This window comes from Stenotrophomonas chelatiphaga (assembly GCF_032054965.1).
GTDB lineage: Bacteria > Pseudomonadota > Gammaproteobacteria > Xanthomonadales > Xanthomonadaceae > Stenotrophomonas > Stenotrophomonas chelatiphaga.
Genome location: NZ_DAMBRS010000001.1, coordinates 519952 through 633647 on the forward strand (window position 1 = coordinate 519952; position 113696 = coordinate 633647).

The 113696-nt window shown below is 66.0% G+C and carries 103 protein-coding genes (2 of these 103 only partly in view); 50 read left to right on the forward strand and 53 right to left on the reverse strand.

From position 1 onward, the window contains the following. Window positions 1–368: the 5' portion of a M23 family metallopeptidase gene (locus RTX79_RS02650; RefSeq protein WP_309689677.1), read on the reverse strand. Its footprint begins 247 nt before the window's first position; only the first 368 of its 615 coding nucleotides appear in the window; it begins with the start codon at window positions 366–368; the stop codon falls past the left edge of the window. Between the two features lie 68 nt (window positions 369–436). Further along, window positions 437–1990 carry a thioredoxin family protein gene (locus RTX79_RS02655; RefSeq protein WP_312681605.1) on the reverse strand — a complete coding sequence of 518 codons (1554 nt, stop codon included), beginning with the start codon at window positions 1988–1990 and terminating at the stop codon, window positions 437–439. A 323-nt stretch (window positions 1991–2313) separates the two neighbouring features. On the opposite strand from RTX79_RS02655, the gene RTX79_RS02660 reads away from it, so the two are divergent. Further along, window positions 2314–5307: a TonB-dependent receptor gene (locus tag RTX79_RS02660; protein WP_312681607.1), complete on the forward strand. Its 2994-nt coding sequence runs from the start codon at window positions 2314–2316 to the stop codon at window positions 5305–5307. A gap of 48 nt (window positions 5308–5355) precedes the next feature. Here RTX79_RS02660 and RTX79_RS02665 read toward each other — a convergent pair whose 3' ends face one another. The 7 genes from RTX79_RS02665 to RTX79_RS02695 form a co-directional block, all read right to left on the reverse strand. After that, a complete protein-coding gene (locus RTX79_RS02665) occupies window positions 5356–7716 on the reverse strand; it encodes a PAS domain-containing protein (protein ID WP_312681609.1) in 2361 nt (786 codons plus the stop codon). Between the two features lie 31 nt (window positions 7717–7747). Continuing rightward, on the reverse strand, window positions 7748–8221 hold the full coding sequence (locus RTX79_RS02670) for a response regulator (RefSeq protein WP_057507654.1): 474 nt from the start codon (window positions 8219–8221) through the stop codon (window positions 7748–7750). After that, entirely contained in the window at window positions 8218–10449 is a 2232-nt protein-coding gene (locus tag RTX79_RS02675) for an ATP-binding protein (protein ID WP_312681612.1), read from the reverse strand. Before RTX79_RS02675 ends, RTX79_RS02670 begins: the two co-directional genes overlap by 4 nt. Further along, window positions 10446–11033: a biliverdin-producing heme oxygenase gene (locus RTX79_RS02680; RefSeq protein WP_312681614.1), complete on the reverse strand. Its 588-nt coding sequence runs from the start codon at window positions 11031–11033 to the stop codon at window positions 10446–10448. The genes RTX79_RS02675 and RTX79_RS02680 overlap by 4 nt, the downstream gene beginning before the upstream one ends. Before the next feature lie 151 nt (window positions 11034–11184). After that, a complete protein-coding gene (locus tag RTX79_RS02685; protein WP_312681616.1) occupies window positions 11185–11610 on the reverse strand; it encodes a YqaA family protein in 426 nt (141 codons plus the stop codon). 8 nt (window positions 11611–11618) lie between these two features. Beyond that, on the reverse strand, window positions 11619–13079 hold the full coding sequence (locus RTX79_RS02690) for a UdgX family uracil-DNA binding protein (RefSeq protein ID WP_312682192.1): 1461 nt from the start codon (window positions 13077–13079) through the stop codon (window positions 11619–11621). Window position 13080: 1 nt separating this feature from the next. Next, on the reverse strand, window positions 13081–14361 hold the full coding sequence (locus RTX79_RS02695) for a putative DNA modification/repair radical SAM protein (RefSeq protein WP_057507649.1): 1281 nt from the start codon (window positions 14359–14361) through the stop codon (window positions 13081–13083). A gap of 186 nt (window positions 14362–14547) precedes the next feature. Between RTX79_RS02695 and RTX79_RS02700 the strand changes: the two genes are divergently transcribed. Beyond that, window positions 14548–15636: a phosphatidylinositol-specific phospholipase C1-like protein gene (locus tag RTX79_RS02700; RefSeq protein ID WP_312681618.1), complete on the forward strand. Its 1089-nt coding sequence runs from the start codon at window positions 14548–14550 to the stop codon at window positions 15634–15636. A 12-nt stretch (window positions 15637–15648) separates the two neighbouring features. On the opposite strand, the gene RTX79_RS02705 is transcribed toward RTX79_RS02700, so the two are convergent. Then, on the reverse strand, window positions 15649–16059 hold the full coding sequence (locus RTX79_RS02705) for a DUF350 domain-containing protein (protein ID WP_057507648.1): 411 nt from the start codon (window positions 16057–16059) through the stop codon (window positions 15649–15651). A gap of 92 nt (window positions 16060–16151) precedes the next feature. Beyond that, window positions 16152–17285 carry an alkene reductase gene (locus tag RTX79_RS02710; protein WP_312681620.1) on the reverse strand — a complete coding sequence of 378 codons (1134 nt, stop codon included), beginning with the start codon at window positions 17283–17285 and terminating at the stop codon, window positions 16152–16154. A gap of 112 nt (window positions 17286–17397) precedes the next feature. Between RTX79_RS02710 and RTX79_RS02715 the strand changes: the two genes are divergently transcribed. Both RTX79_RS02715 and glgX read left to right on the forward strand, forming a co-directional pair. After that, a complete protein-coding gene (locus RTX79_RS02715) occupies window positions 17398–18333 on the forward strand; it encodes a LysR family transcriptional regulator (RefSeq protein WP_312681622.1) in 936 nt (311 codons plus the stop codon). A gap of 105 nt (window positions 18334–18438) precedes the next feature. Beyond that, window positions 18439–20568 carry a glycogen debranching protein GlgX gene (gene glgX, locus RTX79_RS02720; RefSeq protein WP_312681624.1) on the forward strand — a complete coding sequence of 710 codons (2130 nt, stop codon included), beginning with the start codon at window positions 18439–18441 and terminating at the stop codon, window positions 20566–20568. A gap of 57 nt (window positions 20569–20625) precedes the next feature. Here the strand turns inward: glgX and RTX79_RS02725 are convergent, their stop codons facing one another. After that, a complete protein-coding gene (locus RTX79_RS02725) occupies window positions 20626–20835 on the reverse strand; it encodes a DUF378 domain-containing protein (protein ID WP_312681626.1) in 210 nt (69 codons plus the stop codon). A 161-nt stretch (window positions 20836–20996) separates the two neighbouring features. Between RTX79_RS02725 and RTX79_RS02730 the strand changes: the two genes are divergently transcribed. Beyond that, on the forward strand, window positions 20997–21344 hold the full coding sequence (locus RTX79_RS02730) for a hypothetical protein (protein ID WP_312681628.1): 348 nt from the start codon (window positions 20997–20999) through the stop codon (window positions 21342–21344). On the opposite strand, the gene RTX79_RS02735 is transcribed toward RTX79_RS02730, so the two are convergent. Continuing rightward, on the reverse strand, window positions 21304–22266 hold the full coding sequence (locus RTX79_RS02735; protein ID WP_312681630.1) for a LysR family transcriptional regulator: 963 nt from the start codon (window positions 22264–22266) through the stop codon (window positions 21304–21306). The two genes, RTX79_RS02730 and RTX79_RS02735, sit on opposite strands and share 41 nt — an antisense overlap. Before the next feature lie 149 nt (window positions 22267–22415). Here RTX79_RS02735 and RTX79_RS02740 point away from each other — a divergent pair, with 149 nt between their 5' ends. From RTX79_RS02740 to RTX79_RS02765, 6 genes are all read left to right on the forward strand, one after another. After that, complete coding sequence (locus RTX79_RS02740; protein ID WP_057507642.1) at window positions 22416–23147, forward strand: gluconate 2-dehydrogenase subunit 3 family protein; 732 nt, start codon at window positions 22416–22418, stop codon at window positions 23145–23147. Between the two features lie 2 nt (window positions 23148–23149). Beyond that, window positions 23150–24925, forward strand: a complete 1776-nt coding sequence (locus RTX79_RS02745) for a GMC family oxidoreductase (protein ID WP_312681633.1) — start codon at window positions 23150–23152, stop codon at window positions 24923–24925. A 10-nt stretch (window positions 24926–24935) separates the two neighbouring features. Next, window positions 24936–26306, forward strand: a complete 1371-nt coding sequence (locus RTX79_RS02750; protein ID WP_312681634.1) for a cytochrome c — start codon at window positions 24936–24938, stop codon at window positions 26304–26306. Window positions 26307–26419: 113 nt separating this feature from the next. Continuing rightward, the gene (locus RTX79_RS02755) at window positions 26420–26830 is read left to right on the forward strand and encodes a response regulator (RefSeq protein WP_312681635.1); all 411 of its coding nucleotides are present in this window, start codon (window positions 26420–26422) and stop codon (window positions 26828–26830) included. Between the two features lie 56 nt (window positions 26831–26886). Then, window positions 26887–27303, forward strand: coding sequence for a DUF2231 domain-containing protein (locus RTX79_RS02760; protein WP_312681636.1), 417 nt, complete (start codon window positions 26887–26889; stop codon window positions 27301–27303). Then, on the forward strand, window positions 27300–28655 hold the full coding sequence (locus RTX79_RS02765; protein WP_309685631.1) for a PQQ-dependent sugar dehydrogenase: 1356 nt from the start codon (window positions 27300–27302) through the stop codon (window positions 28653–28655). The genes RTX79_RS02760 and RTX79_RS02765 overlap by 4 nt, the downstream gene beginning before the upstream one ends. Window positions 28656–28700: 45 nt before the next feature. On the opposite strand, the gene RTX79_RS02770 is transcribed toward RTX79_RS02765, so the two are convergent. Then, window positions 28701–31478 carry a PAS domain-containing protein gene (locus tag RTX79_RS02770; protein WP_312681637.1) on the reverse strand — a complete coding sequence of 926 codons (2778 nt, stop codon included), beginning with the start codon at window positions 31476–31478 and terminating at the stop codon, window positions 28701–28703. A 175-nt stretch (window positions 31479–31653) separates the two neighbouring features. Between RTX79_RS02770 and RTX79_RS02775 the strand changes: the two genes are divergently transcribed. Then, window positions 31654–31926: a hypothetical protein gene (locus tag RTX79_RS02775; protein ID WP_312681638.1), complete on the forward strand. Its 273-nt coding sequence runs from the start codon at window positions 31654–31656 to the stop codon at window positions 31924–31926. 46 nt (window positions 31927–31972) lie between these two features. Here RTX79_RS02775 and RTX79_RS18260 read toward each other — a convergent pair whose 3' ends face one another. Further along, on the reverse strand, window positions 31973–32233 hold the full coding sequence (locus RTX79_RS18260; protein ID WP_428695933.1) for a CGNR zinc finger domain-containing protein: 261 nt from the start codon (window positions 32231–32233) through the stop codon (window positions 31973–31975). Between RTX79_RS18260 and RTX79_RS02780 the strand changes: the two genes are divergently transcribed. From RTX79_RS02780 to RTX79_RS02810, 7 genes are all read left to right on the forward strand, one after another. Next, on the forward strand, window positions 32118–33131 hold the full coding sequence (locus RTX79_RS02780; RefSeq protein WP_312681640.1) for a glycoside hydrolase family 43 protein: 1014 nt from the start codon (window positions 32118–32120) through the stop codon (window positions 33129–33131). The two genes, RTX79_RS18260 and RTX79_RS02780, sit on opposite strands and share 116 nt — an antisense overlap. A 215-nt stretch (window positions 33132–33346) precedes the next feature. Beyond that, window positions 33347–33886, forward strand: a complete 540-nt coding sequence (locus RTX79_RS02785) for an RNA polymerase sigma factor (protein WP_312681641.1) — start codon at window positions 33347–33349, stop codon at window positions 33884–33886. After that, complete coding sequence (locus RTX79_RS02790; RefSeq protein WP_312681643.1) at window positions 33879–34967, forward strand: FecR family protein; 1089 nt, start codon at window positions 33879–33881, stop codon at window positions 34965–34967. The genes RTX79_RS02785 and RTX79_RS02790 overlap by 8 nt, the downstream gene beginning before the upstream one ends. 266 nt (window positions 34968–35233) lie before the next feature. Continuing rightward, window positions 35234–37387, forward strand: coding sequence for a TonB-dependent receptor (locus tag RTX79_RS02795; protein WP_312681645.1), 2154 nt, complete (start codon window positions 35234–35236; stop codon window positions 37385–37387). Window positions 37388–37515: 128 nt separating this feature from the next. Further along, on the forward strand, window positions 37516–39633 hold the full coding sequence (locus RTX79_RS02800) for a TonB-dependent receptor (RefSeq protein ID WP_312681646.1): 2118 nt from the start codon (window positions 37516–37518) through the stop codon (window positions 39631–39633). 60 nt (window positions 39634–39693) lie between these two features. Beyond that, complete coding sequence (locus RTX79_RS02805; protein ID WP_312681648.1) at window positions 39694–41847, forward strand: prolyl oligopeptidase family serine peptidase; 2154 nt, start codon at window positions 39694–39696, stop codon at window positions 41845–41847. Window positions 41848–41976: 129 nt separating this feature from the next. Then, window positions 41977–42477, forward strand: a complete 501-nt coding sequence (locus RTX79_RS02810) for a hypothetical protein (protein WP_312681650.1) — start codon at window positions 41977–41979, stop codon at window positions 42475–42477. On the opposite strand, the gene RTX79_RS02815 is transcribed toward RTX79_RS02810, so the two are convergent. Continuing rightward, the gene (locus RTX79_RS02815; protein WP_312681652.1) at window positions 42474–43772 is read right to left on the reverse strand and encodes an FG-GAP repeat domain-containing protein; all 1299 of its coding nucleotides are present in this window, start codon (window positions 43770–43772) and stop codon (window positions 42474–42476) included. The genes RTX79_RS02810 and RTX79_RS02815 overlap by 4 nt on opposite strands. A 121-nt stretch (window positions 43773–43893) precedes the next feature. On the opposite strand from RTX79_RS02815, the gene RTX79_RS02820 reads away from it, so the two are divergent. Next, entirely contained in the window at window positions 43894–44472 is a 579-nt protein-coding gene (locus RTX79_RS02820; RefSeq protein WP_312681654.1) for a hypothetical protein, read from the forward strand. Window positions 44473–44476: 4 nt separating this feature from the next. On the opposite strand, the gene RTX79_RS02825 is transcribed toward RTX79_RS02820, so the two are convergent. From RTX79_RS02825 to RTX79_RS02845, 5 genes are all read right to left on the reverse strand, one after another. Continuing rightward, window positions 44477–46015: a carboxylesterase/lipase family protein gene (locus tag RTX79_RS02825; protein ID WP_312681655.1), complete on the reverse strand. Its 1539-nt coding sequence runs from the start codon at window positions 46013–46015 to the stop codon at window positions 44477–44479. 129 nt (window positions 46016–46144) lie between these two features. Beyond that, on the reverse strand, window positions 46145–46438 hold the full coding sequence (locus RTX79_RS02830) for a hypothetical protein (RefSeq protein ID WP_312681656.1): 294 nt from the start codon (window positions 46436–46438) through the stop codon (window positions 46145–46147). Then, a complete protein-coding gene (locus RTX79_RS02835) occupies window positions 46435–47748 on the reverse strand; it encodes a TFIIB-type zinc ribbon-containing protein (RefSeq protein WP_312681657.1) in 1314 nt (437 codons plus the stop codon). Before RTX79_RS02835 ends, RTX79_RS02830 begins: the two co-directional genes overlap by 4 nt. A 19-nt stretch (window positions 47749–47767) precedes the next feature. Further along, on the reverse strand, window positions 47768–48907 hold the full coding sequence (locus tag RTX79_RS02840) for an SPFH domain-containing protein (RefSeq protein ID WP_312681659.1): 1140 nt from the start codon (window positions 48905–48907) through the stop codon (window positions 47768–47770). Between the two features lie 90 nt (window positions 48908–48997). Continuing rightward, window positions 48998–49273, reverse strand: coding sequence for a hypothetical protein (locus RTX79_RS02845; RefSeq protein ID WP_123699149.1), 276 nt, complete (start codon window positions 49271–49273; stop codon window positions 48998–49000). Window positions 49274–49405: 132 nt separating this feature from the next. Here RTX79_RS02845 and RTX79_RS02850 point away from each other — a divergent pair, with 132 nt between their 5' ends. After that, a complete protein-coding gene (locus RTX79_RS02850) occupies window positions 49406–50170 on the forward strand; it encodes a CHAD domain-containing protein (RefSeq protein ID WP_312681662.1) in 765 nt (254 codons plus the stop codon). 80 nt (window positions 50171–50250) lie between these two features. Here RTX79_RS02850 and RTX79_RS02855 read toward each other — a convergent pair whose 3' ends face one another. From RTX79_RS02855 to RTX79_RS02865, 3 genes are all read right to left on the reverse strand, one after another. After that, window positions 50251–51843: an SDR family oxidoreductase gene (locus tag RTX79_RS02855; protein ID WP_312681664.1), complete on the reverse strand. Its 1593-nt coding sequence runs from the start codon at window positions 51841–51843 to the stop codon at window positions 50251–50253. 178 nt (window positions 51844–52021) lie between these two features. Then, window positions 52022–52159, reverse strand: coding sequence for a hypothetical protein (locus RTX79_RS02860; RefSeq protein ID WP_312681666.1), 138 nt, complete (start codon window positions 52157–52159; stop codon window positions 52022–52024). 131 nt (window positions 52160–52290) lie between these two features. After that, window positions 52291–52854 carry a fasciclin domain-containing protein gene (locus RTX79_RS02865; protein ID WP_312681668.1) on the reverse strand — a complete coding sequence of 188 codons (564 nt, stop codon included), beginning with the start codon at window positions 52852–52854 and terminating at the stop codon, window positions 52291–52293. Window positions 52855–53056: 202 nt separating this feature from the next. On the opposite strand from RTX79_RS02865, the gene RTX79_RS02870 reads away from it, so the two are divergent. Together RTX79_RS02870 and RTX79_RS02875 are read left to right on the forward strand one after the other, a co-directional pair. Next, entirely contained in the window at window positions 53057–53740 is a 684-nt protein-coding gene (locus RTX79_RS02870; protein ID WP_428695951.1) for a thermonuclease family protein, read from the forward strand. Between the two features lie 213 nt (window positions 53741–53953). Then, window positions 53954–56476, forward strand: a complete 2523-nt coding sequence (locus tag RTX79_RS02875) for a glycoside hydrolase family 3 protein (RefSeq protein ID WP_312681669.1) — start codon at window positions 53954–53956, stop codon at window positions 56474–56476. A gap of 88 nt (window positions 56477–56564) precedes the next feature. On the opposite strand, the gene RTX79_RS02880 is transcribed toward RTX79_RS02875, so the two are convergent. Both RTX79_RS02880 and RTX79_RS02885 read right to left on the reverse strand, forming a co-directional pair. Then, window positions 56565–57032, reverse strand: a complete 468-nt coding sequence (locus RTX79_RS02880) for a DUF4126 family protein (RefSeq protein ID WP_312681671.1) — start codon at window positions 57030–57032, stop codon at window positions 56565–56567. Between the two features lie 9 nt (window positions 57033–57041). Beyond that, window positions 57042–57206, reverse strand: a complete 165-nt coding sequence (locus tag RTX79_RS02885; RefSeq protein ID WP_170184001.1) for a hypothetical protein — start codon at window positions 57204–57206, stop codon at window positions 57042–57044. Between the two features lie 258 nt (window positions 57207–57464). Between RTX79_RS02885 and RTX79_RS02890 the strand changes: the two genes are divergently transcribed. The 6 genes from RTX79_RS02890 (at window position 57465) to RTX79_RS02915 (ending at window position 61100) form a co-directional block, all read left to right on the forward strand. Then, entirely contained in the window at window positions 57465–58427 is a 963-nt protein-coding gene (locus RTX79_RS02890) for an acyl-CoA/acyl-ACP dehydrogenase (RefSeq protein WP_123699152.1), read from the forward strand. After that, window positions 58415–59176, forward strand: coding sequence for a PIG-L deacetylase family protein (locus RTX79_RS02895; protein ID WP_312681677.1), 762 nt, complete (start codon window positions 58415–58417; stop codon window positions 59174–59176). Before RTX79_RS02890 ends, RTX79_RS02895 begins: the two co-directional genes overlap by 13 nt. Beyond that, on the forward strand, window positions 59173–59760 hold the full coding sequence (locus RTX79_RS02900) for a class I SAM-dependent DNA methyltransferase (protein ID WP_312681679.1): 588 nt from the start codon (window positions 59173–59175) through the stop codon (window positions 59758–59760). The genes RTX79_RS02895 and RTX79_RS02900 overlap by 4 nt, the downstream gene beginning before the upstream one ends. After that, the gene (locus RTX79_RS02905) at window positions 59757–60455 is read left to right on the forward strand and encodes a glycosyltransferase (RefSeq protein WP_312681681.1); all 699 of its coding nucleotides are present in this window, start codon (window positions 59757–59759) and stop codon (window positions 60453–60455) included. Before RTX79_RS02900 ends, RTX79_RS02905 begins: the two co-directional genes overlap by 4 nt. Next, a complete protein-coding gene (locus tag RTX79_RS02910) occupies window positions 60452–60730 on the forward strand; it encodes a hypothetical protein (RefSeq protein ID WP_312681683.1) in 279 nt (92 codons plus the stop codon). The genes RTX79_RS02905 and RTX79_RS02910 overlap by 4 nt, the downstream gene beginning before the upstream one ends. Window positions 60731–60818: 88 nt before the next feature. Continuing rightward, window positions 60819–61100, forward strand: a complete 282-nt coding sequence (locus tag RTX79_RS02915) for a DUF3247 family protein (RefSeq protein ID WP_057507614.1) — start codon at window positions 60819–60821, stop codon at window positions 61098–61100. Window positions 61101–61124: 24 nt separating this feature from the next. Here RTX79_RS02915 and RTX79_RS02920 read toward each other — a convergent pair whose 3' ends face one another. Next, complete coding sequence (locus RTX79_RS02920; protein ID WP_312681685.1) at window positions 61125–62042, reverse strand: oxidoreductase; 918 nt, start codon at window positions 62040–62042, stop codon at window positions 61125–61127. 337 nt (window positions 62043–62379) lie between these two features. Here RTX79_RS02920 and RTX79_RS02925 point away from each other — a divergent pair, with 337 nt between their 5' ends. The 3 genes from RTX79_RS02925 (at window position 62380) to RTX79_RS02935 (ending at window position 67228) form a co-directional block, all read left to right on the forward strand. Continuing rightward, window positions 62380–64821, forward strand: coding sequence for a membrane-bound PQQ-dependent dehydrogenase, glucose/quinate/shikimate family (locus RTX79_RS02925; protein ID WP_312681687.1), 2442 nt, complete (start codon window positions 62380–62382; stop codon window positions 64819–64821). A gap of 28 nt (window positions 64822–64849) precedes the next feature. After that, window positions 64850–65905: a LacI family DNA-binding transcriptional regulator gene (locus RTX79_RS02930; protein ID WP_312681689.1), complete on the forward strand. Its 1056-nt coding sequence runs from the start codon at window positions 64850–64852 to the stop codon at window positions 65903–65905. 63 nt (window positions 65906–65968) lie between these two features. After that, the gene (locus RTX79_RS02935) at window positions 65969–67228 is read left to right on the forward strand and encodes a carbohydrate porin (protein ID WP_312681691.1); all 1260 of its coding nucleotides are present in this window, start codon (window positions 65969–65971) and stop codon (window positions 67226–67228) included. A gap of 14 nt (window positions 67229–67242) precedes the next feature. Here the strand turns inward: RTX79_RS02935 and RTX79_RS02940 are convergent, their stop codons facing one another. Continuing rightward, entirely contained in the window at window positions 67243–67665 is a 423-nt protein-coding gene (locus tag RTX79_RS02940; RefSeq protein ID WP_312681693.1) for a TetR family transcriptional regulator C-terminal domain-containing protein, read from the reverse strand. Between the two features lie 59 nt (window positions 67666–67724). Here RTX79_RS02940 and RTX79_RS02945 point away from each other — a divergent pair, with 59 nt between their 5' ends. Then, window positions 67725–68813, forward strand: a complete 1089-nt coding sequence (locus RTX79_RS02945) for an MFS transporter (protein WP_345784473.1) — start codon at window positions 67725–67727, stop codon at window positions 68811–68813. A 60-nt stretch (window positions 68814–68873) separates the two neighbouring features. On the opposite strand, the gene RTX79_RS02950 is transcribed toward RTX79_RS02945, so the two are convergent. The 4 genes from RTX79_RS02950 to RTX79_RS02965 all read right to left on the reverse strand — a co-directional run bounded on the left by RTX79_RS02950 (window position 68874) and on the right by RTX79_RS02965 (window position 73849). Further along, on the reverse strand, window positions 68874–70271 hold the full coding sequence (locus RTX79_RS02950; RefSeq protein ID WP_312681697.1) for a hypothetical protein: 1398 nt from the start codon (window positions 70269–70271) through the stop codon (window positions 68874–68876). A 433-nt stretch (window positions 70272–70704) separates the two neighbouring features. Beyond that, entirely contained in the window at window positions 70705–71865 is a 1161-nt protein-coding gene (locus RTX79_RS02955) for an MFS transporter (RefSeq protein WP_312681698.1), read from the reverse strand. A gap of 3 nt (window positions 71866–71868) precedes the next feature. Beyond that, entirely contained in the window at window positions 71869–73059 is a 1191-nt protein-coding gene (locus tag RTX79_RS02960; RefSeq protein WP_312681700.1) for a cysteine desulfurase family protein, read from the reverse strand. Next, complete coding sequence (locus tag RTX79_RS02965; protein WP_312681702.1) at window positions 73052–73849, reverse strand: hypothetical protein; 798 nt, start codon at window positions 73847–73849, stop codon at window positions 73052–73054. The genes RTX79_RS02960 and RTX79_RS02965 overlap by 8 nt, the downstream gene beginning before the upstream one ends. A 182-nt stretch (window positions 73850–74031) precedes the next feature. Between RTX79_RS02965 and RTX79_RS02970 the strand changes: the two genes are divergently transcribed. Both RTX79_RS02970 and RTX79_RS02975 read left to right on the forward strand, forming a co-directional pair. After that, window positions 74032–75057, forward strand: coding sequence for an AI-2E family transporter (locus tag RTX79_RS02970; protein WP_312682196.1), 1026 nt, complete (start codon window positions 74032–74034; stop codon window positions 75055–75057). Between the two features lie 224 nt (window positions 75058–75281). After that, entirely contained in the window at window positions 75282–75800 is a 519-nt protein-coding gene (locus RTX79_RS02975; protein WP_312681704.1) for a DUF6622 family protein, read from the forward strand. 86 nt (window positions 75801–75886) lie between these two features. Here RTX79_RS02975 and RTX79_RS02980 read toward each other — a convergent pair whose 3' ends face one another. The 11 genes from RTX79_RS02980 to RTX79_RS03025 all read right to left on the reverse strand — a co-directional run bounded on the left by RTX79_RS02980 (window position 75887) and on the right by RTX79_RS03025 (window position 90142). Beyond that, the gene (locus RTX79_RS02980; protein WP_312681706.1) at window positions 75887–79699 is read right to left on the reverse strand and encodes an NAD(P)-binding protein; all 3813 of its coding nucleotides are present in this window, start codon (window positions 79697–79699) and stop codon (window positions 75887–75889) included. 3 nt (window positions 79700–79702) lie between these two features. Further along, window positions 79703–80608 (reverse strand): manganese catalase family protein, encoded by a 906-nt coding sequence (locus RTX79_RS02985; RefSeq protein WP_312681708.1) that lies wholly within the window; start codon window positions 80606–80608, stop codon window positions 79703–79705. Between the two features lie 331 nt (window positions 80609–80939). Further along, window positions 80940–84356 (reverse strand): response regulator, encoded by a 3417-nt coding sequence (locus RTX79_RS02990; protein WP_312681710.1) that lies wholly within the window; start codon window positions 84354–84356, stop codon window positions 80940–80942. Window positions 84357–84484: 128 nt separating this feature from the next. Beyond that, window positions 84485–85189 carry a hypothetical protein gene (locus RTX79_RS02995; RefSeq protein WP_312681712.1) on the reverse strand — a complete coding sequence of 235 codons (705 nt, stop codon included), beginning with the start codon at window positions 85187–85189 and terminating at the stop codon, window positions 84485–84487. A gap of 88 nt (window positions 85190–85277) precedes the next feature. Further along, a complete protein-coding gene (locus tag RTX79_RS03000; RefSeq protein ID WP_312681714.1) occupies window positions 85278–85475 on the reverse strand; it encodes a hypothetical protein in 198 nt (65 codons plus the stop codon). Window positions 85476–85603: 128 nt separating this feature from the next. Then, window positions 85604–86710, reverse strand: coding sequence for an MvdC/MvdD family ATP grasp protein (locus RTX79_RS03005; RefSeq protein WP_312681716.1), 1107 nt, complete (start codon window positions 86708–86710; stop codon window positions 85604–85606). Next, complete coding sequence (locus RTX79_RS03010; RefSeq protein WP_312681718.1) at window positions 86703–87731, reverse strand: peptidase domain-containing ABC transporter; 1029 nt, start codon at window positions 87729–87731, stop codon at window positions 86703–86705. The genes RTX79_RS03005 and RTX79_RS03010 overlap by 8 nt, the downstream gene beginning before the upstream one ends. 33 nt (window positions 87732–87764) lie before the next feature. Beyond that, window positions 87765–88853, reverse strand: coding sequence for a cysteine peptidase family C39 domain-containing protein (locus tag RTX79_RS03015; protein ID WP_312681720.1), 1089 nt, complete (start codon window positions 88851–88853; stop codon window positions 87765–87767). A gap of 2 nt (window positions 88854–88855) precedes the next feature. Then, on the reverse strand, window positions 88856–89353 hold the full coding sequence (locus RTX79_RS18265; protein WP_428695934.1) for an HlyD family secretion protein: 498 nt from the start codon (window positions 89351–89353) through the stop codon (window positions 88856–88858). 21 nt (window positions 89354–89374) lie between these two features. Continuing rightward, window positions 89375–89959, reverse strand: a complete 585-nt coding sequence (locus RTX79_RS03020) for a hypothetical protein (protein WP_312681721.1) — start codon at window positions 89957–89959, stop codon at window positions 89375–89377. A 24-nt stretch (window positions 89960–89983) separates the two neighbouring features. Further along, window positions 89984–90142: a hypothetical protein gene (locus RTX79_RS03025; RefSeq protein ID WP_312681722.1), complete on the reverse strand. Its 159-nt coding sequence runs from the start codon at window positions 90140–90142 to the stop codon at window positions 89984–89986. Window positions 90143–90375: 233 nt separating this feature from the next. On the opposite strand from RTX79_RS03025, the gene RTX79_RS03030 reads away from it, so the two are divergent. From RTX79_RS03030 to RTX79_RS03050, 5 genes are all read left to right on the forward strand, one after another. Beyond that, window positions 90376–91725 (forward strand): S41 family peptidase, encoded by a 1350-nt coding sequence (locus RTX79_RS03030; RefSeq protein ID WP_312681724.1) that lies wholly within the window; start codon window positions 90376–90378, stop codon window positions 91723–91725. A 115-nt stretch (window positions 91726–91840) separates the two neighbouring features. After that, window positions 91841–91987, forward strand: coding sequence for a hypothetical protein (locus RTX79_RS03035; protein WP_312681726.1), 147 nt, complete (start codon window positions 91841–91843; stop codon window positions 91985–91987). Between the two features lie 195 nt (window positions 91988–92182). Further along, a complete protein-coding gene (locus RTX79_RS03040; protein WP_312681728.1) occupies window positions 92183–92773 on the forward strand; it encodes a (2Fe-2S)-binding protein in 591 nt (196 codons plus the stop codon). After that, window positions 92746–93813, forward strand: a complete 1068-nt coding sequence (locus RTX79_RS03045) for an FAD binding domain-containing protein (RefSeq protein ID WP_312682198.1) — start codon at window positions 92746–92748, stop codon at window positions 93811–93813. The genes RTX79_RS03040 and RTX79_RS03045 overlap by 28 nt, the downstream gene beginning before the upstream one ends. Then, on the forward strand, window positions 93810–96089 hold the full coding sequence (locus tag RTX79_RS03050; protein WP_312681731.1) for a xanthine dehydrogenase family protein molybdopterin-binding subunit: 2280 nt from the start codon (window positions 93810–93812) through the stop codon (window positions 96087–96089). Before RTX79_RS03045 ends, RTX79_RS03050 begins: the two co-directional genes overlap by 4 nt. Window positions 96090–96131: 42 nt before the next feature. Here the strand turns inward: RTX79_RS03050 and RTX79_RS03055 are convergent, their stop codons facing one another. Further along, window positions 96132–96620 carry a hypothetical protein gene (locus RTX79_RS03055; RefSeq protein ID WP_312681733.1) on the reverse strand — a complete coding sequence of 163 codons (489 nt, stop codon included), beginning with the start codon at window positions 96618–96620 and terminating at the stop codon, window positions 96132–96134. Window positions 96621–96769: 149 nt separating this feature from the next. Between RTX79_RS03055 and RTX79_RS03060 the strand changes: the two genes are divergently transcribed. Then, window positions 96770–98467, forward strand: a complete 1698-nt coding sequence (locus RTX79_RS03060; protein ID WP_312681735.1) for a serine hydrolase — start codon at window positions 96770–96772, stop codon at window positions 98465–98467. A 238-nt stretch (window positions 98468–98705) separates the two neighbouring features. On the opposite strand, the gene RTX79_RS03065 is transcribed toward RTX79_RS03060, so the two are convergent. Together RTX79_RS03065 and RTX79_RS03070 are read right to left on the reverse strand one after the other, a co-directional pair. Continuing rightward, window positions 98706–99602 carry a pirin family protein gene (locus RTX79_RS03065; RefSeq protein ID WP_312681737.1) on the reverse strand — a complete coding sequence of 299 codons (897 nt, stop codon included), beginning with the start codon at window positions 99600–99602 and terminating at the stop codon, window positions 98706–98708. Window positions 99603–99641: 39 nt separating this feature from the next. Beyond that, window positions 99642–100250: an FMN-dependent NADH-azoreductase gene (locus RTX79_RS03070; RefSeq protein WP_312681739.1), complete on the reverse strand. Its 609-nt coding sequence runs from the start codon at window positions 100248–100250 to the stop codon at window positions 99642–99644. Between the two features lie 92 nt (window positions 100251–100342). Here RTX79_RS03070 and RTX79_RS03075 point away from each other — a divergent pair, with 92 nt between their 5' ends. Further along, window positions 100343–100750 carry a winged helix-turn-helix transcriptional regulator gene (locus RTX79_RS03075; RefSeq protein WP_312681741.1) on the forward strand — a complete coding sequence of 136 codons (408 nt, stop codon included), beginning with the start codon at window positions 100343–100345 and terminating at the stop codon, window positions 100748–100750. Between the two features lie 65 nt (window positions 100751–100815). Continuing rightward, window positions 100816–101436 (forward strand): hypothetical protein, encoded by a 621-nt coding sequence (locus tag RTX79_RS03080; RefSeq protein WP_312681743.1) that lies wholly within the window; start codon window positions 100816–100818, stop codon window positions 101434–101436. 152 nt (window positions 101437–101588) lie between these two features. Here the strand turns inward: RTX79_RS03080 and RTX79_RS03085 are convergent, their stop codons facing one another. From RTX79_RS03085 to RTX79_RS03095, 3 genes are all read right to left on the reverse strand, one after another. Next, a complete protein-coding gene (locus tag RTX79_RS03085; protein ID WP_312681745.1) occupies window positions 101589–102590 on the reverse strand; it encodes an NADP-dependent oxidoreductase in 1002 nt (333 codons plus the stop codon). Between the two features lie 75 nt (window positions 102591–102665). Beyond that, complete coding sequence (locus RTX79_RS03090) at window positions 102666–103451, reverse strand: SDR family NAD(P)-dependent oxidoreductase (RefSeq protein ID WP_312681747.1); 786 nt, start codon at window positions 103449–103451, stop codon at window positions 102666–102668. Window positions 103452–103514: 63 nt separating this feature from the next. After that, entirely contained in the window at window positions 103515–104612 is a 1098-nt protein-coding gene (locus tag RTX79_RS03095; RefSeq protein WP_312681748.1) for an alkene reductase, read from the reverse strand. 172 nt (window positions 104613–104784) lie between these two features. On the opposite strand from RTX79_RS03095, the gene RTX79_RS03100 reads away from it, so the two are divergent. The 4 genes from RTX79_RS03100 (at window position 104785) to RTX79_RS03115 (ending at window position 108235) form a co-directional block, all read left to right on the forward strand. Beyond that, complete coding sequence (locus RTX79_RS03100) at window positions 104785–105366, forward strand: TetR/AcrR family transcriptional regulator (protein ID WP_312681749.1); 582 nt, start codon at window positions 104785–104787, stop codon at window positions 105364–105366. A 346-nt stretch (window positions 105367–105712) separates the two neighbouring features. After that, on the forward strand, window positions 105713–106666 hold the full coding sequence (locus tag RTX79_RS03105; protein ID WP_312681750.1) for a DJ-1/PfpI family protein: 954 nt from the start codon (window positions 105713–105715) through the stop codon (window positions 106664–106666). A 14-nt stretch (window positions 106667–106680) separates the two neighbouring features. After that, window positions 106681–107685, forward strand: a complete 1005-nt coding sequence (locus tag RTX79_RS03110; protein WP_312681751.1) for a GlxA family transcriptional regulator — start codon at window positions 106681–106683, stop codon at window positions 107683–107685. A gap of 190 nt (window positions 107686–107875) precedes the next feature. Continuing rightward, window positions 107876–108235 (forward strand): hypothetical protein, encoded by a 360-nt coding sequence (locus tag RTX79_RS03115; RefSeq protein WP_312681752.1) that lies wholly within the window; start codon window positions 107876–107878, stop codon window positions 108233–108235. A 63-nt stretch (window positions 108236–108298) separates the two neighbouring features. Here the strand turns inward: RTX79_RS03115 and RTX79_RS03120 are convergent, their stop codons facing one another. After that, a complete protein-coding gene (locus RTX79_RS03120; protein ID WP_312681753.1) occupies window positions 108299–109195 on the reverse strand; it encodes a LysR family transcriptional regulator in 897 nt (298 codons plus the stop codon). Window positions 109196–109292: 97 nt separating this feature from the next. Here RTX79_RS03120 and RTX79_RS03125 point away from each other — a divergent pair, with 97 nt between their 5' ends. After that, window positions 109293–110162: an SDR family oxidoreductase gene (locus RTX79_RS03125; protein WP_312681754.1), complete on the forward strand. Its 870-nt coding sequence runs from the start codon at window positions 109293–109295 to the stop codon at window positions 110160–110162. 185 nt (window positions 110163–110347) lie between these two features. Here the strand turns inward: RTX79_RS03125 and RTX79_RS03130 are convergent, their stop codons facing one another. From RTX79_RS03130 to RTX79_RS03140, 3 genes are read right to left on the reverse strand one after another with little or no spacing between them, the layout of a single operon-like run. Beyond that, entirely contained in the window at window positions 110348–111070 is a 723-nt protein-coding gene (locus RTX79_RS03130; RefSeq protein ID WP_312681756.1) for an HAD family hydrolase, read from the reverse strand. 54 nt (window positions 111071–111124) lie between these two features. Continuing rightward, window positions 111125–111532: a nuclear transport factor 2 family protein gene (locus RTX79_RS03135; RefSeq protein WP_312681757.1), complete on the reverse strand. Its 408-nt coding sequence runs from the start codon at window positions 111530–111532 to the stop codon at window positions 111125–111127. Window positions 111533–111588: 56 nt separating this feature from the next. After that, complete coding sequence (locus tag RTX79_RS03140; protein WP_312681759.1) at window positions 111589–112371, reverse strand: glucose 1-dehydrogenase; 783 nt, start codon at window positions 112369–112371, stop codon at window positions 111589–111591. Window positions 112372–112501: 130 nt separating this feature from the next. On the opposite strand from RTX79_RS03140, the gene RTX79_RS03145 reads away from it, so the two are divergent. Together RTX79_RS03145 and RTX79_RS03150 are read left to right on the forward strand one after the other, a co-directional pair. Continuing rightward, entirely contained in the window at window positions 112502–113425 is a 924-nt protein-coding gene (locus RTX79_RS03145; RefSeq protein ID WP_123699193.1) for a LysR family transcriptional regulator, read from the forward strand. A gap of 216 nt (window positions 113426–113641) precedes the next feature. Beyond that, on the forward strand, window positions 113642–113696 hold the 5' portion of the coding sequence (locus RTX79_RS03150; protein ID WP_312681762.1) for a TetR/AcrR family transcriptional regulator. It continues 515 nt past the right edge of the window; the window shows 55 of its 570 coding nt (coding positions 1–55); its start codon is at window positions 113642–113644; its stop codon lies off the right edge, out of view.

Genomic DNA, 113696 nt, shown 5'->3' on the forward strand with positions numbered 1-113696 from the left:
TGGCGCCCACCCAGTCCACTCTCGCGGACGTCCGTCACGATGCCGCGGGTGGCGCTGCGCACGGCGGTGCCGCGTGCGGCGAAGATGTCCACGCCGGCGTGCGTGCGGTCGGCGCCGCGCGGGGCACCGAAGGTGTCGGCGACCTGGCGTGCGCGGACGCCGTCGACCGGGACCGGCAGCGCGGTGGGTGCGGGCAGTCGCGATATTTCCCACATTGCGCGGGGTACGGCGGCCCAGCGGCTGTTCCAGAACGCACCGCCGGCGACGATCAGCACGGCGATCCACAGCACGCGCAGCAGCCAGCGGCGGAGTTGTCGGGCCCGCGAGGGCCTTGCAGGTGCAGCAGCGGGATCAGGCAAAGGGCGCAGCCGGTCTGGGCAGGGGGCCCCAGCATGGCAGCGCCGGTATCAACGGCGCGTCGCCGTCGGCAGGTAACTCAGCCCTGCAGCCACTGCGTGCAGCCGGTGGACGCCGCGCGCGACGGCGCGGCACCGGCCACGGTTGGACAGTGCTGCTGCATGCGCTCGCGCAGCCGGGCCAGGGTTGGCGCGCCGGCATGTTCGCTGCTCCACGCCTGCAACTGGCTGCCGAGGCGTTCGAAGCGCTGCCGGGTACGCTGGTGGTAGCCGGCCGGCTGCTGGTCCAGTTCGGCGATGACCCGGGTTGCCGCCGCCTCGATGGCGGCCGTGTCATCCGGCGCCAGCCGCAGCAGGCCCTCTACGTACAGCACGCCCCACTGCACCCGCGTGGCAGGACCCTGCGCGCCCTCGTACGCTTTGCGCAGCCAGTCCACGGCGGCGGTCCGGTCACCGCGCGCTTCGGCCAGCTCGGCCAGTTCGGGCATGTAGTAGTAGGGCGTCTGGCTGCGCTTGAGCTCGGCCAGCAACAGCGCTTCTGCAGCGGCGTCGTCGCCGGCCTGGCGCAGCGCATGGGCGGCGGTACCCAGGGTGGCCTGGCGCTCGTGCGCGCTGGTTGCTGCGGCATCGGCCGCCTGCACCCGTTCGCGCACGCGGGCGGTCAAGCCGGCGGGCAGTTCGCCTTGCGGTTGCTGCAGGCGGGCAAGGGCGATTTCGGTGATGGCGCGCGACAGGGCATCGTCCGGCCGATTGCCGCGTGCGGCATCGGCGCGCTGCAGGGCCGCCAGCAGTTGCCGGCCCAGCGCATCGGTGGACGCCGGCCCGGTGCTGGCCTGCTTGACCAGCGCTGCGCCCCGGTAGCCAAGCAGATCGCGGTTGCGGCGCACTTCGTCCGGCTGCGCCAGCACCACCTGCAGCAGTTCACGCACCCGGGTAGCCGGTGCCTGGGCGTCGTCGGTGCTGGCCAGTGCCAGCAGGGCAAAACGCCGCTGCAGCGCTGGCTGCGGCGCAGCAGCAGCCAGTTCGCCGAGCAGGCTGGCGCTGTCCTGCCTGCCGCTCAGGCGGCTGGCGTCGACCTCCCAACCGTAGTCACCCAGGACCTGCCAGTCGTCAGCGCTCAGCTTTCCGGGTTCGGCCAGCGCCAGCTTCAAGGTGTCGGCCACCGCGCTGCGTCGACCGGCCGCAACGGTGAGCACGCGGGTCAGTTCGGCGCTGTCATTGCCGCCGGCCACGCGGGTCAGTTCGTTCTGCTGGGGATCGAGCACGATCAGGGTCGGGTAGCCGCGCACGCCGAAGCGTTCGCCCCAGGCCTGGGCGCCTTCCTCGTCACCGTCCAGGTAGACCGGCACATAGCGCTCGGTGAGCGCGATGAAGGCAGGATCCTTGAACAGGCCCGCCTTGAGCTGGTTGCACGGCGGACACCAGACCGCGCCCCAGTACAGCAGCACCGGCTTGCCACTTTCCTTGGCTTCGGCAAAGGCATCGTCGACATCGCCATGGCGCCACGCGATCTGCGCAGGTTCGGCCTGGGCTGCTCCCTGGGCAGCAGGCGCCTCGGTGGTAGGCGGAGAGGGCGTGCAGGCAGCCAGCAGGCCGACGATGCAGGCGACGTGGACAGCAGGGATCAGGCGCATCGAAGGAATCCGCAGTGGGGGAGGAGGGGCACGCGACGGCATTGCGCATTCTAGGAATCACGCTGGCGGCATGCGCGGCGTCGCTGATGCCCGCTGCTCATGTGCACACATCCGGCAGCGATATGCGGTGTACGGCAGGCCCGTGCGGCGGGCGTACGTAGCGGCTGGGCGTGCATCGCACGGTGACGATTGTCACGAAAGCACCGATCGCCTTCATCGCCAGCGGCCAGTTGCAGATAACCACTGCGTATTTCCCGGTTCGGCGTCGGGCAGGGTTAATGAATGGGCACCACCTTTTCCTCCCCCGACGTGTGTTCCCTTCAATGACTCCTGCTCGTACTTCATTGCGCCGGCATGGCCTGGCGCTGGCGATCGTTCTCGCCACCACTTCCCCTCTGTTGCACGCACAGTCCACTACCGGCGCGATCAGCGGCCAAGCGCCCGCGTCCAGCGCGCGCATCATCGTGCGCAGCGATACCGGCCTGGCCCGCGAAGTGGCCGTCGATGCGCGCGGCCGCTACAGCGCGTCGCAGCTTCCGCTGGGCCGCTACACGGTGGAGGCGCGCGATGCCGATGGCAACGTGCTGCAGACCCGCCAGGACATCGCGCTGACCGTGGGCGCGAGCACCGACGTCTCCTTCGCCGCGGTGACCAGCCTGTCCGGCGTGCAGGTGAGCGCAGATCGCGCCGCCGCCTCGATCGATGTCAGCAGCGTGGATTCGCGCACCGTGGTCACCGCCGAACAACTGCAGCGGCTGCCGCTGGGACGCTCGGCCGAAGCCATCGCGCAGCTGGCGCCTGGGGTGGTGGCCAACAGTGGCAACGGGACCTATGCCGGACCGACCGGCGCCCAGCTGGTCAGCTTCGGCGGCTCTTCCGCGGCAGAGAACGCGTATTACATCAATGGCTTCAACACCACCGATCCGCTGCGCGGGCTGGGCGGCCTGACCTTGCCCTACGGCAGCATCGACCAGCAGGAAATCTATACCGGCGGTTACAGCGCCAAGTATGGCCGCAGCGATGGCGGGGTGATCAACGCCGTCGGCAAGCGCGGTACCAACCAATGGCGTTTTGGTGGCCAGCTGACCTGGGAACCGGCCGCCACGCGCGCAGACAAGGACGATGTCTACTACCCTGCCAACGGCGCGCTGTACGCTCCGGAAAGCCAGGACCGCCAGTGGGTCACCACCAGGAGCCTGTATGCCGGCGGTCCGCTGCTGGAAGACCGGCTGTTCTTCTTCGGCTCGTATGAGCTGGAGCAGCGCGAAGGAACCGACGTCAAGAACGTGGAGTCGACCAATTCCTACTCGCGCTACGAATATGACCGCCCGCGCTGGTACGCCAAGCTGGACTGGAACATCACTGACAACCACCTGCTGGAGTTGACCGGCGCCTCCACCCGCAATGTGTTCCGCGGCGACAGCTTCGCCTACGACTACGACACGCTGAGCCGCGGCGCACGGCGTGGCGCCGAAGACACCACCAAGACCGGCGGCAGCCTGTGGACGGCCAAGTACACCGGCTACCTGACCGACAACCTCACCGTCAGCGCGCAGTACGGCAAGCTGCGTTCGGACGACTACGTCGGCAACCCGGCCTACGATGGCAGCCTGGTGTACCTGTCCACGCCGAACCTGCAGAATCCTGCGCTCAACGGCGGCAGCCCGATCACCAACGCGCAGACCACGTCTTTGCTGGTGGATCCGGACCGCGGCAACCGCAGCGACAACCTGCGCCTGGACGCGAACTACGTCTGGGGCGACCACAGCATCACCGTGGGCATCGACAACCAGAACGCACGGGCGCTGAACCGCGGCTCGGTCGGCTCGGCCGACGGGTATTACTGGATCTACGGCCAGTCCAACCCGGACCTGCCGATCAATACCGGCCTGGGCGTGCCGGCCACCGGCGGCTTCGTCAATGGCCAGGACGGCTATTACGTGCGCCGTTATGACTACAGCGCACTGGCCTCGGTGCGCTCGGCGCAGCGGGCGCAGTACATCGAAGACAACTGGCAGGTCACCGACAACCTGCTGCTCAACCTCGGCCTGCGCCTGGACCAGTTCACCAACTTCAACCGCGATGGCGATGCGTACATCAAGCAGACCAGCGGCCAGTGGGCGCCACGACTGGGCTTCAGCTGGGACGTGGGCGGTGATGGCCGCTTCAAGGTGTACGGCAACGTGGGGCGTTACTACCTGGCGTTGCCGTTGAACCCGGCATTCAACGCAGCCGGGGCCACCCTGGCCACGTCGACCTATTACACCTATGGTGGCATCGATGCCAATGGCTACCCCACCGGGCTGACGCCGTTCTCCGCGGCGGTATCGTCCAACAACAACTACGGCCTGCTGCCGGACCCGAAGACGGTGGCGACCTCCGGCATCGAACCGTCCTACCAGGATGAGTTCATCATTGGCTTCAACAAAGCGTGGGGGCAGGACTGGGTGTACGGCGCGAAGGCGACCTACCGGGTGCTGCGCAGTGGCGTGGATGATTACTGCGACATCGACGCGGTGCTGTCCAAGGCCGGTGAACTGGGGTACGACGTGACCCGCGACAGCAATCCGGTCAGCTGCTGGTTGATCAACCCCGGCCGCGCCAACACTTTCAACCTGGTCGACACCGCCGGCAATTACGTGAGCGTGCCGCTGAGCAATGCAGAGATGGGCTTCCCGCGCTTCAAGCGCAATTACTACGCGGTGAACCTGTCACTGGAGCATCCGTTCGACGGCCGCTGGTACGCACGTGCCGACTACAACTGGTCGCGCAGTTACGGCACCACCGAAGGGCAGCTGCTGTCCGGCATCGGCCAGACCGCGGTCTCCACCACCCAGGCCTGGGACTATGCCCAGCTTATGGAGCACACCAACGGGCCGCAGAGCAACGATGCCACGCACCAGTTCAAGCTGCATGGCTACTACCAGATCACCCCGCAGTGGCTGGTATCGGCCAACCTGAGCGTGATCTCCGGGACGCCGTTCAGTGCGTTGGGCTCCTATGGCCCGGACTTCAGCGATCCCTCCGGCTATGGCACCGCCTACCACTTCTACAATGGCCAGCCGGCGCCCCCGGGCAGCCAGGGCCGGTTGCCGTGGCGTCGCCAGCTGGACCTGGGCGTGTCCTACCGGCCGGCGTTGGCCGACGGGCGGTTGGGGTTCAACCTGGATGTGTTCAACGTGTTCGACAGCCAGGCGGCGCTGTGGCGCTCGCCGTACTCGGAACTGGATCCGGGCCAGCCGGACCCGCTGTACGGCGCGGCCACCGTGCGCCAGGCACCGCGTTCGCTGCGCGTCAGCGTGAGTTACGACTACTGATCGGGGCAGGGTGCCTGCCGAGGGTGGGCACCCTGCGCGCAGCAACGGTCAGCTGCTGCGCTCTTCGTCCAGGTTGCCGCGCACCGCGCGCGCCAGGTCGATGCGGGTGAAGGGCTTGGGCAGGATCGCGATATGCCGCCCCAGGTGGTTGTTGGCCTGGTGGTCGCGCGGATAGCCGGAGGTGAACAGGATGCGCAGCGCCGGCTTGCGCTGGCGGGACTGGCGGGCCAGCTCCCAGCCGGTCATGCCGGGCATCACGATGTCCGAGAACAGCAGGTCCACGTCGACGTCCGGCCGGTCAAGCAGGCGGATCGCCGACGGTCCGTCATGCGCTTCCAGTACGCGATAGCCCAGCTGGCGCAGCGCTTCCACGGTGTAGGCGCGTACGTCGTCGTTGTCCTCGGCGACCAGGATGGTTTCATCCTGCGCCTCGTATTCGGCATACCCGTTCTGCTCGGCCAGCCGCGGACCCGGCAGCGGCAGGTCCGAGCGCGGGAACAGCATGGTGATCACCGTGCCGGTACCCGGCGTGGACTCCACCTGCACGTGGCCACCGGACTGCTTGACGAAGCCATACACCATCGAAAGGCCGAGGCCGGTGCCGCGGCCGACTTCCTTGGTGGTGAAGAACGGCTCGAACACCCGCGCCATCGTTTCCGCGCTCATGCCCTGGCCATTGTCACGCACCCGCAGCACCGCGTACTGGCCCGGCGGCACGTCCGGGTTCTGTTCGGCAAAGCCTTCGTCCAGCACGCCGGTGCCGGTCTCCAGCAGCAGCGTGCCGCCATCGGGCATCGCATCGCGTGCGTTCACCGCCAGGTTGAGGATGGACGCTTCCAGCTGGCCGGGATCCACCTCCACGCACCAGACATCCGGGGCGACGGCGATCTCCAGATGCACCAGTTCGCCGAGCGCGCGCTGCAGCAGTTCCTGCATGCCCAGCACCTGCTCGTTGAGGTTGACGGCCTGGTTCAACAGCGGCTGGCGGCGGGCGAAGGCAAGCAGGCGCTGGGTCAGGCTGGCCGCGCGCATGACGCCCTTCAGGGCGTTGTCGAGCGGACGCGCAATGGCCTGGGCACCGTCGCCAAGGCGGTCGGTCAACAGCTTGGCATGTTCCACGTTGCCGGCGATGACGGTCAGGATGTTGTTGAAATCGTGTGCGATGCCGCCGGTCAGCTGGCCGACGGCCTCGATCTTCTGGCTCTGTCGAAGCGCCTCTTCGGCGAGCCGGCGCGCGGTGGTTTCCACCGCTTCGCAGACCACCGCGGTGACGGTGTGCTGGTGGTCGAGCAGCGGCCGGAATGAAAAATCGAACGAACGCGTGCCGGTAGGCAGCTGCAGTTCCAGTTCGTGGCGCGACTCGCTGCCTTCGGCGGCGGACTGCACCGCGCTGCGCACCGTCTGCGCCGCATCCGGACTGGCCGAAAACCAGGCTGACTCACAGAACAGCGCGTCGCTGACATCGGCTTTCTCGCTCAGGATCGCCGCCAGCGAAGCGCGGTTGGCGTCCAGCACGCGGCCGTCGGGACTGATCAGCACCTGCAGCTGGAAACTGGATTCGAACACGGCCTGCAGCCGGCTCTCGCTCTGGCGCAGGTCGGCGGTCCGCTGCTCGACCTGCTGCTCGAGGAAATCGTTGGCATCGCGCAGCAGCAGCTCGGCCTGCTTGAGGTCGCTGATGTCGCGCGCCAGCGTGTAATAGCCGGCCACTTCGCCTTCTGCGGTGATCTCCGGCACGCCGTCCAGCAGCACGTGGCGCGGGCTGCCGTCGGCGCGCTGCAGCTCCAGTTCGAAACTCACGCGTTGGCCCTGCAGTACCTGCTGCAGGTGGGGCAGGGCGGCATCGAACAGGCCGGCGCCGACCACGTCGCTGACCTGCAGGCCGATCAGTTCCGCCGGTGGACGACCATGCCAGGCCTCGTAGGCATTGTTGGCGAAGCGGTAGCGGTGGTCCGGGCCCAGGTGCGCGATCAGCGCGGGCATGGAGTCGGTGATCAGCTGCAGGCGGTCGCGGCTCTGCTTCAGTTCCACTTCGGCGGTGCGCAGCTTGGCGCGCGCTTCCGCTTCGCGGATCGCCCGAAGGATGGCGTCGGGCAGGCGCTGCAGGCGCTGCTTGACCACGTAATCGCGCGCGCCGCGGGTCAGCGCCTGCACCGCCAGCTCTTCGGTCAGCGTGCCGGAGACGAAGATGAAGGGCAGCTGCGGCACCTGTTCGCTGGCCAGGGTCAGCGCGGTGTCGCCGTCGAACCCGGGCAGCACGTGGTCGGCGAGGATCACGTCATGGCGTTCGGCGTCGAGCTCTGCGATGAAGGCGTCGCGGGTCCATACGCGATGGACCTGGAAGTGCATGCGGGCGCGCGTCAGCTGCGCCTCGATCAGTTCCGCGTCGAGCGCACTATCCTCAAGCATGAGGATGCGGATCGGCGCATCCCTGGCAGTTTCAGTCATTCGTGCGGCCTTGGCCTGAGGGTCGGATCGGGTGCGGGGGGGGATTGTTGGTGATGCCCCAGAACATGCCCAGCCCCTGGATGGCGTCGAAGAATTCCTTGAAGTCCACCGGCTTGACCACGAAGGCGTTGACGCCCAGCTCATAGCTGCGCACCAGGTCCTGCTCCTCGCGCGAGGAGGTCAGCATCACGATCGGGGTGCGGCTGAGATGGCGGTCGCCGCGCACTTCGGCCAGCACTTCCAGTCCGTTCAACTTGGGCAGTTTCAGGTCCAGCAGCACCACCACCGGGCCGCCGTGGTTGAGGTCCTTGTAGGCGCCTTCGCTGCGCAGGTACTGCAGCGCTTCGACACCGTCGCGCACGTGGGTGACCTGGTTGAGCAGCTGGCAGCGTGCCAGCGCATCGAGGGTCAACTCGGCGTCCTTCGGGTTGTCTTCTACGAGCAGGATGGGTCGCAGGTCCCTCATGCAGTGCCTCTCTGGGAATACGGAATGGTGAAATAGAGCGTGGCGCCCTTGCCGAGTTCGCCCTCGGCCCAGGTACGGCCGCCGTGGCGGCTGACGATGCGGTGCACGTTGGCCAGGCCGATGCCGGTGCCCTCGAACTCGTCGGCATGGTGCAGGCGCTGGAACACGCCGAACAGCTTGTCGACATAGCGCATGTCGAAGCCGCAGCCGTTGTCCTTGACGAAGAAGATGTGCTCGTTGTCGCCGCGCTCGGCGCCGACCTCGATGGTCGGTTCGGCACTGTCACGGGTGAACTTGATCGCATTGCCCAGCAGGTTCTGCCACACCAGTCGCAGCATGCTGGAGTCGGCTTCCACGCGGGGCAGGGGGGCGATGTTCCAGTGGATGGTCCGTCCTTCGGCTTCCATCACCAGGTTCTGGCGCACGTCCTCCACCAGCGCGCCCACGTCCACGTTCACCAGGCCCATGCTGGAGCGGCCCATCTGCGAGAAGCTGAGCAGGTCATCGACCAGCGTGCCGGCCGACTTGGCCGATTCGACGATCGTGGCCAGGAAGCGTTTTTCGGTATCGGTCAGCTTGTCCGCCGCCGAACTGCCAAGCAGCTCGGAATAGCCGACGATATGCCGGAACGGTGCGCGCAGGTCATGGCTGACCGAATAGGAAAACGCCTCCAGTTCCTTGTTGCTGCGCAGCAGCTGCTCGTTGAGTTCGGCCATTTCCTCGGCCTTGCGCAGCACGATGTCGACGATGGCCGTGCGCAGCTCCAGCGCGGCGTCGCGGTCCACGTCCTGCCATGGCGTGGACTGCTGGCGTACGGTTTCCTTCCAGGCTTCGAAGGACAGCCGCGGCGACAGCGTGCCACCGACCACCGCCTTGCGCGGTTCGCCCCCCCAGCGCACGGTACGCATCACTTCCGGACGGAACCACAGCACGAAGCTGTCGTGCAGCTGCGAAATGGAGATGGCCATCAGGCCGCTGGCGACGTCGGCGAACGCACCGGCCTCGGCCCACGACGCGGGCAGCGCGTCGGTCTGGAAGACGTCTTCGCCGGCGTGTTCCCGGGTAAGCCAGTCCACCAGCGCATTGACCTGGGTCTGTCCCGGCGTCTCGCCCAGCAGCACGCACTGGCCACGGTGGATGATCGCCGCACCCGCCGCGCCGGTGAGGTCCAACAGGCTCTTCTCATCGCGGCCAAGCGCGGCCATGAAGTCTTCGTCGCCGGCCATCCGGCCGAGCAGGCGGACCTGGATGGCGCGGCGCGAGATGCGCTCTTCCACGACCATCGCGCGTTCCTTCAGCGCGATCTGCAGCGACAGGATCTGGCCGATGAACTCGCAGGCGGTGCGCACGTGGTAGGGCACGTGCCGCGGCTGCTGGTTGTGGCAGGACACCAAGCCCCACAGCCGGCCTTCGCTGACCAGCGACACCGACATCGAGGCGCCCGTGCCCATGTTGCGCATGTACTGCAGGTGCACCGGGGACACGCTGCGCAGCACCGCCAGGCTGAGATCGGTGGGCGCTGCGTCGGCATGGGCGGCGCTGCGCAGCAGCGGCACGGCCTGGTAGTCACTGTCGGCGATCAGCCGCACGCGGTTGCGGCGGTACAGCTCGCGCGCCTGGGCGGGGATGTCCGATTCGGGGAAGCGCAGGTCCATGTAGGACGGCAACCGGTCGTTGCGGTCTTCGGCCACGACCGCGCCGTTCCAGTCCTTGTCGAACTGGTAGATCATCGTGCGATCGAAATTGGCCAGCGCACGTACGTGGCGGGCGCCGATCTCGCACAGCGTGGAAATGTCGGACACGGTTTCGATCTCGCCCATGAAGCGGCGGATCTGCGGATACAGGTCTTCCAGCGAGCCGGGCTCGCCTTCCACCGGTTCTTCCAGCTCGACCAGGAAATGGGTGTCGCTGCGGTGGGCCAGCACATGGTGGCGGCCGAAGCGGCCCAGCTGCACCGAGCCCAGGAAGACGCTGGAGCCCGGTGCCAGCAGGTCCAGGTGGCGCCGGTAGGGCGCCAGGGCGCCGCCCAGCACGCCATCCAGGTGCTGGTCCAGCGGGTCACCGAAGTACTCCAGCACCTGGGCCTGGGTGATCGCGCGTTCCTGCACCTGCATCGTCAGCGGGTCCACGACCAGCAGCACGCCGTAGGGCTGGATGGCCCCGGGCGTGTGGATCGGCTCGCGCGCGCAGCTCGACAGGTCCAGACCCGCGTCGGTGGCATCGTTCATGGGAACTCCTGGGTAACAAACCCGCCTACGGCGGCGAAGGCAGCGCGGGCGCCGTCCTCGACCTGCCGCTCGTCCGTTTCAGGCAGGACGATGGCGTTCAAGGCGGTGGTGAAGCTGCGCCAGTGGGCGGCGATGCCCCCGGCAGGAGGAGCGAGGTGGCTGGCGCCAAAGGCCTGGTCAAGCCCCAGTGGCGCGGCTAGTTTGTAGATCACCGCCCCACCCAGCGCCGAGCCCTCGGCCACGTACAGCCAACCGAGTGCGGCAGGCACCGGCAGCGCAGCGGGCAGGGTCGGGACGGGGGTCGGCAAGGGCGCGCGCAGGTCGGTCAGGTCGCGGGTGATGCCGGGCAACCGGCGCCGCGTTTCCAGTCCGGGCAACAACGGCTGCAGCGCGGCGTGGGCGTAAAGCGTGTCGATCTGCTGGTGCAGGCGATGCTGCACGCGCAGGAACGCGGCGAAGCGCTCGCGGCTGTCGAAGATCCGTTGGGCCATGATGCGCTGGTCCAGCCGCTCGTGCGTTTCATGGGTGGCGCGTTTCAGGCGCTCGGCACGGGTAGGCGGCAGGGCCGGGTCAAGTACTGGCATCGACGACGACGGGCAGGACGCACGATAGGGGAGACGCTGCAGGTTATCAGATGGGCCGATCGCGTCGTGTCAACGTAATTTCATGCGGAATGCCCCAATCTGTCCGCCAACGGCCCGCTGCGCTCGCCGACCATGGGTCGGCGCTACCGGACTACATCAGGCCCAGCGTCAGCAGCGCCAACACGGCGTAGCGTCCGGCCTTGGCGATCACCACCAGCGGCAGGAACACCCGAAGTGGTTCGCGCATCACGCCGGCCGCCAGGGTGATCGGATCACCGATCACCGGTGCCCACGACAGCAGCAGGGACCAGCGGCCGTAGCGCCGGTACCACGCCTGCGCCTGCTCCAGCCTGGCCCCGGATACCGGAAACCAGCGCCGCCCCTGGAAGCGTTGCACCTGCATGCCAAGCCACCAGTTGACCAGTGATCCCAGCACGTTTCCGGCAGTGGCCACGGCCACCAGCAGAACCGGTGGCCCACCCTCCAGCAGCAGCGCCAACAGCACCGCTTCGGACTGCGCAGGAATCAGCGTGGCCGCGACAAGGGCAGCCAGGAACAAGCCAAGAAGAGAAAGCATGCGCCATTCTACGGTCGCGCATCACCGGCGAGCTGGAGCAGATCGGCCAGCAGTACCTGGTAGGCCGCGTCCGCGGCCGGGCCATCGCCCTGGCGCAGCACCCAGGAGGGATGCACGGTCACCAGCGCGCGGGTACCGTCGTGCAGCGTGTGCCACTGGCCGCGCCCCTCGCTGAAACGGAACGAGGCGCCCAGCAGGGCCGACGCGGCGGTAGCCCCGAGGCAGACCACGGTATCCGGACGCACCTGCTCGATCTCCCCCGCCAGCCAGGACCGGCACGCCTGCACGTGCTCGCGGTCAGGGCGCTGGTGCACGCGCACCTTGCCGCGGCGCTGGAAGCGGAAATGCTTGACCGCGTTGGTCAGGTACAACGTGCTGCGGTCGATGCCCGCCTCGCCCAGCGCGCGGTCCAGCAGTTTCCCGGCCGGGCCCACGAACGGTCGGCCGCTGAGGTCTTCGCGATCCCCCGGCTGCTCACCGATGAGCATCACCCGCGCGTCGGCTGGGCCCTCGCCGAACACCGTCTGGGTGGCAGGCTCCCACAGCGCGCAGCGCCGGCAGGCAGCGGCACGATGCCGTTGCAATGCCAGCGAGTCGGGCAGGGTGTCGGCGGCGCGCGCAGCGGCAGCCGAAGGCAGCAGCGGCGCCTCCGGGATCCGGCGCTGCGGCGCCACGGCCTCGCGTGCATGCATTTCCTCCACGCGCGTACCGGCATCGCGGACCAGCCGGGGCAGCAGCGCGGCCTCCGGCAGGTGTTTCCAGTATTTGACCGGCATCTCCTGGCGCATCATCCGTTCATTCAGGCGCGCCGGATTGAAGATGCTGGCGTAGTAGGTGCGCCACAGTTCCTCGCGGGAGTCATCGGCGGGGGCGTCGCTGCGCTGCGCACCGGGGCCGGCGCTCAGGCTGCTGCCATCCCAGTACGCGCTGCGCGAGGGCGTCAGGATCGCCCAGCGCATGCCGGCGAAGCGGCGCGCGAAGAACGGCGCGACGCGGTCCACGATGTGGTGGTCCGGTTCGAACCAGGCGATGAAGGCATCGTCCTCGCCGGGCACCTCGCGGAACCGCACGAAGGCCTTCATCTTGTGCGAATCGCGGCGTACCGCCTGGGCCAGCGCATGGGCGCGCTGCACATCGGCATCGGCGGGGTTGGACAATACCTCGCGCTGGCCATGGGCGATCCGCCACAGCAGCCGGTACAGCAGGGGCAGGCGCTGCGGATCGCGATGGCACAGCACGCTGGCCGCCAGCTCCAGGAAGGCCTTGGACACGCGCGGGCCGGCAGCGCCACCGGCATCGCCCGGCATCGGCGCGCCGGCAAGCGCCGGTGCATCCAGCAGCGAGGCATCGGTGCCCTCCAGCCAGTCGATCTGCTCGGGTGCCACGCCGGCAGCCAGCCCGAGGCGCGCGGCCGCTCGCCAGGCATCCAGTGACCACGGCGGGTCGATCCGTGCCGACCAGCGCAGCATCTCAGCTGGCAAGGCTTTCGCCGAACAACGAGCCCTGTCGCGGCGGCGGCGCCAGGCTGGCGCGCAGGCTGGCTGGATCGTCCAGGCGGCGATGCGGATGGTGGTCCAGCAGCTGCACGAAGGGCAGCAGCTTGCGCATCGGCGCCCGCAGCCGCGCGACATCGGCTACCCGCAGGCGGCCGTGGCGGCGCGCCATGAGCACGCGCTTGACGTTGCGCACGCCCAGCCCCGGCACCCGCAGCAGCAGCTCCTTCGGTGCCAGGTTTAGGTCGACCGGGAACTGCTCGGGATGGCGCAGCGCCCAGGCCATCTTGGGGTCGATGTCCAGGTCCAGCATGCCGTCCTGGGTGGTGTCGGTGATCTCTTCGATGCCGTAACCATAGAAACGCAGCAGCCAGTCGGCCTGGTACAGGCGATGCTCGCGCTGCAGCGGCGGCGGTTGCAGCGGCAGCGCCTTGCTGGCATCGGGGATCGGGCTGAAGGCGGAATAGTAGACCCGGCGCATGTGGTAATTGCCGTACAGCTGGTCGGAGGTGGTCAGGATGTCGCGGTCGCTGGCCCCGTCGGCACCGACGATCATCTGCGTGCTCTGGCCGGCCGGCGCGAAGCGCGGCGCACGCTTCTGCGCGCTGCGGTCGGGCGCGGCCACCCGTGCCGGCCGTGCGCGCTCCTCCCTGGATTCCTCGATGCGCCAACGCAGCTCACCCATCGCGCCGCGGATGGTGGGCATGGTTTTCTCCGGCGCGAACGCGGCCAGCCCGGCTTCGGTCGGCAGCTCGACGTTGATCGACAGGCGGTCGGCGTACCTGCCCGCCGCGGCCAGCAGCTCCGGCGAGGCTTCGGGAATGGTCTTGAGGTGGATGTAGCCGGCGTAGCGGTGTTCTTCGCGCAGCTGGCGTGCCACTTCCACCATGTGTTCCATGGTGTAGTCGGCGCTGCGGATGATGCCGCTGGAAAGGAACAGGCCTTCGATGTAGTTGCGCTTGTAGAAGTCCAGCGTCAGGGCAACCACTTCGGCCACGCGGAAGCGCGCGCGCGGCACGTTGCTCGATACCCGGTTCACGCAGTAGGCGCAGTCGTAGATGCAGAAGTTGGTCAGCAGGATCTTCAGCAGGGACACGCAGCGCCCATCGGGCGTGTAGCTGTGGCAGATGCCTGCACCCTCGGTGCTGCCGATGCCGCCGGACTTTTTCGAATCGCGCTTGCCGGCCCCGCTGGAGGCGCACGAGGCATCGTACTTTGCCGCGTCGGCGAGGATTTCGAGTTTGCGCAGGGTTTCCATGGGACCACGCTAGGGAGGGCGCGTCTCAGGCTGTGAGACGGACAGCAACGGCAATCTGAAGACTTCAGCCGACCTGCCATGACGGTTTCGGCTCTATTAGCAGGAATACTAACAGGTGCTGGCTGTCATCTGTGTGTATGCGTGTGCCGGCAAGCTGACCGGCCCCCAGCTGACAGGTCATTCCACGTGGCATTCTCCCGCAGCCCCCGATCCGCCCTGCTGTTGTTGCTGGCCCTGGTCTTGGGCCCGACCGCAGGCGCCGCCGCAGCACCTGCGGGGGGGCGGCTCAACGATGTGCTCGCTGTCGGTACCCACAACAGTTACAAGCTGCCCATGCCAGACGCCCGCCTGCAGGCGCTTGCCGGACGCGATCCGGACCTGGCGCAGGCGCTGGACTATGCCCACCGTCCCTTGGCCGAGCAGCTGCGGCATGGGGCGCGGCAACTGGAGCTGGACGTCAACTTCGATCCGCAGGGCGGGCATTACGCGGCCGGATCGGCCGACCCGGACCTGCAACGGCCAGGCTTCAAGGTGCTGCACATGCCGGGGCTGGACAACGCGAGCAGCTGCATACGCCTGCAGCAGTGCCTGCAGCAGCTGCGCGCCTGGTCCGACACACATCCCCGGCACGTGCCGATCCTGTTGCTGGTCAACGCCAAGGATGACCAGAACGCACGGCTGGGTGGCATCGATGCACTGCGCTTCAATGCCGCGGCGTTCGACGCGCTGGATGCGGAAATCCGCGCGGTGTTCGGGCCCGGAAAACTGATCGTGCCCGATGACGTGCAGGGCGGCTACCCGACCCTGCGCGAGGCCGTGCTGGCGGGAAACTGGCCGGCGCTGGAACACGCACGCGGTCGCTTCCTGTTCGCCCTGGACGAAGGTCCGGCGAAGGTGGCGCTGTATCGGGGCGATCGCCCTTCACTGCAGGGCAGGGTGCTGTTCGTCAACACCGATGCCGACTCACCAGCCGCCGCCTACATGACCCTCAACGACCCGATCGGCCAGTCGGAGCAGATCCGCCACGCGGTGCAGCAGGGTTTCATCGTGCGCACGCGCGCCGATGCGGAAACCCGCGAGGCGCGCACCGGGGATACCCGGCGACGCGAGGCGGCGCTGGCCAGCGGGGCCCAGTATGTATCGACGGACTATCTCTGGCCCGATGCGCGCTTCGGCACCGAATACCAGGTGCCGCTGCCGCGCGGGGCGGCAGCGACCTGCAATCCGCTGCGTGCACGCCACTGCGCGCTGCCGGATCTTGAAGCCATGCCCTGAAACGCAACCGGCTCAGGGCACCATCGCGGCCGAGTTCACCAGGCCCACGGCAATCGCCACGCCGGCCGAGAACCAACCGGCGCTTTCGTTGCCGGCGTCGATCTGGTCAGGGCCGCGTCGGGTGATGATGGCGCGGGAGATGCCAAAGGCCAGCACCTGCATCACCGCAGCGATGGCCGCCCAGATCGCGGCATCCACCAGCGAGACCGAGTTGCTGATTACCGAATTGATCGGCAGCGCCAGGCCGATCAGGGCACCGGCCATGCCGATGCCCGCGGCCTTGTTGCCCTGCCGGATCAAGGTGATTTCCTTGTGCGGGGTAATCAGCGCCACCAGGGTGATGGCCAGCAGCAGGATCAGCAGGCCGATGCCCATGAAGGCGGCGAAGGCGAGGAACGACTGGCCGGTGATGACGTAGTGCATGCAGGTCCTTTGGAGGTCGTGAGGCAGATAGCCCCCAAACCTACCGCATCAGCGCACCGATTGCCTGAAGCCTGCGTCGCGGACGCGACGACTCAGGCCGCCTGGTACGGCGGATAGTCCACGTAGCCCTTGGCACCGCCGCCGTAGAAGGTGCTGCGATCCGGCGGCGTCAATTCCCAACGGTTGCGCAGTCGGGCCACCAGGTCCGGGTTGCTGATGAAGCTGGCACCGAAGGCGGCCAGATCGATCACCCCCTCGGCGATCAGCGCCTCGGCACTGTCGCGGTCCAGTCCGCCGGCCAGGATCAGCGCCGTGGCGGGCAGCGCCTGCTTGATCTGCCGCAGCAGCGCGTCGAAGCCGGATTCACCACCGGCGTCCACCGTGGTGCCACCGACCTTGAAACCGGACTGGTTCATCACGTGCACATAGGCCAGCCGGCGGCGTCCGATCTGTTCGGCCAGCGCGGTGTAGGTCTCGTCGATGCGGTCATGCAGTGGCATGTCGAACAGCTGGCCGTACGGCGAGATGCGGATGCCGGTGCGCGCGGCGCCGACGCGGGCCACCACCGCATCGATGACCTCCAGGGTAAAGCGCAGGCGGTCGTCCAGCGTGGTGGCGGCGTACTGGTCGCTGCGGTCGTTGACCAGCGGGTTCATGAACTGCTCGAACAGGTAGCCGTTGGCGGCGTGGATCTCGACGCCGTCGAAACCGGCTTCGATGGCATTGGCGGCCGCCTGCGCGAAGGTGTCGACGATCCGCGGAATCTCATCGGTCGCGAGCTGGCGCGGCGCCGGCGGTTCGACCAGCGCCGGATTGCCCGCCACGTCGCGCCCAAACGCCTGCGCGCCGACCGGCTGGCGCGAACTGGCACTGACCGGCAGCTGCCCGTCCTGCTGGATGGTCGGGTGGGATACGCGGCCTACATGCCACAACTGCGCGAACATGCGCCCGCCCACGGCGTGCACCGAGTCGGTCACCAGCCGCCACCCGGCAATCTGCTCGGCGCTGAAGATGCCCGGGTTGAACAGGTAACCCTGGCCTTCGCGCGAAATCGGGGTGCCTTCGCTGACGATCAGTCCGGCCGTCGCGCGCTGCGTGTAGTACAGCGCGGTGCGCTCATCGGCAATGTCATGCGGCGCGCGTGCACGGGTCAGCGGGGCCATGACCACGCGCTTCTGCAGGGTCAGGCCGGAAAGGGGGAACGGCTGGAACAGGGAGCTGGACATGGGGAGTAGATGGGCAAGGGGGAGAATGGCGGTCATCGTAGACAGGTGCCGAGGGAGCTACAATCCGCCATAACGGCAATTCATTATTGCGATAATCGCAATCGAGGCATGCGTGCAACTCAACGCCCTGCGTTACTTCCTGATGGTGGCCAGCACCGGCAGCTTCCTGGCCACGGCGCGTCACTACCAGGTGCCGGCGTCATCGGTGTCGCGTCATGTGGCGGCGCTGGAAAAGGATCTGGGGCGCCAGCTCCTGTATCGCAGTACGCGCGCGGTCAGCCTGACCGAAGAAGGCGAACGTTTCCTGGCCCAGGCGCGCGAGGCGATCGAACTGCTGGACCAGGCGGCGGAGGAGATCGGCGGCAGCAGCGGCGAGATCCGCGGGCTGGTACGCATCAATGCACCGGAGGCGTTCGGGCGCCTGCACGTGGCCGACGCGGTGCACGCGCTGCAGGACCTCCACCCCGGGTTGAGCGTGGAGTTGACCCTCACCGATGCGTTCATCGACCCGGTGCAGGAGGCCGCCGACATCATCATCCGGATCGGCGTGCCGGTGGATTCGGGCTTGATCGGCCATGCGGTCCCCGGCAACACGCAGCGCCTGCTGGCCAGCCCCGGCTACCTGCAGCAGCATGGGGTGCCGTCCGCCCCGGCCGACCTGCTGCAGCACCGCTGCCTGGTCTACAAAGGCCAGATGGGCGCACAGCGCTGGTACTTCCAACGCGCCGGTGAGGGGCGCGTGGAGACGATCAACGTCAGTGGCCCGCTGCGCAGCAACAACGCCGAAGTGCTGCTGGCAGCGGCGCTGAAGGGCAGGGGCATCGTGCTGTTTCCCACCTGGCTGCTGGACCCCGGCAGCCTGCAACGCCGTGAACTGGTTGCACTGTTGCCGCAGTGGTCCGCCTCGGCGATGGCCGAACAGGCGCAGATCCAGCTGCTGTCACCGCAGAGCCGGCTGCGTTCGCGCAAGATCCGCGAAGTCACCGCGTTCCTGCAGCAATGGCTGGGGTCGCGGCCGTATGTCGACCCGGTGCCTTGGCAACAATGAGACGTGAGGAGCGCCGTAGAAAGGCGATGACGCAGCCTGCACGCCCGGCAGCAGAGTCTTGCCTGTCCCAGGCCGCACTCCCGCCGCCTGCCCAGCGAGCAGCCCATGCGCGATACCGTACACGCCCGTTATGCCACCCCCTCGCGCGTTCGTGAGGGCCGTCCGTTCCCCCAGGGCGCCACCTTTGATGGCAAGGGCACCAATTTCGCGCTGTTCAGCGCCCACGCCACCCGCGTCGATCTCTGCCTGTTCGATGAAGCAGGCAACGAGCAGCGGATCGAACTGCCCGAATACACCAACGAGGTCTGGCACGGCTACCTGCCGGATGTGAAGCCGGGACAGCGCTACGGCTACCGGGTGCACGGCCCGTACGCACCCGCCGAGGGCCATCGCTTCAACCACCACAAGCTGCTGCTGGACCCGTATGCGCGCGAAATCGAGGGCGATCTCACCTGGAGCGACGAGCTGTACGGCTACACCATCGGCCATCCCGACGCGGACCTCAGCTTCGACGAGCGCGACAGCGCCCCGTTCATGCCCAAGGCCGTGGTGGTGCACGACGACTACGACTGGGAAGACGACCAGCATCTGTTGACTGCCTGGAACAGGACGCTGGTGTACGAAACGCACGTGCGCGGCTACACCATGCGCCATCCGGAAGTGGCCGAAGCCATGCGCGGCACCTGCGCCGGGCTCGCCCATGATGCCGTGCTGGACTACATCAAAGGGCTGGGCGTCACCGCGGTTGAACTGCTGCCGGTGCAGGCCTACCTGGATGACAGCCACCTGCTGGAAAAAGGACTGCGCAACTACTGGGGCTACAACACGCTGGCGTTCTTCGCGCTGAAGAGCCGCTACCTGGCCAGCGGCCACCGCGACGAGTTCCGTGACATGGTCAAGGCCATGCATCGCAAGGGGCTGGAAGTGGTGCTGGACGTGGTCTACAACCACACCGCCGAGGGCAACCAGCTGGGCCCGACGCTGTCCTTCAAGGGCATCGACAATGCCACCTACTACCGGCTCGCCGACGACAAGCGCTACTACATCAACGATACCGGCACCGGCAACACCTTCAACCTCAGCAACATGCAGGCGATGCGCTTCGTCACCGATTCGCTGCGTTACTGGGCGCAGGAGATGCATGTCGATGGCTTCCGCTTCGACCTGGCGACGATCCTGGGGCGCGAACCGAGCGGTTTCGACCAGCGCGGCAGTTTCCTGGATGCCTGCGGGCAGGATCCGCTGCTGTCACAGGTGAAGTTGATCGCCGAGCCCTGGGATTGCGGCCCGGGTGGCTACCAGGTGGGCCGCTTCCCACCCGGCTGGGCCGAATGGAATGACAAGTTCCGTGACAACGCACGCAGCTTCTGGAAGGGCGACGAAGGCACGCTGGCCGAGTTCGCCACCCGCTTCACCGGCTCGGCAGACCTGTTCGATCGCCGCGGCCGCCGCCCGTGGTCGTCGGTGAACTTCATCACCGCCCATGATGGCTTCACCCTGCATGACCTGGTCAGCTACAACGAAAAGCACAACAGTGCCAACGGCGAGGACAACCAGGACGGGTCCAACCATGATGGGTCGTGCAACTACGGCGCCGAAGGCGAGACCGACGATGCGGACATCAAGGCGCTGCGCGAGCGGCAGATGAAGAACCTGCTGGCCACGCTGCTGCTGGCCCAGGGCACGCCGATGCTGCTGGCCGGCGATGAGCGCGCACAGACCCAGGGTGGCAACAACAACACCTACTGCCAGGACAACGAAACGGCCTGGATCGACTGGCAGCGCGACCCCAGCGAAGGCCGGCTGGCCGACTTCGTGCGCGAGCTCACCGCATTGCGCCGCCGCTATCCCATCCTGACCCGTGGCCGCTTCCTCAATGGCCAGTACAGCGAGGAGGCCGGGGTCAAGGACCTGTCCTGGCTCAATCCCAGCGGCGCGGAAATGGCAGACGCCGACTGGCATGACGGCGGCGCACGTGCGGTGGGCCTGGTACTGGAAGGCAAGGCACAGCAGTCGGGTGTGCGCGAGCACGCCACCGATGCCACCCTGCTGATCCTCATCAACGCATGGCACGAAGGGGTGAGCTTCAACCTGCCCGATGACGAGGACATGCCGCTGCACTGGAAGCTGATGCTGTCCACCGATGAAGCGCTGGACCGCGAATCGGTGCCTAAGGGGGCAAGTGATTTCCTCGCGCCACCGCGCAGCGTGACCGTGTTCGAACGGCGCACCTGAAGGTGTGGAAATGAAGGAGGGGAGGGCGGCACTGGCCGCCCTTTCCGCAACCGCGTGTCAGACGATCTGCGCGGTGGGTTTGTGGGTGGCCAGCCAGATCGCCTGCCACAGGCCGGACAGGCCGATCAGGGCGTAGATCGCGCGCGGCCACATGCTGTCCGCACCGCAGGCCAGCGCGATCAGATCGACCTGGAACTGCCCCTGCAGTCCCAGGCAGATGGCACCAAACAGCACCATGATCAACGTCGCGATGTTGAACGCTCGCACTGCCTTGCCCCTGGTTTCTTTCGTGGATGGCGACAGGGTGGCGCGTGCGGCGTGCGAGCACCGTGATCCCGTGCTTCACGCCTCGTCAACCGCAGCGTCCACCTGGGCTCCACGCGCGGCTGCCTATGATCAGTGCACCCCCGTCCCGGTAGACCTCACGCATGATCCCCACTTCCTATTGGCGCAAGAGCTGGGGCAGCTTCGTGCGGCCCAACACCGGGTCGTTCGACATTCGTGATGTGTCCTGCCTGCAGGAACCGACGTCGCTGCGCATCGTGCACCTGTACCGCATCGATGCCTGCTGCCTGGGATGCAACCACGTGTTCTCCGCGCGCGACGGCCACGGCATGGCCACGGTCACCGGCGCCCGCGTGCTGACCTGTCCGGGCTGTTCCGCCAGCCAAGCGGTGTCAAACAGTGAACTGGCCGGCTTCTTCACCGCCGCCACCGCCACTGCCACCGCGCCGGTCACGCCGCAGGCTCCCGGGCAGGTAGCGGCTGCGGCATGAGCCTGGCCGCATCGCCTTGCTCGTAGGCCTGCACGCTGGCGGGCAGCTCGGCATGCAGGAAGTCCACGAACAAGGCGATCCGCCGCGAATACATCGACTTGACCAGGTGGGTCTCCGAGAACATCCGCGGTTCGCCTGCGGTTTCCGGCAGCACTTCCACCAGGCGCCCCGTACGCAACAGGGCGGCCACTTCCCAGCGCGAGCGCTGCATCACGCCCAGACCGGCCACCGCCCAATCCAGCAGGGTGTCCGGGTCGTTGGACCGTGCGACAGCGTTGAGGGCCACGCGCTGCCGTTGCGCCCCCGATCCGATCGTCCATAGCGGCGCTTCGTTGTTCCTGCTGCCGTTGTCGATGCAATGGTGCGTGGCCAGCGCGTCCACGCGCATCGGCGTGCCATGGCGCTGCAGGTAGACAGGGCTGGCCACCAGTATCCGCTGGCTGCTGAACAGTGGCCGCGAGATGAAGCTGGGATGCGGTGCGATGCCACCGCGGATCGCCACGTCGATCGAGTCCCCGATCAGGTCCACCGCCGCCCGTGACATCTGCAGGTCGATGCGAACCTCCGGGTGCCGGGCCATGAAACGGGCCGACAACGGCCCCACGATGTGCCTGCCGAGTGGCACCGGGCAGGCCACGCGCAGCGTGCCGGCCTGATCGTCCCGATCCGCGTGGGCCTCCAGCGCGGCCTGTTCCAGCAATTGCAGGATTTCCTCGCTGCGCCGCAGATAGGCTTCGCCGGCGGGGGTGAGCGACTGGCGCCGGGTGCTCCGCACCAGCAGCTTGACCCCGAGCCGCGCCTCCAGCTGGCGCAGGCGTTCGCTGACCATCGACGTGGCCATGCCCAGGGTGCGCGCGGCGGCGGTGAGGCTGCCCGCGCGCGCTACGGCGACGAAGGCCCTCATCTCGGCGAAATCATTCATGGCAGGCAGATATTCGGCTACGGCGAAAACAGTTTTCACCATATCCCGGTTAATTGCACGGAGCCAGCTGCACATAGTGGTCGCAATACGCATGACACACTGCAGCACGCACTGCACTACACGCCAGCCAGATCGCACCGGAGCCAGCGATGTCCAACGAAAACAACGAAGCGAGCGCTTCGCCGTCACGGCGACGCTTTTTCCAGGCCTTGACCCTGGTTCCGGTAGTCGCCGCGCTGCCCGCCTGCAAGGAAGCGCCGAAGGGAGCGTCGGCCGGCGCATCGCCAGCGCAGGACAGCGCGCCCTACCAACCGGCTTTCTTCAGCGCAGCGGAGTGGGCGTTCGTGGTGGCCGCGTGTGATCGCCTGATCCCGGCCGACGACATCGGCCCCGGGGCAGTGGAATCGGGGGTGCCGGAATTCCTCGACCGCCACATGCAGACCCCGTACGCCAGCGGTGCGATCTGGTACATGCAGGGGCCGTTCCTGGAGGCGCCGTCCGAATTCGGCTACCAGGGCCGGCTGGCGCTGAGGGACATCCTCAAGGTCGGCATCGCGGCGATGGACGCGCATTGCCGCAGGGCGTTCGACGGCAAGGGCTTCGCCGCGCTGACGGTGGAGCAGCAGGAACAGCTGCTCACCCAGGCCCAGGACGGCAAGCTCGGGCTGGAGGAGATCAGCGACAAGGTGTTCTTCAGCAACCTGCTCAACGAGGTCAAGAACGGCTACTTCGCCGATCCCAAATATGGCGGCAACAAGGACATGGGCGCGTGGAAGATGATCGGCTACCCGGGCATGCGCGCCGACTACATCGACTGGATCAGCGTGCGTGACAAGCCCTATCCGCTGGGTCCGGTCGATCTGTCCGGACGGAGGGGCTGAGCATGGCGATCAGCAAACCGAAAGTGGATGTCCTGATCGTGGGCATGGGCTGGACCGGGGCGATCATGGCCAAGGAGCTCACCGATGCCGGGCTGCACGTGGTGGCGCTGGAACGCGGCGGCGACCGCGATACGCAGCCTGATTTTGCTTATCCCAACGTGGTGGACGAGCTGGAAGGCTCGGTGCACCGGCGATACCTGCAGAGCCTGGCCCAGGATACGTTGACCATCCGCCACAAGGCCGCCGATACCGCCGTGCCCTACCGGCAGATGGGCTCGTTCAAGCCCGGTACCGGCGTCGGCGGGGCCGGCAGCCATTGGTCCGGCTGCCATTTCCGCGCGCTGCCGGAAGACTTCCGCCTGCGCAGCAACATGGAACAGCGCTACGGCCGCGGCTTCATTCCCGATGACATGACCATCCAGGATTTCCCGGTCAGCTACGAGGACCTGGAGCCGCACTTCGACCACTTCGAATATGTCTGCGGCACGTCCGGCAAGGCGGGCATCATCAATGGCGTGCTGCAGCCGGGCGGCAATCCGTTCGAAGGCTCGCGCAGCCGCGAGTTCGCATTGCCGCCCAACCCGGATTACCTGGGCGCGGAAATGTTCTACAAGGCGGCCGAGGGCATGGGCTGGCATCCGTATCCCATTCCCGCATCCAATACCTCGCGCGCCTACACCAACCCGTATGGCTGCCAGATGGGTCCCTGCAACGCCTGCGGGTTCTGCAGTGACTACGGCTGCCTGAACTACTCCAAGGCCAGTCCCAACGCCTGCATCCTGCCGGTGCTGCGGCAGCGCGACACCTTCGAACTGCGCACCCATGCGCAGGTGCTGAAGGTCAACCTGGACAGCACCGGCAAGAAGGCCACCGGGGTGACCTACCTGGATGCAACCGGCCGCGAGATCGAACAGCCAGCCGACCTGGTGCTGCTGTGTGCGTTCTCCTATATCAACGTCCACCTGATGCTGGTGTCCGGCATCGGCACGCCATATGACCCGCAGACCGGGCTGGGCACCGTTGGCAAGAATTACTCCTACCAGAACCTCAACCGGGTGGTGCTGTTCTTCGACAAGAGCGTGCAGGCCAATGGCTTCATCGGCATCGGCGGTGCCGGCGCCACCATGGACGACCTCAACGGCAACCAGCTGGACAACGGCAAGGCCAGCTTCGTTGGCGGCGGCCTGGTCTGGGCGCGGCAACCCGGCGCGGGCCCCGTGCGCGGCATCAACGTACCGCCCGGCACGCCCTCGTGGGGCAGCAAGTGGAAGCAGGCCGCGGTGGATTCGTTCCGCCATTCGTTCTATTACGAAGTGCAGGGCGCCTGCATGTCCTACCGCCAGCATTACCTCAGCCTGGATCCCACCTACCGCGATGCGTTCGGGCGTCCGCTGCTGCGCATGACCTTCGATTGGCACGACAACGAGATCAAGGCCTCGCAGTTCCTGGTCGACAAAGCGCTGGAGATGAGCCGGATCCTCAATCCGATCGCGGTTTCCGGTGATGCGAAGAAGGACGGAAGCCACTACGACATCACCAAATACCAGAGCACCCACACCTGCGGCGGCGCGATCATGGGCCATACACCGGCAGACTCCGCGTTGAACCGTTACCTGCAGTCCTGGGACGTGCCGAACGTGTTCGCCATCGGTGCCAACGCGTTCCCGCAGAACAACGGCTACAACCCGACCGGCATGGTCGGCGCGCTGGCCTACTGGGCGGCCAAGGCGATCCGCGACAAGTACCTGGCCGATCCCGGCCCGCTGGTCCAGGCATGAGGGCGCGGGCATGAAGAAGATCCTGCTGATCCTGCTGGCGTGTGCCTTGCTGGTGCTGTTGGCGTTGTTCGTCTACGCCAGCCTGCCCACCGAGACCCGTCCGGTCACCGCGTCGGGGGGCATGGAGCGTGCCGCGATGATTGAACGCGGGCGCTACGTGGCCACCGCCAGCGACTGCGTGGCCTGCCATTCTTCCCCAGGCGGTGCCGCGTTCGCCGGTGGCCTGCCGATCGCCTCGCCGATCGGCACCATCTACAGCACCAACATCACGCCCGACTGGAAAACCGGCATCGGCGAGTACAGCCTGGATGACTTCGACCGCGCAGTACGCCATGGCATCACCCCGCACGGCGACACCCTGTATCCGGCGATGCCGTATCCCTCCTACGTACGCCTGACCGATGCGGACATCGAGGCGATGTACACCTATTTCATGCACGGCGTGGCACCTGCGCAGGCGGAAAATCGCCCAGCCGGCATCCGCTGGCCGTTGTCGATGCGGTGGCCGCTGGCGATCTGGCGCAAGCAGTTCGGCCCGGATCCTGCGCAGGCAGGAAAAATGCAGGGCAGTTACCCCGACGAGGAAATCGCCCGCGGCGCGTATCTGGTGCAGGGCCCTGGCCACTGCGGCAGTTGCCACACCCCACGCGCGCTCACCCTGCAGGAGAAGGCGATGGACGAGTCCGGCGCCGAGTACCTCGCCGGCGGCCAGGTGATCGATGGCTGGCTGGCGGTCAACCTGCGTGGCAACAAGGCCGATGGACTCGGCAACTGGAGCCGGCAGGACATCATCGACGTGCTGAAGACCGGGCGCAGCGAGCGCCATGCGGTCGTCGGCAGGCCGATGGCCGACGTGGTCCAGCACAGTACCCAGCACCTGACCGATGCCGACCTCGGCGCGATCGCGGCGTACCTCAAGAGCCTGCCTGCCACCCAGCAGGACCCATCTTCCTTTGTGGCCAATCCGCAGACCGCCAGCGAACTGCGTGCGGGGGTCAACAACAGCCGTGGCGCCGAACTCTACGTGGACAACTGCGCGGCCTGCCATCGCAGTGATGCCGAGGGCTATCCGCGGGTGTTCCCCAGCCTGGCCGGAAACTCGACGATCCTGGCCAAGGATCCGACCACGCTGGTGCGGTTGGTGCTGGAAGGAAGCGAGATGCCAAGCACCGTGCATGCGCCTTCCAACCTGGGCATGCCCGGCTTCGCCGAGCGCTTGAGCGATGCCGACGTGGCCGAACTGGGCACGTTCCTGCGCGGCAGTTTCGGCAACAAGGCGCCTGCCGTGACGGCAACGCAGGTCGCCAAGGTGCGGCGGGACATCGAGAAGATGCGCACCGAGCACGACGAGGCGGCGCACGATCCGACCGAGGTGGAGTAGGCGGATCCTCGAGCATCACCGACACGTGTCGTGAAGACGGCCGGGCTCGGCCGTCACACTTTCGATCCAATACGGGAGCGACACTGAAGCCACGAAAACGTGTCACGGATGTCATGACCATCACAAATTCTACCCACTCGGCGGCACCACGAATCCTGGTCGTCGAAGACGAAATCGAACTTTCCACGCTGCTACAGACCATTCTCAACGGCGAAGGCTATGGCGTCGAACAGGCGTATTCGCTGTCCGATGCGCTGCATTCCATCGACGATGAAGTCTTCGATGCGGCAGTGCTCGATGTCGAGCTGCGCGACGGCGTCGTGTTTTCCGTCGCCGATGCGCTGAAGGCGCGCGGCATCCCGTTCTTCTTCCTGTCGGCCGTGTACAAGGGCGTGGTCCCGGTGGCCCACCGCGACGTGCCTTTCCTGAGCAAGCCGTATGAGATCGAGGAGCTGAAAAGCTACCTGACCGAAACGCTCGGCCAGCGGAAAATCAGCCGGCGCAGCGGGCATCACAATCCCTAGCAGGGGCTGATGGCAGCATCCGGGTCACCTTCCACCGTACCCAGGAGCACCTCTCAATGGCATCCAGCCCCTCCCTTCATCGAACGTGGGTGATCCACCCCGTTCATGCTGCCGTGCTCGGCGGCGTACTGCCACTGTTCCTGGCGACGCTGCTGGCGGACTACGCCTACTGGAGCAGCCATGAGATCCAGTGGAGCAACTTCGCCGCCTGGCTGCTGGTCGGCGCGATGGTGATGACCACGCTGGCCCTGCTGGCCGGCGTCATCGGCTTGGCCCGTCATCGTCACGGCCTCGCCTATGTGCTGGTCCTGGCGGTCACCTGGGTGCTCGGTTTCTTCAATTCGCTGCACCATGCGCGTGATGCATGGGCGGTCATGCCCGGTGGGCTGGTGATGACGGTGATCGGCACGCTGCTGGCACTGGTCGCCACCTGGATCGGCCTTTCCACCCTGCGCGTGGGAGGTGTCCGATGAGCCGCCAGATGATCAAGGTTCTCTCGGTTTCGGTGCTGGCCACCGCGCTCGCCGCCTGCGGTGGCAAGGCGCCGCAGATGGACCAGTACGGCGCCACCCCGGACATGCCCGCGCCCAAGCGCGACCTCATGCCGGACATGACCATCGCCAAACCCACGGCGTGGGGCGATACCGTGCCCACGGTTCCGGCCGGCTACCGTATTTCCGCCATTGCGACCGAGCTGGGCATTCCGCGCCAGACCCTGGTGCTGCCCAACGGTGACATCCTGGTGGCCGAAGGCCGCGGCGGCAATGCGCCCAAGCTCAAGCCGAAGGATGTCATCGCCGGCAAGATCAAGGCCAAGGGCAACACCGCCGTGAAAAGTGGCAACCGCCTGACCCTGCTGCGCGATGCCGACGGCGATGGTGTGTATGAGATGAAGACCGTATTCGCCGACAAGCTCAACGCACCGTATGGGCTGGCGATGATCGGCAACGTGATCTATGTCGCCAACCAGGACGCGCTGGTGCGTTTCGACTATGTCGATGGGCAGACCCAGGCCAGCGCAGCACCGACCACGGTCACCGAACTGCCTTCGGCGATCAACCATCATTGGACCAAGTCGCTGGCCGCAAGCGCCGACGGCCGTTACCTGTACGTGGGCATCGGTTCCAACAGCAACATCACCGAACGTGGCATGGCCGCCGAGGTGGATCGCGCGGTGGTCTGGCAGATCGACGCGCAGACCGGTGCCCACAAGACCTATGCGACGGGCCTGCGCAACCCCACCGCGCTGGCGATCCAGCCGGGTACCGGCACGGTCTGGGCGGTGGTCAACGAACGCGATGAGATCGGTCCCAACCTGGTACCGGATTACCTGACGTCGGTGAAGGAAGGTGCGTTCTACGGCTGGCCTTACAGCTACTGGGGCAAGAACGTGGACGATCGCGTGATGCCGCAGGATCCGGCGAAGGTGGCCAGTGCCATCGCCCCGGATTACGCACTGGGCTCGCACGTGGCCGCGCTGGGCGTTTCGTTCTCCGGGCCGACCATGGGCGCGAAGTTCGCCGATGGCGTGTTCGTCGGCGAGCACGGCAGCTGGAACCGCAACCCGCCGGTGGGCTACAAGGTGGTCTTCGTGCCGTTCCGTGACGGCCGCCCGGCCGGTGAGCCGATCGACTTCGTGTCCGGCTTCCGCGGCGAAGATGGGCTGACCCGTGGTCGCCCGGTTGGTGTCACCGTCGATCCGCGCGGTGCGTTGATCGTGGCCGATGACCTGGCCAACACGATCTGGCGCGTCACCCCGGACACGGCCACGGCACCCGCGCCGGCCGAAACGCCGGTGCAACCGCCCGCACCGACGACACCCTGACCGATCTCCCGGCAGCGCCGAGCCACGCTCGGCGCCTGCTGGGGGTCAGCCCAGCGCTGCGCGCACGCGCATGGCCAGCTCGTCCACGGTGAACGGCTTGCCGATCATCTGCACACTGGGGTCCAGCATGCCGTCCTGCACCAGCGCGTTGCGGCTGTAGCCGGTGGCGAACAGCACCTTCAGCTCCGGCCGGCGTCGCAGCGCTTCGTCGGCCAGTTCGCGTCCGTTGACTTCCGGCATCACCACGTCAGTGAACAACAGCGCCACGGCGGGGTGGGCATCAAGCAGCTTCAGCGCCGCCGCCGCGCCATCGGCGGCAAGCACCGGATAGCCGAGCTCGGTCAGGGCATCGATGGAAAACTGGCGCACGCCGGGCTCGTCTTCCACCACCAGCACCAGCTCCTGTCCACCCACCACCTCCAACGCATCGTCCGACGTCGTTTCGGGCAGCGGATCGACAACCGCCATCAGGCGCGGAAGATAGAGCTTGACCGTCGTACCCCGGCCGATCCCGGACTCGATGCGCACATGTCCGGCGGACTGCTTGACGAAGCCGTACACCTGCGAAAGCCCCAGTCCGGTTCCCTGGCCGACTTTCTTGGTGGTGAAGAACGGTTCGAAGGCCTTGGCCCTCACCTCCGGCGACATGCCGCTGCCATTGTCGGCCACCGCGATCAGCACGTAGTCGCCTGCCGGAACGCTGCCGGCGCTGGCATCCTCCTGCGCACAGTTGGCCGTCTCCACCGTGAGCCGGCCGCCGCCGGGCATCGCGTCGCGTGCGTTGACCGCAAGGTTGAGGATCACGTTTTCCAGCTGGTTCGCATCGGCGAAGGTGGACCACAGGTCAGCGGCCAGCACGGTTTCCAGGCGTACGCTGCTGCCCAGCGAATGCACCAGCAGGTCCGACATGCCGGCCACCAGGCGGTTGGCATCCACCGGTACCGGCTGCAGGGGCTGCTGGCGCGAGAACGACAGCAGACGCTGGGTGAGCTGCGCGGCGCGGCGGGCGCCGTCCATTGCCATGTCGATGTAGCGCTTGGCGCGTGGATCCTGGTCGCCGAGGCGGGCTGCCAGCAGGTCCAGCGGACCGATCACCGTGGCCAGCATGTTGTTGAAGTCATGCGCGATGCCACCGGTCAGCTGGCCCACGGCCTCCATCTTCTGGCTCTGGCGCAGCGCCTCTTCTGCCCGCGTACGTTCCAGGACCTCCTCCAGCACGCGGGCCTCGAGGTGCTCGTTCAGTTCCTTCAGGCGCGCGTCGGCCAGCCGGCGCGCGGTGACCTCGATGGCCACGCCCAGCACGCGCACGCAGCGGTCGCCTTCGAACAGGCCCCGGCCCTTGGCCGCCACCCAGCGCACCACGCCATCCTCCTTGCCCACGGTGCGGTACTCCACGTCGTAGAGCGCGCGCAGGGCAGGGTCGGCAGCGGCCGCGAACGCAGCGCTGGTTTCGGCGCGGTCATCCGGATGCAGGCCGCCGTAGAAGTCCTTCAGGGATACGTCCACGTGGGCCGAAATGCCGAACATCGCCTTGGTGCGCGGCGGCCAGATCAGCACGTCGTGCACCAGGTCCACGTCCCAGAAGCCCATGTCACCGGCCTCGGTGGCGAAACGCAGGCGCTCCTCGCTTTCAGCCAACGCGGCCTCGGCGGCCTTGCGCGAGGTCAGGTCCAGCATCGCGCCGATCATGCGATGCGGTTCGCCCGAGGCGCCGCGCAGCACGGTGCCGCGGTCCAGCACCACCGCATAGCTGCCATCGGCACGGCGGAAGCGGTACTCGCCGGTCCACGACGAGGTCTCACTGGCGATCACCGCATGGATATGGTCGTCCACACGCTGGCGATCGTCCGGATGGATGTGGTCCAGCCACCACTGCGCGGTGGTCTCGGTCAGTGCGTGGCCGAACAGGGCGCACAGCGCTTCGTTCCAGACGACGTGGCCATCGGACATCCGCCAGTCCCAGATCGCATCGTTGGTGGCCCGTGCGGCCAGCCGGTAGCGCTCTTCGATCTCCTGGTGTTCGGCGGCCGCCGCCTTGCGGTCGGTGATGTCCAACGAGGTTCCGACCAGGCCGACGACGCTGCCGTCGGCATCGCGCAGCGGAGCCTTGGTCGACAGCCAGACGGCGCGCCGCCCGTCAGGGAAGCTCACTTCTTCTTCCAGTTGTTCGCTGCGGCCATTGGCCATCACCCGTTCGTCGGCGGCCATCACCGCCGCAGCCTGCACCGGGTCGCTGAGCAGCTCCGCATCGGTGCGTCCGATGTAGCGCTCCGGCGGCTGCCCGATCAGCTCGGTCGTGCCGCGGTTGCCGATCAGCAGGCGGCCCTGGCGGTCCTTCGCGTAGACCACGCCGGGCGCTGCTTCGACAAAGGAGCGCAACAGGACCTGCGCCTGGTCGCGCTCGGACTCCAGCCGCCGGCGTTCGTCGATGTCGATCAGCACGCCGGGAAAACCGACGGCGCGGCCGTCGGCATCCAGATCGACCCGGCCGACCGCCTCTATCCAGCGGTACTGGCCATCATTGCCGCGCGTGCGGTACTGATGGGAGTAGCGCCCGCCACGTCGCAGGGCAGCGGCGATCGCCTGCTCCAGCCCCGCGCGGTCATCGGGGTGGACGGTGGACACCACCTGTTCCAGGCGCAGCTCGCCCTGTACGACGGCCGGCTCCAGGCCGAAGGCATGCGCCAGGGCATCATCGACGGTCAATCTGTCGTGTGTCACATCCCAGAACCAGGTGCCGACGATCGCCCCGGCAGCGAGGGCCAGCTTGACCCGCTCGGCGTCGCGCTCGGCGTGGGGGGCAGGGGGAAGGGGAAGGTTCAAGGAGTTCTCACGGCAAAGGCATGGGAATGACGCATTCAGGACGCCTAGATTATCGTTGCCGGGCAGTGCTGGGAATGTTGCCTGCTGCACGCGGGTGGCATGCCGACGCCAGCGCCGCCGGGTGTTGTGGCACAGTTGCAGGCATTGCACGTCCAAGGTGTCCGGGAGACAGGGAATGAACAGGAAAGTGGTGATGTTGGTGCTCTGCCTGGTCGCAGGTTCGGTGATGGCAGGCGGCAGTGCACGGTTCGGCAACAAGCTGGTGAGTACCGGCGACGCTGCGGGCAAGGTGACCCAGGTGGCGGGCAGGCCGGATCGGGTGATCCAGCTGGAAACCGACTTCAGCGGCAACATCGGGGAGCGCTGGGAGTACTACAAGGCGCAGAAGACCATCCACATCATCTTCCGGGACGGCAAGGTGACCGAGGTCAACGAGCTCTACAACTGAGGGTGCCCTCAGGGTGCCTGCTTCCGCGTGCGGAAGCCGGCCACGTTCATGCGCTTTCGCAGGCCGCCATGCTGCACCAGCGGCGCCGGCGTGAAGGGGTCGGGTCCACCAACAGCAGGTCCTTGAGCGGGTGCTCGCCCCTTGGCCTGAATCGATCTAAACTCGGTCCATCCGCTACGGGAGGGCAGGGTATGGCAAAGATGAAGGCAGTAGTGGCCGCCATGATGGCAGCCGCGGTATCGCTTGGCGCAGCCGCCGCACCGGCAGGTCCACAGGAGCCTGCGGTGCCGATGTCCGGTAATCCCATCCTGCCCGGATGGTATGCGGACCCGGAAGCGGCGGTGTTCGGCAGCACGTACTGGATCTATCCGACCACCTCCGCGCCGTATGCGGAACAGACACATTTCGATGCCTTTTCTTCACCTGACCTGGTGCATTGGACACGGCATCCGGAGGTACTGACCAAGGCCAGCATTCCGTGGGCCAAGGAGGCGCTGTGGGCGCCTGCGGTGGTGGAAAAGGGCGGTCGCTATTACTTCTTCTTTTCCGCCAACGACATCAAGACGGACGAGGAAACCGGCGGCATCGGCGTGGCCGTGGCCGACCGGCCTGAAGGTCCCTATCGCGACCTGTTGGGCAAGCCGCTGATCGGCACCTTCCATAATGGTGCCCAGCCGATCGACCAGTTCGTGTTCGAGGACGACGACGGTGCCTGGTACATGATCTACGGGGGCTGGAAGCACGCCAACATCGTGCGGCTGAAGGATGATTTCACCGGCGTGCAGCCGCATGAGGACGGCACGCTGTACAAGGAAATCACCCCGGCCCCGGAATATGTGGAAGGCTCGCTGATGTTCAAGCGCGGCGGCCGCTATTACTACATGTGGTCCGAAGGGGGCTGGGGCGAACCGGAGTATTCGGTGGCCTATGCCATCGCCGACACGCCCACCGGCCCGTTCAAGCGCATCGGCAAGATCCTGCAGCAGGATCCCAGCATCGCCACCAGTGCCGGCCACCACTCGATCATCCACGCGCCCGGCTCGGACAACTGGTACATCGTTTACCACCGTCGTCCGCTGGGGGAGACCAGTCGCCATCACCGTGCCACCGCGATCGACCGCATGCAGTTCGATGAAAACGGCCTGATCCTCCCGGTGAAGATGACCCTGGAAGGTGTGCCCGCGGAGCGCGTGCAGGGCCGCTGACCTCGGTATGCTGCAGCGCAGCAAAACCAGCTAGACTGCGGGCGAAGCCCCGCTGTTCGCACGCCGCGCACCAGAACGGGGAAAACGTTTCACTTTCTCCCTTCTGGTTCGTCCTGGTACCTATGGAGCCCGCCATCCCCGAACGTTCAACGGATTTCCCGCCGCCGTGCGATGACCCAGGCGGTGGGCCGGCCGGCGTGCAGGACGGGCCGGCGATGCCTGCGGGGCCGGTGACCGGCGCCCAGGCGGCGGAGCTGATGCGCAACCTCAACACCACGCTGATCCGCTTGCTGCAGCTTCGACTGGGCTCTTACGAAGACGCGCGCGACGTGGCCCAGGAGGCTTATGCGCGCCTGTTGAACCTCGGCAATGACCAGGTCGTCAGCTTCCAGCGTGCGCTGCTGTTCAAGATCGCGCAGAACCTGGCAACCGACGTGCTGCGCAGGCGCGCCTACACCGAACTGCCCGAGCCGGAAGGGCTGGAGCTGTGGCCGGACCCGGAGGTCGATCCAGAGCGGTCGGCACGCGCGCGGCGGGTCATCGAGCGCCTGCCTGCCGTGCTGGCCGAGTTGCCGCCGCGTTGCGCGGAGGCCTTCCGGCTGGTGCGGATGGAGCAGTGCAGCTTCAAGGAAGCCGGGGAACGGCTGGGGCTGACCGACAGGATGGTGCGGATACATGTCGCGCGTGCGTTGGCCTTGTGCCAGTCGCGGTTCGATGAACTCACGGACGACGGCAGGACCGCTGAACATGATTGACCAGAACACCACCCCCCGCGAGATCGCCCTGCAGGAGGCCGCCGATTGGCTGGTCCGGCTGACCGATGCGGATCCGCAGGAGGGTGACATCGAGGCATGGAACGCCTGGATGGAAGGCTCTGCAGTGAACGCGCAGGCCTTCGATGACATCCAGCTGCTGTGGGACGCGGCGGCTGAGGTGGGCGTTGATCGCGTGCTTGCCGCGCGGGGCGCAAGTGGGGAAGCGGCGACCGCGCCGGGGAGTGCTGGGTTGAATGGGGAAACGACAGGGACTGCGCGCGCCGCCGCGCGCCGACCTGCGCGGCGGTCGCGGGGCCTGCGCTGGGGAGCGCTCGCCGCCGGGGTCGCCGCCCTTGCGATAGGCGTGGGCCTGTTCCGCCAGCCGCCTGCCGGAGAGCCGCTGGAACTGCGCATGAGTGCGGGCATCGGGGCGCCGCGACACCTTGCGCTGCCGGACGGCAGCAGCGTCGACCTCGATGCAGGCAGCGAGCTGGTGGCCCAGTTCAGCAGGCACCGTCGGCAGGTCGAGCTGGTCTCCGGCCAGGCCTATTTCGCCGTGGCCAAGGATCCGGACCGTCCGTTCGAGGTGCGTGCCGACGGCGCGCTGGCGCAGGCCCTGGGCACCCATTTCAGCGTTGCCCGTCGCAGCGACAGCGTGCGCGTGATGGTCAGCGAAGGCCATGTGCAGGTAAGTGACCTGCGCAGCAATGGCAAAGGCATCCAGAACCACGTGGTCCAGCTGCTGGCCGACCAGGGTGCGACGCTGGCCGAAGGAGGTCCCCTGCAGGGCCCGTTGCCGGTGGACGCGCCGTCGTCGCTGTCGTGGCTGCAGGGCAACGTGGTGTACCGCAGTGAATCGCTGGGCAATGTCGTGGCGGACCTCAACCGGCACTCGCGCGTGCGCATCGTGCTGCACGATGCGCAGATGGCGCGGTTGCCGGTAACCGGACGCTGGAGTACCGCCGATCTGGATATCTGGCTGGAAAGTGTCGCCCAGGCGCTGTCCCTTTCCATCGTGCGTGGCCCGGATGAAATCCTGCTCGCCCCTCTGGAAGGGGACGCGCAGGGTACGAAACAGTAGCCGCCTGCGACGCCCCCCACCGCCATCCTTGTTCCGGGAGTTTTCATCAGACCTTGAGCGCACGCTTCCGCCGGAAACTCGCCCTACCTGCGGCGGCGCGCGCGCCTTCCGCCGCGGGGTATTGGCCGCGCGTCGTGTTGCTGATGGGTCTGGGGGGATGGTCGTCGGCGGCGCTCGCCGAGGACCGATCAAAGGCCCTGTCGCTTTTCCTGATACGGCCGCAGTCGCTCCAGGAGGCCCTGATCAGCTTTTCAGAACAGTCCGGGATGCAGTTCGTTGCGATCGGCGACCTCAGCCATGCGCCGATCACCACGGAGGTGCGTGGGCGGCTGTCCAACGAGGAGGCATTGGCACGCCTGCTTGCTCGCAGCGGGTTTGATTTCAGCGTGCAGCGCAACGGCGTGGTGACCGTTGGACCTGCGACCGCCACGCTGCCGGCGCAGCCATCCGCTGCGGTGGTCGCGCTTGCGCCAACCGAACTGGCGGGCGTGGAAGTCACCGCCAGGCGCCGCAGCGAGCGGCGCATCGATGCGCCGCTGGCAATCACCGCGCTGGGCGGCACGCAGCTGGACGCAGGCGGGTTCCAGAATGCCGCCCAGGCCATCGATTCGGCGCCGGGGGCTTCTACTGTCGACGTCGGCGGTGGCTTTACCCAGGTACAGATTCGCGGTGTTTCCAGCTCGCTGGGCGGCAACGACAACGGCTATTACCTCGATGAAATCCCCTTCACCGGGGTGACCGTGCCCTGGCACCCGGATGCCCGCGCCTTCGACCTGGATCGCATCGAAGTGCTGCGTGGCCCACAGGGCACGCTGTTCGGCGAAGGCTCGATGGGCGGCACCGTACGCATCCTGACCAACAAGCCGGAGCTGGACCGTTTCGCTGCGCTTGCACAGGCGGGCTGGTCTACCGCCGAGGGCGGCGGGACCGGCTGGAATGCCAAGGCCATGGCGAACCTCCCATTGCTCGAAGACCAGCTTGCGCTGCGCGTGGTGGCGACCGACGAGTCGCTGCCCGGCTGGGTCGACGACGTGGCGGCGGAGCGCCGCGACATCAATCGGCACCGGGTAACGACCCGACGCGCACGGCTTCGCTTCGAACCCTCTGAAAACTGGCGGTTCGATGCGGCGCACTGGTCGTATCACTCCGCAGCGCCTGGCGGCGGGTATGCCGCGGACGACGCGATGGAGGTGGGCAGCTATTACGCGCGCGATGCCGACTGGCGCACCTCCAACCTGGTCAGCACCTACCAGGGCGGGGAATCATCGGTCACCTATACCTACGCGGTTGCCGAACTGGAGCAGCGCCAACGCGGCGACATCCTGCCGGGCACGCGTTACGACAGTGACACTGCCATCGCGGTACGTACCCATGAACTTCGCTGGAGCTCCACCACCCCGCGCAGGCTGTCCTGGACGGCAGGCGCCTATCGCCGCGAGGCGCGTCGGTCGGACGTGAGCGTGATAGGCGACGTGGGGCCCAGCAGCTCGCGGCAGGACAACGGCGGCGGGGCGCTGTTCGGCGAGCTGACCCTGCAGCTGCCGTGGGCGGGATGGACGGCCAACGCCGGACTGCGTTACTTCACTGATCATGTCGAAGGCGCCTCGCTCGGCATCGGCGCGGAGAGCGTGCTGGACGAGCGCTTCCAGAGCTGGAATCCGCGGGTCGGGATAGCGTGGCAGCCGGTCCCGGATACCACGCTGTATGCGAGCACTGCGAAGGGCTTCCGTTCTGGCCAGCTGCAGCCCGTTACTTCCTACGTGCTGGCACAGGCGGCAGGTATCGCATTGCCTACCCGGATACGGCCCGATCAGATCGTCACCACGGAACTGGGGGCCAAGACGCTGATGGATGGGGGGCGCCTGCTGGTGGAAGCGGCCCTGTTCCACAGCCGTTGGCAGGACGTGCCGGTGCGCGTACCGGTCACCGATGTATTCAATGGACTGGTGAACTCCGATGGGGCGCGGATCCGCGGCATCGAGTTCGGGCTGACCTACCAGCCGTGGGACCGCCTGGCCCTGCAACTGGAATCGACGCTGATCGATGCGGCCTACACCACGGATGTCGCAGGCACCAGCATCCGCCGCGGAACCCAGGTCTACAACACCCCGCGCACGACGTGGGGCGCGTCGCTGGAGTACCAGTACCCGGTCGCGCAGGATCTTTCCGGCGTGGTCCGTGCCGGCGTGCGCCACCACAGTGCACGCCAGGTCGCGCTGACCCAGGGCACGCCAGGCGACGCCATCGTTTCAGCGGACGCGCGCATCACGTTGGAGTCGGCGCATGGCTGGTGCGCATCGGTGTATGGCGAAAACCTCAGCAACGAAGACGGTGCCGACGATGCGCGCAACACCCGCGGCATTGCGACGCGACTGCGCCCGCGCACGTTCGGTGTCGAGTTCGCGTTTCGTTACCGATGAAATAAAAAATAATTTCGTTTTTATTTCACTTCTGGTTCATCGGTACGTCACGGCTTGTAAGAGGGCCTGCACCACGCCTGGCCCTCGAACGCGCAACCGCGCGCCCCCCGAGCCGTCAGGAGATTCCCGTGAACCGCATTGCCCGTTCCACGAACATGTCGCTGTCCGCGCCGTCGCTGATGCGACACAAGACGCTCTCCCTTGGTGTCGCGGCAGCGCTGCTGATCGCGCCTGGGGTGCAGGCCCGGGAAGCCGCAGCCAACGAAGTCGCTGCCGATGCAGTGCCCAGGACGGAGACAGCTACCGAGCTGGGCAGCGTGACCGTCAGTGCGCGGAAGCGCGAAGAGCGCCAGATCGATGTCCCGATTGCAATGAGCGCGATCACCGGTGAACAGATCGATGCCTTCGGCATCAGCAATGTCGCTGAAATCATCGCGATGACGCCAGGCGCTGGTTCCGTCGACAACGGGGGCGGCTTCACCCAGGTACAGATCCGCGGCGTCTCCAGCTCACTCGGCGGCAACGACAACGGTTACTACCTCGACGACATCCCGTTTACCGGGGTCAGCGTGCCGTGGTATCCCGAAGCGCGTTCCTGGGATATCGATCGGGTGGAGATCCTGAAAGGGCCACAAGGCACGCTGTTCGGCGAGGGGTCGATGGGCGGTACCGTTCGCATCCTGACCCGGAAGCCCGATTTCAATGAATTCAACGGCGCCGTTGAAGTGTCTGCGTCTTCCACCAAGGACGGCAGTGACGGCTGGGGCGGCAAGGCAACGGTCAACATCCCGCTGATCGAAGACCGGCTGGCAGCGCGTGTTGCGGTCACCGATGAGAAGCTCTCCGGTTGGACCGATGACAACGCCACCGGCGACGAAGACATCAACGAGCAGCGGGTCAAGACCGGGCGGGTGAAGCTGCGCTTTGCCCCGGTCGACCAGTGGACGATGGACCTCGCGTACTGGAAGTACAAGTCCGAAGCGCCGGGCGGCGGCAACGGTGCGCTCGATGACCTCACTACCAATTCGTTCTACAGCAATGACGATGAGTGGCATACGGCGAGTTTCGTGAGCACCTACGAATTCGAAGGCTCCCAGCTGTTCTACTCGTTCGCCGATGCAGAGCTCGACTATGCCAACGACGGCATGTTGAACCCGACCACCACCTATCTGAGCAACATCAACCTGCAGGTGCGTACGCAGGAGCTGCGCTGGTCGTCGACCGGTGATCGGCTGGTGGACTGGACGATGGGCTATTACCTGCGCGAAGCCGAGCGCAACGATTCCTCGCAGGTGGGCGGCGCGCCACCGAGCAGCTCCACCCAGACCAACGATGCGTATGCGCTGTTCGGCGAGGCGACGGTGAAACTGCCCGATCCGCGCTGGGCGGTGACCGCCGGCCTGCGCTACTTCAGCGATGACGTCGACGCGATCTCGGTATCGACCACGCGCACCTCCACGCTCAACGCCACCTTCGACAGCTGGAACCCGCGCGTTTCGCTGTCCTACAAGCCGGAACGTGACACCACGCTGTATGCCAGCGCCGCCCGCGGCTTCCGTTCCGGCCAGCTGCAGCCGATCTCGTCCATCCTGCTGGCCGAAGCCAATGGCGTGGACCTGCCTTCCACCATCCGCCCCGATTCGATCACCACCTACGAGGTGGGCGCCAAGTCGCTGTTCCTGGACGGCAGCCTGCTGGTGGAAGGCGCGCTGTTCTACAGCGACTGGAAGGATGTCGCGGTGCGTGTGCCGATCACCTCCACCATCAATGGCCTGACCAATTCCAAGGGGACCGAGAACAAAGGCGTGGAGTTGAACGTGGTGTACACCCCCACGGCGTCGCTGATGCTGCAGGTCGGTGGTGCCATCATCGATGCGACCTACGTCGCGGACGTTCCGGGCACGCCGCTCAACAAGGGCACCGATGTCTACAACGTGCCACGCAACAGCCTGTCCGCGTCGGCCGCCTACAGCTGGGATATCGCCACCGACCTGCGCGGCGTCGTGCGATCCGGCCTGGTGCATGACTCTGCCCGCGAAACCGCGCTGACCGCCGGAACCCCCGGCGATGCCATCACGATGCTCGATGCGCGTATCGGCCTGGAATCGGACAACGGCTGGTCAGCGTTCCTGTACGGCGAGAACCTGACCAACGAAGACGGTGCGCTCAACGCTCGGACCACGCTCGGCGTGGCCAACCGTCTCCGTCCGCGCACCTATGGGGTCGTCTTCCGTTACGGATTCTGAAATCCATCGCGGCCGGGTGCCTGTTGTCGCAGGCGCCGGCCGCCGCCAAGGAGAAACTTGATGAAGCGATTCACCCCCCGCTCGCTGCGGGCCTGGATGTTGGCCGCTGTTGTACTGACGTGCGCCCCCGCGGTAGCCCAGGAGATCGATGACCAATGGCTTGAGCAGCCGCATGGCGCGAAGGCGCTGGAGTGGGCGCGCGCGAAGACCGCCGCCTCCCGGCAGGCCATCCGCGGGTTGCCGGTATACGCAGCGGTGAAGGCGGAGCTGGCCAGCGCGCTGGCGACCGGCGCGGCCGAGCCGGACATCACCCTGATGGGTCCACGCGCGTTGCGCTTCCTGCGCAATGCAGCGCATCCGCACGGCCTGCTGCAGGTGGCCATGCGCGATGGCCAAGGCGTGCCGGGCGCGTGGCGGACCGTACTGGACGTAGAAAAGCTGCGCCAGGAAGAAGGCGCGCCGATGGAACTGCAGGCCTACGACTTCACCAGCAGCTGCCTGGCGCCCGCGTTCAGCCGCTGCCTGCTGCGGCTTTCCCCCGGCGGTGGCGACGAAGTGGAACTGCGCGAGTTCGACCTGGAGCAGGGGCGCTTCGTCCTCGACGGGTTCCGTACGCCGAAGGCGCGGGCCTTTGCCGAATGGCTTGGCCCCGACCAGATCATGGTGGAGTACACGGCCGAAGGGGCGCCGAAGACGCTGGCCGGCTGGCCCGCCTCGGTTCGGCTGTGGAAGCGTGGCCAGCCGCTGCGTGATGCGCGCGAGGTATACGCCGCGCAGCCGTCCGATGCGATCGTGCAGCTGTCGGCGGTGGGCGAGGGCGCGCAACGTCGCGGTGTCATCGTGCGCTCGATCAACTACTCCACCTTCGAGGTCTTCGCGGTGGGGCAGGATGGGCAACTGCAACAGGCTGCGCTGCCGCGCACGCTCAAGCCGATGGCCGTGCAGGCGTCGGTGGGGAACCAGGTGGTGGTCCAGCTGGGGGCCGATGAGGTGGTCGAGGGAACGGCCTATCCAGCCGAAACCCTGCTGGCGTGGAACACCGATCCGGCGGTCCCTGCAGGCCGCAAGGTCACGCGGATCTACACACCCGGTGGCGGTGATTACCTGGGCGGCCGCAGTGATATTGCCAGTGCCCAGGGAAAACTGGCCTTCGTGGTCAATCGCAGGCTGGTGCCCCGCGTCTTGCTGGCTACGCCGGGCGAGGCGGGCTGGACCGTGGAAGAGGCGCTCTCCGGGCGCCCGGGTGACAGCATTTCAGTGCGCGGAGGGGGGAGCTCGAAGGACGACCTGATCGTGGCCACCAACGGCTTCGTGACGCCGCGCCGGCAGGAACTGTTGCGGCCGGGAGCGCCGCCCACGCTGCTGGCCAAGGATCCCCAATGGTTCGATGAAAACAGCTACGTGACCGAAATCCGGACGGCGACCTCGCGCGACGGCACCACGGTGGATTATTACCTGCTGCAACCGAAATCGCCGGCCAGGCCCGGTCCGCAACCCCTGTTCATGACCGGCTACGGCGCGTTCGGTATTTCCTACCGGCCTGGCTATTTCGACTACACCGTGGGCGGCCCGGCGTTCAAGCTGTGGCTGGATCGGGGTGGCTCGCTGGCCATCCCGGCGATCCGCGGCGGGGGCGAGCGCGGCGAGGCCTGGCACCAGGCGGCGATCCGCAAGGACCGCCAGCGCTCCTACGATGATTTCATCGCCGTGGCCGAACAGTTGATCGCTGCTGGCTACACCACGCCCGCCCAGATCGGGGTGTTCGGCATGTCCAACGGCGGCCTGCTGTCGGCAACGCTCGGAACCCAGCGCCCGGACCTGTTCGGCGCCGTGGTGAGCGATGTGCCGCTCACCGACCTGATCCGGATGCGCCACATGGGCATGGGCGCGGCGTGGATCAACGAGTACGGTGACCCGGACAAGGCCGACGAGGCCGCTGCGATGCTGGCTTACTCGCCGATGCAGAACGTGCGCAGCCAGACCCGTTATCCGCCGTTCCTGGTGACCATCTCCACGGAAGACAACCGCGTGGGGCCGGGGCATGCGCGCAAGCTCGCTTCGCGTCTGTACGGTGTCGGCGCCCCGGTCCATTTCCTGGAGGACGAGGAGGGCGGTCACGGGGTCAGCGATGCCTTCCGCAATCCGGAGCTGATGGCGCTGCGGATGACGTTCCTGATCGATGCGTTGATGCCGACCGACTCCGGCGCGCAGTGAAGGGACGACTCCCGCCTCGCAGTCCGGGGCGGGAGTCTTCCCACTTGCGCAGGGCGCGCCACGTGCAGCGGCCGATCCAGGCCGGGCGGCGCCGCGGCTATACTCCGCCTTCATCCTCAAGGAAGCGCGATGGCCGTCCTGCTGCTTGCGATCGTGGTCATCGAAGGGATGCTGCTGCTGTCATGGTGGCGGCCGTATTGGATATGGGGCGTGCCGATGTTCCGCCGTCGCATTGCCGCACCGTACCCGGCATTGAAGGCGTTTCCGTTCCACCGCCTGGAGCGCGAAGTGGCCGCGGAGAAATGGCCGGATATGGTGTTCCGTCCGCTGGACAAGCGAAGCCATGCGTTCCGCGAAAGCTTCGGCCTGCATTTCGGCTGGCGCTACCCACCGCTGATGCGCGGCCAGATCGTGGTCGATCTGCGGCGCAGGCAGATCCAGGTCATCGGGCGCGGCAGCTGGCTGTTGATGGTCGCCGTGGTTACCGCCATTCCCGCGCTGAAGGTCGCACCCGGCGGCGTACTGGTGGTCGCCGTGGTGCTGGTTGCCAGCTATCTGGTCCAGCGCCACCGTTTCCTGGCCGTCGTCGAGGCGATACGCCGGGTGCTGGACCAGCCGGCGGCTGCCTAGCGCCCGCCCGTCAGCAACAGCCGGGCCTGGGTTCCCCAGCCGCCGATCAGGACATCGGGCCTGCCGTCGCCGTCCAGGTCGCCCTGGCCCATGCTCCAGCTGCGGCCCACGGTGATGCCCGGCACCACCGCAAGCGTGACATCGCTGAAGTGGCCGCTGCCATCGTTCTGCCAGGCGCGCAGCTGCAACGGTACGAACCCCGGCACCTGGATCGCGCCGACCAGCAGGTCCGGGTGGCCATCGTGATTGAAGTCGACCGCGGTCCCGGCCCAGCTGGAAAACGTGTGGGCGGGAAGGCGCTCGGCGGTCTCGTCGCGGAAGCGTCCCTTGCCATCGTTGACCAGCAGGCGCGTCTGCGGATCCTTGTCCCAGGCGGCATTGTTGCTGGTGATGTTGAAGAACAGGATGTCCGGGCGGCCATCGCCGGTGACGTCGGCCACGTGCACTTCGCGGGTCTCCATCGGGACCTTCAGCTCCAGCCGGTGCGACTGGTCGCTGAAGCGTCCGCGGCCATCGTTGATGAGCAGCCGGTTGGGATGTGCCGGGCTGGCCAGCACGGCGTCCAGGTCGCCGTCACCATCGATGTCGGCCAACGCCACGCCCTCGGTCTGCGCATCGCCTTGTGGCAGGTGGGTCGCGCTGGCATCGATGAAGTAGCCGGGTCGTCTGGCGTCGCCCAGGAAAAGAAGACTGCGCGACGCCTGCACAGGCGCATCGGCGCCGTGGCCGGTTTCGCCGGTGCTGCCGATGAAGATGTCAGGCAGCCCATCGCCATCCACATCGCCCACCGCCAGTCCATTGCCCTGGCTGCCGGCGGGCAGCCGCTCGCTGGCGTCGGTGAAGCCGCCCTTGCCATCGCCGAGGAACAACTGGTGCACCTCGTCGGATTCACTGATGAACACCATGTCGGCGTGGCCATCGCCGTTGAAATCCGCAGTGCGCACATGCTCGTTGTCACGCATCGTGCGGCCGAACGCATCCGGGACGTAGCGCAGCTTCCCGCTGCCATCGTTGAGGTAGAGCCGGTTGACGCCGTGTTCCACCGATACCACCACGTCGCGGTGCCCATCGCCGTTGACGTCCACGAATACCGAATCGGTCGAATGCAGGCTGGGCGCGGTCGGGACATGGGTTGCCGTGGCATCGACGAACACCGGGGAAGGGGCTTCCTTGATCAGTTCGAACGCGTCCGTGGCCGGATCACGAGGTTCTGCGCGCTGGGCGGTGGCAGCGTGCGGGGCGGCCAGCAGGACCAGGCTGGTGGCCAGCAGGGAAATCGAAAACGGTGTCGGCATGGGGTGCTCTTGCTGCAGGAACCAGCCTTGAACCTAACCGCAAAGCGGGCGCTTCTGCAAAATCGCCCCTGCATGCCACTATCATGCCCGCACGCGGCCTTGGCCAACGGAACGTATTTCAATGTCTGACATGCATCTGGTACTGCAGGAACTGTTCAAGGTCGGCCGGCTGGAGCGCCGCGAGATCACGCTGGTCGCTGCCCCGAGAACCTTCCCCATCTGGGACCGCGTGGAAAAGCTGCTGAAGATCAAGGGCCCGGAAGCCAGGACACTGACGCGCCACATGCTGTTTGACCTGTATCGGCTGTTTCCGCAGCTGAAAGGTGAGATCGAGCTGACGCGTTACATCTACACGCTGGGTACCTTCAAGCCGGCCCGCGTGCCTGCCGATGGTTACCTGCTGGCGCGGCGCTCGGAGGTCGATGGGAGTGACATCGCCATGTTCCATGCCCCGGCCGAACAGGTGCAGCAGGCGTGGGCGGATGCCTTCGCGCCCGATGCGCCCGGCGCCTACGTGTCGCGGTTCATCGCGCCGGCACTGCGGGACCGGCTGCTGACGGCCTACGGCGTGTCCGACGATGGTGGCAGTGCGTGTTTCCATGAGCTGCATCCTTACGTGCTGGCCCACCGCGACCACTACCTGAAGACCTATGGCGTGGACATCGGGACCGCGCAGGAAGCGGGCGACGCAAATGCGTGACGCGTCACGTTGATGCGCCTGGTGGCCGACGGGCGATCTCTATCTCCTGGCCATCCCAGGCCTCGCGCCGCGCCTTGTCCGGGTCATTTTCAACCCGTTCCGCACGATCCAGGATCAGCGTGGGGCGCTCCGGCAGGACATACGTCGGCCAGCTGCCGCCGGGGTCGCCGTCGCGCACGAAGGCGATCCAGTAAGTCCGCATGCGCTCGGCCAGTGCGCGCCGCTGACCGCTGAGCGGGCCGCCTCGCAGGGCGGTGAATACCACCCCGTTCAACGGCCATAGATAGGTCAGGTCCACCGCGTGCGCCGCGCCGAGCAACACGCCGCCCAGGTCAAACCGGTACACCCAGGCGCGGTGGCCGCGGGCAACGTGGCGCTCGGCGAAATGGCGCGTCGGCATCTGGAAGTTGGCATCCGTTGCCAGGTCTCTGTTTCCGGTCCGGGTGTCCGGGTACGTGGCGGCGATGCGTCCGGCAGCGGTCCTGCCCAGCAGCCAGCCGACCTGTGCCAGCAGATCGCCGCGTTCGCGCAGCAGCATGCTGCGCGCGCCGGGGAGCTCGAAGAAACGGATCTCTTCGCGCATCGCGCCGGCCAACAGGGGAATGGGCGGCGTGTCGGCCAGCCGCGCGGCGTCGAACGAAGCGGGCAGCAGCTCGCCGTCGTAGATCGGCGCGGCCGGAATCATGCCGGGGAACGACGCGGCGACCTGCGCCTGCGCATCGAGAAAACGCGCCACCGGCGCCGCTTCCAGCGCCGCGCGGCTGCCTGCATCGTCGCCCAGGATTTCCCGGTAGCGGATCGCCTGGCGCGCGGCGATGTCACGGTCGTGCAGCAGGTTGAGTGATCCGCTCTGCAGGATCGCGGCACGGAACAGCGGCTCCACGCCGCGCGCCACCAGCAGCAGCGAAACAGAGGTCGCGCCGGCGGATTCGCCGGCCACGGTCACCTTGTCCGGGTCGCCGCCGAACAGCGCGATGTGGGCGCGCACCCAGCGCAGGGCGGCGATCTGATCGTGGAGGCCACGGTTGTTTGGAATGCCCAGCGCGGAAAAGTCGCTGAAGCCGATCGCACCCAGGCGGTAGTTGAAGGTCACCACCACGATGTCGCCGCTCGCTGCCAGTTCATTGCCAACGTAGAGCGATCCCGCGCCTGTCTGGAACCCACCGCCGTGGATCCAGACCAGTACCGGCCGCCGTGCCTCATCCGCGGCGGGGGACCAGACATTCAGGAAGAACGGGTCGTCGGATTCGCTGCGCGCTCCGCCGGCTCCCTTCGCCTGTGCGGCCGTTGCCCCGAAGTCTGCACAGTCCACTGGATCGGCCGGCAGCGCTTCCACCGCAGGCAGGCCGAAGCGGCTGGCGCGTGCGTAACGGATGCCGTGCCATGCCACCACGCCGCTGCCGAGATGGCCCTGGAACGGTCCCGCCTGCAGCGCGGCGTCCGCGCCGTCGGCCGTCAACGAAGCAGCGCCCGCGGCAGCCGGGTCGGTAGCGCGGCGTACCGGTGTGGAGCAGGCGAGCAGGGGGGCAGCGGCGAGCGTCATTGCCCCGGCGCGAAGGAAGCGGCGACGTGTCGGCTGGAAGGGGTAGGGCACGCGGCAGGCTCGGAAGGGCTGTGTCCGTTACCGTAGGGCCGCTTGCGCCACGGCCACGTGAGTGCGGCCGTCGCAGGACTAGCCGCTGGTACGCGGGCTGCCGATGGCGGACGACCCAGACGACATTTTCGTTACCCGCTGCCGATGGTCGTGCACGTTGTCGCCGCTGATCCGTCTCTGCTCGGTGCCGGTCACCGTGTGCACCTTCCTGTCATTGCCAGTGACCGGCGCCGTCACCACGGCGGTCTCGCGCTCGAACGCGTGGGACTTGTCGGTATTGCGGTAATACCGGTAGAGCGTCCAGTACAACGCGGTTGCACTGGCCGGACCCAGCGCAAGCAGCGCCACGATGCCACCGCCATCACTGCTCATATCGACATTCCCAGGAACCAGAGGACCGCGCCTTCGACCACCGTCCCCACGCCCAGCGCCGCCAGCAGCAGCTTCCACTGCTGCACCGGTACGCTGCCCATGGTTTCACCCGTGCGGCCGTTCACCGCGATGTAGTGCAGCATGCCCTTGCCCCGCTGGCGATAGGAGTACAGCCACACCGGAACATACATCGACACCCAGCGCGAGCCATGCACGTCGACCTTCTCCATGTCCCAGCGCACGCCGCGGTCATAGCGCTGCACTGAAGTCTCCATCCGTGATCGCGCGATCGACAGCAGCTGGTCTTCCAGGCGCGGTCGCAGCTGCTCGATGTCCACGTCGCGCTTTTCCGACGAGTACCCCACCAGGTAGGACGCATTCCACTTCAACGCATTCTTGGTGTCGAAGGGCAGGATGGTATTGATGACGTTGTTGGTGTTGGCCTTGACGTCCAGTCGGCCACGCCGCGCCGACGATTCCAGCGGCAGGTCGTCGACGGTGAAATCGAGCTGCCGCTCCACGTGGTAGACGTCTGCGTCGTAGTAGGTTTTCTTGTTCTTCTCGGTGCCGCGCGTGTAGCGACGCGTCTCGATCTCGCCGCGGCCCACGACGCTGGCGCTGGCGTTGCTGTCCACCACCATGTAAGGCAGGTACACGCCGATGACATTCTCCGGCGTGAACTCGGTCTTGAACGCCTTCAGCGCGAAGAAGCGCCGCTTGTCGACGAACTGGCGGATGCGCGCTACCGCATCGGTCTTGCTGACCTTGAACGGCAGCACGGCATCAGGCACGGCGCCGTTGGCCACCTGTTCGTTGACCCCGAATACGTGACGGCACCAGTGGCAGCGTGCGGTCATCGTGCTCTCGGTGTTGATCGTCACTTCCGCGCCGCAGCCCGTGCACTTGAAGCTCATCAGGCTGGCGGCATCGGCGTCGATGGCGCGCGCGCCGGAGGCGATCACATCGCCGCGCAGGTCCGCGATGCCCACGCCCAGGCCGAATGCTTCCTCGATCCGGTCGCCGTGCCATTCGTTGCGACAGTACTGGCACACCAGCACATCGGTACCCAGCACGTGGCGGATATCACTGGACCCGCACTTGGGGCAGCGATTCAGCCCGTCCTTCAGCTCCGCGGCGGACGTATCCAGGGCCACCGGGTCCGGCGCCAGCAGTTCGTCGCGGATCGGTGGGGGCAGGGTGGCCGGATCCACGGCAAGGCTGCCGGGCAGCGGTGGCATGTCCTGCGGCGATCCGGGGCCGACCGGGGGAGCCGCCCCGGGCAAGGGCGGCGGCGTTCTGGGCGTGGTCATCGTTGAGGCGCCTGGCGTCTTACAGTCCCAGCGCCTTGGCTTTCAGCTTGTCGTAGTCATCCTGGGTGATGAGGCCGAGATCCAGCAGCTCCTTGGCTTTCTTCAGCTGGGTCACCGTGTCATCGGCGGCAGGCGCGACCGGTTGCTGCAGGCTGCCGGCACCGAACATCCCCGATGCCATGCCAACGCCCACCAGCCCGGCGGCACCGCCACTTTCGCCGGCCGACTGGATACCCTGCGCCACGCTGGCCTGCAGGTTGGAATTGCCGCGTGCACCCGCCAGCGCATCGGCGCGCTGCACGGTCTTGAGCAGTTCACGGGTGTTGGCGTCGTACTCGATGGAAACGATCGCGGTCTTGACGATGGCCAGGCCACGATCGGATTTCCACTGGTAACCTTGTTCAACCGCGCTGGACAAGCTCTGCGCGAAGCCCAGCGAATCCTGCTGCAGCTTGGTGATGCGGTTGCCCTTGCCGGGGTCGTTGGTATACAGGCTGAAGGCAGGCGCCAGCGAGCCGACCACCTCGCTGAACAACTGGCTGGCCGCCGCGTTGTCCAGGTCGGTGAAGTCGAAGACCTGGCCCGGCTGCAGGTAGCTGGCGGGGACGAAATTCTTCACGAACAGGATCGGGTCGATGATCTTCAGCGTGTACGAACCCCGGGTCACCGCGCCGACCTGGGTGCCGAGGAAGCCGTCATCCCAGTAGATTTCCGACTGCGTACCGAAGCGGTTGTCCGGCAGTTCCTTCAACGAAACGAAGAAGGCTGCCTGCTGCGAGCCCGGCTGGCCACCAAACTTGAAGCGTTCCCAGCTCTGCCGGATCAGCGAACTTACCAGGCCGTCACCGGCGAAGATCGACTGCGAATGGGTGTCGTCCGATTCCCAGATATAGCCGCCCGGCTCGGCGACAAAGGCGGTGACCGCGCCATCCTGCATCAGCAGCAGGCCATAGCCCTCGGGCACCACGATCTTCGAGCCGTTGCTGATGATGTTGGTCGAGGCGCTGGTGTTGGAACTTCGCCCCGCATTGGTGCCACGCGGCACCGCGGCAAACAGCGCTGCCGTGGACGGCAGTCCGTTCGGGACGGTATGGAAATCCTTCCACTGGTCGGCCAGAACACCGCCAACCGCACCTGCCACCGCCTGTCGAAGACCCATGACAATTCCCTGTTGTTCGTGGACAGGCACCACGCCCGTCGTGCTCGTTGGACTATATCAGCCGGTGTACCCGCGCGGCACGCGCTGGAATCAGGGCAGGTTGCACTGCATCTTGCCGTCCACGTAATAAGGCTTGGGCACGTTCGGGTTCTCGCTGGTCTTCTCGAACACCACCTCGAAGGAGTCCAGGTCCGGCGTCCCCTTGCGGTCGGTACAGGCGGCCTGGAGCTTCTGCTTCACCGCGGTGATTCCGGCCTCGCGGGTGGCACCGTCGGCGCTGTTGGTGAGGTTGGCGACTTCGGCGAAGGCGGCCGGGCTGGCGCCGAACAGGCAGGCGGCGATCAGGGACACGTGCAGCTTCTTCATGGACTCTCCTTGTTGGGTGGGCGATCAGTGCCCGGCCAGCAGGATAGGACGCGCGGGTTAAGGTCCCGTGGACTGCCGGGTTCCATGGGGATCTCGGCTAGACTGCCGGGCAGTCGTGCTGCGGAGTACGCAATGCCTTCCACGGTGATCGGGGCTGCCGCCCGCCAACTGGTGCAGGAAGAGTGCCTGGCCATCGCCAATGCATTGGCGTCGCGGTCGGATATCCACGTGGGCGTGCATAGCGCCCGCAAGGCGATCCGGCGTCTACGCGCGGTGCTGGCGCTGTTCGCAACCGACGAACAGCCCCTGCAACGCACCGACCGTGCGCTGCAGCGCCTGGGCCGTGGTCTTTCGGCGCTGCGCGATGCACATGTGCTGGTGGAGACCGCGCAATCGTTGCAGGCCGACGCACCATCCCCCGGCTGGGCCAGCGTCATCACGCATCTGCGTGCCCGCCGTGACGGCCTGCTGCAGCGCGCCCGTGCGCAGGATCCGGGATTCCAGAAGAAGCGGCGCGCGGTCCAGCGTGTCGGCCTGGAGCTGGATGCGCAGCGCTGGGAGCGGGTGCGCAAGGGGGATCTTCGGCGTGCCTTGGCCCGCAGCCAGCGCAGAGCGAAAAAAGCCGCCGCGCGTGCCCGCGACAGCGATGACCCGGAGGCACTGCATGACTGGCGGCGCAGGGTGCGGCGGCTGCGCATGCAGCTGGAGGTGATGGCCCGGCTGGACGGCGGGCGGGTGAAGGATCATGTAGGCAGTGACGGCGGCAAGCATGCCAAGGGTCTGCGCCGGCTGAGCGATGCGCTGGGCCGGGAGCAGGACCTGCGCCTGCTGCGCAACCAGATCCGCGCGATGCCCGGGCTGCAGGACAAAGCGCAGCTGATGGCGCTCACGCGGTGACGTTGGAGACGTGACGACCAACGGTCGTGACCCACCCTGCGCAAGCAGACGGCCAGCGGCCGTCACTACCGACGCGCGCCTTACCAATCGGTGGGCGCGTAATCCTTGAGGAACTGGCCCCACACGTGCTCGCCGGTGTTGAACCCGTGGATGATCGGATCGACGATGCGCGCAGCGCCATCCACGATGTCCAGCGGCGGATGGAAGCGCTCTTCCTGCACCTTCTTGGCCGCGATATCCGCCGGATCTTCGTCGGTCACCCAGCCGGTATCCACGCTGTTCATGTGGATGCCGTCGTTCTGGTAATCCGCCGCCGAAGTACGCGTCATCATGTTCAACGCGGCCTTGGCCATGTTGGTATGCGGATGACGGGTGGTCTTGAAGTTGCGGTAGAACTGGCCTTCCATCGCCGACACGTTGACGATGTGCTTGTCGCGCTCCGGCGTGGCCAGCATCAGCGGCTTCAGGCGCGCGTTGATGATGAACGGCGCGATCGCATTCACCAGCTGGGTTTCCAGCAGCTCCACCGACGGTACTTCGGCCATCAGCAGGCGCCAGGAATTGCGACCCCGCAGATCGACCTGCTGCAGATCCTGGTCCAGCCGGCCTTCCGGGAACAGATGCTGCTGGCCCACCAGCTCGTCTTCCAGCAGGGCCACCTGGGACAGCTCGGCGGCACGGGTCAGGCCATCGGCGCCGTTCAGGCCGCGGTCCTGCACCGCCGGCAGGGCGATCGCCGAGGCATCACTCAGCAGCTCCGCGCTGCGCAGGCCCTCGTACTGACCTACCAGGCTGCGCACCGTTTCGGGCAGCTCGTGCAATGCAGCCGTCTCGCCGGCCATCATGTGCGCGTAGAACTGCGGCGGGCGGCGCACCGTCTGGCAGGCGTTGTTGATGATGAAATCCAGCCGCTTGCGGGTCGCCAGCAACTCGCTGCAGAAGGCTTCCACGCTCGGGGTGTGGCGAAGGTCCAGCCCGTAGACCTGCAGGCGATGGCCCCACACCGCGAAATCCGGTTCTTCGGCGTAACGGGCAGCTGAGTCGCGCGGGAAGCGCGTGGTGACGATCAGCTCGGCGCCGGCGCGCAGCAGCTTCAGGCCGGCCTGGTAGCCGATCTTGACCCGCCCGCCGGTGAGCAGCGCGACGCGGCCGTGCAGGTCGGCGGTCTCGGTCCGCTTGTGGAAGTTCAGCTCGGCGCAGGCCGGGCACATCTGGTCGTAGAAATGATGCAGCTGGGTGAACTTCTGCTTGCACACGTAGCAGTGGCGCAGTTCCGGGGAATGCACGGGCTCGGCAGCCGCTTCCGCGCCTTCGCCGTTGCGGGCATCGTACAGTCCGGGGGCATGCGGCGGGAAGTAATTCGGGGTACTGAAGACGGGCTTGCGGCGCAGGGTCCGGATACCGGTCTGTTCCAGCAGGGCTTCGGCCTTGCGCACTTTTTCCTGGTGGCGGACCTTGGCCTGCTGCTTGAGCATCGCCCGGCGTGCCTTGGGTTCGGGGTGGTAAACCTTGGCAACCACCTGGTGCAGGCGAACGCGGTCGGCTTCGGGCAGCGCATCCAGCACGCTGCGGTCGGCTTCGATGGCCTCCAGCAGGTCCAGCGCGGCGCGCAGGCGGTCGGTCAGGGGCTGTTCGTCGGCCACGGGCGCGGCGGGTGGGGCGGTGGTAGTCACATCGAATCCGGAAGGAACGGCACTAGGCCAGGAATGGACAGCAGAGCGGTGACCGGCTCGATGCGGGTCCATGCTGTTGCGGGCCGGGCAGGGCCCGGACGGGGGCCATTGTCCCTGATCGGTGGGGGCGGATGCCAGCGGGGCGGCATCACCGCGGCTACCCAGGGGGGGGCGCCACTCAGCCTGCGGGTTGCGTGGCACCCTTGTGGACGTTCTTGTCCGGCTCCTGGGGGGCGTCCGGATTGCCATTGCGGGCAAGCCATATGCACGACGGGCCCAGGATGGCCAGGATGCCAACGATCACGATCAGCAGCATCTTCGTGCTCTTTTTCATTCAAACCCCTCGCGTGCGGACATTCAGCCGAGCATAGGCGGATTGGCGTCGTTCGCATGTGTTTCCCGCGGCCGGTGCGGACGTCGCCTCGACGCCCGCCCGGTTGCTGGCGCTTACTTCGGCATCAGTACCGTATCAACGACATGGACGACGCCGTTGGACTGCATGACATCGGCCGTGCTGACCGACGCCTTGCCGCCCTTGGCGTCGACGATCCACAGCTTGCCCTCGTGCAGCTTGAAGGTGAGCGGTTCGCCCTGGACCGTCTTCAGCGTGGCGGTGCCGCCCTGCTGGGTGGCCGCTGCGGTCAACTGGGCAGCGGTGTGCACGCCCGGCACCACGTGGTAGGTCAGGATCCTGGTCAGGGCTGCCTTGTTTTCCGGCTTGACCAGGGTGTCCACGATGCCGGCTGGCAGCTTGTTGAAGGCGGCGTTGGTGGGCGCGAACACGGTGAACGGCCCGGCACCGTTGAGGGTATCCACCAGTCCGGCTGCCTTGACCGCGGCGACCAGCGTGGTGTGGTCCTTGGACGCACTGGCGTTTTCCACGATGGTCTTGGCCGGATACATCAACGCACCGCCGACCGTTGGCGGATCGGCGGCGAAGGTGGGGGCCGCGAGGGCACCAAGAACGACGAGGCTGGTGGCGAAAGCGATCTTCTTGAAAGTAGCTTGCACGTTGCTTCTCCTGTTCGTCCCCGGAATGGGGGTACTGAAGGTACGCAGCCGACAGCGGGCTGGATGCAGCCGGCTGGTTTTTCTTTCAAGGATGAGGAAGACGTGAACATCGCACCCCTGATGCACGCTTCGAAGTGCCGCAGTCCAAGGGGCTGGGCGAGAATAGGCGCCGTTTTGCGTGATGCAGGGTGTTGTGCGTTGTATGTGCAGGTTGGTCGTGATGTTCGTTGTACTTGTCATTCCCCCGTGGGCGCTCGCCGCGCCCATCGAAATCGCGGGCCGTGCCACGGTGGTCGACGGTGACACCCTTGCGGTCAACCAGAAGCGGGTAAGGCTATGGGGAATCGATGCGCCCGAGAGCGCGCAGCAGTGCGCGGACTCGCGGGGCAGGTCATGGCCCTGTGGGCGTCGGGCCGCCAATGCGCTGGATGGGCACCTGCAGGGCAGGACGGTGCGCTGCGTGCAGCGCGATGTGGATCGCTATGGCAGGTCGGTCGCCGAGTGCTTCGTCCAGGGCGAATCGGTGAACGCCTGGATGGTTCGATCCGGCTGGGCCGTGGCTTACCGGGAATACGCCACGGCTTACGTCGGTGCAGAACAGCAGGCCAAGGCAGGCAAGCGCAACCTGTGGCAGGGGGCGTTCCAGATGCCGGCCGACTACCGCCGCGCACAGCGTGCAGTGCACGCCGGCGCGACCGGGACCGCGCGCGCGCCGACCAGCGGTTGCCGCATCAAAGGCAATATCTCCAGTGCGGGCGCGAAGATCTTCCACATGCCGGGGCAGCGCGATTACGCGCAGACGCGGATCCAGCCGGAAAGTGGTGAGCGCTATTTCTGTTCCGCGGACGAAGCGCGTGCGGCAGGATGGCGCGCGGCGAAGCGGTAGCGTGCGCCGCCGGCGTGGGCCGCAATCGTGCTGCGCCGCAGCGATCAGCACGGTATCACGGGCGCCGCGGCCACGTCCTGCAAGGGTTTGCGCGCGGCATGGGGCAACAGGTTTGACAGCGCTGTCAATCAGGACATAGAAACGTCCAGCGTCGCCGGCAGCTGCGGCCTGTGCCAGCGCTACCTGTTCTGATCCGAATGGAGTCCACTGATCGTGAAACCCTTCAAGCCCCTGCTGCTGTGTGTTGCCCTGGCACTGGCCTGCGGCACTGCAGCCCATGCGGCCACGCCGGCCGGCCAGATCCACCCGTCGCAATGGCCGCAGCCGACCTGGCCGCTGGCCACCGACCCGGCCATCGAGCGTCGCATCGACGCGCTGATGGCCACGATGAGCGTGGAGGAAAAGGTCGGCCAGATCGTGCAGGGCGACATCGGCAGCATCACCCCGGAAGAGGTGAAGAAGTATCGCCTGGGCTCGGTGCTGGCCGGCGGCGGATCCGATCCGGGTGGGCGTTACAACGCCAGGCCGGCGGAGTGGTTGGCCCTGGCCGATGCCTACTGGGAAGCGTCGATGGATACCAGCGGGGGTGGTCATGCGATCCCGATCATCTGGGGCATCGACGCGATGCACGGGCAGAGCAATGTGGTGGGTGCCACCTTGTTCCCGCACAACATCGGACTGGGCGCGACGCGCAACCCGGAGCTGCTGCGCGAGATCGCCCGCATCACCGCGGCCGAAACCCGCACCACCGGCATGGAATGGACCTTCGCACCGACCGTTGCCGTGCCCCAGGACGATCGCTGGGGTCGGGCGTATGAAGGCTATTCCGAGGATCCGGCGCTGGTTGCCAGCTATGCCGGTGTGTTCGTGGAAGGCTTGCAGGGCAAGGCTGGCGCTGCCGACTTTCTGGACGACCACCACGTGATGACCACGGTCAAGCATTTCCTGGGTGACGGCGGCACCACCAATGGCAAGGACCAGGGCGATACAACGGTCACCGAAGCGCAGTTGCGCGACATCCACGCCGCAGGCTACGTGCCCGCCATCGCAGCCGGCGCACAGTCGGTGATGGCCTCGTTCAACAGCTTCCATGGCGAGAAGATGCACGGCCACAAGCCGCTGATGACCGATGTGCTGAAAGGCCGGATGAATTTCGGTGGCTTCGTGGTCGGTGACTGGAACGGCCATGGCCAGGTCAAGGGCTGCACCAACACCGACTGCGCGCAGACCTATATCGCCGGCATGGACATGGCGATGGCCCCGGACACCTGGAAGGGCCTGTATGAAAGCACCGTCAAGCACGTCAAGGACGGTACCTTGCCAATGGCACGGCTGGACGATGCGGTGCGCCGGATCCTGCTGGCCAAGATGCGCATGGGGCTGTTCGAAAAGCCCAAGCCGTCCGCGCGTGCGCTCGGTGGCAGGTTCGAACTGCTGGGATCGCCGGAGCACCGGGCCGTAGCGCGGCAGGCCGTGCGTGAATCTCTGGTGCTGCTGAAGAACCAGGATGGCCTGTTGCCGCTGTCACCGAAGCAGCGCGTGCTGGTTGCAGGCGATGGTGCCGACAACATGACCAAGCAGACCGGCGGCTGGACGCTGACCTGGCAGGGTGACGGCACCAAGCGCGACGACTTTCCCAACGCCGACACCCTGTGGGATGGCCTGAAATCGCAGGTGCAGGCAGCCGGCGGCAAGGCCGAACTGGCCGTGGACGGTGCGTACACCAGCAAGCCGGACGTGGCGATCGTGGTGTTTGGCGAAGACCCCTACGCCGAGTTCCAGGGGGATCTGCCGGACCTGATGTTCAAGGGCGGCCGCTCGGGTGATCTGGAACTGATCCGCAAGCTGAAAGCCGACGGCATTCCGGTCGTGGCGGTGTTCATCAGCGGGCGTCCGCTGTGGTTGAACCGCGAGATCAATGCCGCCGACGCCTTCGTCGCCGCCTGGTTGCCGGGATCCGAAGGCGGGGGCGTGGCCGATGTGCTGCTGCGCGGTGCCAACGGCAGGCCGCAGCACGATTTCAGCGGCAAGCTCAGTTTTTCCTGGCCGCGCCGTGCCGACCAGTACGCCAACAACGTGGGCCAGCCGGGCTACGACCCGCAGTTCGCATTCGGTTACGGTCTTACCTATGCGGACAAGGGCAACCTGCCGCCGCTTTCCGAAGAGCCGGGCATCGACCCGTCCAAGTCGCGCACCAGCACCTGGTTCGACCGCGGCGTGGCCGCGACCGGCCTGACCCTGCGCCTGACCGGGGCTGACGGTGAGGCGATGGACATCGTGCACCCCAGCGCGACCACGCCCGACGGGTCGCTTGCGATGGCGGCGATCAACACGGACGTGCAGGAAGGCGGGCGCCAGTTCACGTTCAGCGGTAAGGGACTGGTTGAGCTGAGGTCCAACGCGCCACTGGATCTTGATCGCGAGACCAACGGCGACGTTTTCGTGATTTCCACGTTGCGGGTGGATGCGCTGCCCGCCGGTGCGCCGGTCAGCTACCTGGCAACGAGCGGAAAAACCACGCGTGGGGAGATTTCGATCGCCCAGGCACTGGCGTCAGCCAAGGTCGGCGAGTGGACGCGCGTGGGCGTTCCGCTGCGCTGCCTGCGCAGTGCCGGGGTGGACATGAAGAACGTCGAGATCCCGATGGCGCTGCAGGCAGGGCAGGGCGTACGCCTGTCGCTGGCGAAGGTCGCCATTGGAACCGACTACGACCAGAAAGTGACCTGCGGCGGGTGATGCGCACGCCCTGGTATCCGCCGACCATGGGTCGGCGCTACCTTGAACGCGTACGGACCTGTGAACGCGCACGGATCCGGTGCATCGCTCACGCGTTGCTGCGCTCGGCGCATCGGGCAATCAGCGCGGCACTGCCCACGGCGATCGCATCCTCCACCGCGCCGGTCGGCGTCTGACCGTAACGTGCGATCGCACGCATGCGCAGGTTGAAGGTCAGGTAAGCCATGCCGACGGCGGTGCCGGCGCCCAGCAGCGCGCCGACACCACGCTGGCGGTGCGGGGCAAGCGCGGCGCCGGCGATCATGCCGGTCGCTACGCGGGCCACCATGCCGGCCGGAACGATCCGGTCCGGGGCCGTTTTCATCTTGTCGCCAAGCAGTTCGCCGCCCGCCAACGCCAACATGCCGGCCGACGCCAGCGGATTGGACAGCAGGCGCGGCGCCCCGTTGTCAGCAGGCAGGGTGCCGGTGCGGGCTGCGTTGGTCACCGCGGCGAGCGGGGTCATGGCGCGCATGCCGGCAACGGCGCCCATCAATATCGAGTGGATCAGGGCCATACAGGGTCCTCAGGGCTTCGGGGGCTTTTCGTAATCGTCGGGCGTGGCCGTGTGCTCGGACTCCGGCATGTCCTTGTCTTTCCATCGCGCATCATCATTGCGGTGCTTGTCGGGGGTGTCCGGCTTGTCCTGGTCGGCGACATCGGCGCCGGGATTGATCGGTTGCTTGGTCATGGTCAGCTCCGTGCAGCGTGTGTCCCTGCCGCGATGGCAGGGATCCCCGCGCTACTGGAACATGCGCGAGGGCAGGTGAGCGCGGTGTCCCCGGCGGCTGCACACGCCCCGCACACGCCGGTCACTCCGCGGGTACGGACGCACAGGTATCAGTAGGACCCGGTTTCAAGAAGGATGTCCCGATGCATGCAGCGACCGCACACGGCAGGAATGCTGTCTGCACGGGGCTCCCACACCCAAGCACCTCGGCTGACTGACATGGACCGACTCTCCGACCACGCCGCCCCCGCGCTGGAGGCGGCCGCACGTGAGGTGATGGCAGGCCAACCCTGCCTGCCGCTGCCGGGGCGTGGACACACCCTGGCGCGCTGGCGCGAACTGGCCGCCATTGCCGCGCGCGACCTGTGCCTTGCCAAGGTGCTGGAAGCACACTACGACGCCCAGGCGATCCTCTCCGACCTGCACGCAGCGCCACTGGATCGACAGTCGCTCGCGGCGGTATGGGCCGCTGAAGGGCCGCAGGCCACCTTGGTGTTCGACCCCGCGACCGGCACGGTGAGTGGCGATAAACCCTGGTGCTCCGGCGCAGGGCTGGTTGACATCGCACTGGTGACGGCGCGCGGCCCGGAGGGGCCGCAACTGCTGCGCATCCATGCCGATGCGGCCGGTATCCGGCTTCGCCCGCAGACCTGGCACGCAACCGGCATGGGTGGCATCCCGAGCGGCTGCGTGCAGTTCAGCGACGTCCCTGCCGAGCCAGTGGGCAAGCCCGGCGCGTACCTGTCACGGCCGGGTTTCTGGCATGGCGGGGCCGGCATCGCCGCATGCTGGTATGGCGCAGCCGCGGCACTTGCGGCGCCGCTGCAACGCTCGCCGCGCGTGGCGGGCGACGCACAGACCGCCTCGTTGCTGGGCCAGGTCGACATGCAGCTGCAGTCGGCGGCTGCCCTGATGCGCGAACTGGCGGCGTGGATCGACGCGATGCCGACCGCGCCGCACCAGGCCGACGTCCTGCGCGTGCGCAGCGTGGTGGAGCGGACCTGCACGAACGTGCTGGATGCGGTTGCGCGGGCGCTCGGCCCGGGGCCGATGTGCTTGGACGATGACCACGCACGTCGTTGGAGCGACCTCACCGTTTTCATCCGGCAGAGCCATGCCGACCGGGACTGGGCTGAACTCGGCCGCGCCGTGCAGGCACAGGAGCGGCCATGGACGCTGTGACCCCGCAGCGGATCGAAGGGCAGGGCACGCTGGAAGCAGACTGGGCTGGCAGCACGTGGCTGGCTTCGCTGCCGATCTCGCCGGCGCGGGACCTGCTCGAGGGCACGCGCCGGCTGCTGGTGGTGTCTCCCCACCCGGATGACGAAGTGCTGGCCTGCGCCGGGTTGATGCAGGCGGCGCTGGCGCATGGCGTTGCCGTGCACGTGGTGTCGGTGACCGACGGTGAAGCTTGTTACCCGGACCAGGCCTTGTGGCCGCCCGCCCGGCTGCGTGATGCACGTCGCCACGAGCTGGCGCAGGCCGTGCGCGTGCTGGGGCTGGATGCCACCCATGTCACCCCGCTGGGGCTTCCCGATGGCGGGGTCAGCACCCACGAAGCAGAGCTGACCGCACACCTGACGGCACAGCTGATGCCGGCTGACCTGATCATCGCGCCGTGGATCGGCGACGCGCACCCGGATCACGAGGCCACCGGTCGTGCCGCGCTTGCTGCCGCCCACGCGCGCGGCGCACGGGCGCTGCAGTACCCCGTATGGGCCTGGCATTGGCTGGATCCCGATGCATCCGCCGCCCCCTGGCCGATCGCCATGCGCATCCCGATGGACGCCGCCATGCGTTCGCGTAAACGCGAGGCCATGCAGGCGTTCGCCACCCAGACCGGCGACGTCGAGGGGCTCGATTGCCAGCCGATCCTGCCGGCGCACGTCACCGCACGTTTCCATCGCGCTTTCGAGGTGCTGATCGGATGAACACCGCCGCCTATTTCGACGCGCTGTACCAGCAGGCCGATCCGTTCCATTACCGCAGCCGCTGGTACGAGGCGCGCAAGCGGGCCCTTACCCTGGCCTGCCTGCCGCGTCCGCGCTACACAAATGCCTGGGAACTCGGCTGCTCCAATGGGGTGCTCACGGCGGAACTGGCCGCGCGGTGCGATGCGCTGCTGGCAACGGACATCAACCAGCAGGCGCTTACCGAGGCCGCCGGATCCGTCAGTGACTGCCCCCATGTCACCCTGCAGCGTGCCCATCACCCTGGCCAGTGGCCGCCGGGACGCTTCGACCTGATCGTGGTCAGCGAGGTCGGCTACTACCTGGATGCGGGCGAGCTGCAGCAGATGGCGCTGCAGCTCGACGACAGTCTTGCCGAAGACGGCCTGCTGCTGGCCTGCCACTGGCGGCATCCGTTTGACGAGGCGCGCAGCACGACCGAGAACGTCCATCGTCTGCTCCGCGGTGGCCTGCTCGACGTATTCAACTATCAGGACGAAGACCTCCTGCTGCAGGCGTGGAGCCGGCAGCCGACCAGTGTGGCGACGTGGGAGGGGCTGCGATGATCGCAGTGATCGTACCGGCGCATGATGAGGCGGCCTCCATTGGCCGCTGCCTGGCGGCGATTTCCCTGGCCGCCGCCCACCCCGGCCTGCGCGGTGAAGCGGTCCAGGTCGTCGTGGCGCTGGATAATTGCAGCGATGCCACGGGGTCTGTCTGCAGCCTGCAGGGTGCTTCCACGGTGACCCTCAACGCACGCTGCGTCGGCATCGCGCGTGCGGCGGCAGCGGATCATGCATTGGCCTTGGGTGCGCGCTGGATCGCCAGCACCGACGCCGATACCGTCGTGCCTGCCGACTGGCTCTGCCGCCAGGTGGAGTGCGGGGCGGATGCCTTCTGCGGCGTGGTGGAGGTCGTGGACTGGCTGGACTATCCGCAGGCCGTACGCGATGCCTTCACCCGCAAGCCAGTGACCGATGGGCATCGGCATATCCATGGCGCCAACATGGGTATCAGCGCGTCGGCGTACCTGGCGGCAGGCGGCTTCAGCGCCGTGGTCACCGGCGAGGATGTCGCCCTGGTGCATGCGCTTGAGCAGACACACGCCTCGATTGCCTGGCTGGCGCAGCCCGCTGTTGCCACCAGCGCACGACGGACCGCGCGGGCACCACACGGCTTCAGCGGGTTCCTGCGCGCACTCGAACGCGAGGTACTGGACGTGGCACCGGCGCTGTCGCCGGTACCGGTACTGCAGCGGTGACCTTCCAGCCGGTGGATTTGCTGGGCTGGGCGGCCACGGTGGTTCTGATCCTTACGCTCGGGCGCCAGATCCACAAGCAGCACCAGGCGGACTCGGTCGAAGCGGTGTCCACCTGGTTGTTCATCGGCCAGATGACCGCCTCCGTGCTTTTCATTGCCTACAGCGCAATGGTCGGTTCGACCGTTTTCGTGGTGACCAACACGCTGATCCTGGTCACCGCCATCACCGGGCAGGTCCTGGCCGTACGTCGACGGCGACGTCAGGCCGGCACGTGATCCTTCGCGCCTTCCACACGCCGAGCGCAGGATTCGTTCGCGTGCGCTCACATACCGTAGGGTCCAGCCCTTGCACGGAACACCAACCATGACCCAACGTGCCCCCCGCATCCACACCGAGGCCGCCGCCATCGACCGCCTCAAGGCGCTGCAGTCCGAGCTGGATGCGGAGATGATCGCCGAACTGCACATGCAGGACGGAAGCGTACTGGTCGGCACCGTGGTCGAACGTCCTGCCATCCAGCAGTTCCTCGACAGCGATGGCAACGAAGGCAGCAATGGCCTGCTGCGCCTGGATTCCGGTGAGGCCCCCGTACAGCTGCTGTGGCTGGACCAGGTGCAGCGCGTGGTGCGGATCGGCTCCCGCTGACCCTACCTGCCGCACGGTCCCTGGCTAGGCGGGCGGCAGCCCCGGGTCGATCCCGGTCAGCTGCACCGAGATTTCCCACAAACGGCTAGCAGCCACCGGATCCAGGGCCGATTCCGCCCGCCTGGCCGGGCCTGATACGCCTCGCGCCTGTCCCAGTCCGGTGGGGCCATAGTAGCCGCCGGGCTCAATGTCGCCGGTCGCTGCCTGCAGCGTCGGCCACGCGCCCTGAACGGCGGTGTTGAGGAACCTCCCCACCAGCGGGCCGGCCCACTGCGCGATGCCCACATGGCGGCCCAGGCGGGTATACGCCACGCCAGGGTGACAGCCCACCGCCACGATGTGCGAGTGCGCGGCACGCAGGCGCCGGTCCAGTTCAAACAGATGCAGGGCGTTGGCCAGTTTGCTGCTGCGGTAGCGCGCAGCCCGCCGATAGCCGGCCTCGGCATTGAGGTCATCCCATTCCATCCTGCCTTTGAAGTGGGCGATGCTCGAGGTGATCACGACGCGCGCGCCCCGCGTCTCGGCGAGTTTTGGCAGCAGCAGGGACGTCAGCGCAAACGGTCCGAGGTGGTTGACCCCAAGCTGCAGTTCGAACCCCTGCCGCGTGCGCGTCAGCGGCGGAATCATCACCCCGGCGTTGTTGATGAGCCCATCGATCCGCGCTTCCTGCTGCGCCACCGCGACCGCGGCGCGTACCGAATCCAGGTCAGCCAGATCCAGCGGCATCCAGGCCAGATCCGCCCTGGGTGCGCTGTGGCGGAGGTCGACAGCGGCGGCCTCGAACGTTGCGGCATTCCGACACCCGAGCAGCACGCGGGCGCCACGAAGCGCCAGCACGCGCGAGGTTTCCAGCCCTATGCCGGCATTGGCACCGGTCACGATGAAGGTCTTGCCCGACTGATCGCGCACGTGCGCCGCGGTGAATCCAGCAGAGGCTGGCATGGTGTGCTCACAGGCTGAAAGAGATCAGCACGACGCTACCCCACGGGAAGCGGTGCGGCCAGTAGTCTGATCTTTCGCGCGACGAAGCGTTCCATCACGCGTTGACGGTTTTCCGTCAGCGTGTCGTTTTTATGAAAGCGCCATGGCTATCATCCTCCCGCTGACGCACTGCGGCATTTGGTCGCAGCAGCGCCGCATCAGCGGGCGTGGACCCACGGCGGATGAGCATTCCTCTGCCCAGGCCCACCACCCATCTCACCCGGAATCCCTGTGGCATGGCCGATGGCCGCGCCCGGCGAAGGGTGCTGTCTGCAATCCAGAGGTCCTCATGCAAAGCGTGTCATCCAAACTTGCCCAAGGCGCCGGCATTCTGTTCGCGCTGCTGGGCGTGCTGCTCGCCGCCGGTGGCGTGTGGCTCATCACCCTGGGCGGATCGTGGTTCTACCTGCTGGCCGGCGCCGTGCTCGCCGCCACCGGCGTCGCCCTGGTCCGCCTGCGTGCCAGCGCGCTGTGGATGGCGCTCGGCCTGCTGCTGTTCGCCGCTGTGTGGGCGCTGTGGGAAGTCGGGCTGGACTTCTGGCAGCTGGTGCCGCGCCTGATCGCCTTCCTGGTGGTCGCCATGGTGACCGCCGCCTTCGCGCCGCGCCTGCATCGCCGCGACCTGTCGCCTGCACTGCGCTGCCGTCCCGCCGGTGTGCTGGCCGGTGTACTGGCGCTGGGCCTGGTCGGCTTCTTCGCCGGCATGTTCCTGCCGCATCCCACGGTGGAAGCCGATGGCTCGCGTGCCGAGGTCACCAATGCTGCTGCAGGGCAGGGCGCCGGCAACGACTGGCCGGCTTACGGACGCACCAGCAGTGGCGATCGTTACGCCCAGTTCGACCAGATCAATACCACCAACGTGAAGGATCTGCAGGTCGCGTGGACCTACCGCACCGGCGATCTGGCCATCGATGGCGCCGAGTATCAGGTCACGCCGTTGAAGATCGACGACACCGTGTACCTGTGCACCCCGCTCAGCAAGGTCGTGGCGGTCGATGCCACCACCGGCAAGGAAAAGTGGCGCTTCGATCCGAAGGCCGTGGTCAGCGAAAGCACCCAGGGCTGGAAGCGCTGCCGTGGCGTGGGGTATGCCGACCTGGATGCGCTGGACACCGCCACCGCCACCGCTGCCGGTGCCACCACCGCGCCCGCACAGGCGGTCGCCGCCAACACCCCCGCTGCACCGGCGATCTGCCGCAAGCGCATCATCGAAACCACCATCGACGCGCGCCTGCTCGCGCTGGATGCGGAAACCGGCAAGCTGTGCGAAGACTTCGGTGACAAGGGCTACGTGGACCTGGGCATCGGCATCGCGCCGGCCCCGAAGGACAGCGACGCCGGCACCTACAACGTCACCTCCGCGCCGCTGGTGGCCGATGGCGTGGTGATGGTCGGCGGCCGCTTGAACGACAACCTCACCGTCGGCGAACCGGGCGGCGTGGTGCGTGGCTATGACGTGGTGACCGGCAAGATCCTGTGGGCATGGGATGCCAAGCGTGGCGCCACCGACAGCACCCCGCTGCCGGAAGGCCAGCTGTACCCGCTGGAAACCCCGAACTTCTGGGGCACCGCCGCCTATGATCCGAAGCTGGGCCTGGCCTACTTCCCGCTGGGCAACCAGACACCGGATTTCTGGACCGGCAACCGCCACGACTACTCCGATGAGTACACCGATGCGGTGGTCGCGGTTGAGCTGAAGACCGGCAAGGAGCGCTGGCACTTCCGTACCGCCAACATCGACCAGTTCGACTATGACGTGTCCTCGCAGCCGATCCTGTACGACATGCCCGGCAAGAATGGCGAAACCACGCCGGTGCTGGTGCAGCTGACCAAGCGCGGCCAGGTGTTCGTGCTGGACCGCCGTACCGGCCAGCCGGTGGTGCCGGTGGAATACCGCAAGGTCTCCACCGATGCGATGCCGGGCATGAAGGTGGCCCCGACCCAGCCGCATTCGGCGATCGCCGTCGGCGTGGAGCCGTTCAAGGAATCGGACATGTGGGGCGCGTCGATCTTCGACCAGCTGTACTGCCGCATCCAGTTCAAGCAGATGCGCTGGGAAGGTGAGTTCACCCCGCTGTCGGACAAGCAGCGCACGCTGATCTACCCGGGTTACTACGGTGGCTTCAACTGGGGCGGCGGCGCGGTCGACGCCAGTACCGGCACGCTGATCGTCAACGACATCCGCATGGCGCAGTGGGGCCGCTTCATCAAGCAGGAAGAAGCCAAGCGCATCGGCTACAAGCCGTCCACCGAAGGCGAGTACTCCACCCAGACCGGCACGCCGTGGGGCGTGGAGCGCTCGATGTTCGTCTCGCCGCTGGGCGTGCCGTGCTTCAAGCCGCCGTTCGGCACGATGACCGCCATCGACCTGTCCACCGGCAAGACCCGCTGGCAGGTGCCGATGGGCACCATCAAGGACGCGCCGGTGCATGGCATCGCCCCGGGCGTGGACATCCCGCTGGGCATGCCGACGATGGGTGGCCCGCTGGTGACCAAGGGCGGCCTGACGTTCTTCCACGGCAGCCTGGACTACTATGTGCGCGCCCTGGACAACGACACCGGCAAGGTCCTGTGGCAGGGTCGCCTGCCGGTGGGCGGGCAGGGCGCTCCGATGTCCTACGTGGGCAAGGATGGTCGCCAGTACGTGGTGGTGGTGGCTGGCGGTGCAACGCGCACCGGCACCAACGACAACCGCGGCGATTATGTGATTGCCTACGCCCTGCCCAAGGCCGGCAAGTAAGTCCGCCCCTTCATTGAGTGCGCCATCGATGACTCCCGTTGCCCCCAGCCGCTCCGCCCGTACGCCCCGCCTCGCGCAGGTGGCCGAGCTGGCCGGTGTCAGCGAGAGCACCGTCGACCGCGTGCTCAATGAGCGGGGCAGCGTGTCCGATTCGATGCGGCTGCGGGTGATCGCTGCAGCACGCCAGCTGGAACTGCGCCGGGTCCTGCCCAGCGTGCACCACGGCGTGCTGCACATCGACGTGGTGATGAGCAACGTCAACACCCCGCATTACCAGCGGTTGGAAGCCGCCTTGATGTCACAGGTGCAGATGCTCGGCACCCGCGTCAGCCTGCACCGGATGTTCTGGGACGAGAAGGACGAGGCTGCGTTGATCCGCTTCCTGGAGCACCCGCCGCATCCGCGCGCGGGCCTGCTGGCCTTCGTGCGCGACGTGCCCTCCATCCGCCTGGCCCTGCGCCATGTGCAGGCGCAGGGCATTCCGGTGGTGACCGTGACCAGCGATGTCACCCAGATCGCCCCCCATCCGTATGCCGGCATCGACAACTTCAAGGCCGGCCGCGCCGCAGGCTATCTGGTCGGGCGCTTCACGCACCGGCCCGGCAGCGTGCTGCTGTACGTGGCATCCACGGATTTCGGTGATCACCGCGAACGCGTAGCCGGCTTCCGCAAGGTCATCCACGAACGCTTCCCGCACCTGGACGTGCGCGAGCCGGTGGCCCACCACGACCAGCCGGACATGGCGCATGCCTCGCTGGATGAACTGCTGCGCCAGCGCGATGACGTGGTGGCGATCTATGACACCGGATCGGCTGCGGCCGGCATCGCCAAGGCGCTGCGCAGGCGCGCCCCGACGCCGATGCCGGTATGGATCACCCACGAAGCAACGCGCGAACATGCCGAATTGATGGCACGCGGGAAGATCGCCGCGGTGATCGACCAGGACCCCGAAGCGCAGGCCATCCAGGCCCTGCAGTACATCCTGCACCAGCGCGGCGAGCTTGATTCGCCGCCGCCTGCAGGGCCCACCCGGTTCCGCATCATCACCCCCGAAGATGTCGACCCCGGCGAACTGCTTGCCTGACATGTGGTAACGCCACCCCACGCAACGACTGCATGGCGTGATGCCATGCCGGAGACCTCCCCCATGAATCGTCCTACCCCCTGCCGGCACTGGCTGCCGCTGGCTGGCCTGTTGCTGTCATCCAGCGTTTCGGCCGCACCGCACCTGTTGCCCGATGCCGACGGACGCCGCGCTGCGCTTGCAGCACGCGGCGTTGAACTCACCGCCAGCTATACCTCCGAAGATGCGACGAACCTTTCCGGTGGAAGCCGGCGCACCGGCACCCACGTCGGCCAGCTGGCGCTGGGTGCAACGCTGGACCTTGAACGCCTGGCCGGCTGGTCCGGGCTGCAGGCGCAGGTGTCGGTGACGCGTCGCGATGGCGCCAACCTCAACGAACGCGCCGCACTGGGTCAGCTGCTGCAGAGCCAGGAAGCCTACGGCCGCGGCCGCATCTGGCGGCTGGGCAGCCTGTGGCTGGGCAAGCAGTGGAACGAGGGCCGGGTGGGGCTCAAACTGGGTCGCATGGCCGTCGGCGATGATTTCAACACGCTGGACTGCACCGCGATGAGCCTGGCGTTCTGCGGCAGCCAGCCGGCGATGATCGTCGGCGATTACTGGTTCAATGGGCCGCTCAGCCAGTGGGGCGCGGTGCTGGACGTCGCACCCACCGAACAGACGTACCTGCGCCTCGGCGCGTACCAGGTCAATCCACGCTACGCCGATGAAAGCGGAGGCGGCCTGCGGCTGGCCCCCTCCGGCACCGTCGGCACGCTCACCCCCGTGGAATTGGGCTGGCAGGGCAGGGTGCGTGGATTGCAGGGTCACTACGCAGTGGGCGGCTGGTACAGCAGCGCGCCGCGGGCCGACGCCTGGCAGGACCAGGCAGGTGGCGCATGGGCCAGCAGCGGTCTGGATGCGGCCCTGCGCAGCGGCGCCTATGGGGGCTGGATCAGCCTGCGCCAGCAGTTCAGCGCGGGCGACGGCAGCAGCGCGCAGTCGGGCCTGCGTGGCCAGCTGGACCTGGTCCGTACCGATCGCCGTACCGGCAACATCGATGCCACGGTCCATGCCATCGCAACCTATACCGGCATCGGCGCGCGCGCCTCGGACCAGATCGGGCTCGGCGTGGCCGCTACCGAAGTCAACCCGCGCTACGCACGGCAGGCCAACGGGGCGCAGGGCAGGGCGAAGACCGAGTACACCGCCGAAGCGTTCTACGTCTGGCAGGCGTGGCCGGGCGTCAGCGTGCAGCCGGTCGTGCAGTACGTGGTGCATCCGGGCGGGCTGTCCCAAAACCACGATGCGATGGTGCTGGGAGTCAAGACCAACCTCGCGTTCTAAGGACGGCGCGGCGCTCAGCCCGCGTGGGCGTCCCAGACCACCATCACCTGTTGGATTGCCGCATCCATGGCCTTGAAGGTCTTGCCATCGCGGGCCAGCGTGGTCAGGCCCAGCAGGAAGCTGTCGAACACGAACGCCAGTGCGGCCGGGTCGGTCCGTGGCCGGAGATCGCCCTTGGCGATGGCGCGATCCACGCAGGCCCGGATGCCGGCGCGCGTGTGCGCACGCGAGCGGGTAAGCGGCGCGGTCAGCGCGGTGAGTTCCGGCGAGGGTGCACTCATCACCCCGAGCGCCACCATGCAGCCCTTGGGGTGGCCGCGCTCGCACTGCATCCGGGCCGATCCGCGCAGGGCGAGTTCCAGCGCCTCGCGGGGCGCCAGCGCGGTGTCCCACAAGCAGTGGGTCACCTGCGCGAAAGTGGCCAGGTAGCGCTCCATGCACTCCTTGAACAGCGCCTCCTTCGAGCCGAACGCGGCGTAGAAGCTGGGCCGGCCTGTTGCCGCTGATGTCCGCCGGCCTCGACATCACCCCGGCGATGGCAGGGCAGACCGTCACCGCCTATGCGCTGGGATCGGTGCTGGCAGCGATTCCACTGACCATCGCCACACAGAAGTGGCGGCGGCGCAACGTGCTGTTGCTGACCATCGTCGGTTTCCTGGTGTTCAATTCCATCACCGCGCTGTCCACCGACTACAGCCTGACCCTGGCGGCACGCTTCTTTGCCGGCGCAGCCGCAGGCCTTGCGTGGAGCCTGCTGGCAGGCTACGCCAGGCGCATGGTGCAACCCGAACAGCAGGGAAGGGCGATGGCGATCGCCATGGTGGGAACGCCGATAGCGCTCTCGCTGGGTGTACCATTGGGCACCTGGATGGGCGGCCTGCTGGGCTGGCGAACCGCATTCGGCGCCATGTCCGCGTTGACCGCCCTGCTGATCATCTGGGTGCTGGCCAAGGTGCCCGATTACCCCGGCCAGTCGGCAGCCCAGCGGGTGTCACTGCGCAAGGTGCTCAGCACCCCGGGCGTGCGTCCGGTACTGGCCACCGTGATGGCCTGGATGCTGGCCCACAACATCCTGTACACCTATGTGGCACCGTTCGCGGCCCACGCCGGGCTCGGCAACCGGGTGGACGTGCTGCTGCTGGTGTTCGGTGCCGCCGCGCTTGCGGGTATCGGCGTGACCGGCAAGCTGGTGGAGCGCCACCTGCGCAGCACCGTTCTGGCATCACTGGCGACCTTCTTCGCGATCTCCGTGGTGCTGGCGCTTGCGCAGGGCCTGCAGCCGGTGGTGTATGGCTGCGTAGCGGTCTGGGGCCTGACCTTCGGCGGCGCGGCGACCCTGCTGCAGACCGCCTTGGCCGACAGCGCGGGGGAGGGCGCCGATGTCGCGCTGTCACTCAATGTCGTGGCCTGGAACAGCGTCATCGCCGGCGGCGGTGTCGTGGGTGGCGTGCTGCTGGACCAATGGGGCCCACAGACCTTCCCGGCCGCGATGGCCGTGCTGCTGGCGATTGGATTCCTGATCGCATGGCGCGCGCGCGTGCATGGGTTTGCCGCAGGCCAGCGTGCGGCCGTTACCGGCCACTAGTTGTTGATGTCTGACGCGCTGGCAGCCGCATGTGCGGGTCTCCTTGCATCGGCGCGGCCGTCATTCGCCAGCGCGTGCTGCCAGAACGTCCCAGATCCGCCCCTGCCGTTGCGCGGCGGTGGTGATGTTGATCATTGCCTGTTGCCCCAGCCGATCCTGCAGCTGCTGCAGGTACAGGCTTCGCGGGCTCACCACGTGGCCCACCGATTGCATTCGGCCGGCCGGCTCTTCAGGCGGAAACTTCCCAGGTTGGACGTGGCCGACCTGTCCCACGCTCCAGTTCATCGCGAACGGCGGCGCCTGCACCACCAGGATATCGTGCTCGGCATTCCACAACATCTGCTGGGCCCCGGCCCAGCCGTGTCCGGAGCCGCTGTACCGACGGTTCTGCGCACGCAGCATGTAGCCCCTGGTGTTGTCGTACAGCACCCCGGTCGACCAGCGATGATGCGGGCCGCTGTCATTGCTGTCGTCCACCGCCAGGCAGTCCAGGTAAACGTTCGGACCGGGTACCCGCGCACCGGTGACGAAGGTATGCCGTCCGCCGTGGTTGTAGCAGCGTTGGGTCAGGTTGAAGGCGGAATTTCCTTCGTACAGGAACACGTAGCGACGCGCGCCCTGGGTCTGTCCATAGCGTGGATCGAGGTAGGCGATATCCTGGAAGGTGTTGAAAAGTGCGCCGTTACGGGTCACGAATCCATGCGAAACGTAGCGCACGGTGACATCGCGGATCCACGAATCGCGCACTGCACCGAAGCGGATGCCGGTGAAGGGGCCGGTGTCGGCAGTACCATTGACCGTTCCCGTTTCCCGGTTGCCTTCCAGTCGCAGGTCCTCGATGCCGACCTCGGCTATGCGCTCGGGACGGGTGCGGTAGACGCTGCCGCCACCGAAGCGCGACTCGATGGCATCCATGATCGGCGCATCAAGGCTCAGCGTGCCCCGGTCCACGGCGGTGACCACGCGTTCGTTGTACACGGTGTAGTCAGTGGCGACCCAGCCATAGCGCGCGGTATCGATACCATCGGGGCCCAGCCAGCGCGCATTCGGCTCCCTGACAACGGCTACCGGATCACCGACCCGATAGCCCGCCGTGGATGCCACGTTGACCCGCATCGCCCCCACCGGCACATGATCCGCACGGATCCGGGTCCGGCGCGGGTCCTGGTCCGCAGCGGGCATGCGTGATTCGGCGTCACCGACCTCGATGATCCTGCCCTGGCGTTCGGTGACGGTTGAACGGATCACCGTACCGTCTGCGCCGCGGCCTTCACCGCGCAGCACCACCCCACCGGAACGAAGGGTCAGTGTCCGGCTCACCGTGTAGTGGCCGCGTCGCAGCAGGACGGCGCCGCGCAGGCCCCGGCTGTCCGCAGGTCGTGCAGCGACCGCATCGATGGCCGCCTGGATGCGCGGGTAGTCGTCCCCGCCAGCGACCGGCGCGACGATCTCCAGCACCGGAATGCTGGAACGGGCCGGCAGACTGACGCCACCTCCCCGGTATCCCGCGCGTGAGAAGTCCGGCACGATGTTGCGAGGACGCGTCGCCCCGCGCTCGGCATAGAGACCGTAGTGCAGGCGCTGGCTGTCGCCGCTGAGCGCAACGAGTGGCGCATCTGGCGACGCATCAACGGGATGGGTGAATGGCCCCGGCGCAGCGCTCGCATCAGCTGCACTTGCTTTGTCCGGGCCAGCAACGTGCGGGGTGACGTCAGCCGGCAGGGCATCGGCGCTGCAGCACACCGAGGCGCAGGCGAGAAGGAGTCCGAGGATGCGCATCACGGTGGGCTGACAGGTCCTGTGTCGACCCGGAATCCTAGCATTGGACCAGCAGCCTCACGACGAGGACGCCATTGGCAGCCTTTTCCGCGCCGAGCGTGAGTTGCCGCGGTCAGTCCGGGTAAGCGCGTTGGCCCACCGTCGCCACCGCAAGTTCCAGCATTGCCAACGCGGCCAGTGCCCAGATGAAAGTGGACGTGCCAGCGGCCACCAGCAGCCATCCACCCAGCGCAGGAAAACCGAATATCCCGATGAAGTAGGCGACCACGAACCAGGTCAGCGCCGCGTGGCGGTTTTCCAGTGCCGATGCATTGACCGCCCAGGTCTGGATCACAGGGTACAGCAGCCCGTAGCCGGCGCCGGTCAGGATGGCGGCTGCGGCATGGAAGGCCGGATGCACGGCGCTGCCGTGCAGGCACACCAGTCCGGCGACAAGGCAACCGAGCAGGCAGATGATGACCGGCCTGCGCGGCCAACGTGAAAGGTGGCGCACCAACAGCAGCCGCAGCAGCACCGCGGTCCCTGCATGCAGCGCGAAGAAGGTGCTGGCACTGGCCGCGCTGCCATCGGTGAGCGAGCCCTGGAAGGCCATCATTCCGGAGAACACGGCCCCGCCCAATCCGGCCATCAGGATCGGGCGGATCGCCACGGAACCGGCCAGCACGCGGATGTCGCGCACCCACGGACGCAGCATTTTCCGCTGCGGTGATCGCGGTTCACGGATGCCGAAGGACGCCAGCAGGACCGCGGCCAGCAGGCCTGCGATACCAACCCACAGAAACGCGGATGCAAACGGCAGGCCACCACGTTCCAACAACGCGGCGAGCACGATCGGGCTGCCGCAGATGCCGGTCATCTGGAACGCGCTGAAGCGGGTGAAACCGGGGCCCCGCTCGCTGTCATCCAGCCGTTCGGACATCGCCAACGGTGCGCCGAGATAGAACATGCCCCAGCCCAGGCCGATCAGCATGGCGGCCAGGCGGGGTAGGGAAGCCGGCTCGATTCCACCCAGGCTTCCCAGCAGCAGGTAGCCGACTGCCATGGCCAGCGCGCCCAGTGCCGCCAGGCGCGCGGCATCGACCCAACCCGCGCACCAGCCCACCAGCGGCACGCCCAGCAATGTCCCCAGCAGCGCCATGCTGAGCGTGGTGCCTGCATCCAGTTCACTGCCGCCTTGGGCAAGAAACCACGACGTGACCAGGAAGGTTGCACCGTAACCGGCAGCACTGAAGAGCGTGCCGAACAGGATGAGCGGCGGGGAATGGGGGCGCATGGGTCAGCTCCCCGGCGGCGGGGCCGCTGGCACCATCGACCTGAGCGTTGCCACCGCCTCGGCAAGACGTGCGCCGACGTGCCTCACTTCCTCTTCGGTATTGAACCGACCTATTCCGATGCGCACGCTGGACTGGATGCGCGCCTCGCTGGCACCCAAGGCAAGCAGAACGTGTGACGGCGACTGCTGCGCCGACGTGCAGGCCGAGCCGGAGGACAGCGCGATGTCCGGCAGTTCGAGCAACAGCGAGGAGGCATCCACGCCGGCGAAGGAAACATTGAGCGTGCCGGGCAGACACGCGGTCAGGTGGCCGTTGATCTCCACGCCGGGCACGTGGGTAACAAGATAGCGGCGAAGGGTATCCTTGAGCCCGCGCACCCGCCACGATTCAGTTTCCAGGGTCTGCTGTGCCAGTTCCGCCGCGCGACCGAAGCCGACGATGCCGGGCACGTTGAGCGTGCCCGAACGCAGGCCGCGCTCATGCCCGCCGCCTACGATCAGCGGTGAGAGTGACAGGGTCGGGTTCGCCGAATCGACGTACAGCGCGCCGATGCCCTTGGGTCCGTGGATCTTGTGCGCGGAAAACGAGGCCAGGCTGATGTTCATGCGCCTGACATCGATGGCGACCTTGCCGAACGCCTGGGTGGCATCGGTGTGGAAGGGAATGTCGCGTTCCCGGCAGAGGGCGCCGATGTCTTCCAGCTGCTGCAGCGTGCCGGTTTCGTTGTTGGCGGCCATGATCGATACCAGCCGCGTGTCTGCCCGGATCGCGCTTCGAATGTGCCGCGGCGAAACGATGCCGTCAGCGGCGGGGGGCAGGCAGGTCACCGACACGCCGTTGTCGGCGAGGCGGGCACAGCTGTCCAGCACCGCCTTGTGTTCGATCATCGAGGTGATGACATGGCCACCGGACGCGCCTTGGAGCGAACGCAGTCCGGCCAGCGCCAGGTTGACCGACTCGGTCGCACCGGACGCGAAAATGATATCCGCCGGCCGGGCCGCATTGATCGCCTTGGCGATTGCCGCCCGCGCCGTGTCAACGGCATCGCTCGCAGCCCAGCCGAAGGCATGGCTTCGGCTGGCGGCGTTGCCATAGCAGCCTGTCATGTACGGCATCATGGCCTGCAGGACGTCCGGATCCAGTGCCGTTGTGGCATTGTTGTCCAGGTAGATCGCGTGCTGCCCGTCATGCATCGGTGCGCCCCGATGCCGCTGCTGCAGACGCCTCTGCAGCGGCGCCTGCGGGCTTCGGCGCGATCCACGCGCCCTGGCTTACCACGCCACAGTCGCTGACCAGGTTCAGCCGGATCGTGGAGGTGCTGCCCAGCAGGTGGCAGAGCTGGAGGCCGCGCCCATACGCAAGTCGTCCCGACCATGCACTGTCTTCGAAGAACACCTCCAGCAATGTCGTGCCGGATGCCGCATCGCCGGCCGCACGCGCGAAGTACTCCGTGGTGATGGCGGCGCAGGTCAGCCGCTGCGTAGGCACCTGCGGATCTTCGCCAGCCGGCGGCTCCGTGATGCCGGCCAGCATGCTGCGCACCAGGCGTTCGGGCACGCCTCCGAGGGCCAGGGTATGGGACAGATGCTGGCGGGCGGAATCCTCGCGGATGGCGTGGATGTCGCCAAGCGCTATCTGATGACGCGTGGCAGCAGGCTCGAACACCGTGCGGATGGCGGGATGCAGGTGGCTCAGACGGGGACGCCGCTTCTGCGAATTGCTGAGTCCGTCATCCAGGAACTGCGTACGGAAGATGCCGCGATGATCGAAGGCCACCGACACCCGCGGCATCGGCAGTCCAGCCTCGCGATAGCCACGCGCGAGGGCAAGGGCGGCGTCGAATGCCCGAAGCTGGGCCTGGACCTCGATCACGCCGTCACTGTCGAGTGAAACACGGGAATTGCCGGCCAGGATGCCGACCCCGCCGGGCCGGTGCGGTGGTACGCCTGGGACCTGTTCAGAACGCTGTGCTGCACTACCCATGTATCCTCCGTTGAATCGGGTTGATCCATCCGTGACGGGCGCCGGACGCCGTCTTGTTGAATCAAGTCTAGAAGTGCAGGGGGAATGCTCAATGGGCTATCACGACACCTCATTGCGTAATCCGCCGCCCCGTATGATGGCTCCAGGTTTCGCCCCAGGATCGACACTCCATGTCTGTTGCCATGCACGAACTCACTGCGCCCGCGTCGCGCCCCCCTGCATTCCGCGTGGCCGCGTGGTTGCTGATGCTGCTCGGCATGTGGCTGGCGCTGCGGCTGGGGCTGGTGGTGACACTGCTGTCGGGGCTGCTGGTCTTTCACCTGACCCATCTGCTCGCCGGACTGGTGGAGGGCAGGCTGCCTCCCGGTCGTGCCAGGGCGTTTTCGGTGATCGTGCTCGCGGTGCTCATCATCGGCGCCTTGAGCCTGGCCGGTGTCGGCCTGGCGGCCGTCTTCCGCAACCAGACCGGGGGACCGGACGCGCTGCTGGCGCACCTGATGGACATCCTCAACAGCTCGCGCCACCAGGTTCCGGCACTGCTGCGTGCCTATATCCCGGAGGACCTGGAAGCGCTGCGCACCGCGCTCAACGAATGGGCCGCCGAACACCAGCGCCAGCTGGGCGTGGCGGGTACTTCGGTGGTGCAGGTCGGCGTGCGGGTATTGATCGGCATGGTGCTGGGCGCGATGGTCGCGCTTTACGATGAAATGCCGCTGCCGCGCATGGGCCCGCTTGCGCAGGAGCTGGTCGGCCGCATCAGCCGGCTGGCCACCTCGTTCCGCCAGGTGGTGTTCGCCCAGGTCAAGATCTCACTGCTGAACACCCTGTTCACCGGCATCTTCCTGCTGGTGGTGCTGCCCGTGATGGGGGTCCAGCTGCCGTTGGCCAAGACCCTGGTGCTGATCACCTTCGTGGCCGGGCTGCTGCCGGTGGTGGGCAATGTCATCTCCAACACGATCATCACCATCGTGGCGCTTTCCGTGTCGTTCTACGTTGCCATGGGCGCGCTGCTGTACCTGATCGTCATCCACAAACTGGAGTACTTCCTCAACGCGCGCATCGTCGGTGGCGAGATCCGTGCGCGGGCCTGGGAACTGCTGCTGGCGATGCTGCTGATGGAAGCCGCCTTCGGGCTTGCCGGCCTGGTCGCCGCGCCGGTGTTCTATGCCTACATCAAGCGCGAACTGCTGGACCAGGGCTGGATCTGATCCAACGGTTGCGGTCCGGCGCTGCGATGCCTGACCCGGGCCGCGCTTCGCGCTCGCCGAGCGTGGCTCGGCGCTACCGATGCGAAGGTCCGCCGGCAAAGGTTCAACTGCCCACGGCAGGTGACAGCTGTCACTTGTTCCGCGCCGGTTTCCCGCCATGATTGTCATGCCGTAGCCGGGAGTTCCTGGCTCGCATCCCATCACTTCAAGGACGTCCCGTGCAGATGCTGCAGCTCTTCGTTTCGCATACCCCGATCTGGGTCTGGGTGGTTCTGGCTTTCCTGGTCATGCGCGGCGTCATGGCGATGAAACCGGGTGAAACCTTGCTGTCGAAACTGGCGATCGTGCCGGCCCTGTTCACGGTGTGGGGTGTGTGGTCGATCAACGTCCGGTATCCCGCATCGTGGGAAGCCTGGGCACTGTGGATGGTGGGAATTGCCGCCGGTGCGGGCATCGGCTGGATCCTGTTGCGGCGGGTGCAACTGCGTGTTGAGCCATCCACCGGGAAGCTGTGGCGCGGTGCGGACTACAGCCTGCTGCCGCTGTTGTTGGTGACGTTCGTAGTGAAGTACGGCTTTGAAGCGGCGCTGGCGATGTCGCCGGCACTGGTGGCGGACAGCGGCTTCCGTGCCGCCTATCTGCTGTTGTCCGGTGGATTCACCGGGATCTTCATCGGCAAGTACTGCCGGTACCTGGTGGCGTCGCGTGCGCTGGCGCAGGACCTGGTTGCGCCGGTGGGCTGACAGTGGTCGCGCTTCGCGCTCGCCGAGCGTGGCTCGGCGCTACCGAATTGCGCCCGCGTCGACCTGCCTTGGTGGCGCGCGTGTACTCATGTGGCGCCGGCCCTGCGCTTTGTCAGTGAAGCCTGCACGTTGCCCGCAGCGCGTCGGCCGGCCAGGAAGGCGTGGTCCGAATTGTAGTACTCCCATTCGCTGTAGCGCCCGGCCAGCTCGATGTCATGGGTGAGCAGCCAACTGCGGATGGTGTCCACGTTCGCGGCACGCGCATGGTCATAAAGGACATAGGCGTAGGGCATGTCCACGATGGATGTCGTCAGGATCGGATCGTCGGCGCGCAGCATGCCGACCTCGACACATTCGCGGATGCAGCGCGCTATCAGGGCATCACCGTCCAGCGGAAGCGGCTTGGTCGGCGAGTAGGTGATCTCGCAGGTCAGCCCGAAGCCACCGGGCGGATTATTGTGCGGACTCGCATTCCCCTGCACGAAGATGCGATGGAAGATGGTGTCCTCCGGATAGTAGATCCAGTGCTTGTCGGTCAGGTCTGCCCGGCCAACGCCGAGATTCACGCAGCGCACCGATACGTGGCGCAGGCCGCCCGCTGCCAGCCGCACCCGCTCCGGCGCTTCGTCACCCATCAGCGCGATGAACTCGGGCAAGGGGAGGGTACTCACCAGGTGCTGCCAGCGCATGCGCTGGCCGTCGGCAAAGCTGACCTCACGGCGGCGCACGGACACTGCGCTGACCCGCCTGCCCAAGGAAAGTTTTCCTTCCAGCAACGGAAGAAAACCATCCATCAGCGCCTGGAAGCCACCTTTCAGGGGATACCCGAAGCGGGCGTTGGGGCCGACCGGGGCGGCCACCGGCTCCAGCGCACCCTCGATCATCTCCTGCAGGTCCGGCAAGGGCACCCGTCCGCCCAGCCAGGACGTTTCCATCTCATGCAGCGGGACCGTCCACAACTTGGTGTTGTAAGGCACGGCAAAGTGCCTGGCCACACCGGCGCCCCAGACCTGGTAGATGAACTCTTCGAAGTTTGCCGGCGGCCCGGAGCGCGCGATGGACGCGACGTTGACCCCGCTGGCCGCATCTTTCGGATCGCCTTCGGTGATGTCTGCCATGACCGTGCCATCGGCACAGCAATCAGCAGGCGCTGCACGTTTCGGGACAGGCTCGGCGCGCGCCGCGGCGTTGGCGGCTGGCGGGCCAGCGGGTGTTCCGGTCACCGTGATCGGGCCGAACCGGGCTTCGATCGCGCCGACCAGGCATTCCTTCAGCACTGCGGGAGGCAGGCCGTACAACGCCCCCTGGAACGGATAACGGGTGTGCACGCCCTTGCTGTAGACCCATGCCTCCCGGTTCTGCCAATGCAGGTTATCGCCGAGCAGAGTCTGGTAAAGCCGCAGCACCGTGGCATCGTTGGAGAACATGATGTGGCCGGCATGGTCGAAGCGGAAACCCTGATCGTCCAGCGAGCGGCACCAGCCACCCACGGTCTGTTCCTTTTCGACCAGCACACTGCCCGCGCCGTAGTGGTAAGCGGCAGACAGCCCGGTGGGGCCAGCGCCCAGGATCAGGCACGCCACCGGCGCCTCTTCGATGCGAACCACCTGGCCGCCGGCGAGATAAAGCGCGGCGCGGGGGCTAAGCCCCGCTTTTACCGTATCGAAGATGCACTCGGCCATGGCGTCGGCGGTCTGGTCCCACGACGTCGCGGAGGTCAGCCGATCCTGGTCGACGATCCGGTTGCGGCGCGTGGTTTCCCGTTCACCCAGCGCCGCGTCGCAGGCGGCGATGAAGTCCTCGCTGCTCACCGCGACCTGCACGCCGTCGGCGTAAAGCCGGATCACGTCGCGCACCGCGGTACTGACCACGGGCTTGCGCGCCGCCATGTACTCCAGCGTCTTGGTGGGGCTGATGTAGGCGGTGGATGCGTTCAACGCGAAGGGCAGCAGGCAGACATCCCAGCCGGCGATGAGCGCTGGCAGCTCGTCATAGCCGCGCTGCCCCAGGTAGTGCAGGTTCGCGGCGCGCGGCAGGCTCTGCGGGTCGATCTTCACCACCGGCCCCACCAGGTCGATCTCCCAGCCCGGGTGCGCCTTGGCCAGGGCGTCCAGCAGCGGCAGGTCCAGCCGCTCATCCAGCACGCCGAAGAAGCCCAAGCGGGGTGCGGCGGCCCTGGCGGCGGGGTCGCGCTCGCGGCGGGCCTGGGCAAAGTGCGCCACATCCACGCTGCTCGGGAAGCAGACCACGTTGGGGTTGTGCGGTTGCTTGGCGTCGTACAGGGAAGGGCCGCCGGTGAATACAACGCCGGCGATGTCCAGCAAGGTACGTTCCCTGTCCATCAGGCGCTCGGGGGCATCCTTGAACGCCCCCAGCTGATCCATGCAGTCATAGATGATGGCGACCGGCTGCAGTGACTGGAGCAGAGGAAGCGCCATGGGCGTATACAGCCAGACGGCCATCTCCGACTCACCGTGCTCGGCCAGCCACGCGTGCAGCAGTGCATCCAACACCGGGAACTGCGCATCGGCGAAACCCGGATCAGCCAGCGGGCTATGCGGCCGCAGCACCGTCACGCCGATGCACGGCTGCAGCACTTCAAGCCAGGCCTCGCGGTCGGGGTCATGCACCGGCTCTTCGAAGAACACGATGGGCCAGCGCTGGCCAAGGCGCGACAGCACGTGCTGCGGGCGCTGGTACACGAAATCCCAGCGAAGGTGCGAGAAGACCAGGAGCTGCTGCATGCCATTTCTTCCAGGTTGGAGGGGGATGTGGTGCGCAAGGGACGTACGGGCCTGGAGGTAGGCGCGTGCGTAATCGCGGACGAGCGAGAGCGGCTTCAATGCAAGGTTCGGTTGAACATCCCAAAGCCCGCTTTGATGCCAGTGCAGCGGAGATTCCCAATCCGGGCGATCCACCACCGGGTAGAGACAGATGCCTTCGAGGCTTGCGCCTGCATCGGCGGCGTAACGCACCTGCTGGGCGATGTCACTCAGCCATGCGGCCCGACCACTACCCACGTGGCTGGTCTCACTCAGCGTGATGGGCACCCCATACCGTTGCTGCAGCTTGACCAGCAGGCGGGAAAACGGGACGCGCTGTGGATCAGCGCGGTGCCAGTCCAAGGGGCGCTGGCTACCGGCTTCCCATTGATTGCCGTGGTAGTAGTTCACCCCGATCAGGTCAACGTAGCCGGGCGCGCCACCCAGCGATGGCTGCACGCGGCCCATCAGCGCATCCAGCACTTCGAACTGTCCCGCGTGCAGGCGTTCGGCCTGCTGCCGCAAGGCGGGGCTCGCCAGCGGCGCGACGACATGGATCAACGGCTCGACCCACAGCATCCGCGCAGCTGGATCCACCCGCCTGAAGGCACTGCAGCCGGCCAGTGCGGCGCGGATCAGCAGCGACTTGAGCCGGCCTGCCTCTTCGGCACGGTCGCCTGCATGCGGATGGATGAGCCCGGTATGGGTCGCCGCCCAAGACAGGAACGAGATTTCGTTGATCGGGTTGATCAGCCGAGGCGAGGGACTGGCGTAGTCCGCGAGCGCGGTCGCCGTGGCCTCGCAGAAGGCCGCGAAGCGCTCCACGAATGCCGTCTCGTTGCCGTCCAGGAGGTCCAGATCAGCGGGAACCCCGTAGTGCATCAGCGTCCAGCGTATCTGCAACCCAGCGCGCTCCGCTGCCTGCATGCGCGCATGCAGGCTTTGGAAATTGAAACCATCGCCTTGCTCGCACGTGCGCCAGCCCAGGCTTTCACGCACCGCACTGAAGCCCATCCGCCTGAGGCGGCGGTAATCCGTGTCCAGCCTGGCCAGATGGCCACTATCGACGGCCATCGACAAGGCCGTGCCGCTGCCGTTGACGTGGTCGGCGCCTTCGAAGCCACCGATCCACTTCACCGCTCAGCCCAGCATCGGGCGTGGCGGACCGTCTTCCACGGTGGGCGCAGTGCCGAGCTCGGCGCCCGTCAGGGGATCGGCAAGCGGGTCGGACGCGGTCCGCGTGGCCATGGCGTCCAGCGCCTCTTCCTGCGACGCGGTCAGGCCATCGACCGTTGCCTCACCGTCGCCGCCATCGAGCGCGTACTGCTCCTCGCGCGAGGAGACGACCGTCCACGCTTCCCCGCTGTTCCAGGGTCCTTCGACATCGCCATCGCCCTGCGACATGTCCATGTAGAGATCGGTGTATTCCGGATCACCCGGCAGCTTGCCCGGAGGGAAGTTCGGCGAAATGGCATACAGCGCCTTCTCGAAGGACTGCTGGTGCGCGATCTCGCGCGTCATCAGGAAGCGCAACGCGTCCTTGATGCCCGGATCGTCGGTGACATTGATCAGCCGCTCGTAAACCAGCTTGGCGCGTGATTCGGCGGCGATGTTGGAACGCAGGTCGGCGGTGGGATCGCCGATGGAGTCGACGTAGGCGGCCGTCCACGGGACCCCGCTGGAGTTGACCAGGGCGGGCCCACCCCCGTACAGGATCGACTGCGTGTGGCTGGTGCTGTTCTGGGTCAAGCCGCGCATCTCGATCGCTTCGATCATGCCTTCGGACAGCTCGCCCTTGGTGCCCTTGTTGAGCATTGCGATGATCGAGCCGATGATCTCCAGGTGGCTCAGCTCTTCGGTCGCCACGTCCAGCAGCAGGTCCTTGCGACCGGCATCCTCTTCGCCCAGCGCCTGGGTGAAGTAGCGCATCGCGGCAGCAAGTTCGCCCTGCGGGCCACCGAACTGCTCAAGCAGCAACGAGGCCAGGATGGGGTCGGGTTGCTCGACGTGCACGGTGTACAAGAGGCGCTTGTTATGCATGAACATGGAGCGGTACTCCTGATTGGCAGCCACGGGTCGTGCTGCGTAGGTGGGCGAGCCGCGTCTGCGGCAGCACCTGCCGGCCCGGTAGTGGGCATCATTCGGCGAACTGATGGGCGCGACGCTACGCTGGCCGGTGTTAGCCAGCGCACGCGATGAAGTGAGGGTGAGGCGAGGTAGCCCTATACAGGTGCACCCGTGGCCGCGCTTCGCGCTCGCCGAGCGTGGCTCGGCGCTACGGGACTGCGCCGGCGTCGGCCGGCGTTCCGTTCTGGCGGTGTGATGTCTGATCCACGCCGCGCTTCGCGCTCGCCGAGCGTGGCTCGGCGCTACCTCGTCAGGCGGTCAGCCAGACCCGGATCAGCGACACCAGCTTGTCCACGTCCAGCGGCTTGGCGACGTAATCGTTCGCGCCGGCCTGGATGCACTGCTGCTGGTCATCGGGCATCGCCTTGGCGGTCAGCGCGATGATCGGCAACGTGTCGAAGCGCCGGTCCTGCCGGATTTCACGGGTGGCGGTCAGGCCATCCTTGACCGGCATCATGATGTCCATCAGCACCAGTTCAATCGGCGCGGGCCCGCTGACCGCGGCGGTCAACGCATCAATGGCGTCCTGGCCATTGCGCGCGATGGTCACCTTGCAGCCGTGTGGCTCAAGCACGTTCATCAGCGCGTAGATGTTGCGCACATCATCCTCCACGACCAGCACGCGACGCCCTTCCAGCGCGGTGTCCCGGTGCTGCGCGGTGCGGATCATGCCCTGCTTGGATTCCGGCAGCTCGCTCACCACCTTGTGCAGGAACAGGGTGACTTCATCGAGCAGGCGCTCCGGGGAGCGCGCGCCCTTGATGATGATGGAACTGGAATAGCGGCGCAGCCGCACCTCTTCGGCGGCTGACAACACCCGCCCGGTATAGACGATGATCGGGGGCAGGGCATCCACGCTCTGCGCGCTCAGCATCTCCAGCAGCTCGAATCCCGAGGCATCGGACAGCGTCAGGTCCAGCACCATGCAGTCGAAGCTGTGTTCGGCCAGCGCCTGGAGGCACTCCGCCGCAGAACGCGCGCCGATCGTTTCGACGTCGGCCAGGGCCAGCAGCTCGCGCACGGCGTCCAGTTGCACGGCGTCATCTTCAACCACCAGCACCAGGCGCGGACGCAGCGAAAGCCGGCGCTCCAACGAGAGCAGCACCTCTGCAAGGGCCTCGCGGGTTGCAGGCTTGCCGAGGAAGCCGACCGCGCCCAGCGCCAGTGCTTTGCGCGAATGATCCATCGCCGAAACCACATGGATGGGAATGTGCCGCGTGTGCATGTCACGCTTCAATACATCCAGCACCGACAGGCCTGACTGGTCGGGCAGGCCGACATCCAGCACGATGGCGTGTGGCAGCTCTGCACGCGCAGCGGCCAAGGCCTCGCCCGCGCTCTGTGCGATCCGGTAGCGGAAGCCCATCTCGGACGCCAGGTCGCCGATGATCTGCCCGAACGCGGCGTCGTCCTCGACGATCAGGATCAGGCCGCGTCCGTTGCCGCCCGTACTGGTTGCCGGGCGCACGTCCTGCACAGCGATGGCGGTGGGCGCCGCGAAGCCGGTCGCAGCCGGTTCCAGCGGGGCCATCGCCACGGAAACCGCAGGGCGCCCGGGGATCGCGAGCCGGGTCGCGACCACCAGCCGGAAACGGCTGCCCTTGCCGGGTTCGCTGTCCACGGTGATGTCGCCGCCGAGCAGGCGGGCCAGCTCCTGGGAAATGGAGAGCCCCAGCCCGGTTCCGCCGTAGCGGCGGCTGATCGATCCGTCGGCCTGCTGGAATGCCTCGAATATACGTACCTGCTGTTCGGGCGCGATGCCGATGCCGGTGTCGGTCACGGTGAACACGACCTCGCCTTCGCCACCGGCCGAAGCGGAGACGGTCACGCCGCCCTGTTCAGTGAACTTCAACGCGTTCGACAGCAGGTTCTTCAGGATCTGTTCGATGCGCTGGCGATCGGATTCGATCACCGGCGGGCAGTCGGCCATCATCAGTACGTCCAACGACAGACCCTTCTCGCTGGCGACAGGGCCGAGCAGGGCGGCAATGCCCGACAGCAGCTTCTCCACGCCGAAGCGCTCGGCATGCACCTCGATATGCCCGGCCTCGATCTTGGAAAGATCCAGGATCTCGTTGATGAGGTTCAGCAGGTCGGTGCCGGAGGAGTGGATCGTCCGCGCGAACTTCACCTGTTCGGCACTCAGGTTGCCGTCGCGGTTATCGCCCAGCAGCTTGGACAGGATGAGGGCGGAATTGAGCGGCGTGCGCAGCTCGTGCGACATGTTGGCCAGGAACTCGGACTTGTACTGGCTGGCGCGCTGCACTTTGTGCGCTTCGGCCAGGATGGCGGCGTTGGCGCGTGCCAGCTTGTCGCGCTCTTCTTCGAGTTGCTGCGACTGGTCGAACAGCTGGCTGTTGGTCTGTTCCAGTTCGGCCTGCTGCTCCTCCAGTTCGTGCTGGGAACCGCGCAGCGCCCGGCTCTGTTCCTCCAGCTCTTCGTTGGAAACCTTCAGCTCCTCGCTCTGCACCTGCAGGGCTTCGGTCTGCCGCTGGGTCTTGGCCAGCAGTTCGGACAACCTGGCCCGGTAGGCGGCCGAGCGCAGCGCCACCGCCATGTCCGCCGAGGCGAGCTCGAGCAGTTCGACGACCTCGGCCGGTACCGCGCCGAAGAAGCCCAGCTCGATGATCCCGCTGACCTCGCCTTCGTGGATGCTGGGGGCGATCACCAGATGGCGGGGCAGGGCCTGCCCGAGACCGGAGGCCACCGTGAAGTAGCCCGGCGGGACATCCGAGATGACCAGCACGCGCTTCTCATCCACCGCCCGTCCAAGCAGGCTGCCGCTGGCACGAAGCGTGTGGGTGCCGTCCGCTTCGGCGGCTGCACCCACCGCCCCGATCTGCCGGAATCCGCTGGCTGCGGGCTCGAACAACATGCCGGCCTGCGCGCCGGTAAAGCGGGTCAGGAAGCCCAGGCTGGCACGGGCCAGCGCGCCGCTGTCGAGGTCGCCGCCGGTGGCGGTGGCCAGCTCCAGCCGGCCCCGCTGCAGCCAGGCATCGCGTTCGCGCGCCCGGGTGTGGCGGCGCAGCAGGATCGCGATGAAGATCGTCAGCACGATACCCAGCACGGCACTGGCGGCGCCGGAGCTCAGCGCCGCGCTGTAGGCCGATTCCATCTCCTCAAGCCGCCCGGCGCGCTTGTCCAGCTCGATCGCGCCCATGGTCGCCAGCCGGGCCCGGATGTCATCCATCGCCGCCTTGCCGCGGTTGGAGGCGACCACAGCCAAGGTGGGCTCGAGTCCCTGGGTGCGGCGCACTTCGATGGTTTCATGCAGTTCGTCCAGCTTGTCCTGAACCCTGCGCGCCAGCAGCTTCAGCCGGTCACGCTGCGCCGGGTCATCGGCCAAGGCCTCTTTCACCGTGTCCAACCGCGTGCTGGCAACACCGAGGGCGGCCCGATACGGTTCAAGGTAATTGTCGTCGCCGGTCAGCAGATACCCGCGCTGGCCGGTCTCGGCGTCCTGCACGGCCGAAAGCACGTCGGCCAGCGCGGTCATCGTCTCCTGCGAGCGAAGTACCAGCGCGCTGCCCTCGCGGATGGTGTGGATGTTCTTGCCGGCCAGGAACCCGCTGCCGAGGAAGAACAGCATGACCGCCAGCAGCGGTCCCAGCGTGCGGAAGGCGGTTCCGGCCTGGGTGGCTGCGCGGGAATGGGACGTGGAGGTCATGGCGTGGCACGAGGGGTGGATGCAACCGTTCAGATTAGCATGCCAACCCGCCCTTCATGAAGCTGCAGATTGACGCCGCACCCCGTGGCTGGCGAGAACGCTAGCGTGCCTGTATCGACGTGCCAGAATCAGTGGTCAGGCCGGAAGGACAGATGCCGACGGAAGGTGGCACCGTCACTACGAGTTGCGTCCGGGGGAAACAGAGATATCCGACCTGCGGCAAGGGCCTTTGGCTTCATTATTACGCCGACTCCTTCGGCGCTTTCAATATCGACATCGCTAACCGTCCCGTCCCGCTCGACGTGCATGACCCAAGTAATTTCTCCACTGAATGTATCCGGTGGCATCGATGAGTCGTAATTCGGGCGGCCAAGAACATAAGGCATCCCGGGCGCCGTGCGTGCGATCAACGCATCCACCGTTTCAAAGACATCTATCGATTGGGCAACAACCACCTGGTCTTTTTCGTTGAGCCGGACCTCGTAGGTCCACTTGCCTGTCGGCGCAGTGGCCGGTAGGAAAGCTGAGAAACACCTCTTCGTGCCGTCAACGTCACGATACGTTGTACTTGTGATCTGCTGCCCGTCAGGCCCCACCGCGCGCAACTGAATGCTCCTGACCACGATGGACGCATTCAGGATTGCAACGCAAACCTGATGATCAAAGCGTCGATCGAGCGCGAATGAACGCGTCTCCTGCCTGGCGAGGGCGCCGTCAGGCGTCTTGCTCCACAGGAATTCGATATAGGCATCGCTGCGTGAAGCGTCAGCGGGGCTGGCCGTGGCCGATCCACATACGAGTAAAGTAAGCAGCGGGAGGTAACTCCGTAGCATCAACAACCTCACACAATCAGGTATGTCTGGCGACAGGGCAACCCCTGTCGCCAGACTCACTTACCGGCATGGAGTACCGGCAGGATGATCAGCCGAGAATGGGATGCGTCGTCGGCGGATCGCTCTTCGGTGTGCACGTGCCATTGTCAGCCCACGAGTCCGTAGGCTGACTGGTGCCGTTCGCACCACCGCCGCTTACGCGCAACACCTCTTCACGAGAGAGAATACGTCCGAGCACACGACCCTCGGATGCTTCCACACCCTCAACATCAGTCTTCTTGAACATAAAGTCATCCTTAGTTATAGGCGGCACTTGCCGCATTTCGCACGCAGCGCTTGCTGCGACTGCGATGGTCCGCAGGAAGCGGCATCCATTCGCTCCGTACGCTCACATTACCGCGAGCGAATTATTCTTCATTTTGAGATTAACCCATGCTCGTACGCAGAAACTGTGATGTCTTTCAGGGTTAGCGGGTTTGCAACTGGAGCATAGGTAAAATCTTTGCGCCCACATTCCAGGAACTGGCAGAAGGCATCGAGTACAGGTAGATCCGGACACCAGGATTCAATGAAGAAAAACTGGCCAGCTTCATTCACCTCCATGAAGCACCAATCATCATCCGGAGTGACAATGAAATCGAAGCCTCCGCTGACGATTCCAAGACGAGCCATCAGAGCTATACAGGAAGCTTGCACTTCCATGGGGAGCTCTGCTGGCTCGCAGCGCTTGATGGAGCGTTGATCCAAGCGCCAATCGATATCACCGCCCTCCAACGTGGACGACTCTATCCGTACAGCAAAGCAACTGTGCCCGAAGAACTGGGCTCGGACTTCGTACGACTTCTCAATCTTCTGCTGGAACACGCCAGGCGTAGCGCGAAGGATCCGATCAGAAGGCAGGTCCGAACTGGTCACTGCAGCGGTGTAGGTCTTGCGAACAACCCCTTCCTCGTCCCATACGAAGCCCCCAAGTGGCTTGTAGATGCATGCCGAGCCTTCGGCAAGGAACTGGCGGATGTCTCCTGGATCATTACTGATCAGCGTACGAGGAATATCAATCCCGATTTCCTGTGCATAGCGCAGTTGCCGCGCCTTTGATTCGCAGAGGAGCGATGACGCATGCGGATTTACCCAAAATTCCCTCGAAAATGCCTCGGGATGAGAGCGCTCCGACATACGCAACTCTTCCGTTGCGAATTCTGCATCCAGAGGGTCGATGTAGGGTGGCGCGGAAAGAATGCGTCTACGTCTGTACCACACTACGTCTACGTCGCTTGAGGATATGCAGCCATCTGCCGTATGCAGCGCCCCTTCCAGCCCACCTGCCGAGAACTTCAGGGTGCAACTGTTGCCGGCTGGCACACGGTCGCCCCGCCACTCCATTACCTGATTCCCGCGCTCACGAAGCGCATGGCCCGCAACTGCCGCATGAAAATCACCGTCGACCGTGTGAATAAGTATTGTTGCCGGGCTAATTGGGCGCGTGAGCGGGCGGCGAGGCCCTTCTCTATTATCAGGCAAGGCTTTGGGCTCCTTCGTCATGCTGTGGAGAGGGACCGACGTCTTGATCGAAGGACTCCGTTCGCACGAACGAGGTCAGGTCCACCACGCGATCCGCACTGGCGATGGTCTCCTTACGATGCGCGAAGATGATTCGCGTCGCCTTCAGGCTGCCAACGTGGCGATTGATTACATGCTCGGTATCAGTGTCGAGATGACTGGTGGCCTCATCGAGTATGAGTATCTTTGGCTTTTTGTAGAATGCGCGCGCGAGTAAGAGGCGCTGCTGCTGGCCGCCTGACAACGCGGCACCCATATCACCAACCAACGACTCATAGCCCATGGGTAGAGCGGAAACATCTCGATGGATGCCGGCCATGGAAGCTGCCTCGACAATAGGCTCGATACGCGCAGCAGCATCAAAGAATGAAATATTGTCCGCGATAGTCCCCGCGAACAGGGAATCATCCTGCATCACCACGCCGAGCAGCTCCCGATAACCAGCAAGACCAAAGGAGCGTATGTCTACGCCGTCGATCTCAACGCACCCCTCGGTCGGTTCCAGCAAGCCCACCATCAACCGCGCGAGGGTGCTTTTACCGAATCCACTGGGGCCAATGATCGCGACGGATTCGCCATCGTTGACCTCCAGTGTGACCTTACGAATAATCCAAGGCTCGGACTGGGAGTATCGGAAGCCGATGTTGTTCAGTCGAATTCGTGCGTTAAGCTTCCGGCCACTGTTGGTGCTTACGACATTCTGCTCAGGCTCGGCCAGCGCGACATCTGCAATGCGCTCTGCGTGCAGGCTAAGCATGCGAAACTCGACAATTTTATCTATCAGGGCTCCTGCCTTTTGCGCGAACTGATCCGCATAAGCCACAAACGCGACCAGCATGCCCGCGGAGAACTCGCCTGACATCACCAAGTGCGCCCCAAGCGCAACAATCGAAACGCGCTGAAGACCCGAGACCGTGCTCCCCATGACGCCGAAGCCAAGGGTGTATCGCTGCACCTGCATTGCGCGCTTGTTGGCCTCCATCGTCGCGCTGGCAAGCCGAGCGCGACGCAGCCCCTACTTGTTGCCGAGCTTGATGGCTTGAATGCCGCGCACCGACTCCATCAACTCGCTCTGCTGACGTGCCCAGTAGACCAACTGTTCCTCGTTGAGGTGCCAAAGGCGCCGGTGAAGCGCACACCGCGCAAAGACGTAAAGAGCTACCGCAACAACGACAAGAAGTGCGAGTTTCAGGCTGTATAGACAGATGATCACGAGCGCTAACAAGCCCATCAGGCCATCAAGGACGGCCTCTATGAAGCTCCCTGTCAGTGTGTTCTGAATGGCGTGGACGGACGAGAAACGGGAGAGCACATCGCCCATGTGTCGTTTCTGGAAGAAGGACAGCGGCAGCCTTAGCAGATGACTGAAAAGGTTGGTTATCCATTCAGTGTTCAGCGCAGCGCCTAACCAGCTGATGATCCAGGCGCGCACGAATTGCAGCGCCGCTGAGATGAGCAGGATCAGCGAGAAACCGACCGCCATTAGAATCAACAGGCTTCGATCGGTGGAAAGGATCACGTGATCAATGACCCACTGAACCTGAAACGGTAGTGTCAGCGCGAGCACCTCGATGGCAAGCGCTAAGCCGAGCAACTGCACGACCAAGCCCGGCATGCCCTTGATGTCACCTGCCAGGCGTCGCAGACTGATCGAGCGACGTTCTTTGATCGGGGCGAAGTTGGCACGTGGAGTCAATTCAAGAAGGACTCCCGTGAAATGACGGCCCGCCTCCGCCAAGCTCAAGCGGCGGACAGCCTTGGCGGGATCATGCACCTCAAAGCTCTGAGGACTTGTGCGTTTCAAGACAACGAAATGCGTCATGTCCCAGTGCAGGATACAGGGCAGGTTGGCTTCGGCGACGTCCTCCATGTTCACTTTGATGGGCCGAGACTCCAGCCCAAGCTCGTCCGCGATCTGCATCAGATCCGCCAAGTGCATACCCTTGAGAGACGAATCAAATCGTCGTCGCAGGCTGGATAGATCGAAATCATGGCCATGGAAATTGGCCACCATCGCCAGACAGGCCAGGCCGCATTCCGCTGCTTCAGCCTGATGGATCATCTGCAAACGGGGCGCGAGGACCCAATTCGAAAACGACGACATGATCACCTCGCTTTCGCGGCTGAGGCGCTTACGGCGCTGCGATTGATCGCCAATCTATAGAACGGGTCGAACACCCACTCAATCAGCCGCCGACTCTCCAGGCTTATGTCCGCCTCCAGTGCCATCCCGGGCTTCAGCGCCTCGTTGTTACCGTAAACAGGCATCACTTGCTGGTCCAGCGCGACCTCGACACGATATCGCGGCGCACTTACCGTGGTACCCAGCAGGTGGGACTGTGCTCCGGGCGAGGCTGCACTGCGCGACACTGATAGAACGCGTCCCCGTTGCTGACCAAACTTCTGGAAGGGATAGGCCTCATAGCGAAGGGTTACAGGCTTTCCCACATTCACGAAACCTATTGCGCTGGATGGCACCCATAGTTCGGCTACTAGAGGCGATTCCTGTGGTGACAAGCTGAGCGCAGTCTGGCCTGTGGTCAACGCCTGCCCGGGCTTGATCAGGATGCTTGTGACTGTGCCGGCCACTCGAGCGCGAAGCACGACCGCTGTCCGGGCCGCGTTTTACGCCAGCGACTGCTCTACGTCTGCAACCTGCCGGCGTGTCTGGTTCTCGCGGCTCTGCAACGTGGGCTCTAATTGCGCGAGCGCCGATGTCGCTTCGCCAATCTGCTGCTCAAGTAATCGCTGCTGCGCCTCAAGGTCGATCTGGTTCGAGCGATGCTGCAAGGCGGTATCCCTCTGCTGCAGCACTTGGTATCTGCTGACAATGCCCGTGCTCTCTACGCGCCGCCACTCTTGATACAGCTCATCGGCACTGTCAGCTCGCTGCTTCTGCAGATACGCCTGCCGAGCCTTCTCTTCTGAACGGACGCGTAGATTGAGGAGGCGCGCCTGCATCTCGTCACGCTGCAATGCGCCAATATCACGATGTAGCGCAAGATCCGCGTGCAGGCCCTTCTGTTTGAAGCGCAGTTGCTCGGCGACGAGTGTCTGCGTCTCTCCAAGGGCAACACTGTCCTGCGCGGTCGAAACCTCTATAAGCGGTTGCCCGCTTGCGACAACGTCCCCTTCGCGCACAAGCAATTTGCCAACAACGCCAGGCCCGAAAGGGCTCACAGCAATCAACCCATCGGAGGGAACGAGCACCCCTTGCACACGCTCGTGCCGAGTCTATCGGCCCGTAATCAAAAGACAAACAATGGCTATCGTCGAAGCGATGCCAATGGCAAAAAATATCCAGCCCATACGAGGCGCCCGCAGGCCAACCTTACCAAGTCTTTCGTCCTGCCTGGCCTGCAGCACTTCTGCGCGGAACAACTCGTCGGACATCCTTTTCCCTCATGCAATAGCGAATGCGGGCGTGACTTCCTTGCTCTGAAATGGCTTGATATCACCGCATTTCAGGACTGTCAATTCGCGGTGCGGCATCTCTGGCATGCGGCAATCGGGCCATATGGAGAGGCCATCGCAAGCGCGTGCTCTGCGCGACAAATCGGAGCGTTGAAACCTCAATCTGGATGCACACCGGTGTTGAAGCTACGATGTCATTGACCCCGACAAGGATGTTTGAAGCCATGGTGCGTGCGTCACTTGTCTCTCTTGCCCTGATCCTGCTGCACCCGACAGCCCACGCGGAAACCACATGGCGGGGCACCAGTGACGTATCGAAGGTGAGCGGCTCGGGCGATGTACTGGCGCCTGGGGGTTCACGACTGATCCTTTCATCGGACCAGGAAGGCAAGGAAGCGTTCTTCGGTTCGATCGCCTCGCTGGACGCCGCACCGTACCGCGGCCAGGACGTGGCCCTTTCGGGAGTCCTTGAAGTGGAAGAGGGCGCTGGCACCGCCGCGCTGTGGATACGTGCCGATGAGGCCCGCCAGCCCGTTGCCTTCGACAGCACCCGACACACACCCGTGAACCTGCAGCATCGCGCGCAGTCGCGTGAGGTGCGGCTGTACGTCCCACGCACCGCGACCCACCTGAGGTTGGGCGTCACCATGACCGGTGTCGGGCGCATCAAAGCAGCGTCGCTGAGGCTGCAGGCCGCGGTTCCAGCCCGTAGCGATGTGTCCGCCTACGACGTGCTGGATGCCGCCATCTCACAGATTGAGACCAAGGCCCTCAACCGGTCCCGGGTGGACTGGAAAGCCGAGCGCGCCCGGTTGCTCACTGAAGATCTGAAGGACCTCCCCGCGCAGGAGGCGCACCCGCGGATCCGCATCGCGCTCTCCAGCCTGGCCGACCGGCACAGCGGGCACCTGACCCGGAGCGGGATGGAAGCGCTTCGGACAAGCGCCAATCCCAGCCAACCGGTGCAGGCAAGCGTGTCGGACAACGTGGGCTATCTGCGGATGCCGGGCCTGAGCGGCACCGATCCCGAAGCCACCCGCCAGTTTTCTGCCAGCGTCTGTCGCAGGCTTGAGGACATGGCCAGCGAGGGATTGCAGGGCGTGATCGTGGACCTGCGCGTGAACAGCGGCGGAAACATGTGGCCGATGGTCAGTGGCCTGCTGCCATTGCTGGGAGAAGGAAACATCGGCGCGTTTCGTGATGCGGACGGGAAGGTCAGCCCGTGGAAGGCCAGGGCGGTGGGCGGCTGCACGGCGGACATGACCACGACGCCAGTGGCCGTCCTCATCAGCCGAAGCACGGCAAGTTCGGGGGAAGCCGTCGCCACGGCGTTCAGAGCCCGGCCTGGAACCCGGTTCTTCGGGCAGCCTACGGCCGGTCTCGCCACGGGAAACGGGCGGGTGCCGCTGCCCGATGGCAGCGCATTGATGCTGACGCAGAGCAACTTCCTCGACCGTACCGGCCAGCTCGTGCCGGACCGGCTGACGCCGGACGTCCTGGTGGAAAAGGGCCAGGACCCCCTCGCGCTCGCCCGTTCTTGGCTGGTTCCAGCCCCGGAGTGAGTTGACCGAGCTAGACCGACCGCAGGTCCGTGTGGGCAGGCGCCAACCCGGCGTTGGAAAGCGCCTGGCGGTTGCTGCACTGTCCACACTGCATGACCAGCCCACCGGAAAGGTGATGAACGGCACCGTCATTGACCGTGGTCACGTGCCCGCATCGCCGGCAGCGGGCGGTAATGGAATCCACGACTTCCTCTTCCATCTCTGGTATCCGGACCATATCGAAGGACAGGATCTGGAACGCACCTGTGTTTGTCATGATTGATCCTGATGACGCATCGTTTCGTGACTGTGTGAGCTCGGACGTTAGGCTTGCCCGCGTTCAGTGGCGGACGCTGCCACGTGAGGGGCGCGCAAAATACCCGCCAGCGACGACTTCGCACGCAGCACATGCCACGTGCACCCGGAATAGACGAGCCGAAGCGCAGGGTTGTCGGCAGACGCCCTAGCCGGACCTGCCATGAGCGATTTCCCTGCACCCCGCGCGGCCACGCCGCCGCCCCCCGCTACCACGCGCGCCGCTCCCCTGTATCCGCTGCGCCTGACCATCAACGGCGAGCCGCATACCCTGGAAGTCGAATCCACGGTCAGCCTGCTGGATTTGCTGCGCGACCGCCTGCAGCTGACCGGCACCAAGAAAGGGTGCGATCACGGCCAGTGCGGCGCCTGTACGGTCCTGGTGGAGGGGCGCCGCATCAACAGTTGCCTGACCCTGGCGGTCATGCAGGATGGTGCGGAGATCACAACGGTCGAAGGCCTGGCGAACGGGGATGAGCTGCATCCGCTGCAACAGGCATTCATCGCCAAGGACGCCCTGCAGTGTGGCTACTGCACGCCCGGCCAGCTGTGTTCGGCGCAGGGGCTGATCAATGAAGGCCAGGCCTGCACCCGTGACCAGGTGCGCGAACTGATGAGTGGCAACATCTGCCGTTGCGGGGCCTACCCGCAGATCACCGACGCGGTGATGGCGGTGCTGGAAGAATCCCAGGGCCCAGCTGCCACGCCCGGGGCATCCCCCGCGCACTGGACGCCCGGCACGGTGCCGGCATGATTCCCGCGACCTACGAACGCGCCGCGTCGCTGCAGCACGCCTTGCAGCAGCTTGCCAGTGCCTCCGCGCGCCCCATCCAGCCGATCGCCGGCGGCACCAACCTGCTCGACCTGATGAAGCTGCAGCTGATGCAGCCCAGCGGACTGCTGGACATCAATGCGCTGGCGCTGGACACCATCACCGGCACCGAAGAGGGCGGCCTGCAGCTCGGCGCCACTGCCCGCAATGCCGATACGGCGTACCACCCGCTGGTGGAACGCGAGTATCCGCTGCTCTCGGCGGCGATCCTGGCGGCGGCATCGCCACAGATCCGCAACATGGCCAGCAACGGCGGCAACCTGCTGCAGCGCACGCGCTGCACCTACTTCTACGACCGTGCCACGCCCTGCAACAAGCGCGAGCCGGGCACTGGCTGTTCGGCGGTGGGTGGGCTGACCAAGTACCACGCGATCCTTGGCGCCAGCGAGCACTGCATCGCCACGCACCCGTCTGATATGTGCGTCGCGCTCGCGGCGCTGGAGGCCACGGTGCATGTGGCCAGCCTGCGCGGCACCCGCGCGATCCCGTTCGGTGCGTTCCACCGCCTGCCGGGTGACCAACCCGAGCAGGACAGCACGCTGGCGGCGGACGAGCTGATCACCCACCTGACCCTGCCACCGGCCGGACGGTTTGCCGCGCATAGTGCCTACCTGAAGATCCGCGAGCGCCTGTCCTATGCGTTCGCGCTGGTGTCTGTGGCCGCTGCGCTGGAGATCGGGCCTGACGGACGCATCGTCGATGCGCGCCTGGCCTTGGGCAGCGTGGCGCACAAGCCGTGGCGCAGCACCGAGGCCGAACAGCTGCTGATCGGCAGCTTGCCGGGTGCTGCGGCCTTCGATTCAGCGGCCGAGCGGCTGCTGGAGGGCGCGCAGTCGCAGGGTCAGAACGCCTTCAAGATCCCACTTGCACGCCGCGCCGTGGTGCGCGCCCTGCAGGCTGCCACCGAGGGCACCATCGACAATCGTGGCGGACGCCGCGGCCAACCGGAGCATGCCGCATGAGCGCCTACCCCAAGCAACCGCAGGTTCCCGTGGCCGAGCCGGGAACCGGCCACGTCCCGACCGGCACCGGAACGCCACGCATCGATGGCCGGGCCAAGGTGACCGGGCAGGCGCGCTACGCCGCAGAGTGGCCCGCGACGGACCTGGTGTACGGCGTGGTGGTCAACAGCGGCATCGCCAAGGGGCGCATCCTTGGATTTGACCTGGACGCTGCGCTGGCCGTGCCGGGCGTGCTGAAGGTGTTGACCCATCTGAATCGTCCGCACATGCGCGGTGCCGGCATCTTCTACAAGGACATGACGGCCCCCGCGGGGTCGCCGTTCCGGCCGTTGTACGACGCGCAGGTCCGCTACAGCGGCCAGCCGGTGGCGCTGGTCCTGGCCGAGACCTTCGAAGCGGCCCGTCATGCGGCGGGACTGGTGGAGGTTCGCTATGAGACCGAGGCGCATGAAACCAACCTGGTCGCCTCCGTCGAACGGGCACGCGAGCCGCGCAAGATGAAAGCTGGATTCTCCGCACCGCCCAAAGACAAAGGCGATCCGGACCAGGCCTTCGCACAGGCCGCGCACCGTATCTCGGCCGACTTCTACAGCGGCGTGGAACACCACAACCCGATGGAGCTGTTCGCCAGCACGGTGATCCGCGGCGATGATGGCCACCTGACCATCCACGACAAGACCCAGGGCTCGCAGAACAGCCGCTGGTATGTCTCGCATGCGTTCGGCCTGCCCAAGCGCAAAGTGACGGTGCGCAACGCCTACGTGGGCGGCGCTTTCGGTTCCGGGCTTCGCCCGCAGTACCAGCTCCCGTTGGCAGTGATGGGCGCGCTGGCGCTGGAGCGCTCGGTGCGGGTGGTTCTGACCCGCCAGCAGATGTTCACTTTCGGCCACCGTCCGGAGACCGTGCAGCGGGTGAAGCTCGCCGCCGATGCCGATGGCACCCTGCGCTCCATCTGGCACGAGGCGGTGGCCGAGACGTCGCGGATCGAGGATTACGTGGAGGTCGTGGTCAACTGGAGCGGCCAGCTGTATGCGTGTGACAACGTGCACGTGGGCTACAAGGTCGTCGACCTGGACCAGTACACGCCGATCGACATGCGCGCCCCGGGCGCGTCGCACGGCATGCATGTGCTGGAAGTGGCGATGGACGAGCTGGCCAACGAGATCGGCATCGACCCGCTGGCCTTGCGGCTGAAGAACTACGCCGAGACCAATCCCGCAGATGGCAAGCCGTTTTCCACCAAAGCCCTGCGCGAGTGCTACCGCTGCGGCGCAGAGCGCTTTGGCTGGGCCGAGCGCGCGCCGCTGCCGCGGGCCCGCCGCGAAGGCAACGAATGGGTGGGTTGGGGCATGGCCACCGGCCAGTGGGATGCGATGCAGATGTTCGCGCGCGCCCATGCCGAGCTGCACGCCGATGGCCGGCTGGTGGTCAGCAGCGCCGCCACCGACATCGGCACCGGCACCTATACCGTGATGAGCATGATTGCCGCCGAGGCCCTGGGCCTGCCGCTGGAACAGGTCACCTTCCAGCTGGGCGATTCCACGCTGCCGGTGGCCCCGATCGAGGGCGGCTCTTCGCATGTCAGCACGGTGGGCTCGGCCGTGGACGGGGCCTGCGCCAAGCTGCGCCGGCAGCTGCTCGCGCTCGCTGCCGGCACGCAATATTCGGCGTTCAACCGTGCCGGGCTGGATGACGTGGTATTTGCCAACGGCACGTTGGCGCTGCGCGATGATCCGGCAAGCGCCATCGCGCTGACCACGCTGCTGGCCGACGCCGGCAAGGCCAGCATCGAAGCCAAGTACCTGCTGCTGCCCAATGTGTTGAAGCAACGCCGCTATACCCGCGCCACGCACAGCGCCGTGTTCGTGGAGGTGCGGGTGGACGAGGAACTCGGCACGGTGCGGGTGATGCGCGTGGTCAGCGCCATTGCTGCCGGCCGCATCCTCAATCCGACCACCGCCCGCAGCCAGATCATCGGCGGGGTGGTGTGGGGCATCGGCGCGGCACTGCACGAGCACACCGAATCCGACCACCGCTTCGGCCGCTTCATGAATCACGATCTGGCGCAGTACCACGTCTCGGTGAACGCCGACATCCATGACGTGGACGTGCTGTTCGTGGAAGAAGACGACCGGGTGGTCAGCAGCCTTGGCGCGAAGGGAGTGGGGGAGATCGGCCTGGTTGGGGTGTCAGCCGCTATCTGCAATGCCATCCATCACGCCACCGGCAAGCGCATCCGCAGCACGCCGATCACCCCGGACAAAGTGATGGCGTAGGCCTCGCTGGCGGGGCTGCAGGGGTTGGGCGCCGGAAGCGCGCTACTCCTTGGCCCCCTGCGTATAGCTCACCTTGCCATCCTGCTCGATGAACCGAAGCTCCGGATGGCCCTGGTAGGTCGTCAACATGGCGACCGATCCGTTCTGGTGGATGACAAACAGTGACGCACCGGCCTCCTCATTGGCCACCACTTTGAAGACTTCGCTGCCGTCGCCTGCACCATCCAGCGTCAGCACCGCCTCATCGCCGGTGTCGACCGTGAGGTAGCCACCGCGCTCATTGCCGTCTGGACCATTCAGCAGGATGCCGGCTGCAGGTGCGATGCGTTCTTCGCGCTTGCCGAGGACCATCGGCCCGTTCACCGGCGCGCCGATCTCCACGCGGGACACACCGGATGCGTCCCTGACGATCAGGCCACGGGCTTCCAGGATGCGCGACGGATCATTCGCCTGACGCGCTTCATGCAGGGCGAATAGCGAGATGGCCACCGCCGTCAGCGAGATGGCGATGTTGAGCAGGAGTCCTTTCATGTCTTTCTCCATGAATGTAAAGCGTGTTAGCTCAATGATCCACGATAAGCGATGCTTCAAGCAAACCCGACCGTTCCTCAGGCCCAGGGCATTGACTACGCTTGCGTCTGGTCCAATAGTCACCTCGGCCAGAACGCAATGGAGGGCGCATGACCGCAGGTGCAAGCCGGTTCCCGTTCCAGCGCTTGGGTTTGGCGGCAGCGCTGTATGTGCTGGCATCAAGCGCCGTCGCCAAGCCGCCCGCCGAAGCGGCGTTCGATGCCTGGCTGGCGGCGTTCAACAGCAACGAAAAGGCCAGGCTTCAAGCGTTCAACGAACAGCACTTCGCCGACGCGGATCTCAACCTTGATTACCTGCTCGACAGCCGCGAGGAAACCGGCGGTCTCTACGTTGTAGCGATTGAGCGGAATGAGCCCGGTGTCTTCGTGGCCATGACACGGGAGCGCAGTTTCCCGGCCTACCGGCGGGTCACGATCACCGCTGGCGAGGCTGGCGACATGAAACTGTCCGAGATAAAGCAGGAGCCGCAGCCGATGCCGGAGGATGAGGCGCTGAAGGCGCTGGATTCATTTGCCACGCACCTTGCGGAGGCCGACCGCTTCTCGGGCGCACTTGTCATCGAACGAAATGGCAAACGGCTGTATGGCAAGGCATTCGGGCTGGCAGATCGCGAGGCCGGCGTGCCCGTGCGGCTCGACACCCGGTTCCTGTTCGCCTCGCAAGGCAAGATGTTCACCGCGGTTGCGGTGTTGCAGATGATCGACGCCGGCAAGCTGCAGTTCGATGATCCCATCGGGAAATACCTGCCGGACTATCCAAACAAGGAGATGGCGAAGGTCACCGTCCGGCAGCTGCTCACCCACCAGGGCGGCACCGGCGATATCGGCGTCCTCCTGCCGGAGGAGGGTGGCAATCGTGCCTGGGTCCGCACCATCGACGATCTCATGAAGCTCAACGGTGATCGCGGTCCGTCGTTCGCGCCCGGCTCGGCCTTCGACTACTCCAACTATGGCTTCCTGCTGCTCGGCGCCTTGGTGGAAAAGGTCAGCGGACAGAGCTACTACGACTATGTGGACAACAACCTCTTCCGTCCTGCCGGCATGGCTGCCACCCACTATCCAGACAAGGAGCACATGTCGGGCATCGCGAGCGGCTACAGCCAAGGGAGTGACGGCATGCTGGTGCCAAGCGTCAGCCAGCTTCCCTGGCGGGGATCGCCCGCCGGGGGGGGGGTGACCACCGTCGAAGACCAACTGCGCTTCGTGGACGCGTTGAAGGCGGGCCTCCTGATCCCATTGCCACTGTTGCAGGAGGCGATCAAGCAGCAGACCGACTGGTATGGCTATGGCTTCATTTCATCCGGCCCGGAGGAGTTCCCGCATTGGGGCCATGGCGGAGGCGCCGCCGGCACCAGCGCGGCGCTTTCTGTCTACCCGAGCAATAACATGAGCATGGCCTGCCTGAGCAACCGCGACCCGCCCATCTGCGACCGACTGCTCATCAATCTGCATTGGCATCTGTCTCCGCCCGCGCCGGCTTCATGCAGGGAAGGTGCAATGGACGCCAGGATTCGGGCGACCGAAGCCTCCATTGTTCACCGCGAACCTTTCCTGATTCCGCGTGGGCCGATGGGCGAAGTGCCTGTGGGCCCCTCCTGTGTCCGGATGCGATTCAAGATCGATCGTTCCGGGCTGCCGGTGGAGCTGGCCATAGACGAGAGTTCGCAGAGCCGAGTGGTCGATGTTGCGGCGAGGGAAACGCTGCGGCGCTATCGCTTCAACCCCAGGCATGGCGGGGATGCGTCCGTCCACTACCTTGTATTCCACTCTGCGGAGCGCACGTTCTGAGATGTCATCCAGTCCGGCAACTCAGAACTCCTGCAGGCCCTCTTTACCTACGCGGCTCGTCGCTTGTCGCAGTCGGATCATTCCGTAGGTCGCCAGGTGGGGACGCACCCGGCTCAAGTCGTGCGTGCGGAACCTGATTATCTCCACCGCACGCGCTATGTGGTGCTCTTCCCAACCGTTGCCGCTAAGCAGCTTCACCAGTTCGCTCTCTGCCGACATTCGGAATTGTCCAGTGTGATCAACGGAATACGGGGATCGTCCCGACAGCGGTGCGACGGTCACCGCTTGCCCTGAGCGTGCGTTCCAGCTCCGCGATGCGGCGCTCACCTTTCTCCAGCGCCGCTGACGAGGTGTGCACCGAGTAGTAGCCCAGGTGCAGGTCATGGGGATGGGGCACTGCAGAGCCCAACACGAACACCGCGTCCTGCCCCTCGGCGGCATGCAGCACTATCGGCGCCTCGCTGGATTCGAATACCACCATCTCGCCACTGCGGATGGGGCCGTCAGCCTGCAGGCCCCCTTTCGCAAGCGCCAACCATCCAACGGTATGGCCGGTCGGGGGCCGGTAAGTCCAGTGCTGGCCCGCCTTGAGGGTAACCAGCAGGTAGTTGATGCCGGCCGGTGCCGGAACAGGGCTCTGCACGCCCTCGTACGACCCGATGATGACGTGCGCCGGTCCACTATGACGCATGCCTGCAGCTTCGATGTAACAACTCACCGGCGCTGCGTTCTCCAGCTCCGCAGGCAGAGCAAGCCAAAGCTGGAAACCCTGCATCCACGCTGCATCACCGGGCGAAATCTCCTTGCCATGCCAGACGCCGCTCCCTGCACGCATCCATTCCACTCCGCCGTACGTCAGCGTCCCGGTGCCGAGCTCGGGATCGCTGTAGCGGGCCTCTCCTTCGGTGAACACGGTTACGGTGGCGATTCCGGAATGCGGGTGCAGCGGCATATCGGCCAGTGCGCTCATCGCCTCGCGCCCAATGGAGAAAGTATCCAGGAACACAAAAGGCTTCAGCCGCTGCCCAAGATCCGACGGGCTCATCAGGCGGGTGATCGGTCCGTGCCCATGGCCACGGGTTCGGTGCGCGATACCTCGCCGCGGCAGGGAATCGCCCTGTACGCGTGCATTCATCGCTTCTACTCCGAGGGTGGATGACTCATCGGCCATGGCTCAGGCAGCCAGATGCTGCGCTTCGGCCAGGGCGGCGGAAAGCGCCGCATTGCGCGCATCCGGACCAAACGCAAGGCCTTCGGCGCGGACGAAGGTGATATCGGTGACGCCGAGGAAACCGAAGAAACCACGCAGGTAGTTTTCTTGATGGTCCAGGGCGGCCATGGGCGTGCCTTCGCCATACAGTCCACCGCGGGTCGACGCCACGACAACCCGCTTGCCCGACGCCAGGCCTTCCACGCCATTGGCCGTGTAACGGAATGTCTTGCCAGGCACCGCAAGACGGTCCAGCCAGGCGCGCAGCTGGGAAGGAAGGGCGAAGTTGTACATCGGCGCGCCGATGACGATGACATCCGCGCTGAGGAAATCTTCCAGAATCGCAGCGTTGCGAGACACCGCCTGCTGGTCGTCGTGGGCGTCCGGCGCTACGCCCTGGAAGGCGAAGAACTCGGCAGCGGTGAGGTGTCCCACCGGGTCGGCGACCAGATCGTAGGTTTTGACGGTTGTCTCTTGGCGGGTGTCGCGCAGCCGCTGGACAATGGCCCGGCTGAGCTGCCGGCTGGCGGATTTTTCATCCAGGATGCTGGTGTCGACGTGGAGAAGTTGCATAGCGAGCCTCGGTATATAATTGTGACTAGGGCTAGCAATGTAACCACGGCAAAAACGCGGCACAATACGGCACAAAATGAGAACCCGGTATCATGGATGTGACTGTTAAACCCATTGAAATACAGAGCTCGGACTGTCAGAAGATCAGCCAGGTGCTTGCGCGCGTGGGCGAGAAGTGGAGCATCCTGATCATCATGATGTTGTCCGGTGGCCCTCGTCGTTTTACCGAGCTCAAGCGATCGATCAATGGCATCTCGCAGCGGATGCTGACGCTCTGCCTTCGCGGGCTCGAGCGCGACGGCCTGATCAACCGCAACGTCATCGCGGTCATGCCACCTCACGTTGAATACAGCTTGACGCAGCTCGGGGTGTCACTGACCAAGCCGGTGATCGCACTGGGCAGTTGGGCAAGCGACCACATCGCAGACATTGACGCAGCCAGAGCAGCGTTTGACCAGCAGGAAGCCGACCAGAAGGCGACGACCGGTTCGCGACGCTGATTCACATGTAGTGGATCGCGGTAGTATTCCACGCGCCGTAGCCGCGGCTGATGAGGATGGCATGGATGCGCAGATCACCCGTCGAGTGGATGCTTCTGGTCGCCGGGCTACTCGGCGCGATCGGTTTTGCGAGTTCGGACTTCCAGCCCAGCAGGGGACTGCAGTTCGCCGCTGGCGTCATCGCGGTGCTGACAGCCTTCTGGGCCGTGTGGGCGCAGCCCAGACCCGAAGTGGTTTACTCGCCCCTTCAAGGCAGACGCAGGCAAGTACGTTCGCTGTATTCCCCTTCATGGGTGGTATTCCCAGCGGCGGTGCTGGCCGGATGGGTCTTCACCGCCCATGGGGCGGGCATGATGCTGGCGTCCGTCGTTGGGGTCGATCACACCCGGAACGGGACCGTGATGTTCAGCGCAAGGCATGAGCCTTCTGCTCGCTCGCGCCGGCTTCCCTGCACGGTCCTCTCCGTTGTCGTGGAGACAGAGCGCGGCCCGGTGCACGTCGGGCATTGCGACGCGTCTCTGGGGGGCCGCATCCTACCCACCGGCATGGGTGTCACGTACCGCACACGCGAGTCGGCGCTTGGGTTGTTCGTGGATCGCGAGCCCACGCTGCCGCAGCTGGATGCGGCTCTGGAGATGGCTGATCGGGCAGAGCAGCAAGCAGCCCGCGCCGCCGGACGACGCTAGCTTTTGCGAACCGGAACCAGCGGCCCTGAGATCGCGCTCTACAGCGAACAGCGCAGCCCAAGGCCTTCATTCCAAGGCGCGTCCCAGGCCGAATGCCCACCTGATCCAGAAATGGTGCCACCTGGTCCATTCCGGTTGCACTTCTTGTTCTGCTACAGCATCTCCACCACCACCTTGCCCTTGGCGCGCCCGCTCTCCACATGGGCCAGCGCGCCGCGGGTGTCCTGGAAAGGGAAAACCCGGTCGATGACCGGGCGGATCACACCAGCCTGGACCAACGATGTGATTTCGCCCAATTGCTGTCCGCTGGCGCGCATGAACACGAACGTGTACGCCACGCCTTTCCGGCTGCACTTGCGGCGGATGCCACGGCTGAGCAGGCGTAGCACCTGCCTGAGCGGCCACGCCAAGCCGCGCGCCGTGGCAAACGCGGGAGTGGGCGGTCCGGAGATGGAGATGAGATGTCCACCCGGCTTGAGGATCTGCAGCGAGCGGGTGAGTTCATCCTTGCTCAGGCTGTTGAGCACTACATCGTAGTCATGCAGTTCCGCCGCGAAATCCTGCTGCTTGTAATCGATCACGACATCCGCGCCCAATGCCTTCACCCACCCAACATTGGCGGTACTGGTGGTGGTGGCAACGAAGGCCCCCAGATGTTTGGCCAACTGGATCGCCACGGTCCCGACACCGCCTGAGCCGGCCTGGATGAAGACCTTCTGACCTGCTTTGAGCTGTGCGGTTTCCACCAGCGCCTGCCATGCGGTCAGCGCCACCAGGGGCAGCGATGCCGCCTCCACCATGGTGAGATTGCGGGGCTTGAGCGCAACCGAGGCCGCGTCGACCGCGATGAACTCGGCGAAGGTACCGATGCGATCGTCGTCGGGCCGGGCATACACCTGATCGCCCGGTTTGAACTGGTGCACCCCGGCGCCGACATCCACCACCGTGCCGGCCACGTCGTTGCCCAGCACCAGCGGCAGGCGATAAGGCAGGATCAGCTTGAATTCGCCGGCGCGGATCTTGGTGTCGAGCGCGTTGACGCTGGCCGCGTGCACGCGGATGAGAACATCGTCATCCCGCAGCGAGGGCTGTGGAGCGTCGCCGATACGGCCGGTCTCCTTCTTGCCATAACGGTCGATGAGGAAGGCTTTCATGGACGGTGTGTCTCAGGTTGAGGAGTGAGGTTGTACGGCGGGGCAGGGTGGGGGCGTACCAGTCCGGTCAGGACTTCACTCGGCGGGGCGATAGCGGTCGGCCGCCTGCGCCTGCCGGATGTCCGTCAGAAGGCCCTGACGGGAGGCCTCCAGCGCGTTCCAGCGTTCGGCCACGTGCAGCGGCGGGATGGTGACGGTTTCGCGGCGATCGAAGCCGACCAGGGCGGCATCGACCAGCTCGCCGACATCCATCACCTCAGACAGCGTGTTGACGTCGATGCCGGCACGCTCCCAGATCTCGGTACGCGTGGCCGCAGGCAACACAGCCTGCACATAGACGCCCTTGGGCGTCAGCTCCAGGCTCATCCCTTGCGACAGGAACAGGACGAATGCTTTGGTCGCGCCGTAAACGGACATCCCGAACTCCGGCGCCAGCCCAACCACTGAACCGATGTTGATGATCGCGCCTTCTCCGGCGTTGGCCAGGCGCGGCGCCACGGCGGCGGCCAAGCGGGTCAGGGCGAGGGTGTTCAGCGTGACCAGCTGTTCGATGCTGTCGGCCGATTGTTCGGTGAAGCCGCCCGATTGGGCGATGCCGGCGTTGTTTACCAGGATGCCAACGCGCGCATCGTCGCGCAGGCGGGCTTCAACGCTCACCAGGTCGCTGCGCTGGGTGAGGTCGGCGGGAAGCACGTCGATACCAACGCCGGTGTCGTGGCGCAGGCGCTCGGCCAACGCATCCAGGCGCCCCTTGTCACGCGCGACCAGCACCAGGTCGTGGCCGCGGCGGGCGAAGCGTTCGGCGTACACGGTGCCGATGCCGCTGGAGGCGCCGGTGATGAGAACAGCAGGCAGGCTCATGGTGTTTCTCTTGAAGGTAATGGGATAACGGGATGCAGCGCAGCGTTCGCGAAGGTGGCGCGGTTATCGCGGCGACGTGTCGGTCAGGGCCGGGTAGTCGGTGTAGCCCTGCGCGCCGCCGCCATACAACGTGGCCGGGTCCAAGGCGTTCAAGGGCGCGCCTGTCCTCAGGCGTTCAACCAGATCCGGGTTGCTGATGAAGGCACGGCCAAAGGCAAACAGGTCGGCGTTGCCAGCGGCGAGCTGCGCATTGGCCAGTTCCAGGTCGTAGCCGTTGTTGGCCAGGTAGGCGCCGCTGAAACGGCGGCGCAGGCCGGCGAAGTCGAACGGGGCGACATCGCGCGGGCCGCCCGTCGCGCCTTCGACCACATGCAGGTAGACGATGCCCAGCGCGCTGAGCTGATCGACGATGTAGTCGTACTGCGGCTGCGGGTCGCTGAGGGTGGCGATGGCGTTGGCCGGGGAGACGGGCGAGATGCGCACGCCGGTACGCTCGGCGCCGATCTCAGCGGCCACGGCCGCAGCGACCTCCAGCAGCAGACGCGCGCGGTTTTCAATCGAACCGCCGTAGGCGTCGGTGCGATGGTTGGCCCCGTCCTTGATGAACTGTTCGAGCAGGTAGCCGTTGGCGCCGTGGATTTCCACACCGTCGAACCCCGCGGCAATCGCGTTGGCGGCCGCCCGGCGGAAGTCGTTGACGATGGCCGGCAGTTCATCGATGTCCAGCGCACGCGGCTCGGACGTATCGACAAAACCGTTGTGGACGAAGGTCTTGGTCTGCGCCCGGATGGCCGAGGCGGACACCGGCGCTGCCTTGCCGGGCTGCAGATCCACGTGCGAGATGCGGCCCACGTGCCACAACTGCACGAAGATGCGTCCGCCGCGTGCGTGTACGGCGTCGGTGACCGTGCGCCAGCCGTCGATCTGGTCCTGCGTGTAAAGCCCAGGCGTGTCCTGGTAACCCTGGGCCTGCGCGGAGATCTGGGTGGCCTCGGTGATGATCAGGCCAGCCGAGGCGCGCTGGGCATAGTAGGTGGCGGCCAGCGGACTGGGCACCAGGCCGGCACCGGCGCGGTTGCGCGTCAGCGGTGCCATCACGATGCGGTTGGCCAAGGTCAGTGGACCGAGGGGGTAGGGCTGGAAGAGTGTCGAGGTCGTCATGGAGGGGGGCGGGGTCATTTCGTTGAGGGGCGGGGGGCCGGCACCAGCGTCGGCGGGGAGTGCGGCAATGATGATGACCGTAATCATAGAAGTCAACGGTTTGATTATGGGCGTAATCAATCCGTGGTAAGCTGCGCCTCCATCGAGCCAGAGCGTCACGAGACAAGCCGCCATGAAGGTCACCAAGGCACAAGCACAGGCCAACCGGGCGCACATCGTCGATACCGCCTCCACACTGTTCAGGGAGCGCGGCTACGACGGTGTGGGCGTGGCAGACCTGATGGCGGCCGCGGGCTTTACCCATGGCGGCTTCTACAAGCACTTCGGGTCCAAGACCGACCTGATGGCCGAGGCGGCGAGCTGCGGCCTGGCCAAATCGGTCGATGCCGCCGCCGACATGGACCTGGCGAGCTTCATGAGCTACTACCTGTCCCGGCAGCATCGTGACGCCCCGGGCCAGGGCTGCACGTTGTCTGCGCTGTGCACCGACGCGGCGCGCCAGCCGGATGCGGTCAAGGCGGCGTTCGCGGCAGGTATCGAGGCGCAGCTCGGCGTCTCTCGCATTCCCGAAGGTCAGGCCGAGGGATCCATGCCCGAACAGGCGCGCGCACGACGCATCGCACTGATGGCCCAGGCGGTCGGCGCGATGGTGCTGTCCAGGTCCTGCCCGGATGACTCACTGCTGGCGGACGAGATACTGGAAGTGTGCCGGGCAGACGTGCTCGCGCAGCTGTCGGGCCTGCCCGACAGCTGAAGCATCCTTGCCCGCCGGCCTGACCCCTCAACCGCAGGCACAGGGCCATGGCAGGAAATGACGCAACAGCGACATTGTTGCCGTGATGGGATGGGCAAAGAATGCACGCACATTCCCCCTCTACGGCAGCACCATGGCATCCCGCATCTTCCCTGGACGTGTTCTGTGTGCCGCGTGGGCTGCATCCCTGGTGCTGGCAGGTTGTGCAGGGCCGCCGTCCCGAACGACGCGACCCGCTGAGCAGGCACCGGGTGCATCTTCCACACACGAGGCGGCAATCCCCGCCTATCGTGCACGGCCTGGCCGCACCCGCGCTGTGATTGCGGTGGTGGGGGAGAACAGCGGCGTGGAGGTCAGCGACTTCCTGGTGCCCTTCGCGATCCTGTCCCGTGCCGGCACCCTGGATGTTTCCGCGGTCACTCTTGAGGCGGGGCCGCTTTCCACCTTCACCGACCTTGGCAGTCCCGGGTTCCGGATCGAAACGGATACCACGGTGGCGCAGTTCGATGCCGTCCATCCGGACGGGGCCGACTACATCATCGTGCCCGCGCAGGCCGCCACGCCTCGCCTCATCGCGTGGCTGAAGCAGCAGTCCCGGCAAGGGGCGACCATCGTCACCATCTGCAACGGTGCCCTTGTCGCCGCGAAGATGGGGACCTTCGATGGGCGACGCGCCACAGCGCATTGGTCGACCGGTGCGACGCGGAAAAAACAGTATCCCGCGATTCGCTGGACCCCGAACCAACGCTATGTGGCCGATGGCAACTGGGTGTCGACTGCGGGCGTCAGCGCCGCCATCCCTGCCTCCATCGCGCTGGTGGAGGCCATCAGCGGGCGCGAGATGGCGCAGCACACTGCACGCGCGGTGGGGGCAACGGCGTGGTCGACGCAACATGACAGCGATGCCTTTTCCCCTCGATTGGGCACGACAGCGCTGCCACTGGCAAAAGTCCTCTACACCAATCGATGGCTGCACGGTCGCGAGCCGATCGACGTGATGGGGGCGACGGGAATGGACGAGGGCACGCTGGCGTTGACGATCGATGCGTACTCGACCACCGGCCGCAGCCAGGCCTATCTGGTGTCCGCCACGGGCGAACCCTTTGTGACGCGTCACGGACTTCGCGTCCTGCCTGATCGCCGGCGCATGCCTGACAGTGCCGTCTCGTTGGTGACTTCCGCCGATATGACGCCAGTGATCGCGCTGGATGCTGCGCTCGCTGGCATCATGCAGCGATATGGCCGTGCAACGGCCACGGGCGTCGCGCTGGCGTTCGAGTACCCCGACTTTCCGCGTTGAACGCACAGGGCCCCATGTCCGACCCATCCGAAACGCGTCACGTTGTGCTGCTCGCCCACGAGAACATGAACGTGCTTGACCTCACCGGGCCCCTCCAGGCACTGCACACGGCCAACCAGTGCAGCCCCTTGGCCGGTGGCAGGCTGCGATATGAGATTACCGTTGCATCTGAACAAGGCGGACTGGTGGCCACCAGCGCCGGGCTGCAGGTGATGTCGGTGTCCCTGGCCAGCCTAGACGACGTCGCGATCGATACGCTGATGGCGCCAGGTGGCTGCCGCGGCGAGGTGTACGAGGCGTCGGCAGGGCTGGTGGCGTGGGTGGCGGCGCGGGGCCAGACCGTCAGGCGACTGTGCTCGATCTGCACCGGCGCGTTCCTGCTGGCCGCTGCAGGACAGTTGGAGGGGCGACGCGCAGCAACGCACTGGGACTGGGCGAAGCGGCTATCGCGCCTGCACCCCGGCGTGCACGTGGATGCTGACCGGATCTTCGTGCGGGACGGCAATGTCTGGTCCTCAGCGGGTGTGACGGCAGGGATCGACCTGACGCTTGCGTTGATCGAGGATGATCACGGGCACCGGCTGGCCATCGAGGTAGCGCGACAGCTGGTCGTTTTCGTCAAGCGTTCGGGCGGGCAGTCGCAGTTCAGTGCGCCGCTGTCGGCGCAGTCCAGCACCGGTGGGGACTTCGCCGAGCTCCACGGCTGGATGGCGGCCCACCTGCACGAGGATCTGCGGGTAGAAGTGCTGGCCGACTGGATGAACATGTCCCCGCGCACCTTCGCCCGCGTCTACCGCAGCAGGTGCGGCGTCACGCCCGCAAAAGCGGTGGAGACGTTGAGGCTGGAAGCCGCGCGTCTCCTGCTCGAATCCGGCACGTTGCCGATCAAACGGGTTGCGGCGCTGACAGGGTTGTCCGACGAACAGACCCTGCGACGTGCGTTCCTGCGTGTGCTGGGTGTGGCACCGGCCGACTACCGTGAGCGCTTCCGCAGCAGTGCTCCCATGCGGCCGGCTTGAGCGCGGGATTCGCCCTGCGACTCGGTGCAGTAACCCAGTCCATCGCGGATCGGAAACCTGCGACGGCTTGTTGGACGAGCCCGGCAGCCCTAGGATTGAGCCGCATCAAGGGGAGAGCCCGGCATACCGGACTCTGCAGATAACTCGTATGACCGGACCCACGGTTCCGACTGTCAGGTAGCCAATCCTCATGTTCTTCACACTCGGGCAATTCGCGATCATTGCAGGCCTTGCACTCGCATACATTGCGTTCGTTTTCGCGTTTTCCCGCTCCAGGCAGCGATTGCTTCGGCGTGCTCCGACGCTTCTCGGGTGCGTCACGTTCTCAGTGGCCGCGCTCTTCGCTGCAAAGAATCTGCTGATGCTGTTAGGCACAACCAAAGAGGTCAAGGTGCTTCTAGGCCGGAACCAGACCTGGGAGTTCATCGTCAGTCCAAGCGATGACCCGTTCTTCTATTTCCTCGGGTTGCTGCTTCAGTTTGGAACAACCTGTCTATGCCTTGTCCTGGCATACAGTGTCTGGTCCAACCGTCCAGTGGATGAGGCCTGACAGATAACTCAAACTGGCTTCGCCAAGCGTCTTGACTCAAGCGTTGCCATCCGCTTCTGGCCGTCAGCGGCCGCTGCCCGCGAAGGCGGCCAACTCCTCCGCCTGACCCTCGGGAAAGGATTCCTTGAGCAGGTCGAGCAGCGCCGACACCCTTGAGCTGAGCAGCCGTCGCGACGGGTACAGCGCCCATATCTCGATCGGCGGGGCCTTTGCATGTCCCCACGACACCAGTGCGCCCTTCCTTAGGTCGTCGGCAACCAGCGAGAAGGGCAGCATCGCCGCGCCGGTGCATGCACGTACGGCATCGCGCACCATGGTCAATGCGCCCAGGCGCAGCACCGGATCCACTGCGATACGCATCTCGCCACACGGCGTCACCAGGTCCCAGCCGGTGGCATCGCTGGACGGGCGCAACACCGCGGGCGCCGTCTCGCCCATCGCGGGCAGGGGCAGGTCCGGGTGCGCGACCACCACCAGGCGGTCCCGGATCAGCACCCGTCCCACCAGCCGCTCATCCGGGTCCGGATTGACCCTTATCACCAGGTCATAGCCTTCTTCCACCATATCCACGGCGCGGTCTTCAGTGGTCACATCGAGCCGCACCTGGGGGTAGCGCTTCACGAATTCGGCTGCAATCCTGCCCAGCGCCATCTGCGAGAACAGCATCGGTGCGCTCACGCGCAGCCGGCCACGGGGCGTGTCGCCGCCTGAAGCAATGGACGTGGCCGCTTCTTCCAGTTCGGCAAGCAGCGTTTCCGTGCGCTTGAACAGCGCTCGACCTTCCTCGGTGAGCTTCAGTGTGTGCGAACCACGCTCGAACAGCCGCACGCCCAGGCTGGCCTCCAGCTCACCCACGCGCCGCGACAGGGTTGCCTTCGGGCGGTCCGCCGCGCGCGCAGCACGGCCAAACCCACCGTGGCGCGCCACCAAATTGAAATCGGCCAGGGCCAGCAGGTCCATGTGTTCCACCAGCGAGACAGGTGGTCCAAGTATAGGGGCTATCGGGCCGCATGCGGATCACCAATCATGAGGCCTCACCCACCACCCGGAGTACCCCATGACCATTCTTGTTACCGGCGCCACTGGCACCATCGGCCGTCAGGTCGTCCAGCACCTCACCCAGCGCGGCGCAGCCATCCGCGCACTGGTCCGCAGCCCCGCGACCGCCAACCTGCCCGCATCCGTGGAGCTGGTGCAGGGCGACATGCTGGATGTGGATGCCCTCCGCCAGGCGCTCGAGGGGGTCTCCACACTGTTCCTGCTCAACGCCGTGGTCGCCGACGAATTCACCCAGGCGCTCATCACCCTCAACGTCGCCCGCGAGGCAGGGGTGAAGCGCGTGGTGTACCTGTCGGTGATCCACAGCGACCGCTACGTCAACGTGCCGCACTTCGCCGGCAAGTTCGGCGTGGAGCGCATGATCGAGCAGATGGGCTTCAGCGCCACGATCCTGCGCCCGGCCTATTTCATCGATAACGACCTCACCATCAAGGACGTGGTGCAGGGCTACGGGGTGTACCCCATGCCGATCGGCAGCAAGGGGCTGGCGATGATCGACACCCGCGACATCGCCGAGATTGCCGCCATTGAACTGCTCAACCGCGAACAGGCGCCGCACAACAGCGCGCTGACCCGACTCAACCTGGTGGGACCGGAAACGCTCACCGGAGAACAGGTGGCCGCCATCTGGAGCGATGTGCTGAACCGTCCGATCGCCTACGGCGGCGACGACGCGGCCGCCTTCGAGCAGAACCTGCGCCAGTTCATGCCGGCGTGGATGGCCTACGACATGCGGCAGATGGCCGAGCGTTTCATCAGCGACGGCATGATGCCGGGCGCGGGTGACGTGGATCGGTTGGTCCAGTTGCTGGGTCGGCCGTTGCGTACGTATGCCGCGTTTGCGGCAGAGCATGCGTCAGCGGGCTGAGGGCCGAGCTCTGGCAGCGGTTGAACCGCTGCCTCGCAGACCGTTCAGCCTTCGCGATCTGGAACATTCGCATGGCAGGCGGATGCTGCTTCGAAGCCTGGCCGGGCACTGGGCTTACGAAGTCCGTTCCTGGCCGGAAGCGGACACACTACGGGCAGGCCACTTCCAAGGCTGATGTCCAGCTCCTACCGCGGGCCTGGCGGGCCGGGGTTCTTGCTGCCCTGGTTACGCTGATAGCCCTTCAAAATGCCAAAAAGGTCTTCCATGCGATGGAAGACAAGGTGCGCCCCCGCTCTGAGGAGGCTTTCTGCCGTACTACCGTAGACGCCGACCGCGCTGTAGCCGAACACCACTGCACCGGCCGCGGCGCCGGCCATCGTCCCGGTCTCGGTGTCCTCTATGACAGCGCAGCGCCCAGGCGACGCCCCCAACGCCGCTGCTGCCGCGAAGTACACATCGGGGTAGGGCTTGTTGCGAGGCACGTTCTGCCCGCTGAAGATGTTGTCGGCGAATGGCTCTGCAAGTCCAACCTTTTGCAGTTGCAGAGTCACCTTCTGCAGGTCTGCCCCGGAGGCACAGGCAATCTGACCGCCCGTGGCGGCGGAGATGGACGCCACGGCGACCTTGGCGCCGTGGACTTCCACCAGGTCACGCTCCAGTAAGGCGTTACGTCGGCGACGGAACTCATCCAGCCAGAGCGTGGTGAAGGGTCTTCCCGTGTGGGCCTCAATCACGGCCCCTTGCCCAGCGATCGCCTTCCCGATGAAACGCTGGGCCGCCTGCTCTGGCGTCAGGAGCCAGCCTTGCTCGCTGAGCATCTCTGACAACACGCGGGCCGTCACAGGCTCGGAATCAACCAATACGCCATCGCAGTCGAACAGCACGGCATCGAAGGGAAACGCTGACATAAATCAGTTCCTGCACTTACGGAATGCAACCTCACGGTTACGCGAAAACCGGGATCAGGGACGAGTAGCCTCGGCCACGGCAAGGCTGTTCTCAAGCATCAGGAAGTTGGAGATCTCGCCCCCTGCGATGGTCAGCACGATCACAAAAGGCGACTCGATCACCTTTCCCGTGGCGGTGATGAGCGTAACCAGCTCACCCACGATGACGGCCCGGTCATCGCTGGCCAGAACATCATGCACATCCAGTCGGATGCGCTCCATCAACGTGCTCGACTCACGCACGAAGCTCTCCACCGCGCCTCGTCCGGATTTTCGACCAATCCAGGGGAGGGCGCCGCTGTCGCCCGGAATGTGCCATTCCAGGTTCGCGCTGAACAGTGACGCGATCTCCTCGGGCGCTGCCCCGGAACCCATCTTCTCAAGGAAACGGTGCGCAATTTTCAGATTGTCCTGCATGGTCATTTCGTCTATCTCAGTGGGTTGGAAGGGCGAACCGCGGGGCGTCCTACATTGCCGTGTCAGATCTGGGTCAGGCCGCCGTCGACCGTCAGCTCTACGCCAGTGATGTAGGACGCATCCGGCGACGCCAGGAACGACATTGCCTTCGCAATCTCATCCGGGCTGCCCGCACGGCCTAATGGGGCCTTCTGCTCTATGTCGGCAAGGTAGGCGTTGATGTCCTCGTCGCTCATGCCGAGCTCGGACTTGTAGGCCGGGGTAACCACAACGCCGGGCGCAACCAGATTCACTCGAATGTCCCGCCCCTTCAGCTCGGAGGCCCACGTCCTCACGAAGGAGCGCAGCGCGGCCTTCGACGCCGCATATACACCGAACGCGGGGACGCCCTGATTAGCCGCAATAGAACCCGTAACGACGATGGCACTGCCAGCGGTCATGAGCGGTAGTGCCTTCTGCACCGTAAACAGCGTGCCTTTGACATTGATGCCAAAGTACTTGTCGAACCCTGCCTCGGTGATTGAGCCGATAGGGGTGAACTCGCCTCCGCCCGCGTTGGCAATAAGAAGGTCCAACCGACCGTATGCTGTCCGGATGGCATCCATGATGGCGTCCAGGTCAGCGGCGATGGAGATGTCACCGCGCACTGCAAGCGCACCATGCCCGATATCGGCTGCGGCGCGGTCCAGCTCGTGCTGGCGCCGCCCGCTGATGACCACCAGCGCGCCCTCGAGCGCAAGGCGCTTGGCGGCGGCCAGGCCGATGCCCGAACTGCCACCGGTGACCAAAGCGACCTTACCTGTGTGTTTCCCGGTGTGGACGTTGACCAAATCGTGAATGTGCATGACGTTGTCTTCTTGAACGGCTGCTGCCGCGATGGCGCAAGTTTATTAGGTCGCATTTGCCTGATAAACGCAGAAATCATTGATTCTTTATTTCCACGGGTAAATAATCGCACGTTACCGGGAGACCCTGATGGACCACATGCAGGCAATACGCGCCTTCGCTCGCGTCGTGGAGACGGGCGGCTTCAATCGCGCGGCTGAATCACTCCAGATGCCTAATGCCACGTTGAGCAAGTCGATCAGCGCACTGGAGAGGCATCTTGGGGTCAAGCTGCTCGAGCGCAGCACTCGCCGCGTCAGCGTCACCAACGACGGGGCTGCATACTACGAACGCATCCGGCACCTGTTGACGGAGCTGGACGACGTGGAGGCCACCCTGGGGCGCGCCCAAGGCAGCCCCAAGGGCCGGTTGCGCGTGGATACTGGTGGCTCGACTGCCAGTGGTGTGTTGATCCCGGCATTGCCCGAGTTCCGCGCCCTGTATCCGGACATACAGCTGCACCTGGGCGTTACCGATAGGACGTCGGATGTCATCGGCGAAAACATAGACTGTGCCATCCGCAGCACATCAGACGACGGTGCATTGATCTCCCGCAGGATCGGGAGTCTTGAATGGACCACCTGCGCTAGTCCGGCGTACATCTCACGCTACGGCGTGCCTGCTCACCCTGAAGAGTTGCTTCAGTCCCGGTTTCCGGTAGTCGGATACTTCTCCGCGCACAGTGGCAAGGCACCTCCGCTCCATTTTCTCAGCGACGGGATGCCGATGGAGATCGTGCCCAACTGTGCGGTGATGGTCAATGAAAGCAACGCCCACCTGTCAACGGGATTAGCCGGGCTCGGGCTCATTCATACACTGGATTTCATGGTGCGACCGGCAATCGATCGGGGCGAGCTGGTCGCTGTCCTCCAGGAATGGCGGCCTGCCCCCCTGGACGTCTTCATCGCCTATGCACCGAGCCGGCAGCTCAGCACCAAGGTTCGCGTCTTTGTAGAGTGGGTGAGCGAGATCTACGCCCGGCTCGAACGATCAAACTCAGTAGCCAAGCACTGACGCACGCGAGCGCCAGCCGCCGGCCAAGTGGACGAGAGAGCCGCAGTAAGGTCGTCGGAGGTCTGCTTTTGGCCGGAAGCGGAAGCTGGCGTGTGCATGCAATCCGAGGCAGATATTGGTCAACCCGGCCGGGCGCTACGCGCACGGTAACTGTGCCGCCGAGCTGATGTGCACGCGCCAGTTGACAAGGTAGAACGATCGTTCTACTTTGGCGCCATGGATAAGACAACGACCGACACCCGACTGAAGATCATGGACACGGCGGAGACGC

Excerpts from the sequence above, each read along its gene's own strand:
- RTX79_RS03090 (WP_312681747.1), bottom strand. The coding sequence starts at position 103,451 with ATGAGCCTGCCTGCTGTTCTCATCACCGGCGCCTCCAGCGGCATCGGC.
- RTX79_RS02835 (WP_312681657.1), bottom strand. The coding sequence starts at position 47,748 with ATGACCACGCCCAGAACGCCGCCGCCCTTGCCCGGGGCGGCTCCCCCG.
- RTX79_RS02735 (WP_312681630.1), bottom strand. The coding sequence starts at position 22,266 with ATGAATGATTTCGCCGAGATGAGGGCCTTCGTCGCCGTAGCGCGCGCG.
- RTX79_RS02920 (WP_312681685.1), bottom strand. The coding sequence starts at position 62,042 with ATGCCAGCCTCTGCTGGATTCACCGCGGCGCACGTGCGCGATCAGTCG.
- RTX79_RS03080 (WP_312681743.1), top strand. The coding sequence starts at position 100,816 with ATGCGCAGATCACCCGTCGAGTGGATGCTTCTGGTCGCCGGGCTACTC.
- RTX79_RS03140 (WP_312681759.1), bottom strand. The coding sequence starts at position 112,371 with ATGCACATTCACGATTTGGTCAACGTCCACACCGGGAAACACACAGGT.
- RTX79_RS02900 (WP_312681679.1), top strand. The coding sequence starts at position 59,173 with ATGAACACCGCCGCCTATTTCGACGCGCTGTACCAGCAGGCCGATCCG.
- RTX79_RS02740 (WP_057507642.1), top strand. The coding sequence starts at position 22,416 with ATGTCCAACGAAAACAACGAAGCGAGCGCTTCGCCGTCACGGCGACGC.
- RTX79_RS02870 (WP_428695951.1), top strand. The coding sequence starts at position 53,057 with ATGTGCAGGTTGGTCGTGATGTTCGTTGTACTTGTCATTCCCCCGTGG.
- RTX79_RS02695 (WP_057507649.1), bottom strand. The coding sequence starts at position 14,361 with ATGGAAACCCTGCGCAAACTCGAAATCCTCGCCGACGCGGCAAAGTAC.
- RTX79_RS02665 (WP_312681609.1), bottom strand. The coding sequence starts at position 7,716 with ATGCTTGAGGATAGTGCGCTCGACGCGGAACTGATCGAGGCGCAGCTG.
- RTX79_RS02990 (WP_312681710.1), bottom strand. The coding sequence starts at position 84,356 with ATGACCTCCACGTCCCATTCCCGCGCAGCCACCCAGGCCGGAACCGCC.
- RTX79_RS02955 (WP_312681698.1), bottom strand. The coding sequence starts at position 71,865 with ATGCGCCCCCATTCCCCGCCGCTCATCCTGTTCGGCACGCTCTTCAGT.
- RTX79_RS02960 (WP_312681700.1), bottom strand. The coding sequence starts at position 73,059 with ATGCATGACGGGCAGCACGCGATCTACCTGGACAACAATGCCACAACG.
- RTX79_RS02940 (WP_312681693.1), bottom strand. The coding sequence starts at position 67,665 with ATGGAGCGCTACCTGGCCACTTTCGCGCAGGTGACCCACTGCTTGTGG.
- RTX79_RS02710 (WP_312681620.1), bottom strand. The coding sequence starts at position 17,285 with ATGTCCAGCTCCCTGTTCCAGCCGTTCCCCCTTTCCGGCCTGACCCTG.
- RTX79_RS02880 (WP_312681671.1), bottom strand. The coding sequence starts at position 57,032 with ATGGCCCTGATCCACTCGATATTGATGGGCGCCGTTGCCGGCATGCGC.
- RTX79_RS02655 (WP_312681605.1), bottom strand. The coding sequence starts at position 1,990 with ATGCGCCTGATCCCTGCTGTCCACGTCGCCTGCATCGTCGGCCTGCTG.
- RTX79_RS02690 (WP_312682192.1), bottom strand. The coding sequence starts at position 13,079 with ATGCTGCGCTGGTCGGCACGGATCGACCCGCCGTGGTCACTGGATGCC.
- RTX79_RS03135 (WP_312681757.1), bottom strand. The coding sequence starts at position 111,532 with ATGACCATGCAGGACAATCTGAAAATTGCGCACCGTTTCCTTGAGAAG.
- RTX79_RS03115 (WP_312681752.1), top strand. The coding sequence starts at position 107,876 with ATGTTCTTCACACTCGGGCAATTCGCGATCATTGCAGGCCTTGCACTC.
- RTX79_RS02705 (WP_057507648.1), bottom strand. The coding sequence starts at position 16,059 with ATGCACTACGTCATCACCGGCCAGTCGTTCCTCGCCTTCGCCGCCTTC.
- RTX79_RS02805 (WP_312681648.1), top strand. The coding sequence starts at position 39,694 with ATGAAGCGATTCACCCCCCGCTCGCTGCGGGCCTGGATGTTGGCCGCT.
- RTX79_RS02985 (WP_312681708.1), bottom strand. The coding sequence starts at position 80,608 with ATGTTCATGCATAACAAGCGCCTCTTGTACACCGTGCACGTCGAGCAA.
- RTX79_RS03035 (WP_312681726.1), top strand. The coding sequence starts at position 91,841 with ATGAACGGCACCGTCATTGACCGTGGTCACGTGCCCGCATCGCCGGCA.
- RTX79_RS02860 (WP_312681666.1), bottom strand. The coding sequence starts at position 52,159 with ATGCTGCTGATCGTGATCGTTGGCATCCTGGCCATCCTGGGCCCGTCG.
- RTX79_RS02680 (WP_312681614.1), bottom strand. The coding sequence starts at position 11,033 with ATGCCAGTACTTGACCCGGCCCTGCCGCCTACCCGTGCCGAGCGCCTG.
- RTX79_RS02810 (WP_312681650.1), top strand. The coding sequence starts at position 41,977 with ATGGCCGTCCTGCTGCTTGCGATCGTGGTCATCGAAGGGATGCTGCTG.
- RTX79_RS03100 (WP_312681749.1), top strand. The coding sequence starts at position 104,785 with ATGAAGGTCACCAAGGCACAAGCACAGGCCAACCGGGCGCACATCGTC.
- RTX79_RS02820 (WP_312681654.1), top strand. The coding sequence starts at position 43,894 with ATGTCTGACATGCATCTGGTACTGCAGGAACTGTTCAAGGTCGGCCGG.
- RTX79_RS03050 (WP_312681731.1), top strand. The coding sequence starts at position 93,810 with ATGAGCGCCTACCCCAAGCAACCGCAGGTTCCCGTGGCCGAGCCGGGA.
- RTX79_RS03000 (WP_312681714.1), bottom strand. The coding sequence starts at position 85,475 with ATGTTCAAGAAGACTGATGTTGAGGGTGTGGAAGCATCCGAGGGTCGT.
- RTX79_RS02815 (WP_312681652.1), bottom strand. The coding sequence starts at position 43,772 with ATGCCGACACCGTTTTCGATTTCCCTGCTGGCCACCAGCCTGGTCCTG.
- RTX79_RS02930 (WP_312681689.1), top strand. The coding sequence starts at position 64,850 with ATGACTCCCGTTGCCCCCAGCCGCTCCGCCCGTACGCCCCGCCTCGCG.
- RTX79_RS03025 (WP_312681722.1), bottom strand. The coding sequence starts at position 90,142 with ATGTCCGACGAGTTGTTCCGCGCAGAAGTGCTGCAGGCCAGGCAGGAC.
- RTX79_RS03125 (WP_312681754.1), top strand. The coding sequence starts at position 109,293 with ATGACCATTCTTGTTACCGGCGCCACTGGCACCATCGGCCGTCAGGTC.
- RTX79_RS02915 (WP_057507614.1), top strand. The coding sequence starts at position 60,819 with ATGACCCAACGTGCCCCCCGCATCCACACCGAGGCCGCCGCCATCGAC.
- RTX79_RS02795 (WP_312681645.1), top strand. The coding sequence starts at position 35,234 with ATGCAGTTCGTTGCGATCGGCGACCTCAGCCATGCGCCGATCACCACG.
- RTX79_RS02780 (WP_312681640.1), top strand. The coding sequence starts at position 32,118 with ATGGCAAAGATGAAGGCAGTAGTGGCCGCCATGATGGCAGCCGCGGTA.
- RTX79_RS02685 (WP_312681616.1), bottom strand. The coding sequence starts at position 11,610 with ATGCTTTCTCTTCTTGGCTTGTTCCTGGCTGCCCTTGTCGCGGCCACG.
- RTX79_RS03070 (WP_312681739.1), bottom strand. The coding sequence starts at position 100,250 with ATGCAACTTCTCCACGTCGACACCAGCATCCTGGATGAAAAATCCGCC.
- RTX79_RS18260 (WP_428695933.1), bottom strand. The coding sequence starts at position 32,233 with ATGGGATTACCGGACATCGGCACCGCAGGCTCCTGTGGACCTGCCGGT.
- RTX79_RS03065 (WP_312681737.1), bottom strand. The coding sequence starts at position 99,602 with ATGAATGCACGCGTACAGGGCGATTCCCTGCCGCGGCGAGGTATCGCG.
- RTX79_RS03055 (WP_312681733.1), bottom strand. The coding sequence starts at position 96,620 with ATGAAAGGACTCCTGCTCAACATCGCCATCTCGCTGACGGCGGTGGCC.
- RTX79_RS02670 (WP_057507654.1), bottom strand. The coding sequence starts at position 8,221 with ATGAGGGACCTGCGACCCATCCTGCTCGTAGAAGACAACCCGAAGGAC.
- RTX79_RS02965 (WP_312681702.1), bottom strand. The coding sequence starts at position 73,849 with ATGGGTAGTGCAGCACAGCGTTCTGAACAGGTCCCAGGCGTACCACCG.
- RTX79_RS03085 (WP_312681745.1), bottom strand. The coding sequence starts at position 102,590 with ATGAAAGCCTTCCTCATCGACCGTTATGGCAAGAAGGAGACCGGCCGT.
- RTX79_RS02785 (WP_312681641.1), top strand. The coding sequence starts at position 33,347 with ATGCCTGCGGGGCCGGTGACCGGCGCCCAGGCGGCGGAGCTGATGCGC.
- glgX (WP_312681624.1), top strand. The coding sequence starts at position 18,439 with ATGCGCGATACCGTACACGCCCGTTATGCCACCCCCTCGCGCGTTCGT.
- RTX79_RS03030 (WP_312681724.1), top strand. The coding sequence starts at position 90,376 with ATGTTTGAAGCCATGGTGCGTGCGTCACTTGTCTCTCTTGCCCTGATC.
- RTX79_RS02755 (WP_312681635.1), top strand. The coding sequence starts at position 26,420 with ATGACCATCACAAATTCTACCCACTCGGCGGCACCACGAATCCTGGTC.
- RTX79_RS02830 (WP_312681656.1), bottom strand. The coding sequence starts at position 46,438 with ATGAGCAGTGATGGCGGTGGCATCGTGGCGCTGCTTGCGCTGGGTCCG.
- RTX79_RS03060 (WP_312681735.1), top strand. The coding sequence starts at position 96,770 with ATGACCGCAGGTGCAAGCCGGTTCCCGTTCCAGCGCTTGGGTTTGGCG.
- RTX79_RS03130 (WP_312681756.1), bottom strand. The coding sequence starts at position 111,070 with ATGTCAGCGTTTCCCTTCGATGCCGTGCTGTTCGACTGCGATGGCGTA.
- RTX79_RS02760 (WP_312681636.1), top strand. The coding sequence starts at position 26,887 with ATGGCATCCAGCCCCTCCCTTCATCGAACGTGGGTGATCCACCCCGTT.
- RTX79_RS03075 (WP_312681741.1), top strand. The coding sequence starts at position 100,343 with ATGGATGTGACTGTTAAACCCATTGAAATACAGAGCTCGGACTGTCAG.
- RTX79_RS02845 (WP_123699149.1), bottom strand. The coding sequence starts at position 49,273 with ATGAAGAAGCTGCACGTGTCCCTGATCGCCGCCTGCCTGTTCGGCGCC.
- RTX79_RS02750 (WP_312681634.1), top strand. The coding sequence starts at position 24,936 with ATGAAGAAGATCCTGCTGATCCTGCTGGCGTGTGCCTTGCTGGTGCTG.
- RTX79_RS02775 (WP_312681638.1), top strand. The coding sequence starts at position 31,654 with ATGAACAGGAAAGTGGTGATGTTGGTGCTCTGCCTGGTCGCAGGTTCG.
- RTX79_RS02850 (WP_312681662.1), top strand. The coding sequence starts at position 49,406 with ATGCCTTCCACGGTGATCGGGGCTGCCGCCCGCCAACTGGTGCAGGAA.
- RTX79_RS03120 (WP_312681753.1), bottom strand. The coding sequence starts at position 109,195 with ATGGACCTGCTGGCCCTGGCCGATTTCAATTTGGTGGCGCGCCACGGT.
- RTX79_RS02840 (WP_312681659.1), bottom strand. The coding sequence starts at position 48,907 with ATGGGTCTTCGACAGGCGGTGGCAGGTGCGGTTGGCGGTGTTCTGGCC.
- RTX79_RS03015 (WP_312681720.1), bottom strand. The coding sequence starts at position 88,853 with ATGTCGTCGTTTTCGAATTGGGTCCTCGCGCCCCGTTTGCAGATGATC.
- RTX79_RS02995 (WP_312681712.1), bottom strand. The coding sequence starts at position 85,189 with ATGCTACGGAGTTACCTCCCGCTGCTTACTTTACTCGTATGTGGATCG.
- RTX79_RS03010 (WP_312681718.1), bottom strand. The coding sequence starts at position 87,731 with ATGGAGGCCAACAAGCGCGCAATGCAGGTGCAGCGATACACCCTTGGC.
- RTX79_RS03110 (WP_312681751.1), top strand. The coding sequence starts at position 106,681 with ATGTCCGACCCATCCGAAACGCGTCACGTTGTGCTGCTCGCCCACGAG.
- RTX79_RS02935 (WP_312681691.1), top strand. The coding sequence starts at position 65,969 with ATGAATCGTCCTACCCCCTGCCGGCACTGGCTGCCGCTGGCTGGCCTG.
- RTX79_RS02675 (WP_312681612.1), bottom strand. The coding sequence starts at position 10,449 with ATGAACGATGCCACCGACGCGGGTCTGGACCTGTCGAGCTGCGCGCGC.
- RTX79_RS02970 (WP_312682196.1), top strand. The coding sequence starts at position 74,032 with ATGCACGAACTCACTGCGCCCGCGTCGCGCCCCCCTGCATTCCGCGTG.
- RTX79_RS02905 (WP_312681681.1), top strand. The coding sequence starts at position 59,757 with ATGATCGCAGTGATCGTACCGGCGCATGATGAGGCGGCCTCCATTGGC.
- RTX79_RS02745 (WP_312681633.1), top strand. The coding sequence starts at position 23,150 with ATGGCGATCAGCAAACCGAAAGTGGATGTCCTGATCGTGGGCATGGGC.
- RTX79_RS02890 (WP_123699152.1), top strand. The coding sequence starts at position 57,465 with ATGGACCGACTCTCCGACCACGCCGCCCCCGCGCTGGAGGCGGCCGCA.
- RTX79_RS02765 (WP_309685631.1), top strand. The coding sequence starts at position 27,300 with ATGAGCCGCCAGATGATCAAGGTTCTCTCGGTTTCGGTGCTGGCCACC.
- RTX79_RS02975 (WP_312681704.1), top strand. The coding sequence starts at position 75,282 with ATGCTGCAGCTCTTCGTTTCGCATACCCCGATCTGGGTCTGGGTGGTT.
- RTX79_RS02730 (WP_312681628.1), top strand. The coding sequence starts at position 20,997 with ATGATCCCCACTTCCTATTGGCGCAAGAGCTGGGGCAGCTTCGTGCGG.
- RTX79_RS02660 (WP_312681607.1), top strand. The coding sequence starts at position 2,314 with ATGACTCCTGCTCGTACTTCATTGCGCCGGCATGGCCTGGCGCTGGCG.
- RTX79_RS03095 (WP_312681748.1), bottom strand. The coding sequence starts at position 104,612 with ATGACGACCTCGACACTCTTCCAGCCCTACCCCCTCGGTCCACTGACC.
- RTX79_RS02825 (WP_312681655.1), bottom strand. The coding sequence starts at position 46,015 with ATGACGCTCGCCGCTGCCCCCCTGCTCGCCTGCTCCACACCGGTACGC.
- RTX79_RS02790 (WP_312681643.1), top strand. The coding sequence starts at position 33,879 with ATGATTGACCAGAACACCACCCCCCGCGAGATCGCCCTGCAGGAGGCC.
- RTX79_RS02895 (WP_312681677.1), top strand. The coding sequence starts at position 58,415 with ATGGACGCTGTGACCCCGCAGCGGATCGAAGGGCAGGGCACGCTGGAA.
- RTX79_RS03040 (WP_312681728.1), top strand. The coding sequence starts at position 92,183 with ATGAGCGATTTCCCTGCACCCCGCGCGGCCACGCCGCCGCCCCCCGCT.
- RTX79_RS03145 (WP_123699193.1), top strand. The coding sequence starts at position 112,502 with ATGGACCACATGCAGGCAATACGCGCCTTCGCTCGCGTCGTGGAGACG.
- RTX79_RS02885 (WP_170184001.1), bottom strand. The coding sequence starts at position 57,206 with ATGACCAAGCAACCGATCAATCCCGGCGCCGATGTCGCCGACCAGGAC.